At 71.1% G+C, this 113,197-nt stretch carries 111 protein-coding genes, 1 tRNA gene and 1 riboswitch (2 of these 113 cut by a window edge); of the genes, 56 read left to right on the top strand and 56 right to left on the bottom strand.

Features of this window, described 5'->3' with window-relative positions; genetic code table 11:
• Positions 1–972, bottom strand: the 5' portion of a protein-coding gene (gene ispD / locus J2X60_RS04965) for a 2-C-methyl-D-erythritol 4-phosphate cytidylyltransferase (RefSeq protein ID WP_309886664.1). It extends 204 nt beyond the left edge of the window; only the first 972 of its 1,176 coding nucleotides appear in the window; it begins with the start codon at positions 970–972; the stop codon falls past the left edge of the window.
• Positions 973–1,021: 49 nt separating this feature from the next.
• On the bottom strand, positions 1,022–1,504 hold the full coding sequence (locus J2X60_RS04960) for a CarD family transcriptional regulator (protein ID WP_017888066.1): 483 nt from the start codon (positions 1,502–1,504) through the stop codon (positions 1,022–1,024).
• 158 nt (positions 1,505–1,662) lie between these two features.
• On the opposite strand from J2X60_RS04960, the gene J2X60_RS04955 reads away from it, so the two are divergent.
• Positions 1,663–2,268: a hypothetical protein gene (locus tag J2X60_RS04955; protein ID WP_071295879.1), complete on the top strand. Its 606-nt coding sequence runs from the start codon at positions 1,663–1,665 to the stop codon at positions 2,266–2,268.
• Positions 2,269–2,472: 204 nt separating this feature from the next.
• Here J2X60_RS04955 and J2X60_RS04950 read toward each other — a convergent pair whose 3' ends face one another.
• Complete coding sequence (locus tag J2X60_RS04950) at positions 2,473–3,153, bottom strand: response regulator transcription factor (protein WP_022906624.1); 681 nt, start codon at positions 3,151–3,153, stop codon at positions 2,473–2,475.
• Positions 3,150–4,316: a cell wall metabolism sensor histidine kinase WalK gene (locus J2X60_RS04945; protein ID WP_229085273.1), complete on the bottom strand. Its 1,167-nt coding sequence runs from the start codon at positions 4,314–4,316 to the stop codon at positions 3,150–3,152. Before J2X60_RS04945 ends, J2X60_RS04950 begins: the two co-directional genes overlap by 4 nt.
• 146 nt (positions 4,317–4,462) lie before the next feature.
• Between J2X60_RS04945 and phoU the strand changes: the two genes are divergently transcribed.
• Together phoU and J2X60_RS04935 are read left to right on the top strand one after the other, a co-directional pair.
• Positions 4,463–5,134 carry a phosphate signaling complex protein PhoU gene (gene phoU / locus J2X60_RS04940; RefSeq protein WP_309777147.1) on the top strand — a complete coding sequence of 224 codons (672 nt, stop codon included), beginning with the start codon at positions 4,463–4,465 and terminating at the stop codon, positions 5,132–5,134.
• 95 nt (positions 5,135–5,229) lie between these two features.
• On the top strand, positions 5,230–5,778 hold the full coding sequence (locus J2X60_RS04935; RefSeq protein WP_309886663.1) for an AAA family ATPase: 549 nt from the start codon (positions 5,230–5,232) through the stop codon (positions 5,776–5,778).
• Positions 5,779–5,840: 62 nt separating this feature from the next.
• Here the strand turns inward: J2X60_RS04935 and J2X60_RS04930 are convergent, their stop codons facing one another.
• Entirely contained in the window at positions 5,841–6,587 is a 747-nt protein-coding gene (locus tag J2X60_RS04930; protein WP_070417798.1) for a phosphoglyceromutase, read from the bottom strand.
• A 56-nt stretch (positions 6,588–6,643) separates the two neighbouring features.
• Here J2X60_RS04930 and J2X60_RS04925 point away from each other — a divergent pair, with 56 nt between their 5' ends.
• The gene (locus tag J2X60_RS04925; RefSeq protein ID WP_309886662.1) at positions 6,644–7,417 is read left to right on the top strand and encodes a class I SAM-dependent methyltransferase; all 774 of its coding nucleotides are present in this window, start codon (positions 6,644–6,646) and stop codon (positions 7,415–7,417) included.
• 120 nt (positions 7,418–7,537) lie between these two features.
• Here J2X60_RS04925 and J2X60_RS04920 read toward each other — a convergent pair whose 3' ends face one another.
• The 3 genes from J2X60_RS04920 to J2X60_RS04910 form a co-directional block, all read right to left on the bottom strand.
• The gene (locus J2X60_RS04920; RefSeq protein WP_309886661.1) at positions 7,538–8,623 is read right to left on the bottom strand and encodes a folate-binding protein; all 1,086 of its coding nucleotides are present in this window, start codon (positions 8,621–8,623) and stop codon (positions 7,538–7,540) included.
• Entirely contained in the window at positions 8,623–9,225 is a 603-nt protein-coding gene (locus J2X60_RS04915; protein ID WP_071295875.1) for an FABP family protein, read from the bottom strand. The genes J2X60_RS04920 and J2X60_RS04915 overlap by 1 nt, the downstream gene beginning before the upstream one ends.
• Before the next feature lie 163 nt (positions 9,226–9,388).
• A complete protein-coding gene (locus J2X60_RS04910) occupies positions 9,389–9,670 on the bottom strand; it encodes a hypothetical protein (RefSeq protein ID WP_083403399.1) in 282 nt (93 codons plus the stop codon).
• Between the two features lie 127 nt (positions 9,671–9,797).
• Here J2X60_RS04910 and J2X60_RS04905 point away from each other — a divergent pair, with 127 nt between their 5' ends.
• From J2X60_RS04905 to pstB, 8 genes are all read left to right on the top strand, one after another.
• Positions 9,798–10,481: a winged helix-turn-helix domain-containing protein gene (locus J2X60_RS04905; RefSeq protein ID WP_022906634.1), complete on the top strand. Its 684-nt coding sequence runs from the start codon at positions 9,798–9,800 to the stop codon at positions 10,479–10,481.
• Positions 10,481–11,299 carry a mycothiol synthase gene (mshD, locus tag J2X60_RS04900; RefSeq protein ID WP_309886660.1) on the top strand — a complete coding sequence of 273 codons (819 nt, stop codon included), beginning with the start codon at positions 10,481–10,483 and terminating at the stop codon, positions 11,297–11,299. The genes J2X60_RS04905 and mshD overlap by 1 nt, the downstream gene beginning before the upstream one ends.
• Positions 11,300–11,389: 90 nt before the next feature.
• Positions 11,390–13,555: an RNA degradosome polyphosphate kinase gene (locus J2X60_RS04895; protein ID WP_070417793.1), complete on the top strand. Its 2,166-nt coding sequence runs from the start codon at positions 11,390–11,392 to the stop codon at positions 13,553–13,555.
• Complete coding sequence (locus J2X60_RS04890) at positions 13,552–14,499, top strand: NUDIX hydrolase (RefSeq protein ID WP_229085269.1); 948 nt, start codon at positions 13,552–13,554, stop codon at positions 14,497–14,499. The genes J2X60_RS04895 and J2X60_RS04890 overlap by 4 nt, the downstream gene beginning before the upstream one ends.
• Positions 14,500–14,766: 267 nt before the next feature.
• Complete coding sequence (locus J2X60_RS04885) at positions 14,767–15,876, top strand: phosphate ABC transporter substrate-binding protein PstS (RefSeq protein WP_070417791.1); 1,110 nt, start codon at positions 14,767–14,769, stop codon at positions 15,874–15,876.
• A 145-nt stretch (positions 15,877–16,021) separates the two neighbouring features.
• Positions 16,022–16,969 (top strand): phosphate ABC transporter permease subunit PstC, encoded by a 948-nt coding sequence (pstC, locus tag J2X60_RS04880; RefSeq protein ID WP_070417790.1) that lies wholly within the window; start codon positions 16,022–16,024, stop codon positions 16,967–16,969.
• 13 nt (positions 16,970–16,982) lie between these two features.
• On the top strand, positions 16,983–18,068 hold the full coding sequence (gene pstA / locus J2X60_RS04875; RefSeq protein ID WP_070417789.1) for a phosphate ABC transporter permease PstA: 1,086 nt from the start codon (positions 16,983–16,985) through the stop codon (positions 18,066–18,068).
• Between the two features lie 31 nt (positions 18,069–18,099).
• On the top strand, positions 18,100–18,879 hold the full coding sequence (pstB, locus tag J2X60_RS04870; protein WP_070417788.1) for a phosphate ABC transporter ATP-binding protein PstB: 780 nt from the start codon (positions 18,100–18,102) through the stop codon (positions 18,877–18,879).
• 280 nt (positions 18,880–19,159) lie between these two features.
• Here the strand turns inward: pstB and J2X60_RS04865 are convergent, their stop codons facing one another.
• From J2X60_RS04865 to J2X60_RS04855, 3 genes are all read right to left on the bottom strand, one after another.
• Complete coding sequence (locus J2X60_RS04865) at positions 19,160–20,041, bottom strand: anti-sigma factor (RefSeq protein ID WP_309886659.1); 882 nt, start codon at positions 20,039–20,041, stop codon at positions 19,160–19,162.
• Complete coding sequence (sigK, locus tag J2X60_RS04860) at positions 20,038–20,637, bottom strand: ECF RNA polymerase sigma factor SigK (protein ID WP_309777158.1); 600 nt, start codon at positions 20,635–20,637, stop codon at positions 20,038–20,040. Before sigK ends, J2X60_RS04865 begins: the two co-directional genes overlap by 4 nt.
• Positions 20,638–21,254: 617 nt before the next feature.
• On the bottom strand, positions 21,255–21,884 hold the full coding sequence (locus J2X60_RS04855; RefSeq protein ID WP_070417785.1) for a DNA-directed RNA polymerase subunit beta: 630 nt from the start codon (positions 21,882–21,884) through the stop codon (positions 21,255–21,257).
• Between the two features lie 125 nt (positions 21,885–22,009).
• Here J2X60_RS04855 and J2X60_RS04850 point away from each other — a divergent pair, with 125 nt between their 5' ends.
• Together J2X60_RS04850 and J2X60_RS04845 are read left to right on the top strand one after the other, a co-directional pair.
• Entirely contained in the window at positions 22,010–22,171 is a 162-nt protein-coding gene (locus J2X60_RS04850) for a hypothetical protein (RefSeq protein WP_175473634.1), read from the top strand.
• A gap of 52 nt (positions 22,172–22,223) precedes the next feature.
• Positions 22,224–22,296, top strand: a tRNA-Lys gene (locus J2X60_RS04845).
• Positions 22,297–22,689: 393 nt separating this feature from the next.
• On the opposite strand, the gene J2X60_RS04840 is transcribed toward J2X60_RS04845, so the two are convergent.
• Positions 22,690–23,412: a DUF2510 domain-containing protein gene (locus tag J2X60_RS04840; RefSeq protein WP_309886658.1), complete on the bottom strand. Its 723-nt coding sequence runs from the start codon at positions 23,410–23,412 to the stop codon at positions 22,690–22,692.
• A gap of 292 nt (positions 23,413–23,704) precedes the next feature.
• Between J2X60_RS04840 and J2X60_RS04835 the strand changes: the two genes are divergently transcribed.
• Complete coding sequence (locus tag J2X60_RS04835; RefSeq protein WP_309886657.1) at positions 23,705–24,409, top strand: hypothetical protein; 705 nt, start codon at positions 23,705–23,707, stop codon at positions 24,407–24,409.
• A gap of 359 nt (positions 24,410–24,768) precedes the next feature.
• Here J2X60_RS04835 and J2X60_RS04830 read toward each other — a convergent pair whose 3' ends face one another.
• The 3 genes from J2X60_RS04830 to J2X60_RS04820 form a co-directional block, all read right to left on the bottom strand.
• On the bottom strand, positions 24,769–25,116 hold the full coding sequence (locus tag J2X60_RS04830; RefSeq protein WP_309886656.1) for a hypothetical protein: 348 nt from the start codon (positions 25,114–25,116) through the stop codon (positions 24,769–24,771).
• 40 nt (positions 25,117–25,156) lie between these two features.
• On the bottom strand, positions 25,157–25,573 hold the full coding sequence (locus J2X60_RS04825) for a hypothetical protein (RefSeq protein ID WP_309886655.1): 417 nt from the start codon (positions 25,571–25,573) through the stop codon (positions 25,157–25,159).
• A gap of 330 nt (positions 25,574–25,903) precedes the next feature.
• The gene (locus tag J2X60_RS04820) at positions 25,904–26,287 is read right to left on the bottom strand and encodes a hypothetical protein (RefSeq protein WP_309886654.1); all 384 of its coding nucleotides are present in this window, start codon (positions 26,285–26,287) and stop codon (positions 25,904–25,906) included.
• A 201-nt stretch (positions 26,288–26,488) separates the two neighbouring features.
• Here J2X60_RS04820 and J2X60_RS04815 point away from each other — a divergent pair, with 201 nt between their 5' ends.
• Positions 26,489–26,698: a hypothetical protein gene (locus J2X60_RS04815; RefSeq protein ID WP_309886653.1), complete on the top strand. Its 210-nt coding sequence runs from the start codon at positions 26,489–26,491 to the stop codon at positions 26,696–26,698.
• A 254-nt stretch (positions 26,699–26,952) separates the two neighbouring features.
• Here J2X60_RS04815 and J2X60_RS04810 read toward each other — a convergent pair whose 3' ends face one another.
• From J2X60_RS04810 to J2X60_RS04800, 3 genes are all read right to left on the bottom strand, one after another.
• Positions 26,953–27,222, bottom strand: coding sequence for a hypothetical protein (locus J2X60_RS04810; protein ID WP_309886652.1), 270 nt, complete (start codon positions 27,220–27,222; stop codon positions 26,953–26,955).
• A 357-nt stretch (positions 27,223–27,579) separates the two neighbouring features.
• Positions 27,580–27,819 (bottom strand): hypothetical protein, encoded by a 240-nt coding sequence (locus J2X60_RS04805; protein ID WP_309886651.1) that lies wholly within the window; start codon positions 27,817–27,819, stop codon positions 27,580–27,582.
• A 38-nt stretch (positions 27,820–27,857) separates the two neighbouring features.
• Positions 27,858–28,037: a hypothetical protein gene (locus J2X60_RS04800; protein ID WP_309886650.1), complete on the bottom strand. Its 180-nt coding sequence runs from the start codon at positions 28,035–28,037 to the stop codon at positions 27,858–27,860.
• 29 nt (positions 28,038–28,066) lie between these two features.
• Between J2X60_RS04800 and J2X60_RS04795 the strand changes: the two genes are divergently transcribed.
• The 4 genes from J2X60_RS04795 to J2X60_RS04780 all read left to right on the top strand — a co-directional run bounded on the left by J2X60_RS04795 (position 28,067) and on the right by J2X60_RS04780 (position 31,521).
• Positions 28,067–28,432 (top strand): hypothetical protein, encoded by a 366-nt coding sequence (locus J2X60_RS04795; protein WP_309886649.1) that lies wholly within the window; start codon positions 28,067–28,069, stop codon positions 28,430–28,432.
• 626 nt (positions 28,433–29,058) lie between these two features.
• Complete coding sequence (locus J2X60_RS04790) at positions 29,059–30,162, top strand: acyltransferase (protein WP_070417784.1); 1,104 nt, start codon at positions 29,059–29,061, stop codon at positions 30,160–30,162.
• A gap of 63 nt (positions 30,163–30,225) precedes the next feature.
• A complete protein-coding gene (locus J2X60_RS04785) occupies positions 30,226–31,035 on the top strand; it encodes an SGNH/GDSL hydrolase family protein (RefSeq protein WP_309886648.1) in 810 nt (269 codons plus the stop codon).
• 165 nt (positions 31,036–31,200) lie between these two features.
• On the top strand, positions 31,201–31,521 hold the full coding sequence (locus J2X60_RS04780; RefSeq protein WP_070417782.1) for a hypothetical protein: 321 nt from the start codon (positions 31,201–31,203) through the stop codon (positions 31,519–31,521).
• A gap of 240 nt (positions 31,522–31,761) precedes the next feature.
• On the opposite strand, the gene J2X60_RS04775 is transcribed toward J2X60_RS04780, so the two are convergent.
• Both J2X60_RS04775 and J2X60_RS04770 read right to left on the bottom strand, forming a co-directional pair.
• Positions 31,762–32,694 carry an aldose 1-epimerase family protein gene (locus J2X60_RS04775; protein WP_309886647.1) on the bottom strand — a complete coding sequence of 311 codons (933 nt, stop codon included), beginning with the start codon at positions 32,692–32,694 and terminating at the stop codon, positions 31,762–31,764.
• The gene (locus J2X60_RS04770; protein WP_309886646.1) at positions 32,691–33,614 is read right to left on the bottom strand and encodes a DeoR/GlpR family DNA-binding transcription regulator; all 924 of its coding nucleotides are present in this window, start codon (positions 33,612–33,614) and stop codon (positions 32,691–32,693) included. Before J2X60_RS04770 ends, J2X60_RS04775 begins: the two co-directional genes overlap by 4 nt.
• A gap of 64 nt (positions 33,615–33,678) precedes the next feature.
• On the opposite strand from J2X60_RS04770, the gene galT reads away from it, so the two are divergent.
• Together galT and galK are read left to right on the top strand one after the other, a co-directional pair.
• Positions 33,679–34,788 carry a galactose-1-phosphate uridylyltransferase gene (gene galT / locus J2X60_RS04765; protein WP_309886645.1) on the top strand — a complete coding sequence of 370 codons (1,110 nt, stop codon included), beginning with the start codon at positions 33,679–33,681 and terminating at the stop codon, positions 34,786–34,788.
• The gene (gene galK, locus J2X60_RS04760) at positions 34,785–35,921 is read left to right on the top strand and encodes a galactokinase (protein ID WP_309886644.1); all 1,137 of its coding nucleotides are present in this window, start codon (positions 34,785–34,787) and stop codon (positions 35,919–35,921) included. The genes galT and galK overlap by 4 nt, the downstream gene beginning before the upstream one ends.
• Before the next feature lie 134 nt (positions 35,922–36,055).
• Here galK and J2X60_RS04755 read toward each other — a convergent pair whose 3' ends face one another.
• The 4 genes from J2X60_RS04755 to glyA all read right to left on the bottom strand — a co-directional run bounded on the left by J2X60_RS04755 (position 36,056) and on the right by glyA (position 39,358).
• Complete coding sequence (locus J2X60_RS04755; RefSeq protein WP_309886643.1) at positions 36,056–36,448, bottom strand: hypothetical protein; 393 nt, start codon at positions 36,446–36,448, stop codon at positions 36,056–36,058.
• Between the two features lie 29 nt (positions 36,449–36,477).
• Positions 36,478–36,930, bottom strand: coding sequence for a hypothetical protein (locus tag J2X60_RS04750; protein ID WP_309777171.1), 453 nt, complete (start codon positions 36,928–36,930; stop codon positions 36,478–36,480).
• Between the two features lie 206 nt (positions 36,931–37,136).
• Positions 37,137–38,048 (bottom strand): tetrahydrofolate dehydrogenase/cyclohydrolase catalytic domain-containing protein, encoded by a 912-nt coding sequence (locus J2X60_RS04745; protein WP_309886716.1) that lies wholly within the window; start codon positions 38,046–38,048, stop codon positions 37,137–37,139.
• A 26-nt stretch (positions 38,049–38,074) separates the two neighbouring features.
• Positions 38,075–39,358 carry a serine hydroxymethyltransferase gene (gene glyA / locus J2X60_RS04740; RefSeq protein ID WP_302847420.1) on the bottom strand — a complete coding sequence of 428 codons (1,284 nt, stop codon included), beginning with the start codon at positions 39,356–39,358 and terminating at the stop codon, positions 38,075–38,077.
• A gap of 59 nt (positions 39,359–39,417) precedes the next feature.
• A riboswitch (ZMP/ZTP riboswitch) is annotated at positions 39,418–39,503 on the bottom strand.
• A 37-nt stretch (positions 39,504–39,540) separates the two neighbouring features.
• Between glyA and clpS the strand changes: the two genes are divergently transcribed.
• The 8 genes from clpS to nagA all read left to right on the top strand — a co-directional run bounded on the left by clpS (position 39,541) and on the right by nagA (position 45,990).
• On the top strand, positions 39,541–39,840 hold the full coding sequence (gene clpS, locus J2X60_RS04735; RefSeq protein ID WP_083403394.1) for an ATP-dependent Clp protease adapter ClpS: 300 nt from the start codon (positions 39,541–39,543) through the stop codon (positions 39,838–39,840).
• The gene (locus tag J2X60_RS04730) at positions 39,837–40,313 is read left to right on the top strand and encodes a DUF2017 family protein (RefSeq protein ID WP_309777172.1); all 477 of its coding nucleotides are present in this window, start codon (positions 39,837–39,839) and stop codon (positions 40,311–40,313) included. Before clpS ends, J2X60_RS04730 begins: the two co-directional genes overlap by 4 nt.
• Entirely contained in the window at positions 40,310–41,251 is a 942-nt protein-coding gene (locus J2X60_RS04725) for a GNAT family N-acetyltransferase (protein ID WP_309886642.1), read from the top strand. The genes J2X60_RS04730 and J2X60_RS04725 overlap by 4 nt, the downstream gene beginning before the upstream one ends.
• Before the next feature lie 51 nt (positions 41,252–41,302).
• Positions 41,303–41,734: a MarR family winged helix-turn-helix transcriptional regulator gene (locus J2X60_RS04720; RefSeq protein ID WP_071295859.1), complete on the top strand. Its 432-nt coding sequence runs from the start codon at positions 41,303–41,305 to the stop codon at positions 41,732–41,734.
• A gap of 164 nt (positions 41,735–41,898) precedes the next feature.
• Positions 41,899–43,233, top strand: coding sequence for an MFS transporter (locus J2X60_RS04715; RefSeq protein WP_309886641.1), 1,335 nt, complete (start codon positions 41,899–41,901; stop codon positions 43,231–43,233).
• Positions 43,234–43,515: 282 nt separating this feature from the next.
• Complete coding sequence (purU, locus tag J2X60_RS04710) at positions 43,516–44,394, top strand: formyltetrahydrofolate deformylase (RefSeq protein ID WP_071302110.1); 879 nt, start codon at positions 43,516–43,518, stop codon at positions 44,392–44,394.
• A 7-nt stretch (positions 44,395–44,401) separates the two neighbouring features.
• Positions 44,402–44,800, top strand: a complete 399-nt coding sequence (locus J2X60_RS04705; RefSeq protein ID WP_309886640.1) for a YrdB family protein — start codon at positions 44,402–44,404, stop codon at positions 44,798–44,800.
• 59 nt (positions 44,801–44,859) lie between these two features.
• Positions 44,860–45,990 (top strand): N-acetylglucosamine-6-phosphate deacetylase, encoded by a 1,131-nt coding sequence (gene nagA / locus J2X60_RS04700; RefSeq protein ID WP_396127777.1) that lies wholly within the window; start codon positions 44,860–44,862, stop codon positions 45,988–45,990.
• A 13-nt stretch (positions 45,991–46,003) separates the two neighbouring features.
• Here nagA and J2X60_RS04695 read toward each other — a convergent pair whose 3' ends face one another.
• Positions 46,004–48,460: a GH92 family glycosyl hydrolase gene (locus J2X60_RS04695; protein ID WP_309886638.1), complete on the bottom strand. Its 2,457-nt coding sequence runs from the start codon at positions 48,458–48,460 to the stop codon at positions 46,004–46,006.
• Between the two features lie 109 nt (positions 48,461–48,569).
• On the opposite strand from J2X60_RS04695, the gene J2X60_RS04690 reads away from it, so the two are divergent.
• Together J2X60_RS04690 and J2X60_RS04685 are read left to right on the top strand one after the other, a co-directional pair.
• On the top strand, positions 48,570–49,235 hold the full coding sequence (locus tag J2X60_RS04690; RefSeq protein WP_309886637.1) for a hypothetical protein: 666 nt from the start codon (positions 48,570–48,572) through the stop codon (positions 49,233–49,235).
• A gap of 36 nt (positions 49,236–49,271) precedes the next feature.
• Positions 49,272–50,459: an aminotransferase class I/II-fold pyridoxal phosphate-dependent enzyme gene (locus J2X60_RS04685; RefSeq protein WP_309886636.1), complete on the top strand. Its 1,188-nt coding sequence runs from the start codon at positions 49,272–49,274 to the stop codon at positions 50,457–50,459.
• A gap of 9 nt (positions 50,460–50,468) precedes the next feature.
• Here the strand turns inward: J2X60_RS04685 and nagB are convergent, their stop codons facing one another.
• Positions 50,469–51,254, bottom strand: coding sequence for a glucosamine-6-phosphate deaminase (nagB, locus tag J2X60_RS04680; protein WP_071302113.1), 786 nt, complete (start codon positions 51,252–51,254; stop codon positions 50,469–50,471).
• Between the two features lie 61 nt (positions 51,255–51,315).
• Here nagB and J2X60_RS04675 point away from each other — a divergent pair, with 61 nt between their 5' ends.
• Entirely contained in the window at positions 51,316–51,795 is a 480-nt protein-coding gene (locus J2X60_RS04675) for an NUDIX domain-containing protein (RefSeq protein WP_309886635.1), read from the top strand.
• A 66-nt stretch (positions 51,796–51,861) separates the two neighbouring features.
• On the opposite strand, the gene J2X60_RS04670 is transcribed toward J2X60_RS04675, so the two are convergent.
• The 4 genes from J2X60_RS04670 to J2X60_RS04655 are packed head-to-tail and all read right to left on the bottom strand — an operon-like array spanning position 51,862 to position 55,959.
• Positions 51,862–52,932, bottom strand: coding sequence for an ABC transporter ATP-binding protein (locus tag J2X60_RS04670; protein WP_309777186.1), 1,071 nt, complete (start codon positions 52,930–52,932; stop codon positions 51,862–51,864).
• Positions 52,929–53,828, bottom strand: a complete 900-nt coding sequence (locus tag J2X60_RS04665; RefSeq protein WP_309777188.1) for an ABC transporter permease subunit — start codon at positions 53,826–53,828, stop codon at positions 52,929–52,931. The genes J2X60_RS04670 and J2X60_RS04665 overlap by 4 nt, the downstream gene beginning before the upstream one ends.
• Positions 53,825–54,811, bottom strand: a complete 987-nt coding sequence (locus J2X60_RS04660; RefSeq protein WP_309886634.1) for an ABC transporter permease subunit — start codon at positions 54,809–54,811, stop codon at positions 53,825–53,827. Before J2X60_RS04660 ends, J2X60_RS04665 begins: the two co-directional genes overlap by 4 nt.
• Positions 54,812–54,816: 5 nt before the next feature.
• Positions 54,817–55,959 (bottom strand): ABC transporter substrate-binding protein, encoded by a 1,143-nt coding sequence (locus J2X60_RS04655; protein ID WP_070417766.1) that lies wholly within the window; start codon positions 55,957–55,959, stop codon positions 54,817–54,819.
• Positions 55,960–56,178: 219 nt separating this feature from the next.
• On the opposite strand from J2X60_RS04655, the gene J2X60_RS04650 reads away from it, so the two are divergent.
• A complete protein-coding gene (locus tag J2X60_RS04650; protein ID WP_309886633.1) occupies positions 56,179–56,616 on the top strand; it encodes a YdeI/OmpD-associated family protein in 438 nt (145 codons plus the stop codon).
• An 85-nt stretch (positions 56,617–56,701) separates the two neighbouring features.
• Here J2X60_RS04650 and J2X60_RS04645 read toward each other — a convergent pair whose 3' ends face one another.
• From J2X60_RS04645 to J2X60_RS04595, 11 genes are all read right to left on the bottom strand, one after another.
• Entirely contained in the window at positions 56,702–57,565 is an 864-nt protein-coding gene (locus tag J2X60_RS04645; protein WP_309777196.1) for an NAD(P)H-hydrate dehydratase, read from the bottom strand.
• Positions 57,555–58,295, bottom strand: a complete 741-nt coding sequence (locus J2X60_RS04640; protein WP_309886632.1) for a histidine phosphatase family protein — start codon at positions 58,293–58,295, stop codon at positions 57,555–57,557. The genes J2X60_RS04645 and J2X60_RS04640 overlap by 11 nt, the downstream gene beginning before the upstream one ends.
• A gap of 33 nt (positions 58,296–58,328) precedes the next feature.
• Complete coding sequence (locus tag J2X60_RS04635) at positions 58,329–58,478, bottom strand: hypothetical protein (protein ID WP_309886631.1); 150 nt, start codon at positions 58,476–58,478, stop codon at positions 58,329–58,331.
• 330 nt (positions 58,479–58,808) lie between these two features.
• Positions 58,809–61,922, bottom strand: coding sequence for a glycoside hydrolase family 38 C-terminal domain-containing protein (locus tag J2X60_RS04630; RefSeq protein WP_309886630.1), 3,114 nt, complete (start codon positions 61,920–61,922; stop codon positions 58,809–58,811).
• A 31-nt stretch (positions 61,923–61,953) separates the two neighbouring features.
• Entirely contained in the window at positions 61,954–62,784 is an 831-nt protein-coding gene (locus tag J2X60_RS04625) for a carbohydrate ABC transporter permease (protein ID WP_309886715.1), read from the bottom strand.
• Between the two features lie 68 nt (positions 62,785–62,852).
• Positions 62,853–63,803, bottom strand: coding sequence for a carbohydrate ABC transporter permease (locus tag J2X60_RS04620; protein ID WP_396127713.1), 951 nt, complete (start codon positions 63,801–63,803; stop codon positions 62,853–62,855).
• 110 nt (positions 63,804–63,913) lie between these two features.
• Positions 63,914–65,272 carry an extracellular solute-binding protein gene (locus tag J2X60_RS04615; protein WP_309777201.1) on the bottom strand — a complete coding sequence of 453 codons (1,359 nt, stop codon included), beginning with the start codon at positions 65,270–65,272 and terminating at the stop codon, positions 63,914–63,916.
• A 121-nt stretch (positions 65,273–65,393) separates the two neighbouring features.
• Positions 65,394–66,236, bottom strand: coding sequence for a PhzF family phenazine biosynthesis protein (locus tag J2X60_RS04610; RefSeq protein ID WP_309886629.1), 843 nt, complete (start codon positions 66,234–66,236; stop codon positions 65,394–65,396).
• Positions 66,237–66,394: 158 nt separating this feature from the next.
• Positions 66,395–68,797 (bottom strand): lamin tail domain-containing protein, encoded by a 2,403-nt coding sequence (locus J2X60_RS04605; protein WP_309886628.1) that lies wholly within the window; start codon positions 68,795–68,797, stop codon positions 66,395–66,397.
• Between the two features lie 190 nt (positions 68,798–68,987).
• Positions 68,988–70,232 (bottom strand): ROK family protein, encoded by a 1,245-nt coding sequence (locus J2X60_RS04600; RefSeq protein ID WP_309777205.1) that lies wholly within the window; start codon positions 70,230–70,232, stop codon positions 68,988–68,990.
• Positions 70,233–70,252: 20 nt separating this feature from the next.
• Positions 70,253–72,292, bottom strand: coding sequence for an acyltransferase family protein (locus J2X60_RS04595; RefSeq protein ID WP_309886627.1), 2,040 nt, complete (start codon positions 72,290–72,292; stop codon positions 70,253–70,255).
• Between the two features lie 76 nt (positions 72,293–72,368).
• Between J2X60_RS04595 and J2X60_RS04590 the strand changes: the two genes are divergently transcribed.
• The gene (locus tag J2X60_RS04590; RefSeq protein WP_229085242.1) at positions 72,369–72,827 is read left to right on the top strand and encodes a GNAT family N-acetyltransferase; all 459 of its coding nucleotides are present in this window, start codon (positions 72,369–72,371) and stop codon (positions 72,825–72,827) included.
• Positions 72,824–73,159 carry an MGMT family protein gene (locus J2X60_RS04585; protein ID WP_309886626.1) on the top strand — a complete coding sequence of 112 codons (336 nt, stop codon included), beginning with the start codon at positions 72,824–72,826 and terminating at the stop codon, positions 73,157–73,159. Before J2X60_RS04590 ends, J2X60_RS04585 begins: the two co-directional genes overlap by 4 nt.
• Before the next feature lie 9 nt (positions 73,160–73,168).
• On the opposite strand, the gene J2X60_RS04580 is transcribed toward J2X60_RS04585, so the two are convergent.
• From J2X60_RS04580 to J2X60_RS04550, 7 genes are all read right to left on the bottom strand, one after another.
• Complete coding sequence (locus tag J2X60_RS04580) at positions 73,169–73,594, bottom strand: DUF805 domain-containing protein (RefSeq protein WP_309886625.1); 426 nt, start codon at positions 73,592–73,594, stop codon at positions 73,169–73,171.
• Positions 73,595–73,714: 120 nt separating this feature from the next.
• Complete coding sequence (locus tag J2X60_RS04575) at positions 73,715–75,523, bottom strand: ABC transporter ATP-binding protein (RefSeq protein ID WP_071294800.1); 1,809 nt, start codon at positions 75,521–75,523, stop codon at positions 73,715–73,717.
• Positions 75,524–75,633: 110 nt separating this feature from the next.
• The gene (locus J2X60_RS04570) at positions 75,634–77,457 is read right to left on the bottom strand and encodes an ABC transporter ATP-binding protein (protein ID WP_070417754.1); all 1,824 of its coding nucleotides are present in this window, start codon (positions 77,455–77,457) and stop codon (positions 75,634–75,636) included.
• Between the two features lie 394 nt (positions 77,458–77,851).
• On the bottom strand, positions 77,852–78,058 hold the full coding sequence (locus tag J2X60_RS04565) for a hypothetical protein (protein ID WP_309886624.1): 207 nt from the start codon (positions 78,056–78,058) through the stop codon (positions 77,852–77,854).
• 142 nt (positions 78,059–78,200) lie between these two features.
• Positions 78,201–79,835 carry a bifunctional phosphoribosylaminoimidazolecarboxamide formyltransferase/IMP cyclohydrolase gene (purH, locus tag J2X60_RS04560; protein WP_309777214.1) on the bottom strand — a complete coding sequence of 545 codons (1,635 nt, stop codon included), beginning with the start codon at positions 79,833–79,835 and terminating at the stop codon, positions 78,201–78,203.
• On the bottom strand, positions 79,832–80,425 hold the full coding sequence (gene purN, locus J2X60_RS04555; protein WP_070417751.1) for a phosphoribosylglycinamide formyltransferase: 594 nt from the start codon (positions 80,423–80,425) through the stop codon (positions 79,832–79,834). Before purN ends, purH begins: the two co-directional genes overlap by 4 nt.
• Positions 80,426–80,448: 23 nt before the next feature.
• The gene (locus tag J2X60_RS04550; RefSeq protein WP_309886623.1) at positions 80,449–82,662 is read right to left on the bottom strand and encodes a DUF6350 family protein; all 2,214 of its coding nucleotides are present in this window, start codon (positions 82,660–82,662) and stop codon (positions 80,449–80,451) included.
• A 204-nt stretch (positions 82,663–82,866) separates the two neighbouring features.
• Here J2X60_RS04550 and J2X60_RS04545 point away from each other — a divergent pair, with 204 nt between their 5' ends.
• Positions 82,867–83,655 carry a hypothetical protein gene (locus J2X60_RS04545; RefSeq protein WP_309777218.1) on the top strand — a complete coding sequence of 263 codons (789 nt, stop codon included), beginning with the start codon at positions 82,867–82,869 and terminating at the stop codon, positions 83,653–83,655.
• A gap of 78 nt (positions 83,656–83,733) precedes the next feature.
• Here the strand turns inward: J2X60_RS04545 and sucD are convergent, their stop codons facing one another.
• Both sucD and sucC read right to left on the bottom strand, forming a co-directional pair.
• On the bottom strand, positions 83,734–84,621 hold the full coding sequence (sucD, locus tag J2X60_RS04540; protein ID WP_309886622.1) for a succinate--CoA ligase subunit alpha: 888 nt from the start codon (positions 84,619–84,621) through the stop codon (positions 83,734–83,736).
• Positions 84,622–84,632: 11 nt separating this feature from the next.
• On the bottom strand, positions 84,633–85,802 hold the full coding sequence (gene sucC, locus J2X60_RS04535; protein WP_309886621.1) for an ADP-forming succinate--CoA ligase subunit beta: 1,170 nt from the start codon (positions 85,800–85,802) through the stop codon (positions 84,633–84,635).
• Positions 85,803–86,054: 252 nt separating this feature from the next.
• On the opposite strand from sucC, the gene J2X60_RS04530 reads away from it, so the two are divergent.
• From J2X60_RS04530 to J2X60_RS04515, 4 genes are all read left to right on the top strand, one after another.
• Complete coding sequence (locus J2X60_RS04530) at positions 86,055–87,686, top strand: RecQ family ATP-dependent DNA helicase (protein WP_309886620.1); 1,632 nt, start codon at positions 86,055–86,057, stop codon at positions 87,684–87,686.
• Between the two features lie 199 nt (positions 87,687–87,885).
• A complete protein-coding gene (locus J2X60_RS04525) occupies positions 87,886–88,176 on the top strand; it encodes a hypothetical protein (RefSeq protein WP_309886619.1) in 291 nt (96 codons plus the stop codon).
• Positions 88,177–88,216: 40 nt separating this feature from the next.
• The gene (locus J2X60_RS04520; protein ID WP_229085236.1) at positions 88,217–88,624 is read left to right on the top strand and encodes a hypothetical protein; all 408 of its coding nucleotides are present in this window, start codon (positions 88,217–88,219) and stop codon (positions 88,622–88,624) included.
• Positions 88,625–88,680: 56 nt separating this feature from the next.
• On the top strand, positions 88,681–89,472 hold the full coding sequence (locus J2X60_RS04515) for an oxygenase MpaB family protein (protein ID WP_309886618.1): 792 nt from the start codon (positions 88,681–88,683) through the stop codon (positions 89,470–89,472).
• On the opposite strand, the gene J2X60_RS04510 is transcribed toward J2X60_RS04515, so the two are convergent.
• Positions 89,445–89,954, bottom strand: a complete 510-nt coding sequence (locus J2X60_RS04510) for an FHA domain-containing protein (RefSeq protein ID WP_309886617.1) — start codon at positions 89,952–89,954, stop codon at positions 89,445–89,447. The genes J2X60_RS04515 and J2X60_RS04510 overlap by 28 nt on opposite strands.
• A 118-nt stretch (positions 89,955–90,072) precedes the next feature.
• Between J2X60_RS04510 and J2X60_RS04505 the strand changes: the two genes are divergently transcribed.
• The 10 genes from J2X60_RS04505 to J2X60_RS04460 all read left to right on the top strand — a co-directional run bounded on the left by J2X60_RS04505 (position 90,073) and on the right by J2X60_RS04460 (position 96,788).
• Complete coding sequence (locus J2X60_RS04505; protein WP_070417742.1) at positions 90,073–90,366, top strand: WXG100 family type VII secretion target; 294 nt, start codon at positions 90,073–90,075, stop codon at positions 90,364–90,366.
• Positions 90,367–90,472: 106 nt separating this feature from the next.
• Entirely contained in the window at positions 90,473–90,766 is a 294-nt protein-coding gene (locus J2X60_RS04500) for a hypothetical protein (protein WP_070417741.1), read from the top strand.
• Positions 90,766–92,052, top strand: a complete 1,287-nt coding sequence (locus tag J2X60_RS04495; protein ID WP_309886616.1) for a WXG100 family type VII secretion target — start codon at positions 90,766–90,768, stop codon at positions 92,050–92,052. The genes J2X60_RS04500 and J2X60_RS04495 overlap by 1 nt, the downstream gene beginning before the upstream one ends.
• Before the next feature lie 68 nt (positions 92,053–92,120).
• Positions 92,121–92,699, top strand: a complete 579-nt coding sequence (locus J2X60_RS04490) for a hypothetical protein (protein WP_156794828.1) — start codon at positions 92,121–92,123, stop codon at positions 92,697–92,699.
• On the top strand, positions 92,696–93,169 hold the full coding sequence (locus J2X60_RS04485; RefSeq protein WP_070417738.1) for a hypothetical protein: 474 nt from the start codon (positions 92,696–92,698) through the stop codon (positions 93,167–93,169). The genes J2X60_RS04490 and J2X60_RS04485 overlap by 4 nt, the downstream gene beginning before the upstream one ends.
• Positions 93,162–94,634: a hypothetical protein gene (locus J2X60_RS04480; RefSeq protein ID WP_309886615.1), complete on the top strand. Its 1,473-nt coding sequence runs from the start codon at positions 93,162–93,164 to the stop codon at positions 94,632–94,634. The genes J2X60_RS04485 and J2X60_RS04480 overlap by 8 nt, the downstream gene beginning before the upstream one ends.
• Positions 94,631–95,197, top strand: coding sequence for a hypothetical protein (locus J2X60_RS04475; RefSeq protein WP_070417736.1), 567 nt, complete (start codon positions 94,631–94,633; stop codon positions 95,195–95,197). Before J2X60_RS04480 ends, J2X60_RS04475 begins: the two co-directional genes overlap by 4 nt.
• A gap of 94 nt (positions 95,198–95,291) precedes the next feature.
• Positions 95,292–95,867, top strand: a complete 576-nt coding sequence (locus J2X60_RS04470; protein WP_309886614.1) for a hypothetical protein — start codon at positions 95,292–95,294, stop codon at positions 95,865–95,867.
• Positions 95,858–96,508: a hypothetical protein gene (locus J2X60_RS04465; RefSeq protein ID WP_309886613.1), complete on the top strand. Its 651-nt coding sequence runs from the start codon at positions 95,858–95,860 to the stop codon at positions 96,506–96,508. Before J2X60_RS04470 ends, J2X60_RS04465 begins: the two co-directional genes overlap by 10 nt.
• A 34-nt stretch (positions 96,509–96,542) precedes the next feature.
• Complete coding sequence (locus J2X60_RS04460; RefSeq protein ID WP_309886612.1) at positions 96,543–96,788, top strand: hypothetical protein; 246 nt, start codon at positions 96,543–96,545, stop codon at positions 96,786–96,788.
• Positions 96,789–96,830: 42 nt separating this feature from the next.
• Here the strand turns inward: J2X60_RS04460 and J2X60_RS04455 are convergent, their stop codons facing one another.
• Positions 96,831–97,454 carry a hypothetical protein gene (locus tag J2X60_RS04455; protein WP_309886611.1) on the bottom strand — a complete coding sequence of 208 codons (624 nt, stop codon included), beginning with the start codon at positions 97,452–97,454 and terminating at the stop codon, positions 96,831–96,833.
• Between the two features lie 235 nt (positions 97,455–97,689).
• On the opposite strand from J2X60_RS04455, the gene J2X60_RS04450 reads away from it, so the two are divergent.
• Genes J2X60_RS04450 through J2X60_RS04430 form a run of 5 tightly spaced genes read left to right on the top strand, consistent with a single transcriptional unit; the run spans position 97,690 to position 105,885 of the window.
• Positions 97,690–102,060, top strand: a complete 4,371-nt coding sequence (locus tag J2X60_RS04450) for an FtsK/SpoIIIE domain-containing protein (RefSeq protein ID WP_309886610.1) — start codon at positions 97,690–97,692, stop codon at positions 102,058–102,060.
• A 50-nt stretch (positions 102,061–102,110) separates the two neighbouring features.
• Positions 102,111–102,941 carry a phosphoribosyltransferase family protein gene (locus tag J2X60_RS04445; RefSeq protein ID WP_309886609.1) on the top strand — a complete coding sequence of 277 codons (831 nt, stop codon included), beginning with the start codon at positions 102,111–102,113 and terminating at the stop codon, positions 102,939–102,941.
• Positions 102,938–104,530 carry a nicotinate phosphoribosyltransferase gene (locus J2X60_RS04440; RefSeq protein ID WP_309886608.1) on the top strand — a complete coding sequence of 531 codons (1,593 nt, stop codon included), beginning with the start codon at positions 102,938–102,940 and terminating at the stop codon, positions 104,528–104,530. The genes J2X60_RS04445 and J2X60_RS04440 overlap by 4 nt, the downstream gene beginning before the upstream one ends.
• Entirely contained in the window at positions 104,527–105,228 is a 702-nt protein-coding gene (locus J2X60_RS04435; protein WP_309886607.1) for an NUDIX domain-containing protein, read from the top strand. The genes J2X60_RS04440 and J2X60_RS04435 overlap by 4 nt, the downstream gene beginning before the upstream one ends.
• A gap of 18 nt (positions 105,229–105,246) precedes the next feature.
• Positions 105,247–105,885, top strand: coding sequence for a pyridoxal 5'-phosphate synthase (locus J2X60_RS04430; RefSeq protein ID WP_309886606.1), 639 nt, complete (start codon positions 105,247–105,249; stop codon positions 105,883–105,885).
• A gap of 158 nt (positions 105,886–106,043) precedes the next feature.
• On the opposite strand, the gene J2X60_RS04425 is transcribed toward J2X60_RS04430, so the two are convergent.
• From J2X60_RS04425 to J2X60_RS04410, 4 genes are all read right to left on the bottom strand, one after another.
• Positions 106,044–108,401, bottom strand: a complete 2,358-nt coding sequence (locus J2X60_RS04425) for a GNAT family N-acetyltransferase (protein WP_309886605.1) — start codon at positions 108,399–108,401, stop codon at positions 106,044–106,046.
• Positions 108,398–109,816 carry a SidA/IucD/PvdA family monooxygenase gene (locus tag J2X60_RS04420; protein WP_309886604.1) on the bottom strand — a complete coding sequence of 473 codons (1,419 nt, stop codon included), beginning with the start codon at positions 109,814–109,816 and terminating at the stop codon, positions 108,398–108,400. Before J2X60_RS04420 ends, J2X60_RS04425 begins: the two co-directional genes overlap by 4 nt.
• On the bottom strand, positions 109,813–111,273 hold the full coding sequence (locus J2X60_RS04415; RefSeq protein ID WP_309886603.1) for a pyridoxal-dependent decarboxylase: 1,461 nt from the start codon (positions 111,271–111,273) through the stop codon (positions 109,813–109,815). Before J2X60_RS04415 ends, J2X60_RS04420 begins: the two co-directional genes overlap by 4 nt.
• 94 nt (positions 111,274–111,367) lie before the next feature.
• Positions 111,368–113,197: the 3' portion of a UvrD-helicase domain-containing protein gene (locus J2X60_RS04410; RefSeq protein ID WP_309886602.1), read on the bottom strand. It continues 636 nt past the right edge of the window; only the last 1,830 of its 2,466 coding nucleotides appear in the window; its start codon lies beyond the right edge, outside the window; the stop codon is at positions 111,368–111,370.

Below are 113,197 nucleotides of genomic sequence, written 5' to 3'. Positions count from 1 at the left end.
GGCGGCGGCCAGCATCGCGACCGCACCCCGGACGAAGACGTCACCCGCCGCCCCGGCGTATGCGGGGTCCGACGTGCCGAACGTCCCGCCGATGTCGCCGAGCCCGCCCGCCGAGAGCAGGGCGTCGCAGACCGCGTGCGCGACCGCGTCGCCGTCGCTGTGGCCGGAGAGCCCAGCTTCACCGGGGAAGTCGAGCAGCCCGACCCGGCACGGGGAGGCCGCGTCGAACGCGTGCACGTCCACCCCGAGGCCGACCCGGGTGTCCACGGCGGTGGCGGCGCGCGCACGCACGATCGACTCGGCACGACCGAGGTCCCACGGGGTGGTGATCTTGAAGGCGTCGGCGTCGCCGGGGACGAACCGCACGGTACCGCCCGCCGCCTGGAACACCCCGGCGTCGTCGGTCTCGGCCTGCTGCGACACGGCGTACGCCTGCCGGAGCGCGGCGAGCGGGAAGCCCTGCGGCGTCTGCACCCCGACGAGTGCCGCGCGGTCGACGGTCTCGACGACGGCGTCCCCGTCGACGCGCTTGATCGTGTCCGTGACGGGCAGTGCGGGGACGAACCCGGCACCCGCCCCGTCGTGCAGCGAACCGGCGACGGCGTCGAACACCCGCTCGAACTGGGCTGGTGGCGTCAGACAGCGCGCCGCGTCGTGCACCAGCACCGCGGTGACGGAGTCCGGCAGCACGGCCAGGCCGGCCTCGACCGAGGCATGGCGATCCGCGCCTCCGGGGACGACGGCCGTGTACGCGACCGCAGCCCCGGCGACGGACGCGACCACCTGTCGGCAGTCGTCGAGGAGCGCCGCCGGCGCGACCACCACGACGAGCGTCGGCGACGGCAGGGCGAACAGCGGCTCGAGCGCCCGCGCGAGCATCAGCGTGCCGGCAACGGGGACGAACGCCTTGGCCGTCCCGATGCCGAGCCGCGTGCCGGAACCGGCCGCAACGACGACGACCGCCCTGTCCACCCCGTGGGGGAACAGAACGGTCGAGGACGTGTTCAGTGGTTCGGTGCGCTCAGGAGGCGAGGACCTCGTCGAGGACGGTCGATGCCTTGTCCTCGTCGGTCTTCTCGGCCAGCGCCAGCTCGGAGATCAGGATCTGCCGCGCCTTGGCGAGCATCCGCTTCTCCCCCGCGGACAGGCCGCGGTCCTGGTCGCGGCGCCAGAGGTCGCGGACGACCTCGGACACCTTGATGACGTCACCGGAAGCGAGCTTCTCGAGGTTCGCCTTGTAGCGACGCGACCAGTTCGTGGGCTCTTCGGTGAAGGGGGCACGCAGGACCTCGAACACCTTGTCGAGGCCTTCCTTGCCGATCACGTCACGGACTCCGACCAGGTCGACGTTGTCCGCCGGGACCTCGATCGTGAGGTCACCCTGGGTGACCCGCAGCTTCAGGTAGACCTTTTCCTCACCCTTGATGACGCGCGTCTTGACTTCAGAGATGGTTGCCGCCCCGTGATGGGGGTAGACGACGGTCTCGCCGACCTCGAATTGCATGTATCAGGCTCCGTTCCGAGACACCCAGTTTACCACAAGCGTTGTTCGGGTAAGGGGCGCCTAACAACTGGCACCCCCGCTGATCGGTAGGATGGTGCCGGACCGTCCGGTCCACAATCGTGATCTTCCGGAGGAATCTCTTGCGAGCTCGGGTACTCGTGTCCGTCGCCGTTGCGGCAACCATCGCGCTCGGCGCCACCGGCTGCGAGTTCATGTCGCCCGCACAGACGACGGAGATCAAGCAGATCACCGACGGCGTGAACGTGTCGACCGGCAAGGTGGACATCCGCAACGCGCTCCTCATCGCGGACGACGCCGACGGCGCCCGGTTCGTGGGCACGATCGTGAACAACGCCGAGCGGGACGACATCACCCTCTCGATCGAGGTCGGCGGGGACACCCAGACCGTCACGGTCCCGGCGAACACGCACATCGACCTCGGCGGGGCCGCGGAGCCCTCCGAGCAGGCCACCGCCTCGACGGAAGAGGGCGACGGCACCACGCAGGGCACGGCCGCCGGCGACTCGCGCGAGGTCGTCTTCGACGACGCCGACACCAAGCCCGGCTCGCTGGTCAAGGTCTACTTCTCGTACTCGGGCGCCGAGGGCGTCTCGGCGAGCGTCCCGGTGCTGACCAGCCAGCAGGAGGAGTACGCGACGCTCGCGCCGACCTCCTCGCCGGAGCCCACCAGCGAGATCACCCTCCCGGTCGAGACGCCCGCGGCCACGCCGACGGACGACGCGACGCAGGACGCCGGCAACTAGCAGCAGACGCACGCACAGGAGGCGCGGGGGGGGGGGGCCCCCCCCCCCCCCCCCCCCCCCCGGGGCGGGCCCCCCCCCCCCCCCCCCCCCCCCCCCCCCCGCGCGGCCCTCCCCGGGCCCCCCCCCCCCCCCCCCCCCCGGGGGGGGGGGGGGCGGCCCCCCCCCCCCCCCCCCCGCGCCTCCTGTGCGTCAGCCGACCTCGCGTCAGCCCTCGATGCGGTAGCCGAGCCCGCGGACGGTCACCAGGATCTCCGGCGCGCTCGGCACGCGCTCGATCTTCGAGCGGATGCGCTTGATGTGCACGTCCAGGGTCTTCGTGTCGCCGAAGTAGTCGGAGCCCCACACCCGGTCGATGAGCTGCCCCCGGGTGAGCACGCGCCCGGCGTTGCGGAGCAGCAGCTCGAGGAGCTCGAACTCCTTGAGCGGCATCGGCGTCTCCGAGCCGTCCACCGCCACGGTGTGCCGCTCGACGTCCATCCGGATGCCACCGACCTGCAGGATCCCGCTGTCCGCGGGGTCGTCCTCGGTCCGGCGACGCAGGACCGCACGGATGCGGGCGAGGAGCTCGCGGGTCGAGTACGGCTTCGTCACGTAGTCGTCCGCGCCGAGCTCCAGCCCGACGACGATGTCCACCTCGGAGTCCTTCGCGGTGAGCATGATGATCGGGATGTTCGAGCGGGTCCGGATCTGTCGGCAGACCTCGGTGCCGGAGAGTCCCGGCAGCATCAGGTCGAGCAGCACCAGGTCGGGGTTCTCCGCGTCGAACTTCGACAGCGCGGTCACGCCGTCCGCAGCGACGGAGGTGTCGTACCCCTCGCGCTGCAGCAGGAACTCCAGGGGCTCGCTCAGGGCCGGCTCGTCGTCGACGATGAGGATCTTGGTCACGATGGCTGCTCTTCCAGTTGCTCTTCGAGTGCTGTGGTCAGTTCCGGGTCCGCCTCGGGCAGGCGGATGGTGAAGGTCGAGCCCTTGCCGGGCTGCGACCAGACGCGCACGTCCCCGCCGTGGTTGCCGACGACGTGCTTCACGATGGCGAGGCCGAGGCCCGTGCCGCCCGTGGCACGGGACCGGGCGGGGTCGACGCGGTAGAACCGCTCGAACACCCGGTCGAGGTCGGCCTCGGGGATGCCGACGCCCTGGTCGGTCACCGCGATCTCGACGAAGCCCTTCGCAGACCGGACGCCCACGCCGACGCGGGTGTGGTCCGGGGAGTACTTCACCGCGTTGGCGATGAGGTTCGACACCGCGATCTGCAGCAGGGCGGGGTCGCCCATCACCCGCAGCTTCGACTTCTTCGCCCGCACGAGTTCGATGTCCCGGGCGCGGGCGACGATCTCGTTCGCGTCGACGGCGGCCTGCACGATGCGGTCGATCGACGTCTCCTCGCTGTTCTCCAGCGTGTCGACGGACTGCAGCCGCGAGAGTTCGATGATGTCCTTCGTCAGGGCGGCCAGCCGCTCCGACTCGGTGACGAGCTGCGCGGCGAACTTCCGCACGTGCTGGGGTTCGTCCGCGGCGGCGACGAGGGTCTCGGAGAGCAGGCCGATCGCGCCGATCGGGGTCTTGAGCTCGTGCGAGATGTTCGCGACGAAGTCCCGCCGGACCTCGTCGATGCGCCGGGTCTCGGTCAGGTCGTCGGCCGTGACGAGCACGTACCGGTTGCCGAGCTGCGCGGCGCGGAAGCTCAGGTAGCCGATCTGGTCGCTGCCCCGACCACGGGGCAGCTCGAGGTCCTCGGCGCCCATCTCCCCGCTCTTGCGCACGCGGTCGACGAGGTCGACGAGCTCGCGGTGCACGAGCTTCCGCCGCACCACCAGCCCGACCGTCAGTGCCTGCGGCGAGGCAGCGACGACCGTGTTCGAGGGGTCGACCACCACGGCCGGGTTGTGCATCGTGGCGATGACCGCGGCGACGCCGTCGGGCAGGGTGCGTTCCGCCACGTCGGCAGCACGAGCCGTGCGCTCGGCGGTGATGATCAGCACCACGACGCCTGCTCCGAACACCCCGCCGAGGAGCATCGACAGTGGCACGAGCCACGCGTTGTCCATGCCGTCAGTGTAGGGATGGTCATGCGGGGTTCCGGTACCGTTCACCGTCTGCGGAAGGCCGGATCGCGAAGCGTTCAACCGCACGTCACCGTTCGTTCACCTGACGTGACGACACTCGACCGGTACGCAGAGAGAGGTACTCCCCCATGCGCGAAGTCTTCCAGCAGGAACTCCAGGACGTCCAGGAGCGACTGACCGAGATCGCCGGGCTCGTCGAGTCCGCCATCACCCGAGCCACGCAGTCGTTCAGCGAGTCCGACGTGTCCCTCGCCGAGGAGGTGATCGCCGACGACGCCAAGATCGACGAGGCGGCGAACAGCCTCGACGAGATCGCGATCGACATCCTCGCGCGTCAGGCCCCGGTCGCCCGCGACCTCCGCGTCGTGGTCACGGCCCTGCGCGTCAGCTCGTCGCTCGAGCGCATGGGCGACATGGCCGAGCACATCGCCCAGCTCACCCGGCAGCGCTTCCCCGAGAAGGTCGTGCCGAAGGGCCTCCGCGGCACCTTCAAGAAGATGGGCCAGCTCGACGTCGCGATGGCGCAGAAGCTCACGCGACTGCTCGCCACCGAGGACATCGCCCTCGCCGGGGAGATCCGCGACGAGGACGACGCCATCGACGAGCTGCACGCGAGCGTGTTCGACTTCGTGCTCGGCGAGACCTGGAAGGGTGCGCCGATCGACACGGTCGACGCGACCCTGGCATCGCGGTACCACGAGCGCTTCGCGGACCACGCGGTCTCGATCGCCAAGAAGGTCGAGTACCTGGCGACGGGTGACTGGGCCGGCGCGTCCTCGGTGACGGTGTCGCCCGCCTGACCCGACGCTGCGGTGTCACCGAGCCGGACGGACCACACGGTCCGCCCGGCTCGCTGCGTTCCGCTCGGCTCGCTGGGGTCTGACAGGATCGAGGCATGGCCCAGGTCGCGATCATCGTCAACGGCATGCCCGGTTCCGGCAAGAGCACCATCGGTGCCGCCCTCGCCGAGGTGCTCGGCTGCCCGTTCCTGTCGAAGGACCGGATCAAGGAGCCCCTCGCCGACCTCGTCGGCCCGATGATCGCGTCGCGTCCGCTCGGCGCCATCGCGATGGAGACGATGTGGTCGATGGCGCAGGCCGTCGAGAACGGGGTCGTCCTCGACGCCGTCTGGCTGCCGTCGCGGGACCGCGGACTCCTGGAGGCGCGGCTCGCCTCCGCCGGGTCGCCGCGCGCTGTCGAGGTGTGGTGCGACACGGACCGGGCCACCGCCGAGGAGCGGCTGCGCGACCGGTACGACCCGGGCACCGTGCCGGTGCGCCACGAGGTGCACGGGGACCTGGCCGACGTGCTCGCGTTCTGGGACGAGCACGGCGACGCCGCCCAGCCGGTCGGCCTGCCGGGCGTCCCGGTGGTCCGCGTCGACACGACGAAGCCGTACGACGTCGGCGCCCTGGTGCAGGAGATCGCCTCCCACTTCGTGTGAACGCGCGGAACGCCCCGCCCGGTCAGGCCGGGCGGGGCGTTCGTGTGTGCAGCGCTGCGCTGCTACTTCTTGGCGCCCTGGGCGGCCACGGCGGCGGCTCCGGCAGCGGCGGCCTCGGGGTCGAGGTAGTACGCCGGCTTCGTCGGACGGAAGTCGTCGTCGAGCTCGTACACCAGCGGGATGCCGGTCGGGATGTTCAGGCCGGCGATGTCCTCGTCGGAGATGCCGTCGAGGTGCTTCACGAGCGCCCGGAGCGAGTTGCCGTGCGCCGTGACGAGGACGGTCTTGCCCGCGCCGAGGTCCTTCGTGATGTCCGACTCCCAGTAGGGCAGCAGGCGGTCGATCACGAGCTTGAGCGACTCGGTGCGGGGCAGCTGGTCGCCGAGGTCGGCGTAGCGGCGGTCCCCGAACTGCGACCACTCGGCGTCGTCGGCGATGGGGGGCGGCGGCACGTCGAACGACCGGCGCCACTCCATGAACTGCTGCTCGCCGTACTGCTCGAGCGTCTGGGCCTTGTCCTTGCCCTGCAGGTCGCCGTAGTGGCGCTCGTTGAGGCGCCAGTCGCGCTTCACCGGCAGCCACGCCAGGTCGGCCTGGAGCAGCGCGATGTCGGCCGTCTGGATCGCGCGGGTGAGGAGCGAGGTGTAGAGGACGTCGGGGACGATGCCGGACTCGGCGATGAGGTCGCCGGCGCGCTTCGCCTCCTTCTCGCCCAGCTCGCTGAGCCGGACGTCGACCCAACCGGTGAACAGGTTCTTCTGGTTCCAGTCACTGTTGCCGTGACGGAGCAGGACGAGCGTGGAGGTCATGCCCCGAGTCTACCGAGCGCCGTGCAGCCGGTCCCCGGACCCGTACCCTGGTCGGCATGCCCATCGGGAACGTGACGCGCGGGACGACCGGGTACAACCGGCTCCGCCGCGTCGACCGGTGGATCGCCACGCTGCCGGTCCTCCGCCGGAGCGCCGACCCGCTCGTCGCCGACGTCGGGTACGGGGCCTCGCCGACGACGACGCTCGAGCTCCGTGACCGCCTGGCCGCCGTCCGCCCCGACGTCGAGGTCACCGGCATCGAGATCGAGCCGGCCCGGGTGGCCCTCGCGAACGCCGGCACGCGGGACGGGGTGACGTTCCGGCTCGGCGGGTTCGAGACACCGACACCGGGGAACCGCCGGCCCGCCGTGATCCGCGCCTTCAACGTGCTGCGGCAGTACGACGAGTCCGCGGTGGTGGAGTCCTGGCGGATCATGCAGGACCGCCTGCAGCCGGGCGGCGCGCTCGTCGAGGGGACGTGCAACGAGGTCGGGCGGGTGGCCTCGTGGGTGACGCTCGACGACGTCGCACCACGCACCTTCACGGTGTCGCTCCGGCTGGCGGGGCTCGACGTCCCCTCGGTCGTGGCCGAACGGCTGCCGAAGGCCCTCATCCACCGGAACGTTCCCGGCGAGCGGGTGCACGCGTTCCTCGGCGACCTCGACCTGGCGTGGGCGGTCGCGGCGCCGCTCGGTACGTACGGCCCCCGGCAGCGGTGGATCGCGACGGTCCGGGGCATGCGGGACCGGGGATGGACGGTGCTGCACGGGGTGACGCGGTGGCGGCTCGGCGAGCTCAGCGTCCCGTGGGCCGCGGTGGCCCCGGCCTGACCAGCCGGCGCGCGCCGCGGGACCCCGAGACTCGGCCGGGCGGACAGTTTCGTGGCCCTGATGGCGCGAACGTGTCCGCGGAGCCGAGACTCGGGGCCGGGGGCCGGCGAACCGCGCGGGCTAGGAGCGGCGGACGGCGCCGAGGCGGGGCAGGCGCGGGACGTCGGCAGTGGCGCCGGCCCCCGGCGGCACGATGACCTCTTGCGTGGCGGACACGACCACGTCGTCGGCGCTGAGCGTCAGCGTGGCGGCGGGGTCGAGGGAACGCTTCACGACCGCGAGCCCGATCGGCCCGAGCTCGTGGTGGATGCCCGACGCCGTCAGACGCCCGACCTCCTTCTCGCCGGCGACGACCGGCGTCCCCGGGGCCGGTAGCACGCCGTCCGATCCGTCGAGGTGCAGCATGACGACCCGGCGCGGCGGGTGTCCGAGGTTGTGGACCTTCGCCACGGTCTCCTGCCCCCGGTAGCAGCCCTTCGACAGGTGCACGGCGGACCGGAGCCAGTCGAGCTCGTGCGGGATCGTGCGCTCGTCGACGTCGGACAGCGAGGGTCGCCAGGCGGCGATGCGCAGGGCCTCGTACGCCAGCAGTCCCGCGACGGGTTCGTCCGACGCGGCGATCGCGCCCGCGGTGCCGGGGGTGACCACGGCGATGCGGAGGGTCCAGTCGGAGGCGGGGTGCGCCTCCTGGTCGGCGTAGCCCCACCCGCCGGGCGTGACGGACGCCCACGGGTCGACCCACTCGGCGACCGGGGTCTCGGGCAGGTCGGTCGACACGAACGGCGCGGACTCGCCGAACCAGCCGATCGTGGCGAAGTCCGCCGAACGGTCGGCGACCTCGACGCGCAGCATGAACCGCATCGAGTCGAGCCAGGCAGCGAGCGGTGCCGCGTCGGCGGGCTCGGTCAGCAGCCACGCCACCGACCCGTCGTCGACGACGCGCGCCGCGTGCTCGACCCGACCGGACTGGTCGAGCACGAGCGTCTCGGTGCTCACGCCGGCGGCGAGGCCGGTGAGCAGCTGCGAGGTGATCGAGTTGAGCCACGACAGACGGTCCGGGCCGGTGACGGTGACGACACCGAGGCCGAGTTCGACGACGGCGCGACCGCGAGCGAGCAGGCGCTGCTCGCCGAGCGGGTTGCCGAAGTGCGCGGCGGGGCCGGAGTCCGTCGCCACGAAGCCGGCGCGGCCGGCGAACGCGGACATCAGTCGACCTTCGCGAGCTGCCCCGAGGCGTGCGAGGTCAGCTCCTTGCCGAGTGCGGCGATGTCCCACGCCCAGAAGAGCTTGCCCTCGACCAGGCCGTAGAGCCGGGTGGCCGCGGAGTAGTCCTTGGCGTTCGGCGAGCGCATCACGGCGTCGGTCGCGAGGTCGATGCGGCCCTTGCGGACCCGCCCGACGTAGAGCTCGTTGACGCCGGTGGGGTGGATGATCGCCGCTTCGACGTCGAAGCCGTCCGTGGTGTTCCGCAGCGCCTCGACGCTCTCGACGGTGCCGAACGGCGTCGGCCCCTCGCCGAGGAGCATCGCCGGGCCGCGGTCACCGGGCTCGGACGGACGGTCGATCCGCCAGTAGCCCATCTCGGCCGCGAGCGGGGTGTGCTCGTCGTCGAGCAGCCACGTCGTGGAGGAGTAGTTGAGGTAGGGCAGACCGTCGTGGCTGAAGCTCACGCGCTGGCCGAACTCGTACTTCCGGGGTTCGTCCTCGTCACCGACGGGGTACTCGACCACGCCGGTGCCCTCCCAGACGCCGACGAGCCACGACAGCGGGACGAGTTCCGGCGCGAGGCCCTCCGGCAGTTCGATCAACGCTGACCCTTGAACAGCTTCACGACGACGGTCACCGAGACGAACGCGATCGCGAGCGACGCGAGGCCGAGCAGGCCCACGTAGAAGAGCTCGAGCGCAAGCAGCGAATCCATGGCTGGAGTCTACGCGTCACGCCTGACGGCGCCAGGCGGACGGCGGCGCGTCAGCGCACCAGCAGGACCACCGCGGTGACGAGCACGACGACGAACGCCCCGGACGACGCGATGCTGATCCGCTCGACCAGCCCGTCCTTCGTCGCGGTGATGAGCTGCAGCACGAAGCTGACCAGCACGCAGAGCACGAACACGAGCAGCAGCCACGCGAACGAGTCCTTGTCGGTGAGGGTGAGGACGAGCACGGCGCCGACGACCGCGAGCAGCCAGACCGGCAGCACGGACGTCAGCCGGAGGCGGCGCTGGTCGGTGGGCTGAACGGGCTCGGTCACGCGCCCCATCATGACAGGGCCGCGTGCCGAAGGTGCCCGGAACGCGTCCCCGACCGTCCGGCCGGGAGGGACGCTTCCCGAGCATCACTAGGATGTGTGCACGACTCCCCCACGCCCTGGAGGTCCTGTGGCCCAGCTCCTGGTACTCACCTCAGCCGCGCCCGGCGACGTCCTGCCGAGCCTCGGACTGCTGAGCCACCGGATCCGCCACGTCCCCGCCGAGGCCGCACAGCTGGTCAACGCCCCGCAGAGCGACCTCATGTTCGTGGACGCCCGGACGGACCTCGCGAGCGCCAAGGCCCTGTGCAAGATCCTCGCGACGAGCGGCTCGACGACGCCGATCATCCTGGTCGTCACCGAGGGTGGTCTGACCGCGGTCAACAGCGAGTGGAACGTCGACGACGTCGTGCTCGAGACCGCCGGCCCGGCCGAGGTCGACGCCCGCATCCGACTCACGGCCGGTCGCGCGTCGAAGAACCAGACCGGGTCGAAGATCCAGGCCTCCGGTGTCGTCATCGACGAGGCCAGCTACTCGGCGAAGGTCCGCGGTCGGCCGCTCGACCTCACCTTCAAGGAGTTCGAGCTCCTCCGCTTCTTCGCCACGCACCCGTCGCGGGTCTTCACCCGCGAGCAGCTCCTCAGCGAGGTGTGGGGCTACGACTACTTCGGCGGCACCCGCACGGTCGACGTGCACGTGCGTCGCCTCCGCGCGAAGCTCGGCGACCTCGAGTCCCTCATCGGCACGGTCCGCAACGTCGGGTACCGCTTCAACGTCTACGACGACGAGGCCGACCGGCTCGCGGGCCAGTAGTGGTCGACCTGTCGCGCTTCGTCGTCCCGGGCGAAGCACCGCCGTTCTCCGACCAGACCCTGGTCGACGTGCGCGCCGGCCGCGCGACCGTGCTCGGCGACGAGCGCGGGGTCGCCGTGGTCCGTGACGGCGAGCTGGAACTCGTGGTCGCCCAGGAGGCGCGGGGCCGAGGTCTCGGCACCACCCTGGCCCGGCAGGCGCTCACCCCGGGCGGCGGGGCCGCTCCCGTGGACGGGCCGGCCCCTCGGCTCGCGTGGGCGCACGGGGACCACCCCGCTGCCCGAGCACTCGCGGCCCGCTTCGGCTGGACGGCGGTCCGCACGCTCCTGCAGCTCCGCGCCCCGATCGCGCCCATCGCCCCCGACCCCGCGGTGCCGGCCGGCTGGTCCCTGTCGTCGTTCCGGACGGGCGACCCCGCCGACGAGGCCGACTGGCTGGCTCTCAACGCCGCCGCGTTCGCGCACCACCCGGAACAGGGCCGGATGACGCTCGACGACCTGCGCGCCCGCGAGGCCGACGACTGGTTCTCCGGCGACGACCTGCTCCTGCTCCGCGACGACTCCGGGCAGCTCGCCGGGTCGTGCTGGCTCAAGGTCGAGGGCGACACCGGCGAGTTCTACGCCGTGGCCGTCCGACCCGACCTGCAGGGCCGGGGACTCGGCGGCGTCCTGATGCGCGCGGGGACGGCACGCCTGACCGGCCGGGGCCTCTCCGCCGCGGCGCTCTACGTCGAGGGCGACAACGCCCCGGCGCTGGCCCTCTACCGCCGATCCGGGTTCGAGCAGTACTCGATCGACGTCCAGTACGCGGCCGGCTGACGCTCCTCCACACGGCGTCGTTCACCGCCCGTTTCCACAGCGTCCACGTGCGGCCCTCCTGGCGCAGGGGGCGGGTGGCAGGATGTGGGCATGGACACCGAACCGCAGCTCGACGGCGACTCCGTCGCACCGGACCTCGACGACTTCGACGAGGTCGTCGAGATCGAGCACGAGTCGCTGCCCACCGACCGCTACTTCGACCGTGAACTCAGCTGGCTCCGGTTCAACCAGCGCGTGCTCGAACTCGGCGAGGACCGCACGCAGCCGCTCCTCGAACGGGCGAACTTCCTGGCGATCTTCGCGTCCAACCTCGACGAGTTCTTCATGGTCCGGGTCGCCGGCCTGAAGCGCCGCATCGACACCGGCATCGCCGTGCCGACCAACGTCGGTCGCGCACCGAGCGACGTGCTGCGCGACATCGCGACGAAGGCGCACGAGCTGCAGGACCGCCACGCGCAGGCGTTCATCGGGTCGCTCAAGCCGGACCTCGACGCGGCTGGCATCCACATCGAGCACTGGTCCGACCTCGACGAGGCCGACCGGCTCCGGATGCGCGAGTACTTCAACGAGCAGATCTTCCCGGTGCTCATGCCGCTCGCGGTCGACCCGGCGCACCCCTTCCCGTACATCTCCGGGTTGTCGCTCAACCTCGCGGTGCGCGTGCGCAACCCGAAGTCGCAGCGGCAGGAGTTCGCGCGCCTCAAGGTGCCGCAGAACTTCTCGCGGTTCATCAAGCTGCCGGACGACGACTCCGGGCTGCTCCGCTTCATCCCCCTCGAAGACCTCATCGCGAACCACCTCGACGACCTCTTCCCGGGGATGGAGGTCCTCGAGCACCACGTGTTCCGGGTCACCCGCAACGAGGACGTCGAGATCGAGGAGGACGAGGCCGAGAACCTCATCCAGGCACTCGAGCGCGAGCTGCTCCGTCGTCGGTTCGGGCCGCCCATCCGTCTCGAGATCACCGAGGACATGGACCCGGTGACGCTCGACCTGCTCGTGCGCGAACTCGACATCACCGAGCAGGAGGTGTTCCGCCTGCCGTCGCCGCTCGACCTCGGCGGCCTGTTCGAGATCGCCAAGATCGCCCGCCCGGACCTGCACTACCCGAAGCACGTGCCGACGACCCCGGTGCAGTTCCAGCCGGGCGAACCGAACACGAAGCCGGACCTCTTCCGCGCGATCGCGGCGAAGGACGTCCTCGTGCACCACCCGTACGAGTCCTTCGCGACCAGTGTGCAGGCGTTCCTCGAGCAGGCCGCGGCCGACCCGAACGTGCTCGCGATCAAGCAGACGCTCTACCGCACCTCGGGCGACAGCCCCATCGTCGAGGCGCTCATCGACGCCGCGGCCGCGGGCAAGCAGGTGCTCGCACTCGTCGAGATCAAGGCGCGCTTCGACGAGCAGAACAACATCACGTGGGCCCGCAAGCTCGAGAAGGCCGGCGTGCACGTGGTCTACGGCCTGGTCGGGCTGAAGACGCACTCGAAGCTCGTGCTCGTCATCCGGCAGGAGGGCGGCACGCTCAAGCACTACAGCCACATCGGGACGGGCAACTACAACCCGAAGACCTCGCGCATCTACGAGGACATGGGGCTCTTCACGTCGGACGACACCGTGGGCAAGGACCTCACGCGCCTGTTCAACGAGCTGTCGGGCTACGCGATCGAGAAGAAGTTCAAGCGCCTGCTCGTCGCGCCGCTGCACCTGCGGAAGGGCCTGCTCAAGCGCATCACGACCGAGGCGGACAACGCCCGCGCCGGCAAGCCCTCGGGGATCCGCATCAAGGTCAACTCGATGGTGGACGAGCAGATCATCGACGCGCTGTACCTGGCGAGCCAGGCCGGTGTGCCGATCGATGTGTGGGTCCGCGGCATCTGCTCGCTCAAGCCCGGCATGGAAGGCGTCAGCGACACCATCCGGGTGCGCAGCGTCGTCGGCCGGTACCTCGAGCACTCGCGGGCGTTCGCGTTCCACAACGACGGCGACCCGGCCGTGTTCATCGGCTCGGCGGACATGATGCACCGCAACCTCGACCGCCGCGTCGAGGCGCTCGTGCGCCTGTCCGACCCCGGCCACGTGAACGAGGTCCACGAGATGTTCGACCTCGCCATGGCGGACACGACGAGCTCGTGGCACCTCGAGTCGGACGGCGAGTGGACGCGCCACTCGACGGACGAGGACGGCCGACCGCTCGATGACGTGCAGAATGTCCTCATGCGGAAGATCTCGGCGCGGAAGCGCTCCACTCGGTGAGCGGCGGCTCCTCAGGGCCGGTCGTCGCTGCGGGTGCCGTCGTCTGGCGTGAACAGGACGGCGTCCCGCTCGTGCTGCTCATCCACCGCGACCACCACAAGGACGTCTCGTTCCCGAAGGGCAAGGTCGACCCGGGCGAGAGCGTCCCGACGACCGCCGTGCGCGAGATCGACGAGGAGACCGGCTACCGCGTGCACCTCGGCGCTCCGCTGGGCACGGCCGAGTACGTCCTGCCGAGCGGCCGCGACAAGGTGGTGCACTACTGGTCCGCCCGCGTCCCCGCGAAGGAGTACGAGCGCGCCGGCAAGTTCCGCCCGAACGACGAGGTCGCCTCGGTCGAGTGGGTCACGCTCGACGACGCCCGGCACCGACTGACGTACGAGCGCGACGTCGCGATCCTCGACCGGTTCGCCGACCGCGTCGCCGCCGGGGAACACCGCACCTTCGCCCTCATCGCCCTCCGGCACGCCAAGACCGTCCCCGGCTCGGAGTGGAACGGACCGGACGCCACCCGTCCGCTCCTGCCGGTCGGCCGGTCGCAGGCGAAGTCGGTCGCGTCGCCCGTGGCCGCCTTCGGTCCGAAGAAGATCGTCAGCAGCACCGCGGCCCGCTGCCTCGCGACGGTCGAACCGCTCTCCGACCGGACGCACCTCGGGGTGTCGAGCACGCCGGACATCAGCCAGGACGCCCACGACCGGGGTGCCGCCGACGTCAAGGGCGTCGTGCAGAAGCGCCTCGACAAGGCGAAGACGACGGTCCTGTGCTCGCACGGGCCCGTGCTGCCGGACATCATCGCCCGCATCGCGACCGCGACGGCCGACGAGTCCGGCCGGTTCGACCTCCGCCGTGCCGCGATGCTCTCGGTCGGCGACTTCTCGGTGCTGCACATCGCCGACGGCAGGCTCGTGGCCGTCGAGACGCACCGCAACCCCGTCTCGGCGTAGGCCGAGCGTCCGGGCCGAGCCGCGCCTCCAGGCCCCTGCGGTGTGCATGCGCACGCATGCGTCCGCGCACGGCGCGGCGTTCCCGATCCTGCACCCGCGCGCGCTCCGACGCACGGCGCCCCGTCCAGGACAACCGCTCGTTCACCTCCCGTTCACCAGGGCGGGTGATCCCCGTCACCTCGCGTCCCTACAGTCGCTCCCGGGTCAGCACCGGCCCACGGGACCAGCAGCGGTCCCACCTGCACTGACATTCCCGAAGGGACCCCTGTGAACATCAAGCGAATCGGTACGGTCGCGGCAATCGCGATCGCCGGCGCGGTCGTGCTCTCCTCGTGCGCGGCGAACGAGGACGCGGGCAACACGCCCTCGTCCAGCTCGAGCTCCGGCACCGACTACTCGAAGCTCTCGGGCACGCTGACCGGCTCGGGTTCGTCCGCCCAGCAGACGGCCGAGGCCACCTGGGCCGCTGGTTTCCAGAACGTCGCCTCCGGCGTGACGGTCAACTACTCGCCCGACGGTTCGGGCGCCGGCCGCAAGAACTTCATCTCGGGTGCCGCCGACTTCGCCGGCTCCGACGCCGCGCTGAAGGACGAGGAGCTCGCGGGCTCGTTCGCCCTGTGCGCCGCGGACTCGAAGGCCATCGACATCCCGGTCTACATCTCCCCGATCGCCATCGCCTACAAGGTCGACGGCGTCAAGGACCTCACGCTCGACGCGAAGACCATCGCGGGCATCTTCTCGGGCAAGATCACGAAGTGGAACGACTCGCAGATCGCCGACCTGAACAAGGACGCCACCCTGCCGGACGCGAACATCACGGTCGTGCACCGCTCCGACGACTCGGGCACCACGCAGAACTTCTCCGAGTACGTCGCGGCGAACGCCAAGGACGTCTGGACCGAGGCCCCCAGCCAGACCTTCCCGTACCAGGTCGGCGACAGCGCGAAGGGCACCTCGGGTGTGGCCTCGGCCATGGCCAGCGCCTCGAACGCCATCACCTACATCGACGACTCCGGCGCCGGTGACCTCGACAAGGCGAAGCTCATGGTCGGCGACAAGGCCACCGAGATCTCCGCCGAGGGCGCTGCCAAGGTCGTCGCGGACTCCGAGACGGTCTCCGGCCGCGCGGACAACGACCTCGCGATCGACATCAACCGCACCGACACGGCCGAGAACGCCTGGCCGCTGGTGCTCGTCTCCTACGCGATCGCCTGCCAGGAGTACAAGGACGCCGACAAGGGCAAGCTCGTGAAGGGCTACCTCGACTACGTCGTCTCGAAGGACGCGCAGGACGCCGCCGCGAAGGAGGCCAAGTCGGCCGCCCTCTCGACCGACCTCGCCGAGAAGGCCGCGAAGGCCGTCGCCTCCATCAAGTAAGACACCCTGAGCGCCCGGACGCCGGTCCCACCCACCTGGCCGGCGTCCGGGCCCTCGCCGGTCCGCTCCACGCTCCGAGCGGACCGCGCACCACCGGACACCCCCGACCCGTCGCCTCCCCCGGCGTTCCTCCGACAGGAGTCCCATGACGACCGCACCGGCCCAGCCAGTGGCCCCCGTCACCCCCAAGCCGAAGCCCGTCGTCCGCATCGGCGACCGCGTCTTCTCCGCCGCGTCGGTCATCGCCGGCGGGCTCATCCTCTTCGTGCTGGTGCTCGTCGCCGCCTTCCTGGTCTGGCAGAGCATCCCGGCGTTCTCCGCGAAGGTCGGCGAGCTGCCGAACAGCGCCACGAACTTCTGGGACTACGTCGGCCCCCTCGTCTTCGGCACCGTCTGGTCCGCGCTCATCGCGCTCGTGATCGCCGTGCCGCTCTCGCTCGGGATCGCGCTCTTCATCTCGCACTACGCCCCGCGCCGGATCTCGCCGGTGCTCGGCTACGTGATCGACCTGCTGGCCGCGGTGCCGTCGGTCGTCTACGGCCTCTGGGGCATCGTGGTGCTGGCACAGTTCGTGAAGCCGTTCTACGTCTTCCTGAACACCTACTTCGGCTGGATCCCGCTGTTCTCCGGGCAGGTGTCCGGCACGGGTCGCACGATCCTCACCGCGTCGATCGTCCTCGCCGTCATGGCCATCCCGATCATGACCGCGGTCATGCGCGAGATCTTCCTGCAGGCACCGCGCCTCAACGAGGAGGCGGCCCTGGCCCTCGGCGCGACCCGGTGGGAGATGATCCGCCTGTCGGTCCTGCCGTTCGCCAAGTCCGGCATCGTGTCCGCGATCATGCTCGGCCTCGGTCGTGCGCTCGGCGAGACGATGGCGATCGCGCTGGTGCTGTCGGTGTCGACGAACGTCACCTTCCAGATGCTCACGTCGCTGAACCCCTCGACGATCGCGGCGAACATCGCCCTGCAGTTCGCCGAGGCGTCCGGCACGGCCCTGAACGCGCTCATCGCGTCGGGTCTGATCCTCTTCGTCATCACCCTGGTCATCAACATGCTCGCGCGGTACATCGTCCGCAAGCGAGTGAGCTGAGAGGTACGACCCGATGTCCCTCGCCATCCGTCAGTCCGGCGTCGCCGGCAACGTCTACGCCAACGGCAAGCTGCACAAGTCCGTGCCGTGGCTGCTCCTCGTCGGCTCCTGGGTCGCGCTGATCCTCGTCTTCGCCCTGCTCAACGCCGGCGGCGCGGTCAAGGACTTCAACGTCGTCGCGGCGCTCTTCCTCGGCACGGTCCTGTTCGACGTCCTCATCGTCGTCGTCTCGCGGATCGTCGAGGGTGGTCGCAAGGCCGTCGACCGGCTCATCACCTCGCTCGTCATCACGGCGTTCGTGATCGCGGTCCTGCCGCTCGTCTCCCTGCTCTACACTGTGCTCGCGGACGGCCTCGCCCGCTTCGACGTCGAGTTCTTCTCGTACTCGATGCGCGGCGTCATCTCCGAGGGCGGCGGCGCGCTGCACGCCCTGATCGGCACGCTCGAGATCACGCTGTTCGCGGCCCTGATCTCGGTGCCGATCGGGCTGCTCACGTCGATCTACCTCGTCGAGTACGGCACGGGCGCCCTCGCCAAGGGCATCACGTTCTTCGTCGACGTCATGACGGGCATCCCCTCCATCGTCGCCGGCCTCTTCGCGTACTCGCTCTTCGCGCTGTTCCTCGGCCCGGGCGCCCGCTTCGGCCTGGTCGGCTCGGTGGCGCTGTCGGTGCTGATGATCCCGATCGTCGTGCGCTCCACCGAAGAGGTCCTGAAGATCGTGCCGATGGAGCTCCGCGAGGCCTCGTACGCCCTCGGCGTCCCGAAGTACCTCACGATCCTCAAGGTCGTGCTCCCCACGTCGCTCGCCGGCATCACCACCGGCGTCATGCTCTCGATCGCCCGTGTCATCGGCGAGACCGCCCCGCTGCTGGTCACCGCCGGGTTCACGGCGAGCATGAACTACGACCTGTTCAAGAACCCGATGATGACCCTGCCGGTGTTCGCGTACACGCAGTACTCGCAGCAGGGCGCCAACCCGGTACCGTTCGTCGACCGGGCCTGGACCGCAGCGCTCCTGCTCATCCTCATCGTGATGCTGCTGAACCTCCTCGCCCGCTTCATCACCCGCCTCTTCGCCCCCAAGCTCTCGCGCTGACGCGCGGATCCACCCACCCCGAAGGAACACAGTGTCCAAGCGCATCGAGGTCGACGGCCTCAACGTCTACTACTCGAAGTTCAAGGCGGTCGAGGGCGTCGACATGACGATCGAGCCCCGCACCGTGACCGCGTTCATCGGTCCGTCCGGCTGCGGCAAGTCCACCTTCCTCCGCACCCTGAACCGCATGCACGAGGTCATCCCGGGCGCCTACGTCGAGGGCTCGGTCAAGATCGACGGCGACGACCTGTACGGCGCGGGCGTCGACCCGGTGCTCGTCCGTCGCCAGGTCGGCATGGTGTTCCAGCGTCCGAACCCGTTCCCGACGATGTCCATCAAGGACAACGTGCTCGCGGGCGTGAAGCTCAACAACAAGCGCCTCTCCCGCTCCGAGTCGGACGACGTCGTCGAGCGGTCCCTGCAGGGCGCGAACCTCTGGAACGAGGTCAAGGACCGCCTCGACAAGCCCGGCATGGGGCTGTCCGGCGGCCAGCAGCAGCGCCTCTGCATCGCCCGTGCGATCGCGGTGCAGCCGGACGTGCTCCTCATGGACGAGCCGTGCTCGGCGCTCGACCCGATCTCGACCCTCGCGATCGAGGACCTCATCGAGGAGCTGAAGAAGGAGTACACGATCGTCATCGTGACCCACAACATGCAGCAGGCCTCGCGCGTCAGCGACAAGACGGCGTTCTTCAACATCGCCGGCACCGGTGCCCCCGGCAAGCTCATCGAGTTCGACGACACCGCGACGATGTTCTCGAACCCGTCCGTGCAGGCCACCGAGGACTACGTCTCCGGCCGCTTCGGATGATCGTCGTCCGCCCGTGCGGACCCTGAACGACAAGACCGACGTCGTACGACGTCGGTCTTGTCGTTCGTTGTGCGCGGGCTGTTGCGGGCGCAGGATTGCGACAACGCGCTCGTCGTACGACAGCGGCGATGTCGTTCCGGGTCCGCACGCCGCGGCAGCCAGGAGGCGCGTCCCACCGCCCACAGGCAGCTCACCAATCACCACACCCGCCGGGCACGACGAACTCCCCGCCCGCGGACCGTGCCACGCGAGCGGGGAGACGTGCGAACCAGTGCCCGGGTCAGGCCGAGGTGGTCGGGACCGCCATGATCGGCGTCGTCGTCGGCTGGTCCGAGCCACCGGCGGGCTCCACCGTCATGCCGATCGTCGCACCGTGCGACAGCGACCCCTTGAGGACTGCCGAGTGCACCCCGGAGGACACCCCGTCCATCAGGCCGGCAGCGTTGATCTTGCCGCCGGTACCCTCGGAGCCGATGTACCAGAGTTCGTAGGTCTTGCCCTCCGGAGCAGCAGGGACCCCGTCGAGGATGACCGCGGACTTGCCGACCTCGTTCGACCAGACGACCGTGGCCGTCCCGCCGCCCGCGACCTTGGCGGTGCTGCGCTGGAAGTCCGACGCGGCGTAGATCCGGTCGAGTCCGCCGGACGCCTGGGTCGTACCAGGGCCGGGCTCGTTCGAGGGCGTGAAGGACGTGCCGACGCCGAGTCCGACGCCGAGGAAGACCACGGCGACGGCGGCCGCGGCGGAGAGTGCCGCTGCCGGACGCTGGAACCAGCGACGGCGAGCCTTCTCCGAAGCGGCACCACCGGCGGACGTGAGGTCCGTGGCGGGGGCGAACCGCGCCTCCTGGCCGGCATCGCCTACGGGCGCGTCAGCGACCGGATCGGTCGTGGCAGCCGGCTCGGACCGCGAGGCCACCGGAGCAGCCTGCGGGGTCGATGCGATCTGGGCCATCAGCGACGCCTTGAGCGACGAGGGCGGCTCGATCGGGGTGACGGCGTAGGCGAGCTGCAGCGCGGTCTCGCGCAGCGAGTCGGTCTCGGCCTGCAGCTCCGGAGAGGTGGCGAGCGCCGAGTCGAGCAGTGCCCGCTCGTCCTCCGACAGCGCGTCGAGGGCGTGTGAACCCGTCAGCAGAGCCGGGTCGTCGTGTCGTTCGGTCATGATGTCACCCCCATCTCGTCGCGGAGTCTGATCATCCCGTCACGGAGACGGGTCTTGACGGTGCCGATCGGGACACCGAGGTGGTCGGCCATCTCGCTGTGCGAGTAGCCGCCGTAGTACGCGAGTTGGACTGCCTGGCGCTGGAACTCGGTGAGCTTCGCGAGCGCCCGGCTGACGCGTTCGTGTTCGATCCGGATCTCGACCGACTCGGAGACCTGGTCGAAGCCGGCCTCGAAGTCGCGGATGCCGATCTTCGTGTCACGGTCGTGCGAGGACTGCGATGCCCGCACCCGGTCGACCGCTCGGCGGTGGGCCATGGTGAGGATCCAGCTCGCTGCGGTGCCGCGCTTGCGGTCGTAGCGGGTGGCTTGCTGCCAGACCTCGAGGAAGACCTCTTGCGTGACCTCTTCCGACTGCGCGCGGTCCCGGAGGAGCCTGGTCACGAGGCCGAGCACGCGGCCCGAGAGCACGTCGTACAGCTCGGAGAAGGCTGCCTGGTCGCCGGTCGCCACGCGGGTGAGGAGGTCGTCTGGGGACGCCTGAGCCGGCTCGGTCGAGCTCCAGCTCTCGGTGTCACTGTCCACGATGGCAAGCATTGCAGGTTTCCCTCCTCTCGGTTGCGATCTGGCTGTGAGTCCTGTCCGACCACGCGTTCGGGTCTCGTGGTCGGGACAGTGGTGCAGGACAGCACGAGGGCCCGCGTGACCCGCAGGGAATTGACCGCCAGGGAGCGGACCGGGTCTCGCGGGACCCTCGCTGTCGTGACCGGCTCATCGCCTGTCACGGTGATGATTCGGCACCCTCGCCCAACCGGATTGGAGCGGTTCTCACGGCTTGTCGCTGGGGCGCGCTCGGGGCACGCCCGGCGTCGGTTCTGTCCACCGAGAGTGAACAGGGTCGTGTGCACGGCCGCGGTCTCGTAGAATCGATGTCGCCGGGCCGCAGCAAGCCCCGGGCTCCAAAATTCGCCGCTTCGAGCGGCCTCGCGCCGAGAGGCGCTTCTGCGGCCCGGTTCTTCTCTGCCCGCTTCGTGCGTGCGCGTTCCGTGCCCGCTTCTCGGGTGCGCGTTCCGTGCCCGCTTCTCGGGTGGGCGTTCCGTGCCCGCTTCTCGGGTGCGCGTTCCGTACCCGCTTCTTGCGTGCGTGTCGCGTGCCCGGTGGGCGTCGTCGCGGTCGGGCCTGGAGGCGCGGTTCGGGTCCGCCCCGCGGCCCGCTCAGTCCAGGCTGTCGCGGCGCCAGAGCGACGCCGCCTCGGTGAGGTCGGCCGCCAGTTCCGACAGGCGCAGCGCGCGCGTCGTGAGCTCGGACGCCCGGTCCCCCGCCGTGAGGTCCGCGTCGTCGGCAACCGCGGTCGCTCCCGCTGCCGTGAGCCGGCAGAACGCGGCACCGCGGTCGAGCGCCACCGCGAGGTCACCCGTGTAGAGGCCGTGCAGGATCCGGTCGGCCAGCGTCAGGATCTCCGCCGGTCCGGTCGGCTGCTCCGCGCCCGCGACGGCCTGGTCGATCGTGCCGATCCGCTCCGTGCCGCGCGCGAAGAGGTACGCGATCTCCTCCGGGTTCTGCCGGATGACGGTGCGGACGAGGTAGATCCGCCACAGTGCGCCCGGGAGCGTGTGCGCCCCCACCCGCGCCCACAGCTCGGCGATGGCGTCGATGCCGTGCACGTCCGTGTAGGTCACCAGGCGCTCGACGACCGCCGGGTCCGGGTCCTGCCGCACGCGGTGGAGCAGGGCGTTCGCGGTCTCGTGCGCGACGCGGTTCACCACGGCCGGGTCCTCGCCGCCCTGGATCGCGGCGAACTCCTGGTCGGTGAAGTGGACGGGACGGTGGTGATCGCGAGGCACCGCGTCAGTGTAGGCACGGCCGGTGACGCGCCCGCCCTCCGTTCGCCCAGAACGCAACCGCTCCGTCGCGCGTACGGTGTCTGATCGGGAGGCGCTCCTCCCGCACGCGAAGGAAGAGGACTCCCATGAACCCCCTGCTCATCATCCTGGCCGTGATCGCGGTCATCCTGCTGTTCGTCGGTGGCTTCACCGCGAGCCTGAAGTTCCTGCTCTGGGTCGGCCTCGTGCTGCTCATCGTCGCGGTCGTGCTGTGGCTCGTCCGCACGCTCACCGGGCGTCGCAGCTGACCCGTCCCCTCGGTTCTTCCCGGAGGCCCTCACCCGCTAGCCTTGCGGGTGAGGGCCTCTAGCTCAGTTGGTAGAGCACCGGACTTTTAATCCGAGGGTCGTGGGTTCGAGCCCCACGGGGCCCACATCGAAAACCCCCGGTCGAAGCCGCAATGGCCTCGCCGGGGGTTCCGTGTACAGCCAGGCGCGTGGGGTAACCCGTCACGCAACGAACGCCCGCGACGCCCGGGCAAGCACGCTAGCGCCCGTCGTCCGGATCAGCCGGTGCGCAACGACGGGGAACTCCTCGAGCACGTCGAGGCGCTGCACGGGCTGCAGCAGGCGCTGCCGGTAGCGCACCCACGAGATCCCGAGGATCTCACACCGCGGCCCCCTTCGCCCGGACGTTCCGCGGGTGCCGCGCCTCGAACAGCAGGATGGCGCGCGCCGTCGTTCATCGCCTCGATCGTCTGACGGGCCACCGACAACGAGAACGCCCGCCAGGCGGTCACCTGGCGGGCGTTCGGCCGTAGTGAAGGTCAGAGGCCGAGGAGCTTCCGCTTCGCCGCCGTGAACTCCTCGTCGGACAGGATCCCTGACTGGTGAAACCCAGCCAAGCGCTCGAGCTCGGCGTTCAGATCCGACGCCGCCGAAGCCGGGGCCGCTGGCGAAGTCGGCGCCGCAGGTGCGCTCGGCACGGCCTGCGGGAACGGCGTGCCCTGGTAGCTCACGTGCGACGTCTGCTCGCGCACGCGCAGGCCCTCCCGAGCTTTGAACGCCGCATCGTTGATCGCATTCACGCCCTCGCGGAAATTCGGGATGTCCTCAAGCTTCACCTCCTCGCGGCCGCCAGAGCGATCCGCCCACAGAGTGATCGTGCCCAGGCCGCGCGCCTTCTGCGCCATCGACTGCTTCGCGTCGACATCGTGGATCTCGTGCGTGCGGATCTGCTGCGCGTTCGTGCGGAGGGTGCCGGACTCGAAGTGGAGGTACTCGGGCGTCAGCGTGTAGCGGCCGCCTCCGATCTGCGTGATCGGCTTCCCGACCGCGGACCAGAGCACGTCCGCTCGGACCGAAGGGTCGGTGCGGGTGACGAGGTTCCGACCTGCGTCGGCTAGCTTCGCGCCGAGACCAGAACGCTGCGGCGCCGGCGTGGCTGCCTGAGCGGCCTGCGTCTGCTCCGTCCACTGCGCTCCGTCCCACCAGCGGGTCGTGCCCTGGCCGTCGGGGTACCAGCCAGCAGGCGGCGGTGTGTTCGTCATCGGTCGTTCCTCTCGATCCGAGCGAATCGTAGCCGCCTGAGCGGTCCTGCAGACAGACCCACGTGTACGAGGCAGCCGAGTCCCCCGTTGAGCGAAGCGCTGCTGTCGGCGACAGCGCTCATGATTATGCTCATGGCCGAGCACAAGTGAGCGCCGTCCGAGCACCAAAACGTCCCGATCTATGCGGCCGACTTGCTCCGCGTCGACGCGATCGGAAGAGGGCAGCGTTCCGGGCTCAGGTCCCCCTACCCGGGGGACGCGCCGTCGTCGGCTCTTCTTTAGGCTGAGCACCGTGACTTCAAGGAACCCGGCGACGCTGCTTCTCGAGATATTTGAGCAGTGGGACAGCGACATTCAGTCGGTGATGGGGATGTCCCAAGCCCGAGGCTGGAACGATGAGCCGCAACGCGCGACTGCCGTCCACGCCCGAGCGTGGACCTGTCTCGGGGAGGTCTCTCGCACCATCACTGGCCTGCAGGGTCTTGGGCTTGATGTCAGCGCTTCGCTCGCTTACCTGCCGCGGTGGGGAGCGATGGCGGCAGGTGTTGGCGTGGGCTGGGGCAACGTCAATGGCCGCGACATCGCGTTCCCACCGGACGCAATGGCGCAGCTCCGGATGCTTGCGACCCTGATCGAGGTGGCAGGCGGTCAGGCAGCTCCTGCGAATAGGGACCTACTCGGAGAAGTCGTGGAGGAAGCTATGCGTCTCCTGCAGGAGGACGAGACGATCACGGGCGAGCTTCGGGCGTACCTCGTGAAGCTCGTCCGCGAGATCCGGACCGCACTGGAGGACGATCGTATCGGCACCGCGTTCGACTTCGCCGACGCATCCGAGCGCCTGTGGGTTGCGATGCATGCGGCCTCTGCCCAATCGGCGAAGGAGCCCTCAGCGTGGAAGGCCGGTGCAGCGAAGCTCCTGCCGCCCGCCATCTCGGGAGTGCTCGTACATATGGGCACCGTGGGCTTCGACAACGTGATGAAGGCGCTCAGTAGCTAGGATGCGGCCCAGATCTCGACGTCCGCGTGGTCGTCCTTCAGCGCGTTGCAGCGGCAGTGCATTGGGCTGAAGGCCAAGCGGGTTCCTCGTGCTCGCGCCGCGTGCAGGTGAGTCGCTGCGCGGCCGGTCCCAGAGCGGGGCGCGGGTTCCGGCCGCGGTCTGGATGCGTGTCGGCGGGCACGAGGAAGTCTGTGGGCCGGGGTCACTCCCTAGGGCGCCGGCCTGGGATCCGTTCGCCTCCGACAGCCGGGCAGATCACTCATTCACCCGAGCAACGACGCCTCTCCGGTGTCGGTACGACGAACGCCCCCAGCCACAGGGGCTGAGGGCGTTCGGTTCGACGTGTTGGGCGTCGAGAGTTACGCGTACTGCATCTTCGTCTCGATCTGCGGCAGTGCCACGGCCGACTCCCGCACGCTGATGCGGATCGTCTTCCCGGGGTTCTTCGACATCTTGATCAGGAGCATGCCCATGCTCAGGTCATGGTTGACCTCGAGCTCACCGTGCGACACCGCACGGTCGCTCAGCGTCATGACTTGAAAGTCCTTCGCGAAGGCTATGGCGATGTTCGCGTTGCCTCCGAGCTCACGCACGCGATCGAAGACCTCGCTGACGTACTCGTTCGGAAGAGCAACGACGAGCGGGGACGAACCATCGTCCAACTTCATGAGGTCGACCGGGTTCGCCCTGGTGCCAATCGTTTTCATGACTCGCTTCGTTAGTTCGATGCGTCGCGACGCCATCACGTCACCTTTCCTGCTCGTTGACGAAATCATATGCTTCGTCCACCGCTCCGACCAGACCAATCTGAATGTCTCTCGTAGAGTAGATGTCGCGGATGTGCTCCGGCTCGGAGTCGTGATCGCCGTTCCAGTGACGATGCACAGTCGCGCGATGCCTCGTGTCGATGCAGAGCATCTCCCGCCAGCTGCCGCCCTCGCGCCTAGTCACCGTCACAGCGAACTCCACTACTTCGTTGGTTGACTCGTAGCGCACGGTTCGCTGGTAGATGCGCACGTCGCCAATCTCTACGAACGGCTCTTGTTCCCAAACCGGCTCCGTCGGGTCGCGCGTCCAGCGCTCGGACTGATCGTGAGCATCAAGCAACGCCGCCTCATCGCGACGCTGCTGAGCGCGCTTCTGGCGCCCGTACTTGTTACCCACGAGCCGACAGCCTAGCCGGATGCGAGAGCGTCTCACGACAGAGGCCCCTGACGCGAGTATCCCGATCCGCGGTGCAGGCGGACGGGTTCGCTGGCGCAAGCAGCGCTTTCACGCGAAACGCCTGCACTGACGCCGATCAGCGTGTCGTTAGAGTCGTCTTCTGGGCAAGCTTCCCCCTCCGGCACTCCGCCAGCACGACGTAACGTTTCACGTAGACGCGGCGGTTCAGTCGGAGGAATGGCATCCTGTCGGCGACGTGGAGCTCGAAGGTGCGGGCGGTCATCTTCAGGTGCCGGCACGCTCGCGCCTTGGTCCGCCACTCTTCGTCGGTCAGACTGCCCTCCCGTTCTGGTCGTCCGCGAGTACCGGCTCGTGCGGCACCCGGTTCTCGTCGTCGTGCACGTGCCGCGCCTTGCCCCGCTCCGGATGCTTCACCAGGTCGCCGCAGACGACGCACCGCTGCACCTCCTGCGTCGGCCAGCACCCGTGCGCGTCGTAGAACGCCAGCATCCCGGGACGATCCCAGGACTGCCGCTCGTCGCGGAGCCCCACGACGACCTGGCGGGCACTCCGCGACGTCAGCAGCGCCGTGTGGCCCTCGTGTCCGCAAAGGCCGCAGCGGAGGACGACATCCTCGGTGCGGCCACCCTCCGGCCGCTCTGCGGCGTACGCGTAGTGGTCGCGCACGGGGGCGGGTGGGGGCGGGAGTTGCACGCCCGCACGTGAACAGGCCCCTGTCGAATCGCGGCCGCACCGTACTGCCGCCCATCCCGACCGCCTGTCGGTGCTGGAAGGCCAGGTCGAACCGGCCGCACGAGACGCAGCGGTGCTGGTCGCTCATACACACACCTCCGGACGTCCGGCGTCGGATCCGCACCCCTACCCATGTGAGCAGTCCTCCGCTACGGTCAGACCATGCCCGACACGCACTGGCGACTGACGCACGGCAACCAGACCTGGGAGCTGAATTTCGTCCACGGGGAGTACCTGCGGAAAATCCTCGACGACGAGACTGAGCAGCCCGCGGTCTTCAAGTTCCCGCCGCGCGATGACGCCCCGGTGAGCGAGGTCCGTATCGTGCTGCCGACCACCGCAGGCCTCGTGCTCGAGCGCCTCGAGTACTGAGTTCACGAGATCACTCCCGCTACTTCACGCTCGATGTCGGAGAGCTCGTAGCCCCAAGACGCCAGCAGCTCGAGGTACGGCTTCACCCCCCCTGGCCGGCTGCCAGCCCTTCCGGTCGAAGTCCCTAGCGCCTTCGATCGACCCGAGGGCCAGTACGAGCGCAACCTGCGGAGCCCGAGTCGGGTGCTCGTCGAGGTATATCTCGACATCGTGCTTCCCGAGGCCACTGTCGGACTTCGCGGCCTACAGGAGCGTCAGCAGCACGGCCATGGGTAGTTCCCGTACGACTCTTCGAGCGACTGCCGAGCAGACAGCAGCTCCCGGCCGGGCGCTAGCTTGCCCCGCTTCTGCCGCAGCTCCTGGAGCCTTGCCACACGCACGCCGGTTGCGACGTCCCAAGCCTTCGTCCGCTCGCGGTCCTGGCGCCGCTGCTCCGTCTTCGCGGCCTGCTCCTCAGGCGTGAGATCCGCCGGGGCTGCCTGCTTCTCGCGCCGAGCGTCCACGAAGAGACCTCGCTCCGCCACCAAGCGATTGTGTAGCGAACCTCGGGCACCCGCTCGCCATCGCTGTAGACGAAGACGATGTAGGCCCGGAGGCCGTCGCCGGCACGCTTCACGAGTTCGTCGTGAGGCAGCGATGCGACCGTCGTCGAGAGCTTCGGGCCGTGTGAAGGTCCAAGCCCGAACGACGTCGACTGCGTCGTGCGCCGTCGGCTCGACGACCGTCATGCCTTGCGCCTCGAGTTCAGCGGTCAGCTTCGCCCGCGCACTGCGCTCCTGCTACACGGCGTACGACGAACCGTTCGCCAGCAGGACCCGAGCCTGCGCTTCGGGATCATCGTCGAACTCCGCCACCGCGATCGCCACGCTGAACGACAGCTGCTAATCGCGGATCGTCGAGGTCGCGGCAGTCGAGCGGCCAACCGCGAGGGCTCCATCGACGACCTTCTTCGTGGTGCCGGTCCGCTTCGCGATCGACGGCGCGCTCACGCCGAGCTGCTCGAGTCCCTTCATCGCCAGCACCTGCTCGACCTCGTCCAGCTCCGCGCGGTGCTCGTTAACCACGACCCGGTCGACGATGCGCGCAGCGTCCTCGAGCGGCGCCACCAGGAAGACCGACACCTCGGCGAGACCCGAGGCGGGACCTTCACGAGCTCCGTCTACGCTTCCAGGGTCGAAGCGTCGTTCGCGAAGCGCAGTGTCTTGTTCCGCTTCCCGCGGTCCAGGATGTGCTGCACCGCGTCGACGATCGCCTCGTCGCACATCGTCCGGATCTTGATCGTCTTGCCGAGCACGTCTCCCCCAAGGTCGCCAGCGTACGTCTCACGCTTGTCGGCCACGGTGACCACCAACCGCTACGGTGTCGACCATGATCAGCGTGCAGGGCATCGAGCTCATCGCGACCGTGATACCCGTCGGACTGCTCGTCCTCACGATCGAGTTCCGACGCACAATCCTGACCCTCGTTGCGGACCTGAAATACCTCTGGGCACGAATTGCTGCCTGCCTACTTCTCGTCGTCGCAAGCGTCGGCTCTGTGCTCGCAGAGGTGCTCTGTATCTCCAGCGTCGGCAGCAACGTGCCGCTGGGCGGGTTCGACGCGGTCTTCGTGACCGTGCCTCTCGTCACGCTGGGCTTCGTGGTGATGGGTGCCATCAGCACGACCATCGGCCGGATGATCGCGGCCATCCTGTTCAGAGCCACTGACGACGAGATCCGCAAGCTCGACCTCTGACGCGTCATCGTCGGATTTCTCTCCCGGAGCCCGCAGCTCCGTACATCTGGTTGACGCTCTTCGTGATCGTTTGGAAGGCCGAGAACTTCCCCTCGAGCGCCGCACCTGACGCAGCGCGAGCTGGTACGCGACCTCCGCGACGTCACGATCGATCCGTTCCTTCTGCGTCGCCTTCTTCGCGCGTACTTCTTCTCCGTCTGCGGGCCCTAGTGGGCAATGTCGGCGACGGGACGGCGTCCCGCTCGAAGAAGTCGGCCGGCGCTTCGGCCACGTGTCACCGCAGACGACGCGCTGGACGCCCACCTCGCCGAGACGGCATCCGGCGCGGTCCTCTGCGCGCTCAGCTGACCAGAGCCACGTGGGGCAGACGCGGGGCAGGACACCGCTCCGGGAGACTCTAACGTGCTCCAGTTCCGACCGTGCCGAAGCGGCTAACGCGCGCGCCAGCGCAGAGACGTGCGGGCATCGACTCCAGTCGGTGACGAAATGCCCTGATCAGCCGCGACGCTCTTCTGATCCGAGGGTCGTGGGTTCGAGCCCCACGGGGCCCACATCGCGTCCCGATGTCGCGCCAACCGAACGTGACCGTTCCTTGGCTTGGCCGGGCTTCCCGTAGGATCGTCGGCATGCGCGATCGCCCAACCGGCAGGATCGGCTCACTGGACGGACTCCGCGGCGTCGCTGCCGCCGTCGTCGTCGTCCACCACGCCTTCCTCTCGATCCCGACCCTCTCGGACGGCAACTACCGCCGTGACGTCCCCGACTGGGCGAGCTGGATGGTGTACTCCCCCGCCCACCTCGTGTGGGCCGGCAGCGAGGCCGTCTTCGTCTTCTTCGTGCTGAGCGGCTTCGTCCTGACCCTCCCGGCCCTCCGCCGGTCGCAGGACTGGATCGCCTACTACCCGAGCCGGCTCGTCCGCCTCTACCTGCCGGTGGTGGCGTCGATCGCGCTCGCGCTCGTGTTCTTCTTCCTCGTTCCCCGGCAGGACCAGCCGCACCAGTCGTTCTGGATCAACCGGCACGCCGAGCCGTTCACCCTGCACGGACTCGTGAACGACCTCACGCTCCTCGCTCCGACGCTCGTGAACAGCCCGCTCTGGTCGCTCACGTGGGAGGTCCTCTTCTCCCTGCTGCTGCCGCTCTTCGTCTCGATCGCCGCGGTGACCCGACGCTGGTGGTGGGTGACCGCCATCGTCGCCGTCTTCCTGTCGGCCCTCGGCGAGTACGAGCACTCGAAGTGGCTGATGTACCTGCCGATGTTCCTGCTCGGCTCCGCGCTCGCGGCCGGCTGGGAGCGCCTGCCGGACGTCCCGACGCTGCTCGGCTGGGTCCTGCTCGTGGTGAGCCTCCTCGGCATCACCGTGAAGTGGTGGCTGCCGACGACGGCGTGGTGGTCGCCCGTGCTGCCCGCGATCATCCTCGCTTCGGCCGGCACGATCGTCGTGCTCGCCGGCAGGTGGTTGCCCGCCGAGCGCTTCCTGCTCGGTGCGATCCCCCGCGAGCTCGGACGGCTCTCGTTCAGCCTCTACCTCGTGCACGAACCCATCACGGTGTCCGTCGCGAACCTCCTCCCGCGTGCCCTGCCGTCCTGGCTGGTCCTCGTCGCGATCCCGATCGGCATCGGCGTCGCGTACGTGTTCTCGCGACTCGTCGAACTGCCGGCGCACCGCTTGGCGAAACACATCGCGAAGTCGCTCTCGAGCCGTCCACCCGTCCCGCAGGCTGTCTGACGGTTCAGCACCTCGCCGGGCGGGTGTCCGGGGGCACGGATGCTGAGCACCTACAATCCCGGTGTGGCTCGACGAACCGACGGCGGTGTGCCCGGCGGCTCCCGTCGGTCCACCGCGCAGACCAGGCGCCGACGAGCGGTCCCCGCGATCGCCCTCGGCGCCATGTGCCTCGGCATCGCCGGGCTGCTCGTCATGCTGCCCGCCGTGTCCGACGCCTGCCAGCCGGTGCCCGCGACGTCCGACTTCTCGGCTGAGCAGGTCGCGGACGCGATCGCCCCGGGCTCCGACGTCCTCATCGTCGGCGACTCGTACACGACGGGTCGCGGTTCCTACGACGACGTGCACGGGTGGGCGCAGGACCTCGTGTCCGAGCGGCAGTGGGACGCGACCATCAACGGCTACCCGGGCACCGGCTACGTGAACCCCGGCCGCGGTCGCTCCTCGCGCGCCGTCTACCTGTCCCGGATCGAGCAGCGGGCAGCGCTCACGCCGGACCTCGTCCTCGTCCAGGGCAGCCAGAACGACTGGCTCACCGACTCCACCACCCTCGAGAAGACCGTCGAGCGGACGCTCCGGCAGGCCGAGGTGCAGTGGCCGGACGCGGTCGTGGTGGCGATCGGCCCGTCGGCACCCCAGCCGCGCGCCGAGGCCACGACGGGCATCAACGACGCGGTGGCCGCGGGTGCCAACGCCGTGGGCGTCCCGTACATCGACGCGATCGACGGGCAGTGGTTCACCGCGATGAACAGCGGCAGCTACGCCGCGACCGACCAGCAGCACCTCAACGACGCCGGGTACCTGTACCTCGCGGGCAAGATCGACGCCGAGCTCGAGCAGCTCGCGACGCAGCCCGACGGCGAGCAGTGCCTCTGAGCACTCGACCGGGGTACAAGTCGTCCTCAGGAGCCTCAGGGTGGTTCCACTGCACAGTTCAGTCCGCGTTCAGCCGACTGTTGGGCTGCCGCCGATAGTGTCGTTCCCGGATCCGATCGACGGATCCTGCAGCACCGCACCATCGCAGAACGAACGGGGTACACCGTGATCGAGCCCATCGAAGCCACGCAGACCAGCACCACCGGTGACGCGCGCCGCATCGTCGAGCTCGCAGCAGCGACCAACACGACGATGAGCAACGAGCTCCTGCTCGACACGCTCCGCCGGAACGCCCAGGTCACGACCCGCCACATCCGCAAGGACTTCGTCGAGGTCGCGACCGGCACCGCGGTGCTCGGCTACGTCTGCCGGCAGCGCAAGGACTTCATCGCCCTCCGCGGCGACGATCCGGCGTGGGCGCACGAGGTGGGCCGCTACGCGAGCGAGTCCCTCGCGGTCGAGGCGCTGCGCATGCGTCGCGCCTGACCCTCCCGCACGAACGACGAAGGCCGCCCCACCTCGGGGCGGCCTTCGTCGTGTCCGGCGCGGACCAGCCGCGGGTGCCTCGCGCCCTGCCGAGTCTCGCCCTCGCGGACACCCTCGCGCCGCACGAGGCGCGAACGTGTACGCAGGGCCGAGTCTCGGCTCTGCGGACACCGTCGCGGCGCGGGACACGCGAAACCGTCCGCCGGGCCGAGTCTCGGGCGCGGACCAGCCGCGCCCGGGTCAGGACCAGACGCGGCGGATGCCCCAGCTGCCGGTCCAGGCCTCGTCGGGCTCGAGCCAGCGCAGCCCCTCCCCGGAGTTGAGCGCGTCGGCCGGCGCCGTCATCGGCTCCACCGCCACGGCCAGCCCGGTGCCGTCGCCACGGGGGAACTCGCGGGAGGTGAACACCTGCACGTACGGGAACGACCCGTCCTGCCAGAGTTCGACGCCGTCACCCTCCGGCCCGTGCATCGTCGTGCGCCGGATCCCCTCGGCGTCGGGCGTGACGTCCGTGTAGGCGGTGTCGAGGTCGGCGTCACCGGCGCGGACGCCGGAGCGCAGGTCGAACGAGGTGCCGTCGACGGCCACGGTGCCGTTCGGGATCTTCCGCTCGTCCACGGTGAACGCCGTCGCCGCGTCGAGCCGGACGACGAGGTCCTCGGCGGGGGTGTCCCCGGCACGGAGGTACGGGTGCGCGCCGATCGCGAACGGCGCACGCACGCCGGAGCGGTTCACGACCTCGTGCGTCACCCGGATGCCGTCGTCGACGAGCTCGTGGTGCACGCGGGTCTCGAGCGTGAAGGGCCAGCCGTGCTGCGGGTGGATCGTGGCTTCCTGCACGATGCCGGACTCGGTCTGGGACACGACGCGGTACGGCGCGAACCGGAGCAGCCCGTGCGAGGCGTTGCCGTACTTCGGCTCGGAGACGTCGAGCTGCTGCTGCTTGCCGTCGAGTTCCCACACGCCGCCGGCGACGCGGTTCGGCCACGGCGCGAGCACGATCCCGTTCGCCCCGGGCGGCTGCGACGTGACGGGGAACGGCTCGGTGAGGTCGAACCCCGCGACGCGGAGTTCCCGGATGCCGGCCGCCACCTCGGTGACGATCGCCTCGACGACCCCGTCGGGTCCGGCGTGGCGGAGGTGGTACTGCCCTCCGGTGGGAGCTGCGGTCATGAGGTACGGGTCCTTCCCGGTGCGGATGGTGCTGATCGCGCGGATGGTGCTGATCGTGCGGATGGTGCTGATCGTGCGGATGGTGCAGATGGTGCTGGTACTGCCGGCTCGTCCGCCACGACCACCTCGACGCCGGCCGCCCGGATCGGGGCGACCTGCTCCGCCGTGGTCTCGGCGGTGACGACGACGTCGATGTCCTCGAGCGCGCGGACGACCCCGATGTGGGCCCGGCCGAACTTCGACCCGTCCGCGACCACGACCGTACGCCGAGCCGCGGCCGCGAGCATCCGCTTCGCCTCGGTCTCGGGCAGGTTCACGTTGGTGAGGCCGTGCGCGACGTCGACCCCGGTGCCACCGAGGAACACGAGGTCCGCGGCGATCATCGGCAGCAGCGTGCCGTTGAACGGCGCCACGAGGGAGTGCTGCAGCGGGCGGAGCGTCCCCCCGGTGACGATGACGGTGAAGCGCGGGACGGCGGCCTCGAGCACGAGCGCGGTCGTCAGCGAGTTCGTGACCACCGTGACGTCGACGAGGTCCTCGCGGGCGACCAGTGCCGTCGCCACGGCGGCGGGCGTGGTGCCGACGTCGAGCACGACGCACTGCCCGGAGCGCACGAGCGCCGCCGCGGCGCGGCCGATGGCGGCCTTGGCCACCTGGTGCTCGACGGCGGTCTCCTCGAAGGGGCGCTCGGTGGAACCGGCCCCGAGGCGGACGGCACCGCCGCGGACCCGCCGGATCCGCGCCTCCTGGTCGAGCAGGGAGAGGTCCTGCCGGACGGTCACCTCGCTGGTGCCGAGGGCCGCTGCCAGGGCGGCCGTGCGGACGAGTCCGGGCGCGCCCTCGACGATCGAGACGATGCGGTCCTGCCGCAGCGGCGCGGGGAGCGCGCCGGCCAGGAAGGAGAGGTCGTCGTCCGTCATGCCACCAGTTTCGCGTGCTTACGAACACTTTCGCAATGCTTCGTGAAGCCGCTAGGGTTGTGCGGTGATCACCAAGCGCGTGACGAAGCTCGCGGACGGACGCGACCTCTTCTACTTCGACGACGCCGACTCGACGCTGCCCGCAGAACGCAGCATCGACCAGCGTGTCCTCGACCCGCGGCCGGAGACTGCGCGCATGCGGCAGGACGTCCTCACGGGCGAGTGGGTGTCCATCGCGGCGAGCCGGCAGAACCGCGTGTTCCTGCCGCCGGCCGACCAGGACCCGCTCGCGCCGCAGTCGGCGGAGAACCCCTCCGAGATCCCGAGCCGGTACGACGTCGCGGTGTTCGAGAACCGCTCCCCGTCCTTCGGCCCGATGCTCGCCGGACCCGACGGGGCGGACGACGCCCCGCCGTCGCTCGACTCCCTGACCGAGGTCGGGCTGAACCGGCAGTTCCGGAGCGTCGGGCGGTGCGAGGTCGTCTGCTTCTCGCCCGCGACCGAGGGCTCCTTCGCGTCGATCTCCGAGTCACGCGCCCGCACCGTGGTCGAGGCGTGGGCGGACCGCACGGCGGCGCTGTCCCGGATGCCCGGCATCCAGCAGGTCTTCCCGTTCGAGAACCGGGGCGAGGCCATCGGCGTCACGCTCCACCACCCGCACGGGCAGATCTACGCCTACCCCTACGTCACCCCGCGCACCCAGCGCCTGCTCGAGAGCATCGAGCGGTTCGGGCCGGACCTGTTCGAGCAGCACCTCGCGAACGAGCGCGCCTCCGACCGGGTCGTCCTCGCCGGTGAGCACTTCACCGCCTTCGTGCCCTTCGCCGCACGCTGGCCCATCGAGATCCACATGCTCCCGCACCGGCACGTTCCCGACTTCGCCGGGCTCACCGACGCCGAGAAGGACGAGCTGGCGCACATGCACCTGCGGCTCACCCGCGGGATCGACAAGCTCTACGGCGACCCGACGCCGTACATCGCCGCGTGGCACCAGGCGCCGGTGCACACCGGGCGCGACACCGTGCGGCTCATGCTCCAGATCACGTCCCCGCGACGCGCGGCGGACAAGCTCAAGTTCCTGGCCGGCAGCGAAGCCGCCATGGGCGCCTGGATCGGGGACCTCGTCCCCGAGAAGGCGGCCGAGTTCATCCGAGGAGGGATCGAACGCGCATGACGTTCCAGCAGGTCTACGGGTACGAGCCCGCGGTGCGGTACTCCGCGCCCGGCCGGGTCAACCTCATCGGCGAGCACACCGACTACAACGACGGGTACGTGCTGCCCTTCGCCATCGACCGTCGCACGACCGCGTCGATCGCGCCCCGGGACGACCGGCAGCTGCGCGTCGCGTCGGCGTTCGACGCGGGCACCGTCGTCGAGCTCTCCCTCGACGAGCTGGCGCCCGAGCGCATGGACGGCTGGTCGGCGTACGTCCTCGGCATCGCGTGGGCGCTCCGCGAGCAGGCGGGCGCGGACCTCACCGGCAAGTCCGGCTTCGACGTCTTCATTGAGTCGGACGTCCCGGTCGGTGCCGGGCTCTCGTCGAGCGCGGCGATCGAGTGCGGCGTCGCACTCGCCTTCAACGACCTGTGGGAGCTCGGGCTCGACCGGAAGACCCTGGCCCGGGTCGGCCAGTACTCCGAGAACCACGCCGTCGGCGCACCCACCGGGATCATGGACCAGTCCGCGTCGCTGCTCGGCGAGCAGGACGCGGTCGTCTTCCTCGACTGCCGCACGCTCGACACCGCCGTGGTCGACCTGGCGCTCGAGGCGAACGGGCTCGAGGTCCTCGTCGTCGACACGCGCGTCGAGCACGCGCACGCCACCGGCGGCTACAAGGCCCGTCGCGAGTCGTGCGAGCACGGTGCGGCCGTGATGGGCGTCGAGGCGCTCCGCGACCTGTCGGTCGACGACCTGCCCCGCGCGCAGGAACTCCTCGACGATGAGACCTTCCGCCGTGTCCGGCACGTCGTGAGCGAGGACCAGCGCGTCCTCGACACCGTCCGCACGCTGCGCGAGCACGGGCCGCGAGCGATCGGGTCCCTGCTGGTCGCGTCGCACGAGTCGATGCGGGACGACTTCGAGATCTCGGTGCCGGAGCTCGACCTCGCGGTCGCGACCGCGATGGAGCACGGTGCGGTGGGCGCGCGGATGACCGGTGGCGGCTTCGGTGGTGCGGCGATCGCGTTGGTCGACCAGGAGGCGCGGCAGACGATCGCAGACGCGGTCACCGCCGCCTTCGCCGCGGCCGGGTACCGCGAGCCGACGGTGTTCACGGTGCACGCCGCGCAGGGCGCCCGGCGCGACTGACGCGCCGGGTCCCGCGGGCCGACCGGGGCCGCGGGTCAGCGGGTCGCGTGCCCCGTGGTGACGGTCACGCCGCCCCACGGGAAGCCGTGCGGGTGCAAGACCTCGTGGTCGATCTGGTCCATCACGACGTGCCCCTAGATCAGCACGCCGACCACGACCACCACCGGGACGGCCAGGTACGCCGCGAACCGGACGACGTCGCCGAGCGACCGCTTGCCGAACCGCGCGAGCATCGGCGGCAGGAACACCCCGACGACGACCACGAGGAGCAGGACGGCGATCGCGGCGGGCGCTGTGTGTCCCTCGGCCTGCACGGTCGGCGGCGCGCTCGACAGCGGGTTGCCCGCGTTGTCGATCCAGTGACCGTCGCCGTCCGTCCCGCCGTACTCCGACGAGACGGACCGCATCGTGAGCGTCGGGTACGACAGGAGCGCGACGGCCCCGATCAGCACGAGGCCCCGCGCTCGCGGTCGCAGCTTCCGTCCGGCGTGCGCCATCACGGGCGCGGTCTGCACGTTCTCCCCCATGTGCGAGACCGTAGCACCGCGGTCGACGCTCACGGCGCGCCCTCGAGTCGCTGGATCGACCACGAGACGTCGCCGATCGTGAACGGGTGCAGGTCGCCGTGCGCGACGGCCCAGTACACCCACTGCCACTGCACGATGAACAGCACCCACACCAGCACGGTCGCCCCGACCACCCCAGCCAGACCGAGCGCGAGCACGCGGTCCTGGTCCCACCGCGCGGCACCGCGCCGAGCGACCCCGACGACGAAGCCGGCCACCGCGAAGCCGACCGTGAGGAGCACCCACCCGATCCACGGCCGGGCCTCGAACTGCACGAAGCCGAGTTCGTGCACGTCCGTGCTGCCGGGCAGCCGCGGCTGAGCGGACCAGTTCTGTCCGAGGACCTGCAGGAACAGGCACAGCAGCGTGATCCAGACGAGCTTGCGGGCGTCCTTCGTGAAGAGCGACTCGCGTGCCCGGGGCTCCGCGGCGGAGGTGGTCATGCCCGAACGGTAGCGCGGTGCCGGCCGCGGCAGAAGCGCCCGTCCGGGGCACGCCCCGGACCCGGCCACCTCGGGCCCGCGCGGACGTGGCGGCGCCGACCCGCGCCTCCCGACCGTGCTCCGTGAGCAGAAATGGTCGGGTTCCACGACGGGACCCGACCATTTCTGCTCACGAAGCGCACGCGCGGCGCGGCGCGCGCAGCGCGCTAGTGCAAGTGGCGCTCGGCGGCCTCGACCACGTTCTTCATCAGCATCGCGCGGGTCATCGGGCCGACACCGCCGGGCGTCGGCGACAGGAAGCCCGCCACCGAGGCGACCGCGGGGTCGACGTCGCCCCGGAGGCGAGCCTTGCCCGTCTCCGGGGAGACCACGCGACTGATGCCGACGTCGATGACCGCCGCACCGGGCTTCACCCAGTCCGGCTGCACGAGCCCCGCGACACCGGCCGCGGCGACGATGATGTCCGCCCGCCGGCACTCGGCGGCGACGTCCTCGGTGAGGGAGTGGGTGAGGGTCGCGGTGGCCTCGAGCCGGGTGAGGAGCAGCCCGAGCGGACGACCGACCGTGAGCCCCTGCCCGATGATCGTGACGTGCTGCCCCCGGATCGGGACGTCGTACGCCTCGAGCATCGCGACGATGCCGCGCGGGGTGCACGGCAGGGGCGCGTCGATCGTGCCGGCACCGCCCGGGACGGCGAGCACGAGCTCACCGAGGTTGGTCGGGTGCAGGCCGTCAGCGTCCTTCGCCGGGTTCATCAGCTCGAGCATCGGGATCGGGTCGATCCCCTGCGGCAGCGGGAGCTGCACGATGAACGCGGTGACCCGGGGGTCGTCGTTCATCTGCAGGATCGCTGCCCGGATGTCGGCGGCCGACGCGGTCTCGGGCAGGTCGATGCGGACCGAGTCGAGCCCGATCTGCGCCGAGTCGCGGTGCTTGCCCGCGACGTAGGACACCGAGCCCGCGTTCTGGCCGACCATGATCGTGCCGAGCCCGGGGCGGAACCCGTGGTCGTGCAGCCGGTCGATGCGGACCTTCAGGTCGTCGAGCGTGCGGGCGGCGAGGGCGGTGCCGTCGATGCGGATGGCACTGCCCTCACCCCCCCAGCGCTCGCGCGGCAGCGGCGCGGGCGACGGGGCGGCGCCGCTCACGCGTAGAGCGGGAACGCGTCGGTCAGGGCCTTCACCCGGGCCGAGAGCGCGTCGATGTCGGGGTTCGGCATGAGGGTCAGCGCGATGATGTCCGCGACCTCGGTGAACTCCGCGTCGCCGAAGCCACGCGTGGCCAGCGCCGAGGTGCCGATGCGGACACCCGAGGTGACCATCGGCGGGCGCGGGTCGAACGGCACGGAGTTGCGGTTCACGGTGATGCCGACCTCGTGCAGGAGGTCCTCGGCCTGCTTGCCGTCGACCTCGGACGTGCGGAGGTCCACGAGCACGAGGTGCACGTCGGTGCCACCGGTGAGGACGTCGATGCCCGCAGCCTTCGCGTCGTCGGCCGTCAGCCGTGCGGCGAGCGCCTGTGCACCGCGGATCGTGCGCTCCTGGCGCTCCTTGAACTCCGGGGTGGCGGCGAGCAGGAACGCGGTGGCCTTGGCGGCGATCACGTGCATGAGCGGACCGCCCTGCTGGCCCGGGAACACGGCCGAGTTGAGCTTCTTGAAGAGCGACTCGTCGTTCGACAGGATGATGCCGGAGCGGGGGCCGCCGAGGGTCTTGTGCACCGTCGAGGACACCACGTGGGCGTGCGGCACCGGGGACGGGTGCAGGCCGGCGGCGACGAGACCGGCGAAGTGCGCCATGTCCACCCAGAGCTTCGCGCCGACCTCGTCCGCGATCTCGCGGAACTTCGCGAAGTCGAGCTGGCGCGGGTAGGCCGACCAACCGGCGATGAGGACCTTCGGCTGGTGCTCGATGGCCTTCGCGCGGATGTCGTCGTAGTCGACCTCGAACGTCTCGGGGTCGACGCCGTACGCGACGGCGTTGTAGATGCGGCCGGAGAAGTTGAGCTTCATGCCGTGGGTCAGGTGGCCGCCGTGCGCGAGCTCGAGGCCGAGGATGGTGTCGCCGGCCGAGGCGATGGCGTGCAGGACGGCCGCGTTGGCCGTGGCGCCGGAGTGCGGCTGGACGTTGGCGTACTCGGCGCCGAAGAGGGCCTTCGCGCGGTCGATGGCGAGCTGCTCGGCGACGTCGACGTACTCGCAGCCGCCGTAGTAGCGCTTGCCCGGGTAGCCCTCGGCGTACTTGTTCGTGAGCACGGAGCCCTGCGACTCGAGGACGGCGCGCGGCACGAAGTTCTCCGACGCGATCATCTCGAGGGTGTCGCGCTGGCGGCCGAGCTCCTGCTCGAGGACGCGGGCGATCTCGGGGTCGACCTCGTTCAGCGGGGCGTTGAAGGCGGTGTTGGTGGCTGCGGGGGGCAGATCGGTGATGGACACGGGACTCCTCGTTGTCTGTTCCGTCGCGCACGCGCACGACGAGGTGGACGGGTGGGCGCGGCCCAGGCGTACGGCCGCGCACCGTGTCAGGTGTCGCTCCCCGATGGTGACCCATCCAACGCCAGTCGCGACCCCCCGATCGTACCGAGCGAGCAGGTTCGTGTCACCCTGGGTGCATGACCCTGTTGACGCCCGACGTGGACGAGCGCACCGACGCCCGCACGAGCGTGCGACCGGACACGCCGTGGGTCGCGGTCGTGTGGGACGACCCGGTGAACCTCATGTCCTACGTGACCTACGTCTTCCAGCAGTACTTCGGCTTCCCGCGCGCGAAGGCGGAGCGACTCATGCGCCAGGTGAACGACGAGGGACGCGCGATCGTGGCGACCGGCCCCCGCGAAGCGATGGAGGCCCACGTCGAGGCCATGCACGGGTACGGGCTGCAGGCCTCGGTGGACAGGGCGCCCGCTCCGTGATCCCGTTCGTCCGCCGTGCCGACGGCGTGCACCTCGCCATGTCCTCCGGCGAGCGCGGCGTGCTCACGTCGCTGACCGAGCAGCTGCAGCAGGTGCTCGACGGGGACCTCGCATCGGACCCGGTCGCGGCGCGGATGTTCCCGGACGCCTACCGCGACGACGCCGAGGCGAGCGCGGAGTTCCGGCGGTGGACCGAGTCGGACCTGGTGGCGAGGAAGACCGAGAACGCCCGGGCCGTGCACGCGTGGCTCACCGGGGCGCGGGACGGCGCCTTCGAGACCTCGGACGAGCAGGCCTGGCTGCGCTGCCTGACGGACCTGCGGCTGACGATCGCGGACCGGCTGGGGATCGTGGACTCCGCCACGGAGGAGCAGTCGTCCACCGCCGACGCGGGCGTCGGCCTCCGGGACGTCTACGACTGGCTCGGGTACGTGCAGGAGCACCTGGTCGAGACCCTGACCGGTCCGCGGTGAGCGTCGCCTTCCGCCCCGTCGACGGTGACGACCTGGAGGCGCTGCTCGCCTTCTCGACGGACGAACCGGTCGCGTGGATCGGTGCGGACCGGTACCGGGCCGAGTCCGCCACGGGCAACTACCGCCCGGAGTGGTCGTGGCTGGCCCTGCGGGACGGTCGCCCGGTCGGCCGTGCGCTCTGGTGGGGCGGCGCGGACGCCACGGCACCGTCGACACTCGACGACCTGCTCATCGCACCGGGGTCGTCCGACCCCGACGAGCGCCGGGAGATCGCCGCCGGACTCATCGCCGCCGGGGCCGCCGCGTTCGGTTCGCTGCCGGAGTGGATCGTCGACGTCGCGGTGGACTGGCACACGGACGACGACGCCGTCGCGGCCGTGCGGTGGCGGACGGAAGCGGCCCGTGCCGCCGGACTCGGACGGATGACCGAGCGGGTCAGCGTCGCGCTCGAACAGCCGGGCGCTCCCGCGACGGGGTCGGGGTCGACGCCGGCCCTGCGGTTCCGCGGCGGCGACGACGCCGAGTTCGTGGACCTCTTCGCGCGCGTCGCAGTCGGGAGCCTCGACGCACACACGCTGGCCGCCGTCGCCGAGCTGGGCTCGCGGGGCGCGGCCGCCGACGACCTCGCGTTCTACCGGTCGCTGCCCGGATCGCGGGACGGGTGGCGGATCGCCCTCGACGCGGAGGGGCTCGTCGTCGGCTTCGTCATCGCGACCCGGACGGCGTACGACGCGGCCGTCAGCTCCATCGGCGTCCTGCCGCAGCACAGGGGTCGCGGCGTCGTCGACGGACTGCTGGCCGAGGCGGTCCGGGTGCATGCCGCTGCCGGTGCACCGCGGGTGGTCGGGACGACGGACGCGACGAACACCCCGATGCGTCGGGCGTTCGAGCGTGCGGGGTTCGTGGTGACGAAGCGGCGGATCGTCTTCGAGCCGTGATTTCAGAAGGCAGCCTTGCAAGTTCACCTGTCGAAGTAGTACCGTGACGGTATGGAATCTGACGGCGACGGCTCGGACGTGCTCGCCGGGGCGCTGCTGACGCTGTACGGCAAGATCCGCCGCACGACCCTCGTCGGCAAGGTCGACGACGTCACGGCCTCGCAGTCCGCCGCACTCGGTCGACTCGTCCGCGACGGCGCGACCACGACGGCCGAACTCGCCCGCGCCGAGGGCGTCCGGCCGCAGTCGATGGGGGCGACCGTCCAGGCGCTCGAGGACCTCGGCCTCGTCACCCGCACGCAGGACCCGACCGACGGGCGCCGGACCATCGTCGCCGCGACGGACGCCGGCCGCACTGCCCGCGACGAGTCCCACCGCGCCCGGACCCGCCTGCTCGCCGAGCGCCTCGCGACGCTCGACCCCGACGACCGTGCCACGGTCGCCCGCTCCCTCCGCATCCTCGAACCCCTCGTCGAACCGTGACCACCCGGAGGGGCGACCCGCGTCGACCGACGAGAGCCGCGCCTCCTGGCCGTCACGATGCGACCCCCTCGCAAAGGCAGCCGAACACGTCCACCGCAACCGCCTCCACACCCGTCTCCCCGTCGACCGATCCCGGCGGCAGCGGCTTCGGCCCGAAGCTCCTCGTGCCGGTCCTGGTCGGACCGCTGCTCAACCCGATCAACACGACGATGGTGTCGGTCGCCCTCGCGCCGATCTCCCGCGACCTCGGGATCGGTGCCGCGCAGGCGATCTGGCTCGTCGCGGCGCTGTACCTCGCGAGCGCCATCGCGCAGCCGACGATGGGCAAGCTCGCCGATCGGTTCGGTCCGAAGAAGGTGTTCCTGACCGGACTCGTCATCGTCGGGGTCGCCGGGATCGTGCCCGAGTTCCTGACCGGCTTCGGCGGCGCGGTGTTCGCGCGCGTGCTGATCGGCATCGGGACCTCGTCGGCGTACCCGGCCGCGCTGACGACCCTGCGCCAGCACTCCGCCCGCATCGGGAAGCCCACCCCGCCGCTCGTGCTCGGCGCGCTGTCGATCACGTCGCTCGTGTCCGCCGCCGCCGGGCCGCCCCTCGGTGGAGCGCTCATCGCCGCGTTCGGGTGGCACGCGATCTTCCTCGTCAACGTCCCGCTCGCCGCCTTCGGGATCGTCGTCTCCGCGCTGTGGCTGCCGTCGGACAGGCTCCGGCCGCGGACCGACGAGGAGCTGCCCGTCCTCACCGCGCTCGACCCGTTCGGGATGCTGCTCATGACCGGTTTCGTGTCGGCGCTGCTCGTGTTCCTGCTCGACCTGTCCGCCGGACTCTGGTGGCTGCTCGGCACGGCGGTCGTGCTGCTCGTCGCGCTCGTGCTCTGGGAGCTCCGCGCCGTGCGGCCGTTCGTCGACGTGCGCATGCTCGCCCGCAACGGGGCCCTCTCCCGCACGTACATGCGGCTGTTCCTCGTGTACATGCTCGCCTACACGATGACCTACGGCTTCTCGCAGTGGGTGCAGGACGTCGCGGGCTACTCGAGCGACGTCGCCGGGTACATCCAGCTGCCCGCGGCAGTCGTCGCCGGGGTCGCGTCGTTCCTCATCGCCCGGAAGACCGCCGTGCGGGGGCCGCTCATCGTCGCGGCCGTGGTGCCGATCGTCGGCGGGCTGCTCCTCCTGCTGCTCCACACCGGGTCGCCGGTGTTCCTGCTCGTCCTCGCGCCGGCGCTGTTCGGCGTGCCGCAGGCCCTGGCGTCCGTGTCGAACCAGGCGGCGCTCTACCGGGTGGTGCCCGCGGAGTACATCGGGACCGCGGCGGGGCTGTCCCGGACGAGCGTGTACATCGGAGCGATCGGGGCGTCCTCGCTGATCGGCGGGGTGTTCGGCCAGGCCCCGACGACGCCGGACCTGCACGTGCTGGCGTGGGTGATCGTGGGGGTCGCGGTGCTGTTGAGCGTCCTGACGATCGCCGACCGGGCGCTGTCGCGGCCGCTCCCCCGCTGACGCCGCGGGGCGGCGCGCGCCGCGGCGGGCGGCGGGCGCAGCCCGCCCGCCCGCCCGGCCGGCCGCTGGCCAGACGCGCGCACAACCAAAGTCACGTCGAACCGCGCGATCGTCCAGTTCGACGTGACTTTGGTTGTGCGCCGCCCGCTGGCGCCGCCGCCCGGCGGCGCCGGAGCCGCCGCGCCCGCGCGCGCCGCGCCCGCGCGACCGCCGGCGGGCCGCAGCCCGACCGGCGGGGCCGCGCCGCGCCTCCCGACAGCCCGATCCCGGTACCCTGATCCGGTGACCGACCCGACCGCCCCGAGCGAGCAGACCCCCACGCACTGGACCCTCACGCTGGTCTGCGACGACCAGCCCGGGATCGTGCACGCCGTCTCCGGAGCCGTCGTCGCCGCGAGCGGGAACATCACCGAGTCGCAGCAGTTCTCGAGCGTCGACACGAACACGTTCTTCATGCGCCTCCAGGTCATGGCCCCCGTCGACCGCACCACGTTCGAGGCCGCGCTCGCCCCCGTCGCCGAGCGCTACGACGCCCGCGTCCAGCTCGACGTCGTCGGCCGGCCGCTGCGCACCCTCGTCCTCGTGTCGAAGGCCGGACACTGCCTGAACGACCTGCTGTACCGGCAGCGCGGCGGACAGCTCCCGATCGAGGTGCCGCTCGTGCTCTCGAACCACGCGGACCTCTCCGAGCTCGCGTCGTTCTACTCCGTGCCGTTCGAGCACCGGCCGGTGACGGACGCCGCGAGCAAGCAGGAGATGGAGCGCCGGGTGCTGCAGGCGGTCGAGGAGCACGACATCGAGCTCGTCGTCCTCGCCCGGTACATGCAGATCCTCTCGCCGGAGCTGTGCGCCGCCCTCGAGGGTCGCGCGGTGAACATCCACCACTCGTTCCTGCCGGGCTTCAAGGGCGCCAACCCCTACCGACAGGCGCACGCCCGCGGGGTCAAGCTCATCGGTGCGACGGCGCACTTCGTGACGAGCGACCTCGACGAGGGCCCGATCATCGAGCAGAACGTCGTCCGCGTGGACCACACGAAGGACCCCGCCGAGCTGGTCTCGATCGGCCAGGACGAGGAGTCCCGCACGCTCACCCAGGCGGTGCGCTGGATCGCCGAGGACCGTGTCCTCCTCGACGGCGCCCGCACCATCATCTTCAAGTAGGCACCGCATGTCAGCACCGCAGTCCCCCGTCGATTGGGGCGACACCCCGGACCCGCACGCCATCCGCCCCCGGAGGCTCGACGGCTGGACGGTGCTCCGCATCCTGGTGTGCGCCTTCGGCCTGGTCTCGCTGGCGTACTGGGGCTACATCGCGTGGCCGTTCCCGATGCCCGGCATCCTGTTCATGATCGGCGCGCCGGTGTTCGCCGCGGTGGTCTGGTACCTGTTCCGGTCGCAGGCGTCGCCGATCGAGACGGACATCGTCGGCAAGACCATCGTCGAGGTCGCCCTCGTGATCGCGGCCGGCGGGTGCTGGATCTCGATCGGGCATCCGGTGGTGGGGCTGATCTTCATCCTCGTGGCGGCCCTGTTGGGCGTGGTGCAGTTCCGCAAGGAGACCCGGTGAACGGCGGCGCGTCCGTCGCTTCCGTCGGCGGCTCCGTCGGACGGGAGGCGCGGCGCACGCTGATCCGGTCGACCCACGTGGTCGACGCGGCCGGCTCCACGGCGGACGGCTGGGTCCTCGTCGTCGGTGACACGATCCACGCGGTCGGCTCCGGCCCCGAGGCACCGGCGGCGACCTCGGTGCACGAGGTCGTGGACCTCGGCGACGCCGTCCTGACGCCCGGCTTCATCGACCTGCACGGCCACGGCGGCGGCGGCACCGCGTACGAGGACGACTCGATCGCGGCCGCCCTCGAGGTCCACCGGTCGCACGGCACGACCCGCTCGGTCCTGTCCCTCGTCGCGAACCCGGTGCCCGCGCTGACCGCCTCGCTCGACCGCATCCGCACGGTGATGGCCGACGACCCGCTCGTGCTCGGCGTCCACCTCGAGGGGCCGTTCCTCTCCCCGCACAACAAGGGCGCCCACAACGAGTCGTTCCTGATCGACCCGGCGCCCGGTCCGGTCGCGGAACTGCTCGAGGCCGGCGAGGGCGTCGTCCGCCAGGTCACCATCGCGCCGGAGCTCGCCGGCGCCCTCGACGCGACCGAACGGTTCGTCGCCGCGGGCGTCACCGTCGCCGTGGGCCACACCGTCGGCACGTACGACCAGGCCCGGGCAGCGTTCGACGCCGGCGCGACCATGCTCACGCACGCGTTCAACGCCATGCCGGGCATCCACCACCGGGCTCCCGGGCCGATCGCGGCCGCCGTGGCCGACGACCGCGTGACGCTCGAGCTCATCCTCGACGGCGTGCACGTGCACCCGTCCGTGGCGTCGATGCTGCTGCGGGCGGCGCCGGGTCGGGTCGCCCTCATCACCGACGCCATGGGCGCTGCCGGTGCGGCCGACGGCTCCTACACGCTCGGGTCGCTTGCCGTGACCGTCACCGACGGGATCGCGCACGTGGCGGGGACGGACACCATCGCGGGGTCGACGCTGACGCAGGACGTGGCGCTGCGGAACGCCGTGACCCTCGCGGGACAGACGCTGCCGGACGCCGTGGCGGCGCTGACCAGCGTGCCGGCGGCGGCGCTGGGGCTCGGCGACCGGCTGGGTCGGCTCGCGCCGGGGTACGCCGCCGACCTCGTGGCGTTGTCGCCGTCGTTCGAGGTCCAGCGGGTGTGGGGCGCGGGGCGCGAGCTGCGCTGACGCGCCGCGGCGCCTACCGGTCGACCGGCCGCCCCCGCGCCCCGCTCGCCCACGACGTGTCCGCCGTGTCCCCGACCCGCAGCGACAGCGTCCCACCGCGGGTCACGAACGACGCCGGCACCCACGACTTCTCGAGCGTCCGGCCGTCCAGACGTGCACCGTGGACGTACGGCTCCGTGCCGGAGGACCGGACGACGATCCGCTCCCCGCTCGACCGCCGGATGTCGACCGTGCTGAACGTCGGGCTCCCGATGAGCATCTCCGCCCGCCCCGGCGTCTGCGGGAACAACCCGATCGACGCGAAGACGTACCAGGCGCTCATCGTGCCGAGGTCGTCGTTGCCCGGCAAGCCGCTCGGCCCGGTCGTGTAGGCGTCGTCGACGACCCGACGCACGGTCTCCTGCGTCTTCCACGGCTTGCCGAGCGCGTTGTACATCCACGGCGTGTGGATGTCGGGCTCGTTGGTCGGGTCGAACTTGGTGGGATCACCACCGGTCACCGCGAACGCGCCGGAGCTGTCGTGGAAGAAGGTGTCCAAGCGAGCGGCAGCGGCAACGTCACCGCCCAGCGCGGTCGACAGCCCGTGCACGTCCTGCGGCACGAGCCACGTGTACTGCGCACTCGTCCCCTGCGCGAACCCGGTGCCGGTCGAGGGCGACCAGTCCGGTGTCCACGATCCGTCGGCCTGGCGAGCGGCCTGGTAGCCGACGGCCGGGTTGAACGTGTTCTTCCAGTAGGTCCCGCGCTCCGCGAACATCCGGGCGTCCGAGCGCAGCCCCAGCGACGAGGCCCAGTACCCGAGCGCACTGTCGGAGATCGAGTCCTCGAGGGTCTCCGCAGCGCCACCCCAGCACGAGCAGTCGTCGTTCGCCGCGTAGTGCCGCTGCAGGTACTCGTCGAGGGCCGGCCGCTGCGCCAGGCACTGACCCGGGCAGCCGACGTCGCTCTCGGCGTCGGCGTTCTCGACCGTCGCCTGCTGCTTCAGCGAGGCGTAGGCGGCGCGCACGTCGAAGTTCCGCACACCCATGGCGTACCAGGTGGCGAGGGTCGCGGCCGAGGGGTCGCCCGTCATCACGTGGGTCGGGGCACCGAGGTGGAGCCACCGGTCCCACACCCCGCCGTTCTGCTCGGCGAACCGCAGCATCGACTGCGCCATGTCCCCGGCGACGTCCGGTCGCAGCAGGGCGAGCAGCTGGATCTGCGCCCGGTACTGGTCCCACCCGGAGTACGTGCCGTAGACGGCCCGGTGTCCCCGGTCCATCCGGTGCACCCGCTGGTCCGGCCCGAGGTAGCGGCCGTCGCGGTCGTTCAGCGTGTTCGGCTGCATGAGCGCGTGGTACACGGACGTGTAGAGCTGGGTGGTCCGGTCCGCCGTGCCGCCACCGACGCGCAGGCGCGACAGTTCGCGGTTCCAGGAGGCGCGGGTGCCGGCCGCCACGCTGGCGACGGTCGAGCGCGGGGTCACCTCGCCGTCGCGGTTCGCGACGGCTCCTGCCGCGCTCACGTACGAGATGCCGATCTTCGCGTGCACCGTCGCACCGCGACGCGCTTCGAAGCCGACCCACGCGCCGGAGCCGCGTCCGGCACGGTCGGCGCCGGTGAGGTAGCCCTCCCCGCCGGAGGAGGACGTGCCTCCTGGCCGGACCGTGCCGTCCTGCCAGGTGCCGGTGCTCGTGAACGCCCGGTCGAAGGTCGCCGTGAAGAACAGGCGGTAGTAGCTGCGGCGGTCGGGGTTGGTGGCCCCGCCCCCGTTCGCACGGCGGCTGCAGAAGCCGCCGGTCAGGACGCTGCCGCTGACCGTGCGAGTCCGTGCGTCGACGCGGGTGGTCGCCGCCTCGCTGCCGTTGATCGAGTTCGACGTACGGAAGAGCAGGTTCGCGTCCTTGCCTGCCGGGAACGCGAACTCGCCGACGCCGGCTCGGGTGGTGACGGCGAGGTCGGTTCGGACGCCGTTGTCGAGGCGGACCGTGTAACGGCCGGGGCTCGCGGACTCGTCGTCGTGCGAGTACCCGGCGGCGTAGACCGCGTCGGTGGAGTCCGCCGACGGCGAGGTCGTGACCGGTGTGGTGACGGGCATGATCGGCACGTCACCGGCGGCCCCCGGCGCGCAGCCGGCACCGTTCAGGTGCGTCAGACTGAACCCCCGCAGTCGGTCGACGTCGTACGAGTAGCCGTTCGCGACCGGGGTCGAGGTCTGGTCGCCCGCGGTGCCGGTGGGGCTCCACTGGAGCATGCCGAACGGGGCGGTCGCGCCGGGCCAGGTGTTGCCGTCGCCGCTCGTGCCGATGAACGGGTCGACGTACCGGGCGGGGTCGGAGACGGTCCGGGCCGCCTGCCCTGCCTGCCCGGACGGCGAGGCGACCGCCGGTGCGGCGACCATCCCCGTCCCGAGCAGCGCGGTGATCGTGGCCACCGCGGCGAGCGGCAGCGGGCGGAGGAGCGGGCGACGGTGCACGCGGGAACGGTTCACGCCCGCGACGCTAGACCCCTCGGACGGGGGACGCGCGATCGGTCACCGAGCGCTCCCCTGCTGTTCACGTCGAGCGGTCGTCCCGCCCGCGCCTGCTTGGATGGACGCCATGCAGCACGGGGACGAGCACACGCCGGGCGGTCGACGTCGCCCACCGCGGGCGATCGTCCTCGTGATGGCCGAGTACGGCGTCGGGGACTCGCCGCTCTGGTACCGCGGATCCTCCGAGGACGTCGGTCTCGTGGACGCGGGCGCGGACGGCCTCGGCCTCAGCGCTGCCCTGCGGCACGACCTCGAGGCGTGGAACGACGTGTTCGACGCGCTGAGCGGGACGTCGTTCGAGTGGCCCTCGGCCGCCGTCCGTGACGCCCACCGGGTCGACGCGTTCACGCTCGCGAGCAGGGTGCAGCTCGAAGTCGGTGACGACGTCCACGTCTGGTGCGGTGCCGGCGGCGGGATCGACACCTTCCCGGTCGCGCACCCCGTCGTGGTGGCGCCCGCCGACCGCGTCGGCACCGAGGTCGAGTCCTGGAACGGCCGCCGCCGCGCCGAGATCATGTCCGCGCGCGCCGCCGGGCTCCGCGAGGGCACCGAACGCGCGATCGTCGGGTGGCGCGCGCTGACCGAGCGGGCCGGGGGTCCGTTCGGTGACGCGGGGACCCGAGCACTGGGACTCCGCACAGCAGCACGCATGCAGGCCGATGTCGGCGTCCGGGCGCAGGTGGTGTCCTTCGCGGGCGCGAGCGGACCGTACACCCTCGCCGACGTCGACTGAGGTCCAGATCACACCCTCCGCTGCGAGGATGGGCCCATGAGCGTCATGGTCTCCCTCTTCGATGCGCACCGCACCCGCACCAGCGAGAAGTACACGGCCTACCCGCCGGACGTGCTGCCGATGTTCGTCGCCGAGATGGACAGCATGCTCGCCGAACCCGTGCGGGACGCCCTCGTGGCCGCGGTCACGAACGGCGACACCGGGTACGTCGGGCACGGCCGGGCGCTCCCCGAGGCGTTCGCCGACTTCGCCGAGGCCCGCTGGTCGTGGCGCCTCGACCCGGACCTCGTGCGGACCACCACGGACGTCTCGGTGGCTGCGGTGGAGACGCTCCGCCGGGTCATCGAGCCCGGGGACCAGGTCGTCATCATGCCGCCCGTGTACCCGCCGTTCTGGGAGTACGTCGCCGAGGCCGGCGGCTCCGTGACCGAGGTCCCGCTGCTCGCACCCGAGGGCACCGCGGACCCGTTCGACACCACGGCCGGGTGGCGGATGGACCTCGACGGGATCGGCCGGGCGTTCGCGGACGGAGCCCGGACGGTGCTGCTCTGCAACCCGCACAACCCCCTCGGACTCGTCCACACCCGGGAGGACCTCGCCGCCCTCGCCCGACTCGCCGCCGAGTGGGACGCCGTGGTCGTCTCGGACGAGATCCACGCGCCGCTCGTGCACGCGGACGCGACGTTCACGCCCTTCCTCGACTCGTGCCCCGAGGCAGCGGAGCTCGGGGTCACCCTGACGAGCGCGAGCAAGGCGTGGAACCTCGCGGGGACGAAGTGCGCCCTGATGGTCGGCGCCTCCGACCGCGCCCGCGCCCGGTTCGACGGCATGCCCGGCGAGGTCGTGGAGCGCACCGGGATCCTCGGGTACACCGCGAGCGTGGCGGCGTTCAGCGAGGGCGGACCCTGGCTCGCGTCGCTGCTGACCGAGCTCGCCGCGAACCGCCGCACCCTGGCCGAGCGACTCGGTGACGTGCTGCCCGGCACCGGGTACCGGCAGCCGCAGGCGTCCTACCTGGCGTGGCTCGACCTGCGGGCGCTCCCGTGGGGTGACGACCCCGCAGCCCTGCTCGTCGACGAGGCGAAGGTCGCGCTCGGCAGCGGACCGGACTTCGGGCGCCAGGGGGTCGGGTTCGCGCGACTCAACTTCGGGTGCTCGGCGGAGACGCTCGACGACGGGCTCAGCCGCCTGCACACCGCGTTCGAACGACGTGCGGGCGGCTGATCCGCGGCCCTACTCGAACAGCTGCCAGGCCGGCTTGTTCGCGTACGTGTACGTGTAGTAGTCGGCGAGCTTGAGGCCCGCCGCGGCTTCCTCGTCGACGACGACGGTGGCGTGCTCGTGCAGCTGCAGCGCGGACCCGGGGACGAACGACGACAGCGGCCCCTCGACAGCGGCGGCCACGGCGTCGGCCTTCGACGAGCCCTGGGCGACGAGGACGAGCTCACGGGCCTCGAGGATGGTGCCGAGCCCCTGCGTCATGCAGTGCGTCGGGACCTGGTCGAGGCTGTCGAAGAAGCGGGCGTTGGCCTCGCGCGTGGACGGGGCGAGGGTCTTGATGCGCGTGCGGGACGCGAACGACGACGTCGGCTCGTTGAACCCGATGTGCCCGTTCGCGCCGATCCCGAGGATCTGCACGTCGACCCCGCCGGCGGCACGGATCGCGGCGTCGTATTCCTTCGCCGCGAACTCGAGGTCGGACGCGCGGCCGTCCGGGACCCGCACGCGGGAGGGCTCGAACCCGAGCGGCTCGATGACGTCGCGCTGGATCACCGAGGCGTACGACTCGGGGTGCTCGAGCGGGATGCCGACGTACTCGTCGAGGGCGAACGCGCGGGCCTCGGCGAACGAGATCTCCCCCGCGTCGACACGACGCTGCAGGTCGGCGTAGATGCCCTGCGGGCTGGACCCGGTGGCGACACCGATGACGGCGGACGGCTTCTTCGCGACGACGGAGGCGATCTTGGCCGCGGCGACGCGACCGACCTCAGCCGGCGTGGGCAGGATGATGATCTCCACGGGGACAGCCTACTGGTCATGACCAGTCTGCGACAGGGTCCCGTGTCGGTAGCGTGGCGGCATGCCCACGCCTGACTTCGTCCTGTCCCTCCGCTCGAAGATCGGGAACGAGCCGCTCTGGCTCACCGGGGTCACCGCCGTCGTGACGCGCGGCGAGGGTCAGGACCGTGAGCTCCTCGTCGTCCGCCGGGCCGACAACCACGCGTTCACGCCGGTCACCGGCATCGTCGACCCCGGCGAGGAACCCGCGGTCGCCGCCGAACGCGAGGTCCTCGAGGAAGCCGACGTCGTCGCCGTCGCCGAGCGCCTCGCGTGGGTGCAGGTGCTGCCGGAGATGACGTACCCGAACGGTGACCGGGCGCAGTACCTCGACCTGGTGTTCGCCTGCCGGTACGTCTCCGGGGAGCCCTTCCCCGCCGACGGTGAGAACACCGAGGCCTTCTGGGCGCGGCTCGACGCGCTGCCGGAGATGCCCGCGACCATGCGGGCGCGGATCGAGGCGGCCCTGTCCGACGACCCGGCCACGCGCTTCCAGCGCTGACCCGACGGGACAGGACGGGAGGCGCGGTGCGGGCCCGCACCGCGCCTCCCGTCCGGCAGTTCGCGGCTACGCGAGCGGGGCGACCGCCACGGGCGCTCCGAGCAGGCGCACGGCGACGGACTCGCCGGCCGCACGACGGTCGCCGACCTCGTGCTGCACCGTCACCACGGTGTCGTCGTCGAGCCGGACCGTGGTGCGCCGGATCGACCCGAGGAAGCTCGAGGCCACGACCGTGCCGGTGACGCCCTCCGAGGCGAAGGCGACGTCCTCCGGGCGGACGTAGGCGAGCACCGGGCCGTCCGGCACCGAGGCGTCGAGCGCCGGGACGCTGAACCCGTAGACGAACACGTCACCCCCGCGCAGGTCCCCGCGGAGCCGGTTCGACTGCCCGACGAAGTCCGCCGTGAACGCCGAGGACGGGGACCGGTAGAGCTCCTCGGGCGTGCCGATCTGCTCGATGTCGCCGGCGTTCATCACCGCGATGCGGTCCGAGACGGCGAGTGCCTCCTCCTGGTCGTGGGTGACGAACACGGTCGTGATGCCGAGGTCGCTCTGGATGCGGCGGATCTCGTCGCGGAGGGACACGCGCACCTTGGCGTCGAGCGCGGACAGCGGCTCGTCGAGCAGGAGCACACGGGGCCGGGTGACCAGGGCCCGGGCGAGGGCGACGCGCTGCTGCTGGCCGCCGGAGAGCTGGTGCGGGTAGCGGTCGGCGAACTCGGCGAGGTGCACCATGTCGAGCGCGTCGATGACCTGCTCGCGGCGCGCGGCGGCGGGGACCCGGCGCATCTCCAGGCCGAACGCGACGTTCTGCCGCACGGTCATGTGCGGGAACAGCGAGTACTGCTGGAACACCATGCCGATGTCCCGCTTGTCCACCGGGGTGCCCGCGACGTCGACGCCGTCGATGCGGATGGAGCCGGCGTCGATGGCCTCGAGGCCGGCGAGCGCCCGGAGCGCGGTCGTCTTGCCGCAGCCCGAGGGCCCGAGCAGCGACACGAACTCCCCGGGTTCGATGCGGAGCGACAGGCCGGCGAGGGCACGGTGCGCGCCGTAGTGCTTCTCGACGCCGTGCAGCTCGACGGTCGCGCCGTCGGTGGCGAGCGATGCCGGGGCGGCGGGGGCGGTGACGGTCATGCGGACTCCTTCGGGGCACGGCGACGGCGGGAGCCGACCCGGCCGATGACGACGAGCAGCACGAATCCGAAGACGAGTGCGCCCAGCGAGAAGATCGCGGCGACGTAGGGGTCGGTCGACTGCACGAGCAGGAGCGCCGTCTGGAACGTCGTGCGGGAGAGGAACGAGGCGAGGGTGTACTCGCCGAGGACGACCGTGATGGTCAGGAAGCAGGCGGCGGTGATGCCGCGGCGGAGGTTCGGCAGGAGCACCCGCCACGTGACGGTCCACCACGACGCGCCGAGCGACCGGGCGGCCTCGGAGAGCACGGCCATGTCCATCGCGGTGATGGCCGCGGCGATCGGTCGGAACGCGAAGGGCAGCGAGACGATGCCGATCGCGAACGACAGGGTCCACGCGCCCGAGCCGAAGACCTGGGCGACGACCTGGTACACGGGGATGAACCCGACGACGAGGACGACCACGGGGACGGTGATCGGCACGATGCACACGAACTCGAGGACCCGACGGAGCCGCGGGTACCGCAGGGCCGTGATGATCTGGGCCGGCAGCAGGACGAGCAGCACGATCCCCACGGTGATGAGCGCGATGAGCAGGGATGCCCCGAGGCCGTCGAACACCGGCTGGTAGGTCGCGGCGTTCACCGGGTCGACGAGTGCGCCGTAGTGCGCGAGCGTCAGGCTGCCGTCCGTCCCCTGGCGGAAGGTGAACTGCGCGAGGGCGACGAGCGGGACGGCGAACACGAGGCCGACCACGACGAGCACGATCGCGGCGGTGACCCGTGACGGGGCCGCGCCGAAGCGGCCGGGGCGAGCCGCGCCTCCTGGCCGACGACGAGACGACGAGCGCGACGGGCGCGACCCACGCGACGGACGCACTGGGGCAGCCGCGCTCATCGCTGCCACCTCGACGCCCGGCGCTGCAGCAGCGAGTACGCGCCCATCACGACCGCCATCACGACGACCATGCCGAAGGCGAGCACACCGGCGACGTTCTGCAGTCCGATGATCGTCTCGCTCGTGAGCTGCGTGCGGATGGTGAGCGGCACGATCCCGCCCTGGGAGATCAGGGCCGCCGCGGTGGCGAACGACGAGAACCCGTTCGCGAAGAGGAGCAGCAGCGATCCCCAGAACGCCGGCGCGAGCACGGGCAGGCCGATGCGGCGCCAGTACGTCGCGCGGGAGGCGCCGAGGGTGGCGGCGGCTTCGCCCCACTGGGTCTTGACGCCTTCGAGGGCGGGCATGAACGTGAGGACCATCAGCGGCACCTGGAAGTAGACGTAGGGGATGACGAGCCCGGGGACCGTGTAGAGGAAGGTGCCCTCGGCGTTGAGGTCGATGTGGAAGACGGACACCAACCACGTCGTGACGAGGCCCTGCGCGCCGATCGTGGCGATGAACGCGAACGCGAGCATGACGCCGCCGAACTGGGCGAGGACGCTCGCGGCGGAGTCGATCACGGACCGGACGAGCCCGTCGGGACGGAGCGCGGCGAGCGCCCAGCACACGATCGCCCCGACGACGGCACCGATCACGGCGGACACGGCCGACAGGGCGAACGAGCCGCCGAAGGCACGGATGACCGACGGGTCGGCGAACGCGGCGAGGTTGGCGAACGTGAACGCGCCGTCGCTCGTGAAGAAGCCGCTGCCGATCGCGACCACCGCGGGGACGGCCAGGAACAGCAGGACGTAGGCGGCGAACGGGGTGAGGCCGAGCCACGCGATGCCGCCGCGGCGCCGGACACGGGGTCCGGCGACGCGGCGGGCGGTGGCATCGGCCGGCTGCTCGCTCGTGACGAGCGTCGCCCCGGCGACCGGTGCCGATGCGGTGGTGCCCGCCGCTGAGGCGGGCACCCCCGGTGCCGATGCGGTGGTCATGCTGCTCAGGAGCCCATCGTCGAGGCCCACTTCGCCGACAGCACCTTCGCCGCGGCGGTGACCTGCTCGTCGGTCAGCTCGACGTAGTCCTTCGGCGCGCCACCGGCGGCGTCGAGGGCGTCCTGGTCGACCTTGCCCGACTTCTCGAGCGCGGCGAGGGTGGACGGGAAGGCGCCGGCCTGGAGGTACAGGTTCTGCACGTCCGGGCTGGCGATGTACTCCTGCCAGAGACGCGCGGCCGCGGGGTGCGGGGCGTCCTTGTTGATCGCCTGCGAGTAGTACGAGCCGAGGGCCTGGCCCTCGGGGACGACGGTCTTCCAGTTCTTGTTCCCGCTCGCGCCGGCCGCCGGACCCCACGCGAGGTTGTTGTAGGACCACTGGATCACGACGGGCGTCTCGCCCGAGGCGACGGTCGCCTGCGACGGCAGCACGTTCTGGAAGTTGCCCGCCTGCTTCAGCTTGCCGAAGTAGTCGACGCCCTTCGTGATGTCGTCGGCCGAGCCGCCGTTCTCGAGCGCCGCGAGGTACACGGCCGACGCGGCCTGGTTCGCCTGCGTCGGGTCGCCTGCGATCGAGACCTTGCCCTTGTACTCGGAGCCGAGCAGGTCGTCCAGGTCCTTCGGGGCGTCCGTGATCTTCGACGAGTCGTAGCCGATCGACATCAGGCCCGTGTAGTCGCGGGTCCAGGCGCCGTCCTCGTCCTTGAGGTCCGAGGGGATGTCGCTCCAGTTCGCGACCTTGTAGTCGGTCAGCAGGTCGAGGTTCTGCTGCAGCACGGCGTTGCCGAGGTCGAGCACGTCCGGTGCCGTCGACTGGCCCTTCTGCGACTTCACTGCGGCGACCTCGTCGGCGCTCGAGCCGTTCGGGTTCGCGGAGGTGATCTTGATGCCGTACTTCTTGGTGAAGCCGTCGATGATCTTGCCGTAGTTGGCCCACGACGGCGGCAGCGCGATGACGTTGAGCTGCCCCTCCGCCTTGGCGGCCTTCACGAGGGCGTCCATGCCACCGGCGGACTCGGCGCTCGTGGCGGTCTTCCAGTCGGTGTCGTCCTTGGTCGTGCTGGCGGAGCTCGTGGCCGAGCAGCCGGCGAGGGTGACGATGGCGGCGGCGGCCAGGGCGATGCCGGCGAGGGTGCGCTTGTGCTGCACGGGGTGTGCCTTTCGGGTGCTGTGGTGCGTCGGGGTGGACCGGGGTCCGGGTCCTGGACGATCGTGGACGCGTCCGGTTTCCGGCCAGTGCTGCGGCGGTGAACGGCTGCGGAACAGCGGGTTCGCCTGTACGGTTTCGCTTGTCGGCACAGGCGCCGGCACCGGCGTCGGCCCGCATCGGGCCGGCCGGGTCAGCCCGGTTCAGTCCAGGAGGCACGGATGCAGTTCACGACGACCGTCCTGCAGGCGCGGAAGACGGCGACCGGTCTGCCGGTCCCGTCCGACGTCGTCGACGCGCTGGGCGCGGGGCGCCGCCCACCCGTCGTGGTCACCCTGAACGGCGCCTACACGTACCGGTCGTCGATCGGCGTGATGGACGAGCAGTCCCTCGTCCCGCTGTCGGCGGAGCACCGTGCCGCCTCCGGGGTCGCGGCCGGCGACACCGTCGAGGTCACGATCGAGGTCGACACGCTGCCCCGCGTCGTCGACCTGCCGGAGGACCTCGCGTCGGCACTGCAGGACGCCGGGGTCCGAGCGGCCTTCGACACGCTGTCGAACTCGCGGCAGCGGGCCCTCGCCGACCCGGTCGTGCAGGCGAAGGCGCCGGAGACCCGCGCGCGTCGGATCGCGAAGGCCGTCGAGTCCCTGCGCGGGTAGGCGCCGGGGCGTACCTGACCGTTTCGGGCGTACCTGGTCGGAAGTTTCGGGCAGGTACGCCCGAAAGCACCATGTACCGCGTTCGTTACGCGCCGAGCTCCACCAGCACGCGCGGGATCTCCGTCACGAGCTCGCTCGCCAGGTAGCCGAGCGGCCCGACCTGCACGGCGAGGCGGTCGCCAGCCGCCGCGTGCACGTACGACGCCCACGCCACTGCCTGCGCCGGATCGGCACCGCGAGCGAGCAGACCGGTGACCGCCCCCGACAGGACGTCCCCGCTCCCGCTCGTCCCGAGCCCGCCGGAACCGGTGCCCTTCAGCCAGCTGCGCCCGTTCGGTGTCGCGATGGCGTCGCCGAGGGCCACGACCGCACCGAACCGCTGGGCGATGACCATCGCATCGGCCACGTCGTCTCCGCTGCCGTCGCGCCCGAGCAACCGCTCGGCCTCGCCGGAGTTGGGCGTCATCACCAGGCGGCCGCGCAGGGGCGCCAGTCGGTCCCGGACATCGACGGCCACGCCGAGAGCGAAGGCGTCGAGCACCACCGTCGTCCGGGCTCCGACCGCGTCCGCGAGCCCGGCGACGAGGTCACGGGTCCCGTCCGGCGCATCGAGCCCCGGGCCGATCAAGACAGCGTCGGCGCTCGCAGCGGGCTCCTCGATCCCCTCGATCGCGCCGACGGCGATGTGTCCGTCCGGGTCCTCGTCGAGGGGTTCGACACCGGACTCGGGGACCGCGACGGCGACTTCGTTCGCGATGCTCCTGCCGACCGCCAGCGTGAGCCGACCTGCACCGACCCGCAGTGCGGCGAGCGCCGAGAGCATCGCCGCGCCCGGTGTACGGGCGGCGCCGCCGATGACGAGCACCTGCCCGCGGCCGTACTTGCCGGCGCCTGCGTCGGGGAGCGGCCAATCCCGCAGGAAGTTCGGAGTGACGGGTTCAACGGACATCTTCGTCGTCCTTCCTGCCGGTGTGTGCGGTGACCTCGTCGTCATCGAGGTGTTCGACCGACGAGAACTCCTCGAGCATCCACGGCGCCCCGGCGTGCTCGCGCCGGACTCGTGTGAGCGAGGCGTTCGCGAGCGCGTGGGTCCGCGCGAAGTCCATCAGGGCTGGTTCGTCGAGGTCGAGGCACACCGCGACGACCATCATGACCACGGCGTCGTGCGCAGCGATGACGAGGCGTTCGGTGCCCTCGAGGCGCTCGACGTCGGCGAGGGCGGAGCGGAGCCGGAGCATCACGTCTGCCCAGGACTCACCGCCCGCCGGACGGTGGTAGAACTTGCCGAGCCACTGTCGACGGCGTTCCTCGTCCGGGTGACGGTTCCGGACGCCCTGCAGGGTGTGCAGGTCGAGGACCCCGAGCTCGCGGTCGCGGAGGCGCTCGTCCACGCGCTTCGGAGGCTCGGTCTGTCCGGCGGCGGCCAGCGCGATCTCGATCGTCTGCTGTGCGCGCAGGTACGGCGACACCCACAGCGCCACGGGGACGTCGTCGATGACCCGATCGACGAGTTCCTGTCCGAGGGACCGGGACTGGTCCTCGCCGAGGGGGCTCAGCGGGACGTCGGCGTCACGGTAGGGCACGTCGATCAGGTCCTCGCCCGCTGCCTCGGCGCGCGCCGCGGCGACGTTGGCGACCGATTCACCGTGACGGACGAGCCAGATCTCCTGCACTGCCATGCGGCCACGCTAACCAGGCCGCACTGAGCCGACTCACCGCATCGGCGTCGTCGCGGGGTGTCGAGCGCTCCGCACCGGTCGGACCGCACACGGGAGGCCGGCGGCACGGAACCGGAGTGCCAGCGCGTCGAGGTCGAACAGCTCGCGCCACTCGACGCGGAGCACCGTGCGGACGCCCGGCACCGTGAGCTTCGCGCGTGGCGGAGGCCCGCAGGATGGGCAGCGGTTCGTTCATGGACGAGACGATGCCCGCCAGCCACGCGCAAAGCGGTCCGATCTCGTCAACTGTTGACGCGCCTCCAGGCCCACGCTGTTGTGGAGGACCAACGTTCTTTCCCAGGACGGACGCGATCCCTGACGGAATCGGGCGTACCTGGTCAGATCTTTCGACCAGGTACGCCCGATTCGACCACCTACGCCCGGAACGACCAGGCCAACCCGCAGCACGGCGCCGGACGGAACGCACCCGTGTCCCGTCCGGCGCCGCGGTCCTTCGCGCGCGAGCCCGCTGCCTCAGGCCCGACGCACCCGGAGGGTCACGATCTCGAAGGGCCGGAGCGTGAGCACGACCGGCTCCCCCGACTCCCACGAGTCCCCCAGCGGGCGTTCCAGCAGGTCCACCGCCGCCACCCCGGCGACGTCGAACCCGAAGTCGACGCCGACGTCGGCCGCGCGACCGCCCGACGCCTCGTAGAGCCGCACGACGACGTCGCCGGAGCGGTCCTCGGCGAGCTTCACCGCCTCGACGAACACCTGCGGCGACGACACCGTCACGAGCGGGTCGACCGTGGTCGTCCCCTCCACCGTGCGCACCGGCAGGTTGAGCCGGTACCCGGCATCGGCGGCGTCGAGCACCGAGGCACCCACCCGCAGCACCGTCCGGAACACGTGGTGCCCCTGGTCGGCGTGCGGGTCCGGGAACGTCGGGGCCCGCAGCAGCGACTCCCGGACGAGCGTCGTGGTGCCGCCGTCGGCCCGGGTGCTCCGGGTGATGTCGTGTCCGTAGGTGGAGTCGTTCGCGACGGCGACGCCGAACCCCGGCTCGGCGACGTGCACCCAGCGGTGGGCGCTCGTCTCGAAGCGGGCCATGTCCCACGAGGTGTTCTGGTGGGTCGGTCGGTCGATGTGGCCGAACTGGATCTCGCTCGAGGCCGAGGCCGCACGGACGTCGAGCGGGAACGCGAGCTTGAGGAGCTTCTGGCGCTCGTGCCAGTCGACCTCGGTCACGATCGTCAGCTCGGACTGGCCGGCGACGGCGGAGTACCGGGTGGTGATCGACGACGACCCGAAGGACCGCTGGACGACGAGGTCGTCGCCGGACACCTCGACCGAGGACGCCTCCAGCACCGTGCCGCTGCGCTGGTAGGCGCGGTCGATGTCCCACGCCTCCCACTGGTTCGGGGTGTCACGGAACACGGTGTACTCCGCGGCGGCCGCACCCGGGGCGACGGCGTCGCGTCCGGACGCGTGGTCGACGAGGGACACGACGTGACCGGCCGCGTCGATGGTCGCCGTGACGACGCCGGTGTCGATCACGAAGCGGTCGCCGTTCCGGACGGGAGGCACGGCTCGCGGTTCGTCGCCCAGCGAACCACCCAGGGCGGTTGCGCCTCCAGCCGCGACCGGCGAGGCGTTGAAGCGCACGACGTTCCCGGTCGAGCCGCTGCCGCCGACGGCGTCCGCCCCCGACGGTGCGTCCAGCAGGGCGCTCCCACCGCCGGCCCGGGCGGTGGACGACGCACCGACCCCGGCGAGCGCCGCGGCACCGCCGTTCGCGAGCGCCGACGTGGCGTTGCCGATCAGGCCCTCGAGCACACGGGCGACCTCGGCGTAGTTCGCCTCGGCGTTCTCGTAGACCCAGGCGATCGAGGAGCCGGGCAGGATGTCGTGGAACTGCTGCAGGAGCACGGTGTGCCACGCCTGCTCGAGCTCCTCGTACGGGTAGTCGAGCCCGAGTCGGACGGCAGCGGTGGACGCCCAGAGCTCGGCCTCGCGGAGCAGGTGCTCGGAGCGCCGGTTGCCCTGCTTCGTGCGGATCTGGGACGTGTAGGTGCCGCGGTGGAACTCGAGGTACATCTCGCCCGACCACACCGCCGGCGTCGGCAGTGCGGCCTCGATCGCCTCGAAGACCTGCGCCGGAGTGCCGAGGTCGACCCGCGGGGAACCGTCGAGGTCGTGCTGGCGTCGGGCAGCGGCGACCATCTCGCGGGTGGGACCGCCACCGCCGTCGCCGAAGCCGTAGAGCAGCATCGAGGTGTTCGCGACGCCGCGCTCCTTGTTCTGCCGTTCGCCGCGGTGCAGGTCGGCGGGCGAGACGTCCGAGTTGTAGGTGTCGGCCGGGGGCAGGTGCGTGAGGACCCGGGAGCCGTCGATGCCCTCCCAGTGGAACGAGGTGTGCGGGATGACGTTCGTCTCGTTCCACGAGGGCTTCTGCGTGACGAACCACTTCGAGCCGGCGGCGCGGACGATCTGCGGCAGGGCTCCGGAGTACCCGAACGAGTCCGGGAGCCACGCCTCGGGGGTGTCGATGCCGAACTCCTCGAGGAAGAACCGCTTGCCGGCGACGAACTGCCGCGCGAGGGCCTCGCCGCCGGGCAGGTTCGTGTCCGACTCGACCCACATGCCGCCGACCGGGATCCACCGGCCCTCGGCGACCCGTTGCTTGATGCGGGCCCAGATCGACGGGTAGCCGTCCCGGATCCAGGCGTACTGCTGCGCCGAGGAGCAGGCGAACGTGAAGTCGGGGTCGCGGTCCATCAGGTCGAGCACGTTCGAGAAGGTGCGGGCGCACTTCCGGATGGTCTCGCGCACCGGCCAGAGCCACGCCGAGTCGATGTGCGCGTGGCCGACGGCGATCGCCCGGTGCGCGGCAGCGCTGGCCGGCACGGCGAGGACGGGCGCGAGGACCGCTCGTGCGTCGGCGGCCGTCCCGGCGACGTCGTCCGGGTCGAGGGCGTCGGCGGCGCGCTCGAGCACGCGCAGGACGTCCGCGCCGCGGGTGCCGTCGGTGGGCAGCTCGGCCATCAGGCCGCGGAGGACCCAGAAGTCCTGCTGGAGCTCCCACACGGTGTCGTCCCGCTCGACGATCTCGAGCGCCTTCACCTTGTAGATCGGCTTCGTCCCGGCCGTGGAGCGCGACCCGAGCGGGGTCGCCCCCTGGAACGAGTCGCCGCCGATGTCCGGGTTCGCCGCGGCCTCGACGTAGAGCTCGAAGGACTCACCGGGACCGACCTCGAGCGGGACGGTGTCGTTCTTCGGCTCGATGCCCTTGACGGTCGTACCGTCCGGCCGCCACGCGAGCCCCTCGGCCTGGAACCCGGGGTGGCGCTTCGTGAAGCCGAGGTCGACCCGGAGCTCCGCCGTGGTGCCCGGCGCCGTCCCGAAGTCCTCCGGCACGGTGCCGCGGATCCGGAACCAGGTGGTCCCCCACGGTCGGCCGCCCCAGGAGCCGCCCACCGTGAACGGCTCGTAGTCGGCAGCCACCGCGACGTCGAACGGGACCGGTTCGTCCGGCACGGTCCAGGCGGCGATCTCCACCGGTGCGGACCGGCGCAGGACGGCGGGGTCGATGCGGTCCCGGACGAGCCGGGCGATGCGGGCTTCGACGAGGGGTTCGTCGTGGTGCATGGAGGTGGTTCCTTTCCAGCAGGGACGGGTGTCAGCCCTTGATGCCGCCGGCGAGGGCGTTGCCGCCGCCGAGGCCTCGGGACACGACCACGTAGAGGGCGATGACGGGCACGGAGTAGATGATCGAGAAGGCCGCGAGCTGCCCGTACGCCACCGCCCCGTACTGCCCGAAGAAGTTGAAGATGCTCACCGCGGCGGGCACCTTGTCGGGCGAGAGCAGCAGGACGAAGGGGACGAAGAAGTTCCCCCAGGCCTGGATGAACACGAAGATGAACACCACGGCGATGCCCGGGCGCATGAGCGGGATCACGATGCGCGTCAGGGTCGTCATCATCGAGGCGCCGTCGGTCCACGCCGCTTCCTCGAGGGAGATCGGCACCGAGTCCATGAAGTTCTTCGCCATCCAGATCGCCATCGGCAGCGAGGTGGCGGCGAGGAAGAAGATGCAGCCCCACACGTTGTCGATGAGGTTGAGCGACACGAACAGCGCGTAGACCGGCACCATCATGGCGGTGATCGGCAGGCCGGTGCCGAACAGGATCCCGTACAGGAACGGCTTGTTGACGCGCAGCTTGTAGCGGGACAGCGGGTAGGCGGCGAGCAGCGCGAACACCACGGTGACGAGCGCCGTGCCGCCGGAGATGAGCAGGCTGTTCGCGAGCGGGATGAACGACAGCTCCGGGGTGAGGACCTTCGTGAAGTTGTCGAGCGTGAACTGCGACGGCACCTTCACCGACAGGGACGCGTCGGGGTCGACCGAGGCGAGCACGAGCCAGAGCAGCGGCACCGCGAAGCACACCGCGATGACGAGCAGCACGATGTTCGACACCCAGCGCATGGTCCGACCCCGCGGGGAGGTCATGTGCAGCGAGCCCGGGGCGGTCACCGAACGGGTGGTGGTCTGGTCGAGGGACGGGGCTGTGATGGCCATCAGTCCACCTCCGGCTTCAGTGCCTTGATGTAGATGATCGAGAACACCGCGCCGACCACGAGCAGGATCGTCGCGATCGCCGTCCCGAAGCCGAGCTGCGAGAACTTGAACGCCTCTTGGTAGGCGAGGATCGGCAGCGTGGACGAGTCCGTCCCGGGGCCGCCGGCGGTCATCACGTAGATGAGGGTGAACACCGACAGGGTCTGCAGCGTCGTCAGCATGAGGTTCGTCGAGATCGACCGACGGATGACCGGCAGCGTGATGTAGACGAGGCGCTGCCACCCGGTGGCGCCGTCGACCTCGGCGGACTCGGTGATCTCCTCGGGGACCTCCTGCACGGCGGCGGAGTACACGAGCATCGAGAACGCGGTGCCGCGCCAGATGTTCGCGAGGATGACGGCGAGCATCGGGTACGTGTAGAGCCAGTTCGGCCCGTTGATGCCGATCGACGCGAGGAACTCGTTCAGCGTCCCCTTGTCGTTGAAGAACGCGTAGGCCGCGAACGACGCCACGATCTCGGGCAGCACCCACGCGGCGACGACGAACGTGCCGACGACGGCGCGGACGACCTTGTGGGCACTGCGCATGAGGAGCGCCAGCGCGAGGCCGAGCACGTTCTGCCCGACCACGGCGGAGGCGAGCAGGAAGACGATGGTGAGGATGACGGACTTCGGGAAGTCCGGGTCCTGGAACAGCTCGACGTAGTTCTTCAGGCCGACGAACTGCTGGTCGGCGGCGCCGACCCCGGTCAGCGCCGAGTTGGTGAACGACCCGTAGAACGAGGAGATGACCGGGCCGAGCAGGAAGATGACGAGCAGGACGACGGCGGGGAGGAGCGGGACCGCTCGTCCCACGTTCCGCAGCGGCTTCCGCTTGCGCGGGACCGGCGGATCGGTGCGCTTCGGCGCACCGGGCGCCGACAACGTCGGCGCGAGGGGGGTGCTGGACACAGTGGTTGCCTTCCGGGTGCGGAGGGGGTTCCGAAGGTGGGTGGGGTCGGACTGGAGGCGCGGCGCACGACGCGAGCCGCGCCTCCAGTCCGTCAGGTGGTGCCGTCCCGTCAGCCGGAGACGGTGTTGTCCTTGCCGACCACCTGTTCGACGGACTTGTCGTACGCGGCGGCCGCCTGCTTCGGTGTCTGCTGCCCGGTCATGACCGACTCCATCGCCACCTGGATGGCGTTGGACACCTGGGAGTACTCACTCGTCGCCGGGCGGAAGTTCGTGTGCTCCACGAGCCCGGAGAAGAACTTGAACGTCGGGTTGGACGCGTCGTACGTCGGGTCCTCGGCGACGTCCTTGCGGACGGCGATCTGGCTGTTCTCGATGTCGTACTTCAGCGAGCCCTTCTGGTTGAGGAAGGTCGAGATGAAGTCGAACGCGGCCTGCGGGTTCTTCGAGTTCTTGCCGACCGCGAGGGTCCAGCCACCGGACATCGAGTTGTAGCCCGGCTCCTGGCCGTTCTGCGTCGGCATCGGTGCCTGGCCCATCACGTCCGACCACTCGGGCCACGGCGCGGTGCCGGACTTCAGCCACGTCCCCGACTGCCACGACCCGTCGAGGTCGATCGCGAGCTGGCCCTTGGGGAGCCACGTCTGCGCGATCGTGGTGCCGACCTGGCTGTCGAGTGCCTGCTGCGGTGTCGGGCCGAGGCCGCCCTGGTAGACGTCCTTGATGAACTGCAGCGAGTCCTCGAACTGCTTCGAGCCGGTGACCCACTTCTTGTCCTTGTAGAGCGTGTTGCCGGAGCCGTCCGCGCCGTACAGGAGCATCTCGAAGCCCTGCATCGTCGACGCCTCGCCCTGGGGCTTGCCGGAGTAGACGTTGAACGGGATGACGCCCGGGTCCTTCTCCTTGATGGTCTTCGCGGCCGCGAGGACGTCGTCCCAGGTCTTCGGCTGCCACGGGACGGGCAGGCCGACCTTCTTGAAGATGTCCTTGTTGTACCAGAGGGCCCGGGTGTCGGTGCCCATCGGGATGCCGTAGGTCTTGCCGTCGACGCCTTCACCGGCCTGCTTGGCGTTGTCGTAGAACTGGCTCCAGTCCTTCCACTTCGCCGTGTACTTGTCGAGCGGCAGGAGGTAGCCGGCCTGTGCGTCGGCCTTGATGAGGAAGGTGTCCTCGTACATGACGTCCGGTGCGGTCGCCGGCGCCTTGTTCATGAGCGCGAGCTTCGTGTAGTAGTCGTTCTCCTGCGCCTGGATCGGCACGAGTTCGACCTTCTTGCCCGGGTTCTCCTTCTCGTACTCCTTCTTGACGACCTTCATCTGGGCGTCGAGCTGCTGGAAGGCACCGAACTTCTGGTACGCGATCTTGATGGTGTCGCTCGAGGCAGAGCCTGAGCTGGAACAACCAGCCAGACCGACCGCGGCGACTGCCACGGCTGCGAGTCCGGCGATGATTCGGGTGCGGCGTTTCATCGGTGCTCCTTTGCACGGGATGTTCGCGGGCTCCGTCACCCGCGCGCAGGATTACTCCACCGTATTTACTTATCCGTGTCAAGAGTCGGTTCGTGTCGATTCGGTCACGCTCCCGGACCGCTCAGACCGGAGTGGCACCGCCCGTCACCGTGATGCCGCCGGTCGCCGGGACGTCGACGAGCAGCACGCTCGGCCGTCCGACGTGCCGGCCCTGCCGGATCACCACGCGGTCACCGGGCTGCACGACCCCGATCTCGCGCAGGTAGGCGCCGGTCGACGCCGCCGCCGAACCGGTCGCCGGGTCCTCGGTGATCCGGCCGGCCGGGAAGAGGTTGCGCGCCTCGTACTCCAGCGCGCCGGTGCGGTGCAGGACCGTGACCGTCCCCGCCCAGCCGGCCTCGCGCTTGAGAGCCGCGAGGGGCTCCGGGGCGAAGCGGAACTGGTGGAACAGCTCGACGTCGGCGAGCACGATCACCGGGTGCCAGTTGCCGGCGAAGGACTCGAGCACCGGGAAACCCGCCGCGACGTCGTCGACCGTCAGGCCGAGCAGGGCGAACAGGCGGTCGCGGAGGTCGGGGTCGAGCGGCCGGGACGCCGGCTGGACGCTCGTCATCGCGACCTGCACGCTGCCGTCCGGAGCGGTCGTGGCGTCGAGGGCGATCTCCCCCGCGGCGGTCGTGAAGACCCGGCGCCCGAGGCCCTCGCGCTCGGCGAGCACCACCGCCGTGGCGATCGTGGCGTGGCCGCAGAACGGGACCTCGGCCGCCGGCGAGAAGTACCGCAGGCGCGGGCCCGTGGGGGTCTGCCCGGTGACGAAGGCGGTCTCGGGGTACCCGACCTCCTGCGCGATCGCGAGCATCTCGTCGTCGGAGAGGTCGGCCGCGTCGAGCACGATGCCGGCGGGGTTGCCGCCACCCGGCTCGGCGGCGAAGGCGGTGTACCGGAGGATCTCGTTGTGCACCATGCGACCGTACCGCCGCGGGCGCGTGGGCCTCGCGGGCCGATCGCGGGCGCGTGGCTCGCGGGCGTCGGGGCTCGCGGGCGTCGGGGCTCGCGGGCGCGCGTTCGTGAGCAGGAACGGTCGGGTCCGCATCACGAACCCGACCATTCCTGCTCACCGGGTCACTCCGAGGCGGGGGTCCCCCGGCGCCGACGGAGCACGAGCACGCCCGCACCGGCGGCCAGGAGCAGGAACGCCGCCACGGCGCCGACCCCGAGCCCCCCGGCGCCCGTGAACGCCAGCGCGCCGGTCACGGGGTCGATCGTGATCGTGGTCCAGCCCAGCACCGTGCCGTCCTCGGCGGTCACCACGATGCGGTGTTCGCCCGCGGGGGCGTCGGCCGGGATGGTCGCCGTGACCGTTCCGTCCGCCGCGACCGTGGCGGTCCCGAGCAGCGTCGGCGTGGAGAACATCCAGACGTGCACCTGCTGCCCGGCGTACCGGGTACCGACGTCGATCGTGATGGTCTCGCCGGCGCGTGCCGTGGCCGGGGCGGTGAGCGTGCCGCGGTTCGCCTCGGTCAGGGACGACTCGGACGGTGCAACGGGCGCACCCGAGGGCGAGGCGCCCGCTGCGGGGGTGGAGCCACCCGGCGCGGTGTCGCCCGGGGCGGGCGTCGACCCGCCACCCGGCGTCGGGGTCGGGACCGGGGTCGGCGTCGTGCCACCGTCGCCAGGCATCCCACCGTCGCCCGGCGTCGACGAGTCGCACGGGTAGGTGCCCGTCCGGAGCGAGAACCCGTCCGTGTCGTTGTCGTCGGCGTAGAAGGTCGCCCGCGAGCCACCACTGCAGACACCCGAGATAGCGAAGCCCTCGTTCGCCAGCGTCCGGTCGGCGTTCGACGGCGCCTCGTACACGGTCGTCGCCGCGAAGGCCCCGTCGGCCACCTCGTACAGCGCCGTCCGGCCGGAGCACGCGTCGTCGCAGACCACCCAGAGTGCGTCGAGCGTCGGGTCGAACTGGACGTCCGCGACGACGGAGAACGGCGTCGCGATCGTGGCCACCCGCTGGAAGGCGCCGTCGGACATCAGGGCGTACGCGTACACGCTGGCCGTGCCCTCGACACCGACGAAGAACAGCCCGTCGCCGTGTCCGGTGTAGGTCGCCGGCGTGTACGCGGCGCCGGTGTGCTCGTCCGCGAAGCCGTGCGCGGTGAGCCAGGAGTCCGGGATCCAGGTGACGCCCTCGAGGCCCGCGTTCGCGCCGAGCCCGGGGAAGTCCGCCGCGAGGTTCCACTCGTCGGTGGCGTCCAGCGTCGACTGGGAGCCGTCGGTGGTGGCGAAGCGCAGGACGGCCGGGCGGCTCGTGGACGACACGTCGTTGTTCCGCTCGGTCGAGACGTAGACCGCGCCGGGGTCGTCGGACGTGACGGTGACGCCCTCGGCATCCGGGGTGCCGGAGCCGTCGGCGTGGTGCAGTTCCGTGCCGTCCGCGTTCGAGGGCGCCCATCCGCCCTCACCGTCGGACACGAGGTGGTAGAGCAGCCCGTCTCCGTTCTGCACGGCCCAGAGCTGCCCGGCGGCCGAACCCGAGGTCGTCCAGTCGATGCCGCTCAGGTCATCGGTGAAGGTGTCCTCGTCGTCGAGCACCCGCTCGTCCGGACCACCGGGCCACGCCTCGGCGGTGACCACCCCGGCGAACCGGTTCGCGGCGCCCTTGGTCGGCGCCGAGGTCTCCGCGAACGCGCCGGTGCCGTCGGGGTTCCGGCCGTACGTCGTCGCGGCGTGCGCGCTCCACGTGTACGAGTCGACGACGTCGCCACGAGGATCGAAGACCCGCGCCGAGTCCGCCTTGCCCAGCCCGAACCCGAAGTCCTGCTCGTCGAGGACGGTGAAGCCGCCCGGTGCGACGGTCGTCCCGGTCGGGATCGTGTACGCGTGCGTGTCGTCGCTGTCCCGGAACACGTACCCACCGAGGTCGACCGTGGTCGTCCCGACGTTCGTCAGCTCGACCCAGTCGCCCGGGGTCCCACCGTCGGACTCCACCTCGTTGATGCGCACCGGCGAGGAGCAGTCGTTCGCCGCACCCTTCGTCGACGCCGTGGTGTCCACGAGCGCGCCGGTCCCGTCCGGGCAGCGCCCGTACGTCACCGCGGCGTGCGCCGTCCACGAGTACCGCAGCACGAGGTCGCCCGCCGGGTCGTAGAGCCTGGCGGTGTCGGCGCCGCCGAGCCCGAAGTCGAAGCCGGGAGCGGTCGCCGACACCTGGTCGATGACGAAGTACCCGCCGGCGCCGATGGTCGAACCGGCGGGCAGGACGTACGCCTCGTGCGAGCTGTCGTCGTCGAGGAACGCGTACCCGGACAGGTCGATCGCCGCCGACGAGGTGTTCCGGAGCTCGACCCAGTCGGTGTCGTCACCGTTCGACTCGACCTCGTTCACGACGAGTCCGTTCGGGCTCGCGGCGCCCACGGACGGGTCGTCGTCACCGACGGCAGCGGAGGCGGGCGACGTCGTCAGCACGCCGGCGGCGACGACGAGGGCGGCGGCGACGGACGCGCCGAGGCGCAGAGCACGGGGATGCATGCAGAGTCCTTCTCGGGAGTTCGGGGGGGGACCTGCACGACTGTTCAGCATCCGGGCATCCGGCCGGTGGCGGCGAGGTGAACGACGGGTGTCGCGCGCGACGCGGGGAACGGCACCGTGTGCCGGACGGGAGGCGCGGGTCGGGACCGCACCGCGCCTCCCGTCACGGGCTGGTCGCGACCGACCTCCGTCAGCGACGGATGAGGAGGGTGCTCGCCCGCGGCGACAGCGCCGCGTCGAGGACGAGGCAGGCCGCGCCGACCGCGGCCACGTCCGCTCCGCGACCGCTCTCGGTCACGACGACGGGGTGCTTCGGCACGAGCAGCGGCGAACCGACGATCGCCTCGCGCGCAGCGGGGAGGGCCGCGCTCGCGATCCGCGACCAGAACGGGCCGCCGAACACGACGCGGTCGATGTCGAGCAGGTTGACGATGAGGACGACCGCGTTGCCCATCACCGTCCCCGCCTCGGCCGCGAGTCCGACGGCGACCGGGTCCCCGGCGTCGATCGCCGCGCCGAGCGCGTCCCAGGCACGGTCGACCGCGGCGACGTCCGCGGGTGCGCCGCCGAGCGCGAGCCCCCGGGCCTGCGCGATGTGCACCAGGCGATCCGGTGCCACCGCCGCGCCGACCTCCCCCCGCGTGCCCTCGCCGTCCGGCGTCCCGGCGAGCGAGCCCTGGTCGACCATGATGTGCCCGGCGTCGCCGGCGTTCGACCCGACCCCGCGGACGGGCTCGTGGTCGACGGCGAGGCCCACGCCGAAGCCGGTGCCGAAGTACACGAAGGCGAAGTTCCGCGCGGAGGACTCCCCGGCGAGGAACATCTCCCCCACCACGGCCGCCGTCACGTCCTTCTCGAGGAGGACGGGGTACCCGGTCGCCTCGGCGAGCGCATCGCGCAGGGGGACGTCGCGCCACCGCGGCAGGAAGGGCGGGTCGAGCACCACGCCGGCGTCGACGTCGATGGGTCCGGGGCTGGCGATGCCGACCCCGAGCACGGCCTCGACGTCGACGCGCGCGCCCGAGACGAGCTCGTCGATCGCGGTCGCGATGGTCCGGACGACCTCGGACGGGTCGTCCGCGGTCGGGGTCGACGTGGTGCTCGACGCGACAACGGTGCCCGCGAGGTCGAGCAGCACGTACGTCACGACGGCCGGGTCCACGTGCACCCCGACGGCGTAGCGGCTGCCGGCCTCGAGCCGCAGGATCGTGCGGGGCTTGCCGCGACCGGACACGACCGTGCCCGACTCGGCGATCATCCCCGCCTCGATGAGGAACCGCGTGACGTTCGACACGGTCTGCGCGCTGAGGCCCGTGCGGGACGCGAGCTCGACGCGGCTCAGCCCGTCCGGCGAACGGCGCACGGCGTCGAGCACCACCGTCCGGTTGAACCCGCCGATCGACGGGAGGTTCGCCCCGCGCCGATGCTCTGCCATGCCGCGACCATACCGCGCTGTCACCGCTCGGCGAGCACCGCTTCGCGGAGGACCACGGCGAGACGCTCGGAGAACTCGAGCGTGATGTGTTGGCCGTCCTTCCGGATCAGGACGTCGTCCGCGAGGACCGGGCAGCGGCCGTCGACGCAGTACCAGCCGCTCGAATCGACGAAGTCCACGCCCGGCCGGGACTCGGCGACTCGACGCTCGGCAGCGGCTCCGAGCTGGTACGCGTCCGACAGCTCCGAGGTGCACGCGTCCGGCCCGTTCAGACGCAACGCCGCACACTGCGACGGGTCCCCACCCTGCGGCACCGCGGCGACGAAGACGACCCGGGCGCCCGATCCGGCGACGGCGTCGACGAACCGACCGGCGGCGGCTTCCCACTCGCGCGCAGCCTCGGGCAGACTCGGGCGCCCGACGAGCTGCGCGACCCCGTCGTACCCGTGGGTGACGACCACGATGTCCGGCGTCGTCTCGTTGATCTCGTCGATGGCAGCGGCCCGTTGCTCATTGCACCGCCTGCGATCGTCGTCCGACTTCCCGCGCACGGCGATGTCGAGCATCGGACAGCCGCTGGCGGTCAACCCGCGCACGATCGAGTCATGTCCGAAGGCCCCGACAGCCGCGGGCATCAGGGCGACCCCCACGGAGCTCCCCACGACCGTGACCTGTCGGACGGGATCATCCGCCGCGAAGCGACACGGCCCGGGATCGCCGATGACAGTCCGGTCGCACGCCTCGTACCCTTGCGGCGGCCCCGGCACCAGTTCGTCCAGCGCCGGGGTGAGTCCGACCGGCCACTGCTCCGACCGGAGACCACTCCCGAGCGCGGCACCGAGGGACCGCGGGGTCCAGGGTTCGGCGACCGCGCTGTCCACCCCGTCGCCGACCCGCTCGGTCTGCGGGGTCGGGGCTGCCGTGAACGTACCCGTCCCGAACGCCACCACCGCGAACGCCGCGACCGAGGCGACGACGCGGACGGTCGCACCGGCTCGGAGTCCGACCCGCATCGCCGGGAGTTCCACCCAGCGGCGTGACAGTCCGCCGAGGACGAGCCCGACGAGGACGGCCGCGCTCCCGGCGATCACCCGCTGCTCGGGGAAGACGTACGTCGCTGCGACGATCGCCGGGAAGTGCCAGAGGTAGATCGAGTACGACGCTTCACCGACCCACTGCACCGGGCGCCACCGGAGGACAGGGAGCGGAGGGAGCCCCTGCCCGGAGACGAGCACCACGATCGTTCCCACGACCGCCAGGACCGCGTCGGGGACCGGGACGGCATCCGCACCAGGGGCGGTGAGGGCGGCGACCCCGATGATCCCGAGCCCGGACAGGACGCCGCCGACGCGGATGCGGGCCGGCACGCGCTGCGTCCGCGCACCGACTGGGACCGAGAGTGCTCCGAGGGCGGCTCCGGCGGCCAGTTCCCAGAGACGCGATCCCGTGTCGAAGTACGAGGCTGCTGGCGCGGTCGTCCCCGCCGACGCGGCCCAGGCCACGGACGCGACGAGCACGAGCACCGAGGCCGCGACGGCGATGCGTCGGACCGAGACGGCGTCGGGTCGACGGAGCGATCGCCAGAGGACCGCCACGAGCAGCGGGAACACGACGTAGAACTGGAGCTCGACACTGAGCGACCAGAAGTGCTGGAGGGGGGACGTCGAGGACGCCGACGCCCAGTAGTCGGCGTCACGGCCGAGGAACACCCAGTTCACGATGCCGAGCGCGGCCGCTCCCGAATCGCGCAGGACGGACGCGGCGAGCGGCTGGCGGAGCGCGGCCACAGCGCCGATCGCCACGACGGCGAGGGTCAGCACCGCTGCCGGGAACAGCCGCCAGAAACGCCGGCGGAGGAAGCCGCCGAGTGCGAAGCGTCCGGTTCGCACCCGTTCGGACACCATCGATCGCGCGAGCAGGTACCCGGAGAGCGCGAAGAACACGTCGACGCCGACCCACCCACCGATCGGGACGCCGAACGCGTGGACGCCGACGACGAGCAGGACGGCGACTGTCCGCAACGCGGTGAGGTCGTGGCGGATCCGTCGATCGAAGGTCATGATGTTGACATATTACATGTCATGCGTTGGGATCGGTAGTGGCCCCCGCACGGGTCGCACGGCTACCCTGAGCGGCATGACGGACCTCCGCCTCGAAGAACTCTCCGCGTCGACCGCTGCGGCGGCGAACTCCCTGACGCTCAAGCCCGGGCAGGAGCAGTTCGTGCAGCCGACGACCTACGGCGTCGCGGAGTCGGACGTGAAGCCGAGCTCGGCGTGGACGCGCGTGGTCCTCGACGGCGACGAGGTCGTCGGCATGATCATCGGCACCTTCGACGAGGACAACGCCGAGGAAGAACTGCGCAGCGCGATCTGGCGCGTCAACGTGTCCGCGACGGCCCAGGGTCGGGGCGTCGGTCGCTTCGCGGTGCACGGCCTCGCCGACGAGGCCCGCAACCGTGGGCTCGAGCGCCTCACGGTCGTGTACGAACCCGGTGGCGACGACAGCCCCGAGGCGTTCTTCCGCGCCGTCGGGTTCGAGGTCGTGCGCGAGACCCAGTACGGCGACCACTTCGCGGTCCTGCCGCTGGTGTGACCGAGGCTCCCCCCGACGACTTCGGCGCAGCCGTCGCCGAGGTCGTCCGGCTCATCCCGGCAGGTCACGTGATGACCTACGGCGACGTGGCCGCGGTGCTCGGCTCCCGGGCGTCGCGTGCCGTCGGCAAGGTCATGGCGCACGAGGGCTCCGACCTGCCGTGGTGGCGCGTGGTGCGGTCCGGCGGCCTGCCCCCGGTGCACCACGAGGCCCGGGCGCACGAGCACTACCGCGCCGAGGGCACCCCGCTCGTGCAGGGGACGACGACCTGGAGGATCGACATGCGTCGGGCGCGCTGGTCACCCGCCACGGACGCGGACGACCCGTTCTGAGCGGTGCCCTCACGCGTCGAAGCGTGCGCCCTTCGGGTTCGACGGCAGCAGGCACACGACGAAGAGCACGAGCGAGCCGATGCCGACCACCACGTGCAGGAACTGCCAGAAGCCGGAGAGGTTCGCGTCGTGCAGCCGTCGGGCGCCGAGGGCGAGGGACCCGATCAACGTCGCGAGCCCCCAGAGCACGAACAGGTAGGAGCCGACCGGGTTCTCGAGCACGGGGGTGTCCGGCGTGAAGACCTGCGGCACGAGCTGCAGTACGAGGCCGATCGCGAGCGACGTGATCCACCACCACCAGAACTCGGAACGGGAGGCCCGCCCGGTGAACACGGTGTACTTCCGCCAGAACCGCCGGACGGCCTCGGTGAAGGGTGCCCCGTAGAAGGGGTCGCGCAGGGCCACGCCGCCGGGCTGCACGCTGTCGTCGCTCATGGGTCAACCCAACCACGTGGAACCACGAATCCGACGTTGAACCAGCGCGAGTGCGTGGTTCCACGTCGGATCCGTGGTTCGTCCGACAGCGCCGATCGACAGTGCCGATCGACGGTGCCGCTACACGAGCGAGTCCCGCCAGGCCGCGTGCAGCTGCGCGAACCGTCCGGTCCCGGCGATGAGGTCGTCCGGCGTGCCGTCCTCGACGATCCGGCCGTACTCCATCACGAGCACCCGGTGCGCGATCGCCACGGTCGACAGCCGGTGCGCGATGATCACCGCGGTCCGGTCGGCGAGCAGCGTCTCGAGCCCCTCCTGCACGAGCCGCTCCGACGGGATGTCGAGCGACGCCGTGGCCTCGTCGAGGATGAGCACCTTCGGGTCCGCGATGAACGCCCGGGCGAACGACAGGAGCTGCCGCTGCCCGGCCGACACCCGGCCACCGCGCTTGTTCACGTCGGTGTCGTACCCGTCGGGCAGCGCCATGATGAACTCGTGCGCGCCGACCGCCTTCGCCGCCGACTCGATCTCGGACCGTGACGCCCCCGGCTTGCCGAGCGCGATGTTGTCCGCGACGGTGCCGGAGAACAGGTACGCCTCCTGCGTGACCATGACGATCGCGCGGCGCATGTCCTTCGTGTCGAGGTCCCGCAGGTCCACGCCGTCGAGCTTCACCGAGCCCTGCGACGGGTCGTAGAAGCGCGCCATGAGCTTGGCGAGCGTCGACTTGCCGGCACCGGTCGACCCGACGAGCGCGATCGTCTGCCCCGCCGGGATGTGCAGGTCGAACTCGGGCAGGACGACCTTGCCCTTGTTGTACGCGAACACGACGTCGTCGAAGTCCATCCGCCCGGTGGCGTCCGGCAGCTTCACCGGCTTCGCGGGGTCCGGCACGCTCGGCCGCTCCTCGAGCACGCCCGAGATCTTCTCCATCGCGGCCGAGGCCGACTGGTACCCGTTGTAGAACATCGCGAGTTCCTGGGCCGGGTCGAAGAAGCGCTTGGCGTACAGCGCGACCGCGAGCAGCGCGCCGACCTCGAGCGTCCCGCCGACGATCCGGAAGCCACCGACGACGACGACCGCGGCCAGTGTGACGTTGCCGATGAGCACGAGCACCGGGTCGAAGGTCCCGAACAGGTTGAACACCTTCGTGTTCGCCTGCCGGTAGTCCTCGACGTAGCCGCCGTACTCGTCGCGGTTGCGGGACTCCTTGCGGAACGCCTGCACCGCCCGGATGCCCGTCATCGTCTCGACGAAGTGCACGATCACGCGCGCCGAGGTGACACGGGTGGCGCGGAACAGCGTCTGCGAGTTGGACTGGAACCAGCGGATCAGGAACCACAGCGGCACGAGCGACACCGCGAGCACGAGCCCGGACGTCGGGTCGAGCGCCACGAGCGCGATGGCGGTGAACACCATGTACAGCACGCCCTGGATGAGCTGGTTCAGCCCGGAGTCGAGCAGCTCGCGGATCGAGTCGAGGTCGCTCGTCTGGCGGGAGATGATCCGACCGGACGTGTAGGTCTCGTGGAACTCGAGCGAGAGCCGCTGCGTGTGCAGGAACACCCGCTTGCGCAGGTCGAACAGGATCGCCTGGCTGATCCGCGCCGCCAGCACCGTGTACCAGGCCGTGAGCACGGCACCGAGCACCGCCACGACGATGTACGTCGCGACGACGCCGAACGCCGGCACCCAGTCGTTCTGCTCCATCACCGCCGGCAGCGCGTTGTCGATGCCCCAGGCGATGAGCGCCGGGCCCGCGACCGTGCCCGCGGTCGAGACCACGACCACGACGGCGAGGACGACGAGCCGGGCCTTGAGCGGCGCGGCGAGCGACCCGAGCAGGGCGAGGGAGCGGCGCCGCAGGCGCTTGCTCTCCGCCTTGGTGAAGTCCTCGCGCTCCTCGCCGCGCACGCCGAGCGTGGTGATCGACGCGGTGACGGGCGCGGCAGCCTGCGTGTCGGCGATGTCGTCGACGACAGGATCCGCGCCTCCTGGACCGGCCGACGTGTCGACCGGGAGGTTCTTCTCCTGCTGGCTCATGCCATCGCCTCCTCTCGTGCGGTGGCATCGTCGTCGTCGAGCGACGAGATGACGTAGCGGTAGTGGTCGTTGTTCGCCATCAGCTCCGAGTGGGTGCCGACGGCCGTGACGACGCCGTTCTCCATGAGCGCCACCCGGTCGGCGAGCGTCACGGTCGACGGGCGGTGCGCCACGATGAGCGACGTGGTCTCGGCGAGGACGCGGCGGAGACCGGCCTCGACCCGCGCCTCGGTGTCGACGTCGAGCGCGGACAGCGGGTCGTCGAGGACGAGCACCGACGGCCGCGCCGCGATCGCACGGGCGAGCGCCAGGCGCTGCCGCTGCCCGCCGGAGAGGGACAGGCCCTCTTCGCCGACACGGGTGTCGACCCCGTCGGGCAGGTCGTCCACGAAGGACGCCTGGGCGATGTCGAGGGCCTCGCGCATGAGGGCCTCGGCCTCGTCGCCGGACAGGTCCGGGCGACCGAGCAGCACGTTCTCGCGCACGGTCGTCGAGAACAGCGTGGCGTCCTCGAACGCGACACCGACGTGGCGCCGCAGTTCCGCACGGGTCAGCGAGCGGATGTCGACGCCGTCGATCGTCACGGAGCCGCCCGTGACGTCGTACAGCCGGGGCACGAGCGACAGCAGCGTGGTCTTGCCGCAGCCGGTCAGCCCGACGAGCGCCATGGTCTCACCGGGTCGGAGCTGCAGGTCGACCCCGTTGATGAGGTCCGGGAACTGCGGCGGGGAGTCCTGGTACCGGAAGTGCACGCCGTTGAACGACAGCGCACCGTGCGGCTCCGCGATCGTCTCCGGGTGCTCGGGGTCCGTGATCGTGTTCTCCGAGTCCATGACCTCGAAGAAGCGGTCGACCGCGGTGCGCGTGTCGAACGTCATCGAGAGCAGGAAGCCGATCGACTCGATCGGGAACCGGAGCACCGTCGCCGTCGCGAAGAACGCGAACAGCTGCCCGACGGACAGCTCCCCCTGGCTCGCGAGCCAGATGCCGGCGAGCAGGCAGAGCGCGAACGCGACGTCGGGCACGAGCAGCAGCCACAGCCAGATGCCCGCGATCGCCTTCGCCTTCTCGATCTCGGTGCCGCGCAGCGCCTCGGCCTGTTCGCTGAACTCGTCGAGCTTGTAGCGACCGCGGCCGAACGCCTTGAGCACGCGGATGCCGTGCACCGACTGCTCGACGCTCGTGGCGAGGTCGCCGACCTGGTCCTGGCTGCGGCGCGCGACGACGGAGTACCGACGTTCGAACAGCAGGCCGTTGATCCACAGCGGGATCGACGCGACGAGGAACACCAGGCCGAGCAGCCACCCGAAGGTGAACAGCACGACGAAGCCGACGACGATCGTCACGATGTTGACCACCAGCAGCACCACGCCGAAGGCCAGCCACCGGCGGATCAGCGACAGGTCGGACACGGAGCGGGACAGCAGCTGCCCGGACTCCCACCGGTCGTGGAACGCCACCGGCAGGTCCTGCAGCTTCGCGTAGAGCGCGTTCCGCATGCTCGTCTCGATGCGCGTCGACGGCCGCATGACCATCCGGCGCCGGGACGCGATGAAGAACGCCTCGAGCACGCCGAGCGCGAGCACACCGAGGCCCGCGGGCCAGATCTGTGCGGAGTCCTTCGAGGACAGCGGGCCGTCGACGAGCCACTGCAGGACGTAGGGGATCGCGAGCGCGACCAGGGAGGCGCCCATGGCGGCGAACATGCCGCCGATGAGCCGGCCCTGGTAGGGCTTCACGTAGGGGTAGATCCGCGCGATCGCGCGGAAGGTCGAGGGGCGGTCGGTGGACGGGCGCGCCTGGTCTGGCGTCTTGGACATGGATTGCGTCCTCGTGCGTCGTGCCGAGATCCTCTGGACCGGCCGCTGCTGTCGCAGCCGTCGGTCTGGAGGCTCGGTGTCCGTTGCGTGGTGGTCGTCGGCCGAGCGGGTCGGTCGCGTCCCGGGCCGTGCCCACCCCGGTGGGGCGTGCTCGGTCCTCGTCGCGGTCGCCCGCCGCCGCGTCGCGCGCGGCGTCGGTTCGGTCGGAGTGCACCGGGAGACAGTCGTCCCCCGGGTTCAGGCGTGGGCTCGCGCTGGCCCGTGCTCGTCGTCGTCGCTGGTGTCGCGGCGGCTCGTCGCGTGCTCGTCGTCGTCGGGCGGTGCCGACGGCTCGTCGCGTGCTCGTCGTCGTCGGGCGGTGCCGACGGCTCGTCGCTGGCTGTGGGAGGCAGCCCTACGCGGACAGCGGTGCCGTGACGGCGGGCGCACCCCGGTGGGGGTACGGCGCGACGGCCGCGTGTGCGGGACGCGGGCGGATGCCACGTGCCCCACCGAACGGTCGTGCGTCGGGAGCGGTCCCCACGAAGAGCACGAGACCCGCACGGGCAGCCGTCGCCACGGGTTCGGTCGTCGTGTTCATCGTCACTCCAGTCGTCGTCATCGTCACCGTTGTGTCCGCGGTGCCGCCGGCCGGTGTCTGTCGTGGACACTGAGGCCGTCGGCGTGCCTGTCGCGGAGCCTTACAGACTATTCACAGTCGAACGTGGCGCGCAAGCGTTTCCCGGAGTTGCCGGTTGTTCGACTCAGTGGAAGAAGTGTCGCTCGCCCGTGAAGTACATCGTCACGCCGGCAGCCTTCGCCGCGGCGATGACCTCGTCGTCGCGGACGCTCCCACCGGGCTGGGCGACCGCACGGACGCCCGCGTCGAGGAGCACCTGCAGCCCGTCCGCGAAGGGGAAGAAGGCATCGGAGGCCGCGACGCTGCCCGTGGCGCGCTCACCCGCACGGTTCACCGCGAGGTGGCACGAGTCGACCCGGTTCACCTGGCCCATGCCGACGCCGACGCTCGCGCCCTGGTTCGCCAGGAGGATCGCGTTCGACTTCACCGCACGGCTCGCCTTCCACGCGAAGGCGAGGTCGGCCAGGGTCTGCTCGTCGGCCGGTTCGCCCGCGACGAGGGTCCACGTGGACTGGTCGAACGCGGTGAAGCGGTCGGCGTCCTGCACGAGGAACCCGCCGGAGATCTGCTTGACCTCGCGCGGGGCGAGGGCGAAGTCGGTCGGCAGCGTGAGCAGGCGGATGTTCTTCTTCCGCGAGAGGATCTCGATCGCCTCGGGGTCGAAGGCCGGCGCGACGACGACCTCGGTGAAGATGTCGGCGACCGTCTCGGCCATCTGCTTCGTGACGGGTCGGTTGGCGGCGATGACCCCGCCGAACGCCGAGAGCGGGTCGCACGCGTGCGCAGCGGCGTGCGCGGCGGCGATCGGGTCGGCCGCGTCCGCCGGGGCGATCGCGATCCCGCACGGGTTGGCGTGCTTGATGATCGCGACGGCGGGCTCGGCGAAGTCGTAGGCCGCGCGGACGGCGGCATCGGCGTCGACGTAGTTGTTGTACGACATCTCCTTGCCGTGCAGCTGCGCAGCCTGGGCGATCCCGGTGCCACCGGCGCTCGTGTACAGCGCCGCGGCCTGGTGGGCGTTCTCGCCGTACCGGAGCGTCGCCGCGAGGTCGGCGTCCACCGTCAGGTGCTCGTCGAACGACCCCGGCGTCTCGATGTCCCCTCGCGTGGTCGGTGCCGCGGCGTCCGCCACGACGTCGCTCGCGAAGTAGCCGGCGACCGCGGTGTCGTACGCGGCGGTGTGCGCGAAGGCCTGGGCGGCGAGGCGCTTCCGCAGCTCGAGCGTGGTGCCGCCGGCGCGGACGGCCTCGACCACCTCGGCGTAGGACGACGGCGACACGACGATCGCGACGTTCGGGTGGTTCTTCGCCGAGGCGCGGACCATGGCGGGGCCGCCGATGTCGACGTTCTCGACCACGGTCGCGGTGTCGGCACCCGAGGCCACCGTCTCGACGAACGGGTACAGGTTGACCACCACGAGCTCGAACGGCTCGATGCCGAGGTCGGCGAGCTGCTGCTCGTGCGACTCGAGTCGGAGATCGGCGAGGAGCCCCGCGTGCACGGACGGGTGCAGCGTCTTCACCCGGCCGTCGAGCGACTCCGGGAAGCCCGTGACGCTCGACACGTCCGTGACGGCGTACCCGGCGTCGCGGATGGTCTGCGCCGTGGAACCGGTCGACACGATCTCGACACCGGCGTCGGCGAGGGCCCCGGCGAGCTCGAGCAGGCCGGACTTGTCGCTCACCGAGATGAGCGCCCGCCGCACGGGGACGAGGTCCCGGTCGCGGTACAGGCTGGGGTCGGCTGCGTGCACGCTCATGCGCTCGGGGTGCCCTTCAGGTCGGTGGTGCCGTTGGCGATGTCGAGGATGGTCTGGATGAGCAGGCGTCGCTCGACCGGCTTGATCCGGTCGTGCAGCGTCGACTCGGAGTCGCCGGGGAGCACGGGGACGCGCTCCTGGGCGAGGATCGGACCGCTGTCGACGCCGTCGTCGACCTGGATCACGCTCGCACCGGTCTGCTCCACGCCGGCGGCCAGGGCGTCCCGCACGCCGTGGGCGCCCGGGAACTCGGGCAGGTACGCGGGGTGCGTGTTGATCACCGCGGGGCCGAACTCGGAGACGACCGCCGGCGGCAGCAGCCGCATGAGGCCCGACAGCACGAGCAGGTCCGGCGACCACGGCCGGATCTGGGCGGCGAGCTCGCGGCCCCACTCCTCGCGCGAGTCGAACCGCGAGAACGGCACCGTGAACGTCGGGATGGAGAACTCCTCGCCCAGACCGAGCCCCTCGGCGTCGCGGTCGGCACCGATGGCGACGACCCGAGCGGGGTACTCCGCGTCGAGGGTCGCCTCGAGCAGGGCCCGGAGGTTCGAGCCGGCACCGGAGATCAGGACGACCAGTTCGAGCACGGGACAACCCTACCGGGCTGCGGTCACCGGTCGTCCTTCGGGCGGCGCCACCACGGCAGCTCGTCCTCGGGGATCTGGTCCGTGGCGTCCCACCGCTGCTGCTGCACGGTCGGCGCGGACGGCACCGAGCCGCCCTCGGCAGTGGCCCGGTCGTCGTGCCGGTCACCGCGACGGTCGTCGACGTCCTCGACGTCGTCTCGACCCGCGACGAACTCCTCGGTGCTCCACGGGAACGCGGGCTGCGGCTCCGTCCCCGGCGCACGCGGCACGGCGGTGGCGGCCTCGTCCGGCTCGCGGTCGACGTCGGCTCCGGTGACCCGGTCGCGCAGGTCGCCGGCGCGCTCGCGGACGCCGTCGGCGGCTCCGCGCAGGCGGTCGCGGATCGCGCCGACTCCCCCGCGGCCGGTGGCACGCGGGGGATCGATGACGCGGTCGGCGGGCACGCGGTCGGCGGCGACGGCGTCGGTGCGGGCCCAGTCCGGCAGTGCCACGTCGGCGTCCGGGTCGCGGTCCGGTGCGGGGTCGGGTGCGGTTCGGGAGGCGCGGCTCGACTCCGCCGGGCCGCCCGCCTCGGTCTCGGTGCCGGTCGGCTCGGTCCGCGCGCTGCGGTCGGCCCCGGTCCCCGGCCCGTTCCCGCCCTCGGTGCCGTTCCCCGACCCCTGCGAGCCACTGCCCGGGACGCGGCCCACGGTCGCATCGTCGCGGTCGTACCGCGTGGCGGCGACGCGTGCCCGATCGCCCTGCTCGGGTCCGCCGCGCCCCGGCAGACCCCTGGCGTCGCCGCCGTGGGCACCGTCGGCATGGCCGCCGTCGGCATGGGCGTCGTCGGCGCGTGCGGCGTCGGCCGTGGTGCCGCCGTGCGTCTCCTCGACCACGAAGCGGTGCACGTCGGTGGTCCGACCGGCACCGGCGCGGTCGAGTGCGGCGAGCAGCGAGCCGTCGGCAGCGATCTCGGCGTCCGTGTCCGCAGGGCCGTCGTCCGTCTCGTGCCACTGTTCCCGGGCCCACCCGCGCTCGGGCATCCGGACGAGGTCGCTGCCGGCCGCGAGCGCCACCACGGCGGGCACACCGACCTCGAGGGCCGCGAACGCCCCGACGACCAGCGCGTGCGGACCGACGTCGGCCAGGCGCCCCGGGCCGAACGACCCCGCCGAGAGCCACGCCACGAGTCCGGTCAGCACACCGGCGACGATCCCCGCTGCGACGCCGCCGAGCGCCCGGTGCAGGGCGGAGTTCGCACTGCCGAGGGCCTGCACGAGCCGCGGACGCAGGAGGCCGCCGGCCGCGAACCCGGCCACGACCGGCACGAGGACCCAGACCAGGCCGAACGCGTGCCCGGACGCCGGCAGCGCGCCGAACACCGGCAGGCCGGGGATCGGCCCGAGCGTCGTGCCGATCGGCGACACGCTGGACCCGGTCCCGATCGCGAAGCCGGGCCCGACGAGCCACGACGTCGCCCAGCCGACGAAGTCCGGCAGGAACGCGAGCTGGCCGACCGTCAGGGCGATCCCCCCGACCACGCCGGCGTGCGACCGCTCGTACAGGGAGATGACCTCGGCGAAGGAGGCGAAGAGCAGGAAGGCGACGACGACCCCGGCGACGGCGACGACCGCAGCCGTCGCGGCGGTGCCGGCACGGAGGCCGAACGCCGCGATCGCACGCCAGGCGGTCGGGACACGGTCGAGCTGGTCGAGCACGCGCCCGGTGACCGGGTCGGCAGGGAGCCCCCGTCGCCGTCGGCACACCTCGCTCGTGACGAGTGCGGGGATCCCGAACCAGAGCGCCGGGAGGACGATCGCCTGCCAGAGCGTCGTCACGGTCGCCGCGGACCGGGAGGACAGTGCGACGAGGAGCCCGAGGACGGCGACGACACCGGTACCGACGAGGAGCCCCGTCGTGCGGTGCTCGGTCTCGGCGAACCGGCGCCCGGCACGTCCGGCGAGCCAGGCGGTCACGAGGGCGAACCCGAGCGCCGCGAGCGTCACGTGGATCGGGTCGGTGGCGCCGCTCACGCCGGACGACCTCGCGAGCGCCGAGCCGAGCACGAACGACACGTCGACCCCGTGCCCGACGAGCCACACGCTCCCCGTGGCCTTCCAGAACACGTCCCAGTCGACCTGGAGTCCGTACTCGAAGCCCCACAGGAGGGTCAGCGGCACGAGGGCGATCCCGATGCCGACGCCGACCGTCACGACCGCCTCGATCGCGGCGAGCACTGCGGTTCCCAGGCGGTTCATCGCAGCGAGGATACGTGCCGTCGCCGCGATCCCGTGTCAGCCGCGCGGCGGCTCGGCGCAAGCCAACGCTCATGCGCGAGGCGTGGCTCGTGACAGCGTCGACTCATAGCTATTTAACATTTTGTATTTCATACTGGATGTATGCGCAATCCAGCACTCGTTGCCCGCACCCGACAGCGCCTCCTCACCCTGCAAGCACGAAACATGACCTCCGCGGAACAGGTGACGCGTCCCGGTGGCCCCGTGGTGAGCATGACGAGCTTCGGAGAGCGCATAGCCACCGCGCACCTCGCGCTCGAGAGCATCGCCCGAGGGACCGCCCGCCCGAGCCGGCTGATCCTGTGGCTCGACGACGCCTCGACGGTGGCGAACCCGACGCCGGGCCTGCAACGGCTCATCGCACGCGGAGCGGAAGTCCTCCACACCGAGGATGACGGCCCGCACAAGAAGTACTACCCCTACGTGCAGTCGATCCCGGTCCACCGCGTGCCGCTGGTGACCGCAGACGACGACTGGCTCTTCCCGCGACGGTGGCTGGAGACGCTGATGTCCGTGCACCGAACCGATCAGTCGACGAACACGACGCACCGCGCGCGGCGTATCGAGATGCACGGCGGCATCGTCGCCCCGTACATCGACTGGAAGCGGATCGCCGCCGGACCACCATCAGCACGACACCTGGCAACCGGAGGCTGGGGACACGTCATGGTGCCGAAGATGCTCGAGGCGCTGCGCGACCGTCGCTCTGAGTTCCGCAAGAGCGCGCCGAGGGCCGACGACATCTGGCTGCACCGCGTGGCCGTCGAGACCGGGACGAGTCCGAAGTCAGTGGGCATCTACGACCATCGACAGATCCTGCACATGCCGATCGGGAACGGGCCGACGTTGGCCTCGACCAACGTCGACGAGGCCGGCAACGACCATCAGGTCCGTTCGGCGTGGACTTCGGATGTCCTGCGAGCGATGACAACCGAACCGGCGGTGAGCCGCTGAACGTGCCCGCCTGACGGACGGGAGGCGCGGTGCCAGCCGGCACCGCGCCTCCCGTCCGACCATCCGGACCCGCGAGCGCTACTTGCTCGCGACCACCTCACGCAGCAGCGCCGCCGTCTCCGACGGCGTCTTACCGACCTTGACGCCAGCGGCCTCGAGCGCCTGCTTCTTCGCCTCGGCCGTCCCGGCGGAGCCGGACACGATCGCGCCGGCGTGACCCATCGTCTTGCCCTCCGGCGCGGTGAAGCCCGCGACGTAGCCGACGACCGGCTTGGTGACGTGCGCCTTGATGTAGTCGGCCGCACGCTCCTCGGCGTCGCCGCCGATCTCGCCGATCATGACGATCGCCTCGGTCTCGGGGTCGGCCTCGAACGCCGCGAGCGCGTCGATGTGCGTGGTGCAGATGACCGGGTCGCCGCCGATGCCGATGGCGGTCGAGAAGCCCAGGTCACGCAGTTCGTACATCATCTGGTAGGTCAGCGTGCCCGACTTCGAGACGAGACCGATCGGGCCCTTGCCGGTGATCGTCGCGGGGGTGATGCCGACGAGCGACTCCCCGGGGGTGATGATGCCGGGGCAGTTCGGGCCGATGATGCGGGTCTTGCCGCCGAGGGCCTTGGCGTGTGCCCAGAACTCCGCGGAGTCCTGCACGGGGATGCCCTCGGTGATGACGACGACGAGCGGGATCTCGGCGTCGATGGCCTCCATCACGGCGTCCTTCGCGAACGCCGGCGGCACGAAGACGATGGAGACGTCGGCACCGGTGGTGTCGATGGCCTCGCGCACCGAGCCGAACACCGGCAGCTCGACGTCGCCGTGGGTCACGGTGGTGCCGGCCTTGCGGGCGTTGACGCCGCCGACGACGTTCGTGCCGGCCTTGAGCATGAGCGCGGTGTGCTTGGTGCCCTCGCCGCCGGTGATGCCCTGGACGATGACCTTGGAGTCCTTGTTGAGGAAGATCGACATGGTCAGTCCCTTCAGGCCGCTGCGGCGGCGAGTTCGGCGGCCTGCTCGGCCGCGTCGTCCATGGTCGCGGCGACGGTGACGAGCGGGTGCGCTGCCTCCGCCAGGATCCGGCGACCCTCTTCCACGTTGTTGCCGTCGAGGCGCACGACGAGCGGTTTGGTGGCCGCGTCGCCGAGGATGCCGAGGGCGGCGACGATGCCGTTCGCGACGGCGTCGCAGGCGGTGATGCCACCGAAGACGTTCACGAAGACGCTCTTCACCTGGGGGTCGCCGAGGATGACGTCGAGGCCGTTGGCCATGACCTCGGCCGAGGCGCCGCCGCCGATGTCGAGGAAGTTGGCGGGCTTCACGCCGCCGTGGCGGTCACCGGCGTAGGCGACGACGTCGAGCGTCGACATGACGAGCCCCGCACCGTTGCCGATCACGCCGACCTGGCCGTCGAGCTTGACGTAGTTGAGACCGTGGGCCTTCGCCTTGGCCTCGAGCGGGTCCTCGCTCGCGGTGTCCTCGAGGTCCTTGTGGCCCTCGTGCCGGAAGTCGGCGTTCTCGTCGAGCGAGACCTTGCCGTCGAGCGCGAGGATCTGGCCGTCGCCCGTGCGGACGAGCGGGTTGACCTCGACGAGGGTGGCGTCCTCGCCGGCGAACACGTCGTAGAGCTTCACGAACACCGCGGCGACCTGGTCCACCAACTCGTCGGGGAACCCGGCCTGGCGTGCGATGTCCTTCGCCGCCGAGTCGTTGATCCCGGTGAGCGGGTTGACCTCGACGCGGGCGAGGGCCTCGGGCTTCTCGACGGCGAGCTGCTCGATCTCCATGCCGCCCTCGACGCTCGTGAGCGAGAGGTACGAGCGGTTCGCCCGGTCGAGCAGCACGGAGAAGTAGAACTCCTCGGCGATGTCCGCGCCCTGGGCGATCATGACCCGCTTGACCGTGTGGCCCTTGATGTCGAGGCCGAGGATCGCCTGGGCGTGCTCGTAGGCCTCGTCCGGGGTCTTGGCGACCTTGACGCCGCCGGCCTTGCCGCGACCGCCGACCTTCACCTGCGCCTTGACGACGACGACTCCGCCGATCTTCTCGGCCGCCGCCCTCGCCTCGTCCGGGGTGTCGGCGATGATCCCCTGCAACACGGGGACGCCGTAGGACTCGAAGAGGTCCCTGGCCTGGTACTCGAAAAGATCCACGCTGTTCTTCTTCCCGCACGTTCCGTGCGATCGGCATCGGTTACCCGGTCGCCACACTCACCATCGAGGGTCGCTCGATGTCGAGACAACGGCCGGGAGCCAGCCTAGCGCCGGCAGGTGGACGCGCGGTGCGCGCCCGTCACGTCGTGCGCGCACCCGTCGGTCGGGAGGCGCGGATCACCTCCGCTCCGTCCGATCCGCTGGGCGCATCCGTCGAAGGATCCCCCAGCGTCCGCCCGGCAGTGTGGAACGGTGAACGACGCGCTCCGTACCCGCGCCGCCGACGTGTTCGGCTGGCACCTCCGACCCGACCAGGAATCCGTCATCGACGCCGTGCTCGACGGACGCGACGCACTCGCCGTGATGCCGACCGGATCGGGGAAGTCCGCGATCTACCAGGTCGCCGGCATCGAGCTGGACGGCGTCGTCGTCGTGGTCTCACCCCTCGTCGCGCTGCAGGAGGACCAGGTCGTCGGACTCGAGCACCACGAGGGCGCTCCCCGCGCCGTCGCGATGAACGCCACACGGAAGGCCCGCGACGTCGCTGAAGCCTGGGACGCCGTCGCCGCCGGTGCGGTCGGCTACGTGTTCCTGGCGCCCGAACAGCTCGCGAAGGACGACGTGCTCGAGCGACTCCGCGACGCCGGCGTCGTGCTGCTCGCCGTCGACGAGGCTCACTGCATCTCGTCCTGGGGCCACGACTTCCGCCCGGACTACCTGGCGCTCGGCGAGGTCGCGGAGCGTCTCGGCCGTCCGCCCGTGCTCGCGCTGACCGCGACCGGCTCCGCTCCGGTGCGGGACGACATCGTCGAACGGCTCGGCATGCGCGACCCGTTCGTGCTCGCGTCGGGATTCGACCGGCCCGGCATCCGGCTCGAGGTCGTCCGGCATGCCGAGGACGCCGAGAAGCGCGCGGCCGTGGTCGAGCAGGTGGCCGAGCTCGACGGCGCCACCGTGGTCTACGTCGCCACCCGTGCGGCGACCACGGAGTACGCGGACTCGCTCGCCGCCCGGGGTCGTCGGGCCCAGCCGTACCACGCCGGCATGCCGATCCGCGAGCGGGAGGCCGTGCACACCGGGTTCCTGGACGGCGACGTCGACGTCGTGGTGGCGACCAGCGCGTTCGGCATGGGCATCGACAAGCCGGATGTCCGGTACGTCGTGCACGCCGACGTGCCCGAGTCGATCGACGCCTACTACCAGGAGATCGGGCGTGCAGGACGGGACGCCGAACCCGCTGGCGCCACCCTGCACTACCGCGCCGAGGACTTCGGCCTGCGCACGTTCTTCGCGTCCGGGTCGCCGCGACCCGCCTCGGTCCGCGCCGTGTTCGACGCCGTCCCGGCCACCGGCTCGTCGCTCCGTTCCGCGGTCGTGGAGGCCTCGGGCCTCTCCGCCCGGACCGCGGGTCGCGCGCTCAACGCCCTGCTCGACGCCCGGGCCCTGCGCGAGGACGTGGACGGGATCGCCCGGGTGCCGGACGGTCCGCGGGACGCCGGCCGTGCGGCCCGTGCCGCCGCGGACCGCGCCGCCGAGCGGGAGCGGGTCGAGGAGTCCCGGATCGCGATGATGCGCCAGCTCGCCGAGACGACCGGGTGCCGGCGGCAGTTCCTGCTCGGCTACTTCGGCGACGAGCTCCCGGAACCGTGCGGGAACTGCGACACCTGTTCGTCGGGGACTGCCTACGACGCCGCCGCGCACGTCGCCGACGGCGCCAACGACACGGCCTGGCCGCCGGACGCCCGGGTCGAGCACGCCGAGTGGGGCACGGGGGTCGTGATGAGCACGGAGGAGGACCGCATCACCGTGTTCTTCGAGTCCGCCGGCTACCGCACGCTCGCGCTGGCCGACATCGAGCGGCACGACCTGCTCGAACGGGTCTGACCCACCGGGACCACGCCCGGGCGGGGAAGGCGCGGTCGCTCGACCACCCGTCGGCGACCGCGCTCCACTCCCCCGAGCACCCGCGATGCTGCCCTGGCGGCGTGACCGGCAGGTGTCCCCCGGGTGAACACGACACGAAACCGGACGCCCGTCGAGGCCTGACGGGTAGGCAGGAAGCCCGCAACGGAAAGGAACCACCATGAGCGATCCCGGCATCAGCCCCGTCGACGACTTCGAGGCCCAGCAGCGTCGCGACGACGACGTCGACCGCGAGCACGTCGGCCCGTACGAGGTGGACGAGTCCGAGGAGTCCCTCGAGACCGTCACGAACGATGCCGTCGCCGGCGAGACCGTCGAGCCGCAGCCCGGTGACGGTACCGACGACGGGCCGACCGGTGGCTCGCCGCGCGAGGGTTCCCCCGACCTGTGGGAGCACGACGACGAGGACCGCCCCGACCTCGGGAACGACCTCGGCACGAAGCCCCTCTGACCGACGGCCCCCACGGAGCACGGCCCAGTACGATCGGGCCGTGCTCCGTCGCGTCCAGGACAGTGTCCGCAGCATGCCCGCCGTGGCTCGGCTGCTGGCCCTCGCATCGCTCCTGCTCGTCGCGGCCGCGGCGCACACGGGTGTCCGGTCCGGTGTGACCGACTGCGGTCCGGGTACGTACGGACCACCGTGCGGCACGAACGTGCTCTGGGTGCCGCTGGTCGTCGCCGGGGTGCTGCTCGCGGTGGTCGCCGGATCGCCGAGCCACCTCTGGCCGCTCCCGGCGATCTGGCTGGTCGCCGTCCTGGTCGCCGCCGCGACGGGGCAGGTCGGGAGCGCGGCGTTCCTCGTCGCCGCCCTGGTGGGCGGGACGCTCGCCCTCGCCGCCGCCATCGTGATCGACGTGCTCCCCCGCCTCCGCGCCGGACGGCGCGGGCCACGACCGTGAGCGGTCGCCGGACGGGAGGAACGGTGCCGGGCCCGCGCCGTCCCTCCAGTCCGTCCTTGGGCGGGGTCCCGGAACGCGACCTGCGTCGGTTCCTCGCCGACAGCACGCCCGTGGCCGCCGGAGGCCGCGCCATCCTGCTCCAGATCGCCGACCCCGTGGTCGCAGCGGGGGTCCGGCGGCACTCGGACTTCGCTCGACGGCCGCAGCAACGGCTCGCCCACACCCTCACGTTCGTGTACGCGGCGGTGGTCGGCACCGACGCCGACGCTGCCGTCGCGGCCGGTTTCGTGGACCGCGCCCACCGGCCGGTCGCCGGAGCCGACGACGTGGACCGGCAGCTCTGGGTGGCCGCGACCCTGTACGACTCCGCGATGCGCGCCCACGAGCTGTTCGGTACGCCCGCGGGACCCGCGCTCGCCGAACGCGTGCTCGACGCCTACGCCCCGATCGGCACCGCGCTGCGCGTGCCCGCGGACCGTTGGCCGACGACCGTCGCCGACTTCGACCGCTACTGGACCCGCACACTCGCCGGGCTCCGCGTCACCGAGGACGCCCGCGGCGTCGTGCGCGACCTGCTGCACCCCCGGTTCGCGCCGCTGTGGGTGCGGGCCGCGATGCCGCTCGTGCAGATCGTCACCGTCGGGATGCTCCCGGACGCCCTCCGGTCGCAGTACGGCTTCGCGTGGGGGCCGCGCGAACAGCGGCGTTTCCGGCGGACCGTGCGCCGGGTACGGGTCGCACGGGCGATCCTGCCCGGGTGGCTGCTGCGGCTGCCGGGGCCGCTGCTCCTGCGGGCGATGCGGCGGCACGCGGCCGGTGGTCAGCCGGCGAGGACCCGGACCGCGTAGTCGCCGACCATCACCACGTCACCGGGCCGGGCCACGACCTGCGCGCCACCCACGCTCGGCTCCTGCGCCCCGGACGCCCGGACCACGACCGTGCCGTTCGCGGAGCCGAGGTCCTCGACCACGAGTCCACCGTCGCCCGTCGGCCGGATAGCCGCGTGCTCGCGCGACACCGAACGACCCGGGTCGTCGAGCAGCACCGCACGCCGTCCGGGCGCCGTGTGGACCTTGCGCCCCAGGACCACCGGCTGGTCGAGCGGCACCACGTTGCCCGGTGCGACCTCGAGCACGAGCCGCGGCACCACGCCGATCGTGGGCAGCGGCTGGTCGGTGTGCACCACGGCGTCCGGCTCGCGGTCGGACACCGGTGCGCTCGGCAGCACCCACGCGCGCGACAGGTGACCGGCCTGTCGATCGCGCTCGAGCTCGGCGTGGGTGACGACCGGACGTTCCGGTGCCCCCTCGTCCTTGCGACGTCGTGCCACGGTGTACCCCTCGTTCTGGTTCTTGTCCCCACCTGGTGCGAGATGCAACGGAATCAAGTATCGTCGAACCGCCGGGGGGCTCCCGGTACATCAAATACCGCATCGGGAGGGTATGCACATGGCAAACGTCAACGTCACCTACGACGATCTCCGCAACCAGGCTTCGCAGCTGCGCAACGGCCAGAAGTCCATCGAGGACCAGCTGAGCCAGCTCAAGAGCCAGATCGACAACCTCGTGTCGTCGGGCTACGTCACCGACAAGTCGTCCAAGGCGTTCGACGCGACGTACTCGGAGTTCAACTCCGGCGCGACGCAGACGATCCAGGCGATCGACGGCATGGCCGGGTTCCTCGAGAGCGCGGCCAACACGCTCGAGTCGACGGACGAGCAGCTCGCTTCGAGCATCGGCTAGTCAGGACCAGCACGACGGTGGCCGGCGCCTGGGGGTGCCGGCCACCGCTCTCGCCGCAGGGGCGGCGTCGAACGACCAGCAGCAGTAGGAATCCACCGGGGGAACCGTGGCCGGCACCATCAAGCTCGATCTCGACCTGATCGGGAATCTCGCATCCGACCTCTCGAGGCTGCACGGCGACTTCCAACACGTCGCCTCTGCCGCATCCGACTACAAGACCGGCATCGGCTCGATGACGGTCGGCAGTGCGATCGACGACTTCGCCGGCAACTGGGACATCCGGCGCGGGCGCCTCCAGGAGTCGATCAAGGCCGTGGCCGAGATGGCCGAGAGCGCGCACGACGGCTTCACCCAGACCGAGGTCGAGCTCGCGAACAAGATCCTCGGGAAGGACAGCTGATGGCACGGCCCAGCGACTGGAGCGCCGTCGACATGCAGCTCGACCCGGTGCCCGGCGACCCGGCCGAGATCCGGCAGTCCGCCTCCGGTGCCCGTTCGATCGAGCAGGCCATCACCGAGCAGGTCAACCGCCTCAACAGCCTGAAGGACGGCGAGGGCTGGGAGAGCGAGTCGGGGACGAAGTTCCGCGACTCCGCCGGTGACCTCGCCGGCGCCATCGAGAAGGCCAAGGGCCGCTACACCGAGCTCGCCGCCGCGCTCGACCAGTGGGCGGACGGGCTCGAGGGGCTCCAGCGCGAGGCCGACGCAGCCCTGCTGCAGGCGCAGGACGCGCGGGACGCACACCGCGCTGCCGCGAACCAGACCATCACGGCCGAGGCCGACAGTCCGGAACACCAGGACCAGGTCGACGCGCAGGACCGGGCGCTGAGTGCGGCGCAGGGCGACATCGACGCGGCGAAGGCGATCATCCACCGGCTCGCCGGGCCCTTCGGCGAAGAGGGCGAGTACGGGGAGCTGGCCGGTCGGGTCGCCGATCGCATCCGACAGGGCGCGGACGACGGGCTGAAGGACGGCTGGTTCGACCACGTGAAGCAGGCGATCCACGGGGCGCGGGGCGTCATCAACGTGATCAAGGACGCCCTGGACGCCCTCGGCCCGGTACTGCTGCTCGCGACCGTCCTCGCCGCCCTGTTCATCCCCGGTGCACTCTTCGCCATCGCGGTGATCGGGCTCGTGGCAGCGGGTACCAAGCTCCTGCTGACCTCAGCGCAGGCGGTGGCCGGTGATGCCACGGCTGGCGACGTCACCAACGACGCAGTGATGTTCGCACTCTCCGCCGTCGGGCTGAAAGCGGCCTCGGCAGCCAAGCCAGCAATGCAGATGCTCCGGGCGACCGTGGGTACCAAGACGGCTTCAGAAGCCGCCGCTGGCGTTGTGGCAAGGGGCGGGTCCGTCGCCGAGGAGACGAACGCGTTCCTCCGAGGGGCGACTCGAGGAGTCGACGCTGCGAAGGCAGTCGGAAACGGCCGCTCTGTCCGGCTCGCGGACAACCTGATCTCAGGCGGACTCGCCGAGGCCGTGATGGTCCGGAAGCTCGCGTGGAATGCACCGCTCATGCGTGAGGCTTACATCAGGGCAGTCAAGCCGTCCCTCGTGACGATCGAGACGCAGGCGCTCGGCAACATGTCGACGATCCAGACCCTGGGCGACGTGAAGACCGACCTTCAATCCGGTTGGAACAGCTACTGGCACTCGAAGACAGAGATCCACGTCGGGTCACTGTGACAACGGCCTACCGCTTCCTGACGCCTGACGGGTGGTACCGCTACCGGACCGCAGATGCTGGACCCTCGATGGCTCAACGGTTCGTCGAGCGGCACATCCCCATGCTCGCGAAGCGCTCGGACCTGCCTGAACGAGATCGGGTTGTCGCTCGCCAGAGAGCAGAACGCGACATCGAACGCGCCCTCTCCGGTCTGCGTGACATCGGTACGGCTGACGTCTTCTTCTTCGATGGGCAGTTCGGCGGCTACCGGGCGAACATGATGATCACCGTCACGGCCGCGTACCTCGGGCCGAAGGTTGCTGAGCTGCGTTCCGACGACCTCGCCGCGGGCCTGGGCGGCGATCTGATCGAGCTGCCAGCGGGTCCGGCGGTCCGTACGCGAGACAGCATCTCTTCGACGCTCGCGGGCGCTTCGGGCGACACGACGACGCCGGACGGACTCCTTGCCTACACGAGCGCACTGCGAGGCGATGAGGACGCAGCAGGAACGCTCGACCAGACTCGCGTCGAGTACCTCATCAGAGTGCCGGATGAGTCAGGGACATTCGTCGTCGTCTCGTTCCGAGGAGTCGGCACCGACTTCGTTGATCAGCGGGTGGCACATTTCGACATCCTGATGAGCGGATTCGCCTGGACGACCGCATGATCTCGATTCGCTGGCCAGACACGCCCGCCCTGGTGCCACTTCCACTCGTCCGCGACGGTGAACATGACTTGGATCCGCTCGCCGAACTGCTTCTGAGCGGCGCAGCGAACGCCGCATGGCTCGTCGTGGACGAACGCCGTGGTCCGATCGGATGGCTGGTGGGCCGGGTCGTTCCGCTCGACGGACGTAGCCCGGGTGAGGTGCGTCGGGGGCTCCGCGCTTCAGATGTGCTCGAAGATCCCGACGAACGCATCATCCAGACTCACGCCGGCCCCGCTCTCCGGCTCGTCCAACGGTTCCCCCAGCCCTTCCCCGAGCGTGGGATGGTCGTCGCAACGCATGCTTCCTGGTCGTGGCACGTCGCGGACTCGATCGCGGTCCTCTCGACCGAGTCGATGGAAGCAGTCAATGTGGAGGCCGTGATCGCCATCGTCGATCAACTGGCTGCGATAATCAGGTTCGATGACTGAGCCGCTCGCCCGAGCCGCGTTGACCAGCGATCGATGGGCTGCGCGTTTCGACACACGCCAACTGTGGCTGGTCGACGACGCCTTGGTCGCGGAGTCGGACCGGGGCCGCCGGAACGTCACCTCGACGCTCCGCAACGCGACGTTCATCGATTGGACCGAACTCCCCCCGACAGTGTCCTTGACAGCTGGCAACGGAGGCATCCTGCTCAGTGGTGACAACGGATCATGGCTGATTGCTGTCGACGACTGGTGGATGGAACCGGTCACGGTGACGTCCAGGGAGCTTGCCTTGCGATCAAGTGGGCTGAACGTGCTCCTCGAACGTTTCCCGCGTCATGACGAAAGCAGTGTCGGAGCTCTGGCACGAGAGGCGAATCTGGTTCGGCCCGCGGGTCACCGCGCAGCCCGCTCGACAGCCTTGATGACGGCCATCGTGATCGGCGGTGGTCTCGCGTTCCTCGCCGTCGTCTACGGACCCTTGGTCACCACGCTGATGAACGGGCCCGATTCCGACGCTGTCTGGGTCGCGATCAAGACCATCGTCCTCCTGGGGCTCGCGACGGCAGTGTTCGTCGCGTTGTCTGGACGTGTCCGGCGCAAGCGCGTCGAAGACCACGGCATCGCACCGGCGGACGGTCCTTCGTGGTTCCGGAGGACAGCTTGCATCGGTCTCCGTGACGAGCTCGTCGTGCTCCGCGACGGTCAAGGTGCCGAGCAGTTGCTGTCGGTCGACCAGGCCGGTTCAGGCGACGCGGCTCTCCGCCGCGCAGAGTTCGTTCAAGGTGAATACGGCGCTGCCGCCGTGCTCCGCGACGGTACGGGGACCATCCGCGCGCAACTTCCGGCGTGGGCGTGGTTCCCGGACGAGGTTCGGCGGTCGGAGCTGTGGGAGTGGCTCACGGGTCGCGGAATCCTGACCTCCTCGACTTCGACCACGGAATGGGCTGCGAGCAGGAGCCTCGATCCGCAACGGAGCAGGACGATCTCGGTCGAGTCACTCGCCAACGGTCGGCTCGGGGTCCAGCCGATACCCCTGGTCGCTGCGGCAGCGTTCTTCTGCGGAATGGTTGCGTCTGTGCCGATGACTGAGGAGGCGCTGCCCCTGCGCATCATCGGATGGGTGCTCGCGATAGCGGTGGTCGTCGCCGTGTTCGCGACCATCATCATCGAGTCTGCAACCCGGCTCCCCGTCGCCCGACACGTCCAAGACCCGGCACCGACTCCAGGGCGGTTCCCGACTCGGGGCCAGCGGAACATTGCGATCGCCGTCCTTGCTGGCGGAGCCCTCTTCGGGTGGTTTCTCCACAGAGACAATTGGTTGGGCGCCATCGACGCGGCGCTCTTCGCCGGTGCCTTCGTCATCGGCAGTTGGCTCATGAGCCGAAGGCGGCTGGCCGAACGCGGCCACCGGCCGCTCGGATTCGTCCGGTGGCTTCGTACCGGGGCGCAGAGAGGTGACGAATGACCGAGGTCCTGTACTCATACAGTCGGGCTTGGACGCTGCTGGAACACGGCGATCCTGAGATGGTCGCAGATCTGGCCACGAGCGAAGCCGTGGCGCAGGCTCAGCAGAAGGTGACGCGACGAGAGCGGTCATCGGTTCGCTCGCGGATGGAAGACTTGGCGCGGCTGCAGGACGAGGTCCGGGCCGAGTCCTGCTTCGCGCTCTGCAGCACCACGCCGAGAGTGCAGGTGATCGCCTACACGCTCGTGCACTCGTCGCCGGGAGCGCACCTCGTGGACGAGTTCGTCGAGAGCGCTCTCGCCTCGAGGCCCTCCGGCCTCGGTGACGCGGACGTGAGTCGTCACCAACTCGCGGTCGGGGAAGCAACCCGCATACTGACGCGTGAGCGGATCGGTGAAGGTCGCAAGTCCAGTCTGCAGACGATCGTGCGGTGGATCATCCGGATCGACAGCCACGGCCACGACCTGGCTGTCGCGCAGTCGTCCTTCATCCCCGACGAGCTCTACCTGCCTGTCGCGCTGCCGATGATCGATCGGCTCGTACAGGATGTCTCGGCGCGATGAGTCCGGTTGCTGAGCACGGCGGCGTCCGGGTCACAGACCGAACACCGACCGCGATGCCTCGAGCGGTCGCGTGCGGTGCAACGAGGGGACTTGATTGATTCGCTTGCTGTGGAACTACAACCGCGCCTGGACGCTGCTCGACGACGAGGGTGCGATCGACGAGGTCACCGACGCCACGGTGGAGCACGCTCTCGCGCAGGCGAAGCAGCGGCCGAAGCGTCGAGAACGCACGGTGCTCCGAACGGTCGTGCGCGACATCGCCGCGTTCCAGACAGCGGCGAAGGCAGAGACCTGCTTCGTGCTCTCGACCACCGCGCCGACGGTCCGAGCGATCGCGTACGCGGTCGTTCACACCGTCGCCGGTGTCGACCGCGCGGACACCTTCATCGACGACGCTCGTGCACCGCGGGCGTCCGGCATCGGCGACGCCAGTGTCGGGACACTCGACCTGCCCGTCGGACGTGCAACGCTCGTGGAGATGCGGGAACGCAGCACCGGCGGCCGGGGGCGGCCGGTGATGCAGGTCGTTCGTGCGATCATCCCCATCGTCGACGGCCTGAACGAGCTCACGGTGGTCGTGTCGTTCTTCGTCCCCGACGAGAACGACAGCGCCCTCGCTCGGCCCATGCTCGACGAGCTTCTGCGCGACGTGCGTGTCGATTGGGCGTGAGCGTCGTCGCTGACGACTGCCGAAGTGACCGGGCAACCGAGAACGGAGCACAGCTGATGGGGCTCGAATTCGACTACGTCAACGCCTGGACGAAGTTCATCCGGGGCGACCCGACCACCACCGGGCGCGCCGCGACAGCGAACGTGATCAGTCACCTCCAGTGGCCGGTCCCGAAGCGCCTGGAATCGTCGCTCGAATCGACCATGACCAAACTGGCGCAATTGCGGAACGAGGTCGATGCCCACGACTTCTTCGTCCTGACGACGGACGCTCCGACGGTCGAGGTACTCGCGTACACGGTCATCCAGTACTTCCCTGGGTTGGATCCTGCTGCCCAGGCGGTCGACGACGCATTGCTCCCGCTCGCCGGACGAACCGGCGATCCCGATGTGTCGACCTGCATGACGGCGCTCGGCCCGGCCACGCGCATCCTCGACCGGGCGAAGACACCAGGACGCTCACTCCTGCGCCGTCCGGTCCCGGCCACGACGATCCGCTGGGTGCAGCCGATCGCGCAGCTGCCCGATCCGCTGACCGCGGTGTTGACCACATTCATCCCGAAACGTGCCGACGAGTCGTTCGCTGCGCCACTGGTCGATCAGTTCGCGCTCGGGTTGGTGCTCAACCCGGACTCCCAGTGACGTCAATGACGACAACCGCACCACCAAGGAAGCCATGACACGACGACGCCCCCTCACGCCCGGACGCCGCTGGGCCGCATTCGCCCGTGACACGGTGATCGTGCTCGCGATCGGTGTCGGCGTCTCACTCCTCCCAGGAGGCAAGTACGACACGGGCCCCTGGGACGGACCGACCGCGTGGCTCATCCGGTACATCGTGTGGGCGTTCGCGCTGGTCGTCGGCGTCAGCATCGGGAGCCGCCACCTGCGGTCATCCCGTCGAGCGCGTGGCGGACGATGACGACCCGTCGGGACAGATGTCCAGACGCTGCGCGGTGCGGTGTCACCCCATCGGGAAGATGAACCCGAACACGATGACGACCGCGATGATCGCCAACAAACACCCCGCGAAGATGAGCGCGAAGAGCTTCACGATCGACCGCTCCCAGTAGCGGGTGGCGCCCGGTACCAGCTGCTCGATCTTCTTCCCCTTGCTCGGCAACCGCGTCCGGGCACGCAGCACCCCGCTGATCTCGCGGATCCTCGGGGTGGTCCAGTTCCAGGAGTCGATCCTGATCCGACGCCTCCTACGGCCGCCGTGGACGATGAAGAGGATCTCGTTGGCGGGCCAGTTGTCGAACGCCGAGCGAAGGCAGCGAAGGTCCGCGTCCCGCGGGAGGAGTCGGCGCCGGACGATCCCTCGGAACTCGACCGCATCGTCGGTGATCCGGATCGTCGCGACCCTGCGGTGCCACACGGCGAGGCCGATCGCCGGCCACACCATGACCGCGTAGAGCGCACCGTAGAACGCCAGGCCGATCGCGGCGCTCCTGCCAGCAGGGAAGAGCACGACGATGCCGCCGATCAGTGCACAGAGCGCTGTCGGCCCCAGACCGCCGAAGATGATCCGCCACTTGGAGAGCTGCACCGGACTGAACTCCAGGATCTCCGGTGGGGCGTCGTGCACAGCACGAAGGATAGCGACCCGCCGCGCTGAGCCCGCAACCGCACGCATGGGTGAGCAGAGCCCGTTCCCCCACACCGCGCCTCCAGTGCGACCGCTCATCCACAAGCCGGACGCAACCCGGCCTGCGCGGCGCGGGAACCTGCGAGAATCGACCCATGAGCGGCAGCACGACGCTGCGGGGGGCCTCGACGGGGTGCTCCGCGACGACCAGGACCCACGACGTGGCAGGTGCCGCGTGCGCCTGACGTTCACCGCGACCCACCTGCCGACCGACGCCACCGCGGACTTCGTGGTCGAGTGCGACGAGGACACCGTCCTCGGCGAGGTCGTCGAGATCGTCGCCCGTCGCTTCGGCCTGAGCGCCGAGTCCATCGTCGAGGTCGCGGTCGACGCCGTCCCCACGACCCCGCACGCCCGGCTCGGTGACGGCGTCCTGCTCGAGGGGTCCCGCCTGACCTTCGGCGCCCCCGCGCCGGTCCTCCCGCTGCCGGCCGACCTGCCGAGCGTCCGCATCGTGGGCGGGCCCGGAGCCGGCACGGTCGTGGTGCTCGATGCGGGCATCGCACACGTCGGCTCCGCTCCGGACGCCACGGTGCACCTGCCGGACCGCACCGCCCCGGAGTACGCGGCGATCCTGCGCCTCGACCTCAACCGGCGGTTCTCGATCATCCCGACGCGCGGCTCGCGCGTCCTCCTCGACGGAACGGAGCTCGACGAGGAGACGTCCGTCGAGCCCGGCAGCGTCGTCACGATCGGCGACACGCTGCTGTCGGTCGCGGTCCCGGACGCCGACCGGGCGGCGATCACGCTGACACCAGGTGGCGGGACGCTCGACTACACCCGGCCGCCGCGCCTGCTGCCGGAGGAGACCCCGACGGTCTTCAAGCTGCCGGCGGCGCCGGGGCAGCAGTCGCGCCGCTCCATCCCGATCATCGCGGCGCTGGCGCCGCTCGGCATGGCGGCCGTGATGATCTCGATCTTCCACAACGTCGCGTACCTGGCCTTCGGCCTCATGTCGCCGATCATCATGTTCGGCAACGCCTGGTGGGACCGCCGCAACGGCAAGAAGACGCACCGGCAGCGGGTGGCCGAGTACGAGGAGACGAAGAAGGCGGTCGAGGCGGACGCCCTGGAGGCAGTGGTCCGGTACCAGCGCGAGTCGCGCACCAGCGCGCCCGATCCGGCGACGGTGCTCGACATCGCCCTGCGCCGTCGCGCCCGGCTGTGGGAGCGTCGGCGGACCGACCCCGACTACCTGACGCTGCGCGTCGGCACGGCGGACGTGCCGTCGGGCGTCGTGCTCGAGGATCCGGCAGCGCTGGAGCACCGGCGGGCGGTCGACAAGCTGGCCGAGGACGTGCCGGTCGTGGTCGACCTCGGCGAGCACGGCGTGGTCGGTGTCGCCGGGCGCGACGAGCACACCAGGCACCTCACGTCGTGGCTCGTGGCGCAGCTCGCGGTGCTGCAGAGCCCGCGGGACACCCAGTTCGTGGTGCTCACCGACGCGCAGTCCGCCGACGACTGGGCGTGGCTGCGATGGGTGCCGCAGGCGCGACCGGGCTTCGGGCAGGACGCCGTCATCGCGATCGGCAACGACGCCGAGACGCTGGGCGCGCGGGTCGCCGAGATCGGGCAGCTCATCGACGCACGGCAGCGGGCGATGCGCGAGTCGAACGTGCGGGGGATCCCCGGTCCCGACGTGGTCGTGGTGCTCGACGGCGCTCGACGGCTGCGCGCACTGCCGGGCCTGATCCGCATCCTCAAGGAAGGGCCTGCGGTCGGTGTCCGGGCGATCTGCATCGAGGAAGAGGCACGCCTGCTGCCCGAGGAGTGCTCGGTCGTCGTCACGGTGGGTCCGGAGCGCATCCGTGTCGCCGCCCAGCGTCAGGCGACGGTCACCGACGTCCGACCGGACCGCATCCCGGACGGCTGGTTCGAGACCGTCGCCCGGGCGGTGGCGCCGATGGTCGACGCCGACGACGAGAGCGATGCCGGTGGGCTGCCGTCGTCGTCGCGACTGCTCGACGTGATGCTGCTGGAACCGCCGACGGCGCGGGCGATCACGGGCAAGTGGAACGTGCGTGCGCGCACCACCGAGGTGGTCGTGGGCGAGAGCCTCGACGGCCCGTTCGCGTTCGACCTCCGCAGGGACGGCCCGCACGGCCTGGTCGCCGGCACGACCGGGTCGGGCAAATCCGAGCTCCTGCAGACGATCGTCGCGTCCCTGGCGGCGACGAACACCCCGGAGGGCATGAACTTCGTCCTCATCGACTACAAGGGCGGTGCCGCGTTCCGCGACTTCGCGCCGCTGCCGCACACGGTCGGCATGGTGACGGACCTCGACACGCACCTGGTGGAACGCGCCCTCGAGTCGCTCGGCGCCGAGCTCCGTCGCCGCGAGCACCTGCTGGCCGACGCCGCCGCGAAGGACATCGAGGACTACGTCGACCGCCTCGTCCGCGGTGAGCCGCTGCCGCCGATGCCGCGCCTGCTCATCGTGATCGACGAGTTCGCCAGTCTCGTGCGCGAGCTCCCGGACTTCGTCACGGGCCTGGTCAACATCGCACAGCGGGGACGGTCGCTCGGCATCCACCTGATCCTCGCCACGCAGCGTCCGACGGGTGTCGTGTCGAACGACATCCGCGCCAACACGAACCTCCGGATCGCGCTCCGGGTCACGGACTCGAGCGAGAGCACCGACGTCATCGACGCCGGTGACGCGGCGCAGATCCAGAAGAGCACGCCCGGCCGCGGGTACATCCGGCTCGGGGCCGGCGCGCTGCTGCCGTTCCAGGCCGGTCGGGTTGGCGGCCGGCGTCCGGGGCTGTCGACCGGACGCAAGCAGGTCTGGGCCGGAGCCGTCTCGTGGTCGTCGCTCGGCACCACCCCGCCGGCTCCGCCGAAGTCGAAGGAGCTGCAGGCAGAGGAACGCACCGACCTGCAGGAGCTGGTCGGTGCGGTGGCCGAGGCGGCGACCGAGCTCGGTGGACCGGCTCCCTACCGTCCGTGGCTCGACGCCCTGCCGGAGACGCTGCTCTTCACCGACCTGAACGACCGGGCGTGGGAGCTCGACGACAGCAGTACGACCGATGCCCGGGTCGGTCCGCTGCCCTTCGCGCTGCAGGACTTCCCGGCCGAGCAGGCGCAGCGGGTCCGGAGCCTCGACCTCGACTCGGACGGACACCTCTACGTGGTCGGTGCTCCGCGGAGCGGTCGGTCGCAGGTGCTCCGCACGATCGCCGCCGCGGTCGCCCGGAACACCTCGGCAGCCGACGTACACGTGTACGCGCTCGACTGCGGCAACGGAGCGCTGCTGCCGATCCAGGCCCTCCCGCACGCCGGCGCCGTCGTGCAGCGCGTGCAGACCGAACGCGCGCAGCGTCTCCTCACGAAGCTCACCCAGGAGCTCGCCCGCCGGCAGCAGGTCCTCGCCGACGGCGGGTTCGCGAGCATCGTCGAGCAGCGCGCGGCGGCGGTCGTACCCGCCGACCGGCTCCCCCACATCGTGTTCATGCTCGACCGATGGGAAGGGTTCGTCGGCTCGCTCGGCGAACTCGACCACGGTGCACCGACCGACCAGGTGATGACCCTCCTGCGCGAAGGGGCGAGCGTCGGCATCCACCTGGTCGTCACCGGGGACCGTCAGCTCCTGTCGAGCCGGATGGCGACCCTGGTCGAGGACAAGCTCGTCCTCCGGCTCTCCGACCGCGGTGACTACGGCCTCGCGTCGCTCAACCCCCGCAAGCTGCCCGAGCAGGTCCCGGACGGACGGGCGTTCGCGTCGGAGTCCGCCACCGAGACGCAGATCGCCCTGCTCGCCGCCGCCGGCACCGGTCAGTCGCAGGCCGCGGCGATCACCGCCCTCGCGACCTTCGCGACCGAGCGCGACCGCGCGGTCGAGCGTGCGCGTCGGCCGTTCCGCGTCGACCAGCTGTCCGGGCCGGTTCCGTTCGACCGGGCGTGGGAGATGCGCGACGACGACGCCGCCCTGTTCGGCCTCGTCGGCATCGGCGGGGACGACCTCACCGCCATCGGGCCGGACCTCGCGGCCGCGGGCTCGTTCGTCGTGGGCGGTCCCGCCAAGTCCGGTCGGAGCTCCGTCCTGCTGTCGATCGCACGGTCGGTGCTGCGCGAGGGGGGCGAGATCGTGCTCGTCACCCCGCGGCAGTCGCCCCTGCGCGCCCTCGCGTCCGAACCCGGCGTCCTCGGCGCGCACGAGGGCGTCGACGTCACCGAGGCCGACCTCGCACCGCTGTTCGACGGGCAACCCGGCCGCCGGGTCCTCGTCATCGACGATGCCGAGCTCGTCAAGGACGCACCCGCGAAGAGCTGGCTGCAGGGCTTCGTGAAGAGCGCGGCGGACAACGGCCAGGCGATCGTCGCGGCGGGGTTGACGGCCGAGTTCGGCGTCGGGTTCACGGGCTGGCAGGTGGACATGAAGCGACGTCGCTCGGGCGCGCTCCTCAGCCCGCAGGCGATCACCGAGGGCGACCTGCTCGGCATGCGCCTGCCGCGCAGCAGCATCGTCGAACGGGTGCAGGTCGGCTCCGCGCTGGTGCACCTCGGTGACGGTGAACTGGTGTCGGTGCAGGTGCCGGTCCCGTGATCGCACCACAGTTCTTGTCACTCTGACAAATACCGTGGTACGGTCAGGTCATGGCAGTCGAACTCAGCACCCGGACCACCCGGGGCACCCAGGCGACACCGACGTTCTCCACCATGCGGTTCCCCGCCGGTGAAGCACACGTCAAGGTCGCACACGACGCCGACGCGGGGGACCTCAGCGAGATCGCGACCCTGCGCGGCACGAACGGCGACGACCTCCTCATGCTCGGCATGTGGGCGGACGCCGTCCGGCAGCGCGGATCCCGGTCCGTCGCCCTCGTCCCGTACCTGCCCGGCGCCCGGCAGGACCGCGGCCTCCCCTTCGGCGCGAAGGTCTACGCGGACGTCGTCAACGGCTTCGGGATCGACCAGGTGATCGCGTTCGACCCGCACTCGCCGGTGATCGTCGACCTGGTGGAGCGCCTGACCGTGGTCACCAGCGAGACCGTCGTACGCGACCAGGTCGTCGCCGGCTCGGACTACAGCGGGATCATCGCCCCCGACAAGGGCGCGGTCGCGCGGGCCTCCGCCGTCGCCGACGCCTGCGGGTTGCCGGTGTTCCGCGCCGAGAAGCACCGCAACCCGGACACCGGCAAGCTCGACGGCTTCACGTGCGAGCCGCTGCCGGACACCGGTCGCCTGCTCGTCGTCGACGACATCTGCGACGGGGGCGGCACGTTCATGGGCCTCGCGACCGCGACGGGGCTGACGAAGGACCGCCTCGGCCTCTGGGTCTCGCACGGCGTCTTCTCCGGCCGGGCCCCGCAGCTCGCCGAGCACTTCGGGGAGATCGTCACGACGGACTCCTACCCCGCGCAGAACGCCATCGAGGGCCTGCGCACGATCGAACTCACCCCTTACCTGACGGAGCAGATCCGATGACGCAGACCGACACCACCACGACCGGCACCGAAGGCACCACCGGCATCGCGCCCCGCCTCACCGGCCCGAGCCCGATCGCCCCGCTCCTCGCGGTCGACGGCTACAAGCACTCGCACCGGCAGGTCTACCCGGCCGGCACCACCCGGATCCTCATCAACTGGACGAACCGTTCGAACGCGCACATGCCCGAGTCGACGCACGCCGTCGTGTTCGGCCTGCAGGCGTTCATCCAGCGCTCGCTCGTCGAGGCGTGGGCGCCGTTCTTCGCCGCGGACGAGGACGAGGTCGCCGACCTGTTCGAGCAGGCACTGCAGGGGTACTTCGGCCCGAACCACATCGGCACCGACCACGTCCGGGCACTCCACCGCCTCGGGTACCTCCCGCTCGAGATCCGCGCGCTCCCCGAGGGCACCCTCGCCCCGATCGGTGTCGCGACCCTCACCGTCGAGAACACCGTCGACGAGTTCTTCTGGCTGCCGAACTACATCGAGACGGCCCTGTCGGCGTCGATCTGGCACCCGTCGACCGTCGCCACGAAGGCGCTCGAGTACCGCGACCTCATGGAGGACTGGGCCGCCCGCACCGGCGCCGACCCGGCCAGCATCGACTTCGCCGCGCACGACTTCTCCTTCCGGGGGCAGTCGAGCATCGAGTCGGCCGCGGCCGGTGGCGCCGGGCACCTCCTCTCGTTCCTCGGCACCGACTCGATGCCGTCGCTCGACTTCATCGACCGCTACTACCCGGGTGACAACGGCTGGGTGGCCGCGAGCGTCCCGGCCACCGAGCACAGCGTGATGTGCGTGCGCGGCGCCGAGGGCGAGCTCGCGACCTTCGAGCAGATCCTCGACGTGTACCCGACGGGCATCGTGTCGGCCGTGAGCGACGGGTTCGACCTCTTCAAGGTGATCACCGAGACGCTCCCGCAGCTCAAGGACCGCATCACGGGTCGCGACGGCAAGCTCGTCATCCGCCCGGACTCGGGCGACCCGGTGGACATCGTCACCGGCACCGTGCACGGGGTCGACACCGCGGCGCTGACCGATCCGGCCCGCAGCCACGAGGAGAAGGGCGTCGTCGAACTCCTCGACGAGATCTTCGGGCACACCGTGAACGACCAGGGCTTCAAGGTCCTCGACCAGCACATCGGCGTGATCTACGGCGACAGCATCACCCTCGACCGTGCCCGCCGCATCTACGAGCGGCTCGCCGCCAAGGGCTACGCGAGCGACAACATCGTGCTCGGCATCGGCTCGTACACGTACCAGTACATGACCCGCGACAACCTCGGCAGCGCGGTCAAGGCCACCTGGGCGCTGGTGGACGGCGAGCCCGTCGACATCCAGAAGGACCCGAAGACGGGCAGCGGCAAGAAGAGCGCGAAGGGCCGGATCGCCCTGCACCGCGACGCGACCGGCGAGATCCGGCAGACCGACCAGGCCACCGCCGAGGACGAGGCGACGAGCCTGCTCCAGCCCGTGTGGGTCGACGGCCGGTTCCGGGTCCTGCAGTCGTTCGCGGACGTGCGGGAGACCCTCCGCCGCGAACGCACCGAGCGCGCCGACCGCGCGGCCCGTCGGGCGACGGCGTGACCGACGCCACCTCGGCGGCCCGCGACCAGCCGCTCATCGCGATCGACGTCGTCCCGATGTCGTTCACGACGAGCGACGGGTTGCGGGTCGCCACCGCGCGTCGGCAGTACGCGCCGTACGCGGGCCAGGAGGCGCTCCCCGGCGTGCTCCTGGAGGGTGCGGAACTCCTCGCCGACGGTGCACGACGCGCACTGCGGACCAAGACCGGGATCGACGCGGCGACGGTCCGGCACCTCGCGCAGGTCGGCGCGTTCGACGGACCCGACCGCGACCCGCGGAGCGCCGCGATCAGCGTCGCCTTCCTGGCCGTCGTGGCACCGGCAGTGACGACCCCGACGCCGGCCGCGGCGGCCGCTGTGGTGGCCCCGCCCTCGGCCGCCGGACCCGCGGTCTGGCGCGTGCCCGGGGGAGACGACCCGCGCCTCCCGTTCGACCACGACGCGATCATCCGAGCCGCCCTCGACCACGTCCGCACCCGGATCTGGCGCGACCTGCCGCTCACGCGCGCGTTGCTCGGCGAGGTGTTCACCACCTCAGACGCCTCCGTGCTGCAGACCGCGCTGACGGGCGTGCAGCCGGATCCCGGCAACACGAACCGGGCGCTGCGGACCAACCCGGCGCTCGTCCGGGCCGACGCGTCGGCCACGGCCGCGGGCCGCGGCGGCCGTCCCCCGGCAACCTGGACGTGGGCGGGCTGATCGCGGTTGGGTGGGGGCATGCCCTCCGCTCCGCTGTCCGGTGACACCTCGTTCGCGTTCCCGGAGTACACCGACCCGCCAGCATCACCGTTCGACGTCGCCCGCACCTGGATCGACGAGGCACGGGACGGCGACGTGTCCGAACCGATGTCGATGACGCTCGCCACCGCGGGGTCCGACGGCCGGGTCTCGGCGCGGACCGTGGACGTGAAGCGGCTCGACGACCGGGGGCTCGTGTTCGGGACCTCGACACTCAGCCCGACGGGCCGGCAGCTCGACGACAACCCGTTCGCCGCGCTCCAGGTGTACTGGCGGGAGACCATGCAGCAGCTGCGGTTCGAGGGCCGGGCCGTGCAGCTCGCCGACGCCGAGTCCGACGCGCTGTTCGCCGACCGGTCGCCGAAGTCCCGCGCCGCCACCGCGATCGCCGACCAGTCCTCGGTGCTCGAGCCCCGGACGCTGCAGGACCTCATCGACGACGCGAACGCGCTGCTCGACGAGTCCGAGGATGACGTGCCCCGCCCGGAGGGCTGGGCGGCGTGGCGACTCGAGCCGGACCGCGTCGAGTTCTGGCACGGCAGCCGCGACCGGATGCACCGGCGGTTGCAGTACGTGCTCGCCGACGGTGCCTGGTCGGCGGCGCGGCTGCAGCCGTAGCGCGGCGCGGGCGGCGGGCGGCCGCCTGGCCTGCCGCACAACCAAAGCGCGCTCGAACCACGCAATCCCGTGGCTCGAGCGAACTTTGGTTGTGCGAACGCGAACCGACCCAGCCGCCGCGCGCGGGGCGGGGCGCGCCGCGCCGCGCCGCGCCCGCGCTACCGCGCGATCGGGTTCGGCATCGCCCCCGCCCGGATGAGCGACGACGACTGGTCCGCGAGGTCCACCATCGACAGCGTGTTCCGCAGCTGCAGCCGGTTGAGGCACGAGTGCTCGAACGCCGGCACCCGCAGGTCCAGCGGCCGCCGGCGCTCCGGGTGGGACGCGGCGTGCGCGTCGACGCACTCCCCCACCACCTGCCAGAACCGCGACTCCGGCAGGACCCCGTCGTCGTCGAGGATCGCCGCGACGAAGCGCAGCACCCCGTCGAACACGTCGGTGAACACGGCGAGCGCCGCTTCGTCGTCGTCCACCGGGTGCACGATGCGCTCGATGTCGGCGGGCACCGGGCGGTCGGCGTGCCGCCCGAGCACCGCGACCTCTTCTCCGATGTCCTTCATCACCGCGCGCACCACGACCCCGTCACGGACGACGAGCACGAGGTTCTCGCCGTGCGGCATGAACACGAGGTCGTGCACGGTCAGGCAGTGCACCACGGGCAGCAGGTACGCGTCGAGCCAGCGCCGCACCCACTCGTCGGCCGGCAGCCCCGATGCCTCGATCAGCGCCGACACGACGGCGTCACCCGAGGCGTCCCGGTGCAGCAAGGCGGCCATCGTCAGCAGTCGCTCGCCGTCCGTCACCCGCGGCAGCGGGCTCTCCCGCCACAGCGCCGCGAGCATCTTCCGCTGCGGTGAGGACACGTCGACCCGGTGGTAGGCGTCCCCGGTGTACCCGATCGCCGCGTGCTCCCGGAGCACCGAGAACCCGGCGCCGGCCAGCGTCTCGTCCGCGGACACGAGCGCCGCGACCCAGTCGTTCACCGCCGGGGTGTTCCGCATGTACGCGGGCGACATCCCCCGCAGGAACCCCATGTTCTGCACGGCGAGCGCCGTCTTGACGTACGAGCGCTCCGGGTGGGAGCGGTCGAACGCCGTCCGGATCGACTGCTGCGGCTGGTACTCGTCCGGCCCCTCGCCGAGGTCGACCAGGTCCTGCCGCCCGAGGTCCGGCGCGAACGTCACGGCGATCCGGTGCTGCCACTGCCACGGGTGCACGGGGATCCAGACGTAGTCGTCGGGGTCGAGTCCCCGGGACACGAGCACGGCCCGGAACCCGGCGGTGGTCTCCGGGTCGAGCTCGGCCGCCCAGTGGTCGCGCTCGGTGCGGTCCGCGGCGAGCGCGAGGTGCGTGCAGGCCCGGCGTGCGGCGAGCCAGCGGTAGCGGAACCGACCGCCGGCCTCGGGAGCGTAGGCGCGGTACTCGTCCAGCCCGAACCCGATCCGCCCGTTCGCCGCCACGAACGCCGGGTGCCCCTCGGTCATCGCCGACTCGACGTCCTGGAACGACGCGACGACGCGGTCGGTCCCCTCCGTGCGCCCCCGTGCGAGCTGCGCGGCGGACGGCCCACCGCGACGGTGCTTCGCGGCGGCGCTGGCGAGGGTGGAGGCGATCTCCTCGAGGTACGTGCCGAGCAGCGCGTCGGGGATCCCGAGCACGTCGCGCAGCTCGAGGACGAGGTCCTGCGCGCTGAGCGGGGCCGCCACACCGGCGCGGGTGCGGGTCAGCGACGCCTCGTCGATCGACCAGTGCTCGAGCACGTGCCGGCGGGCGCGGAACCGGTAGGTCGACTCCCCCGCGTCGAGCCGCCAGCCGTCGCCGTCCGACTGCGGTTCCACGAGGCGCTCGTGCGTGAACTCGGCGATCGCCTTCGCCACGAGGTGCCGCTGGGCCGGTTCGAGGTGCTCCGGCCGGAGGTGCGCCGCGGGCCCGTCGCCCTCGGGCAGCCCGATCCGGTCGGTGTCGAGCACGGACAACAGGGCGCGCTTGCCGTCGACGTCGACCTCGCGCAGCACGCGGAACCCGACCTCGGCGTTCTTCGCGTGCACGGCGGTGTTCCGGACGTCGGGCTCGACGACGACGCGGCGTGCTCCGAGGACGTCGCGGCAGTGCTCGACGACGGTGCGCATGACGGCGCTCGTCAGTCCGTGCACCCGTCCGTCGGCGGGCGGCGGCGCGACGAGCAGGTGCATGCCGACGTCGCCGGGTTCGGCGGCGAACACGTCGGTGAGCAGGACCCGGGCCGGGTCGTACGTCTCCGCGAGGAACACCGGGACGCCGTCACGACGGCCGAGCCACGCGGCCTGCGCGGGATCCGCCTGCACGTCCGCGAGGTACGTCCGCACCGCGTCGACGTCGAGGTGCCCCATGCCCCACCACGACGACGCGGGGTGCGCGAGCCACGACTGCACGAGGGCGGCGTCACGATCCGGGTCCACGGGTTCGACGGCCAGGAGGCGCGGCTCGGCCCCGCCGACCTGGGTCACGTCCGGCAGCGTGGTCGCGTCGACGGTCATGCGGAGACCTCTGCGCGCTCGCTCGCGTGCCGGGGCGGCGCGCCGTCCGCGGTGCTGCCACGTGCCTTGGAGCGGGCCGAGGCGGGCAGGCCGAACTCCTGGAAGGCGATCCGTGCCTCCAGGCCGTACACGGGCCGACCCGTGACGGACCGGATGATCGACGCGTTCCGCCACGCCCCCATGCCGAGGTCGGGTGCCGTGAGGCCGTGCGTGTGCTCCTCGGCGTTCTGCACCCAGATGCGGCCGCCGAGTCGGTCGACGTGGTGGTCGCGTGCGACCGCCAGGCGCCCCCGGGAGTCGCGGGCGACGAGGTGCTCGACCGGTGCGAGGAACGCCGCGGACCGGGGTCGGTACCCGGTCGCCAGGACCAGCCGCTCGACCTCGTGCTCGTAGGTCTCGCCGAGCTGCTCGTGCCGGAGGGTCAGCCGGTACGTCCCCCGGTCCGCCAGCCACACGGCGTCGACCACGCTCGTCTCGGTGCGGAGCGTCGTCGGGACCGGCCCCGGCGCGCTGAGCCGGTACAGCTGGTCGTAGAGCGCGTCGACGAGGTCCGCACTGATGCCCTTGTACAGCCCGCGCTGCTCGCGGCCGAGGTGGTCGCGGACGTCCTCGGGCAGGGCGTGGAAGTGGTCCGTGTACTCCGGGCTCGTCATCTCGAGCGTGAGCTTGGTGTCCTCCATCGGGAAGAACCGCGGCGAGCGGGTGATCCAGTCGAGGCGGTAGCCGTCCCGCCGGACGTCCTCGAGCATCTCGCGGTAGACCTCGGCGGCGGACTGCCCGCTGCCGATCACCGCGATCGACCCGGCACGGCGCAGGGCGTCGCGGTTCGGCAGGAACTCGGCGGAGTGGATCGCCGGCCCGTCGATGCCCCGCAGGGGTGCAGGGACGGACGGCTCCGTGCCGATGCCGACGACGACGTGGCGTGCGCGGTACGTCTCGGGACCCTGATCGGTCTCGGCGTGCACCGTGAACACGTCGGTCGTGACGTCGTGCTCGACGGCCGTGACCCGGCGACCCCAGCGGAGGGTGTCGAGCCGGTCGGCGGCCCACCGGCAGTACGCGTCGTACTCGCTGCGGAGGGGGTGGAAGTCCTCGCGGATGTAGAACGGGTAGAGCCGACCGGTCTCCTTGAGCCACGCCAGGAACGAGAACGGCGAGGTCGGGTCGGCCATCGTCACGAGGTCCGCCATGAACGGCACCTGGATCGTGGCGCCGTCGAGCATCATGCCGTGGTGCCAGGCGAAGCCGTCGGCGGCGTCCAGGAACACCACGTCGAGGTCGTCGAGCGGGTCGGTGAGGCAGGCGAGGCCGAGGTTGAACGGCCCGATGCCGATGCCGATCAGGTCGTGGACGGGGCGGTCTGCGGTCTCGTCGGAGGCCTGGCCGGCGGTCCGGAGGTCGTCGGCGGTGGTCATCGCGTCGCTCCTTCCGGGGCGGTGGTGGCCGCGCGGACGCGCGCTGCCGTCGCGGCGACGTGCTCGAGCGAGGCGCGCATCTGCGCCGGGGTCGTCTCCGGGTTGAGCAGCGTCAGCTTGTTGCAGGGGCGCCCGTCGATCACGGTCTTCGCGATGAGCACCCGCCCCTCGGCGAGGAGGGCCGCACGGATCGGGGCCACCAACGCGTCGGCGTCCGCGTCGGTCACGCCGGTCGGCTGCCACCGGAACAGCACGGTGCTGAGCTGCGTCGGCGCGACGAGCACGAGGTCCGGGTGCTCGTCGACGATCGCGTGCGTCGCCGCCGCGAGGTCGATCACCGCGTCGAACGCCCGCCCGACGGCCTCGGCGCCGGACGCTCGGAGGGTCGCCCAGAGCTTCAACGCGTCGAACCGCCTGGTGGTCTGCAGGGACTTGTCGACCTGGTTCGGCTCGGCGGCGTCCTCGGGGTTGAGGTAGTCCGCGTACCAGGCCGTGCGGCGGAGGTCGGCGGGGTCGCGGACGACCAGCGCGCTCGACGACACCGGCTGGAAGAACGACTTGTGCAGGTCGGCGGTCACGCTCCGCGCGCGCTCGATCCCGTCGAGCAGGTGCCGACGGGTCGGGGACACGAGCAGGCCGCAGCCGTACGCGGCGTCGACGTGGAGCCAGACGTCCTCGAGGTCGCACACGTCGGCGATCGGCTCGAGCGGGTCGATCACGCCGCGGTCGGTGGTGCCCGCCGTGGCGACGACGGCCATCGGGGTGCCGCCGGCCGTGCGGGCGGCGGCGATCGCCTCGGCGAGGGCCGCGGGACGCATCCGGCCGGCCTGGTCGGTGGGGACGTCGACGACGGCGTCGTCGGGGAGGCCGAGGAGCCGGGCGGACTTGCGGACGCTGAAGTGGGACTCGGCGGTGGCGAAGACGGTGAGCATCGGGGCAGCCGAAGCCGTCGCTGCTGCCGCTGCTGTCGCTGCCTCTCGCGCCAGCAGCAGCGCCTGCAGGTTCGACTGGGACCCGCCCGAGGTGAACACCCCGTCACCGCTCGCGAACCCGATGCGCCCGGCGAGCCACGCCACCACGTGCCGCTCGATGTCGGTCCCGATCCGCGACTGGTCCCAGGTGTCCACCGAGGTGTTCACGGCGGCGAGCACCGACTCCGCCGCGACCGCGGGCAGCGCGACCGGGCAGTTGAGGTGGGCGAGGTACGCCGGGTCGTGGAACCAGACGGCCTCGCGGACGAACAGGTCGTCGAGCTCGGCGAGCGCCCGGTCCGTCCCGAGGGGTTCAGCGTCGAGGTCGACGGCGGCGACGCGGGCCCGGAGTTCGTCCGCGGCGGTGTCGGTCGTCGGTCGGTCGACGTCGGAGATGCGGTCCGCGAGCCGGTCGACCGTCGTGGCGACGGTGGTCCGGTAGCGCTCGGCGTTGGCAGAGGTCAACAATTCGATGAGGGCTGTCACGTTAGGTAAGGCTAACCTCACCTCAGCGCGATTGTCACGCGCGGCAGCACGCCCCCGACATGGCCGGGCGCGTCGGCGTCAGGGACTCAGCGCCTCAGAGCTTCTCGATCGGCGCGATCTTGATGAGGAGCTTCTTGCGGCCCGCGGAGTCGAACGCGATCTCGGCGATGCGCTTGGCGCCGATGCCGGTCACGGCCGAGACCGTCCCTTCGCCGAAGTCGACGTGCTTGATGCGGTCGCCGGCCACGAGCTCCATGTCGCCGTTGTCGCGGACCTGTCCGGACACGCGGTTCGCCCACTCGGTCTTCGGACGGGTCTTCTGCGCTGCGGCCGCCCGGTCGTACGAGCCACCGCCCCAGCCGCCACCGCCGCGGTACCCGCCGCCAGCGCCGCCGCCCGAGCCACCGATCCCGCCGCCCCGTCGGGCGTTGAGGGCCCGGGGTTCCGTCCCGCCGCGGCTGTTCGCCATGCCGGGAGACTGCTTCCACTCGATGAGCCCCTCGGGGATCTCCTGCAGGAAGCGGGACGGCATCGCCACGTTGACGTCACCGAACTGCGCGCGGGTCATCGCGAGCGACAGGAAGAGGGACTTCTTGGCGCGGGTGATCCCCACGTAGAAGAGCCGGCGTTCCTCGGACGGGCCACCCGGCTCGTTCGCCGACATCCGGTGTGGCAGCAGGTCTTCCTCGACGCCGGTGAGGAACACCGCGTCGTACTCGAGCCCCTTCGCCGTGTGCAGGGTCATGAGCGACACCGTTCCCGACGAGTCGTCGAGCTCGTCCGCCGCGGCGACGAGGGAGACCTCGGTCAGGAAGTCGGACAGCGTGCCCTCGGGGTTGTTCTTCTGGAACTCCCGCGTCACCGCGACGAGCTCGTCGATGTTGTCCGCACGGGCGGCGTCCTGCGCGTCGGGCGACTTCCGGAGGTTCTCGAGCAGCCCCGAGCCGTCGAGCAGCTGCGTGAGGGTGTCCACGACCGGCTGGGTACCGGCGCGGGACGAGACGTCGTCGAGCAGGGCGGCGAACGCCGTGATCGCGTTGCGCACCTTCGGCCCGAACCCGAGTTCGTCGGCGTGCCGGAGGGCGTCCCGCATCGTCGTCTCGTGCTCGTCGGCGTAGCGCTGCAGGGTGGTCTCGGTGACCGCGCCGATGCCGCGCTTCGGGACGTTCAGGACCCGGCGGAGCGCCATCGGGTCGGCCGGGTTGGCGACGGTGATCAGGTACGCCATGGCGTCCTTGATCTCGGCGCGCTCGTAGAACTTCGTGCCGCCGAGGACCCGGTACGGGATCGCCGCCCGGATGAAGATCTCCTCGAGCGCACGGGTCTGCGAGTTCGTCCGGTAGAAGACGGCCATGTCGCGGTAGGACATGCCGTCCTCGTGCAGGCGCTGGATCTCGTCGGCGACGAACTGGGCCTCGTCGTGCCCGGTGTAGCCCGTGAACCCGACGATCTTGTCGCCGGCGCCGACGTCCGTGAACAGGTTCTTCGCCTGCCGGTCGAAGTTGTTCGCGATGACGGCGTTCGCGGCGTCGAGGATGTTCTGCGTCGACCGGTAGTTCTGCTCGAGCAGGACGACCTTCGACTTCGGGAAGTCCCGCTCGAACTCGACGATGTTGCGGATGTCCGCCCCGCGGAAGGCGTAGATGGACTGGTCGGAGTCGCCGACGACGGTCAGCGACGCCGGGGCGATCGACCCGTCGGCCTCGCGCATGCGGGCCACGTGCTGCCCGGCGTCCTCGAGTTTGTCCACCTGCTCGACCGGCACCGGCCGCGTGAGCTCGCGGATGAGGGCGTACTGCGCGTGGTTGGTGTCCTGGTACTCGTCGACGAGGATGAACCGGAACCGGCGCTGGTAGAGCGCGGCGACCTCGGGGAAGGCGCGGAAGAGGAACACCGTCTGGCCGATGAGGTCGTCGAAGTCGAA

It is taken from the genome of Curtobacterium sp. 320 (assembly GCF_031455235.1).
Lineage (GTDB): Bacteria > Actinomycetota > Actinomycetes > Actinomycetales > Microbacteriaceae > Curtobacterium.
This window is presented reverse-complemented; position numbering and strand designations above follow the sequence as displayed.

Coding starts and splice junctions, on each gene's coding strand:
- J2X60_RS04960 (WP_017888066.1), bottom strand. CDS start 1,504: ATGCAATTCGAGGTCGGCGAGACCGTCGTCTACCCCCATCACGGGGCG.
- J2X60_RS04945 (WP_229085273.1), bottom strand. CDS start 4,316: ATGGACAACGCGTGGCTCGTGCCACTGTCGATGCTCCTCGGCGGGGTG.
- phoU (WP_309777147.1), top strand. CDS start 4,463: ATGCGCGAAGTCTTCCAGCAGGAACTCCAGGACGTCCAGGAGCGACTG.
- J2X60_RS04935 (WP_309886663.1), top strand. CDS start 5,230: ATGGCCCAGGTCGCGATCATCGTCAACGGCATGCCCGGTTCCGGCAAG.
- J2X60_RS04930 (WP_070417798.1), bottom strand. CDS start 6,587: ATGACCTCCACGCTCGTCCTGCTCCGTCACGGCAACAGTGACTGGAAC.
- J2X60_RS04925 (WP_309886662.1), top strand. CDS start 6,644: ATGCCCATCGGGAACGTGACGCGCGGGACGACCGGGTACAACCGGCTC.
- J2X60_RS04920 (WP_309886661.1), bottom strand. CDS start 8,623: ATGTCCGCGTTCGCCGGCCGCGCCGGCTTCGTGGCGACGGACTCCGGC.
- J2X60_RS04895 (WP_070417793.1), top strand. CDS start 11,390: ATGGACACCGAACCGCAGCTCGACGGCGACTCCGTCGCACCGGACCTC.
- pstC (WP_070417790.1), top strand. CDS start 16,022: ATGACGACCGCACCGGCCCAGCCAGTGGCCCCCGTCACCCCCAAGCCG.
- pstA (WP_070417789.1), top strand. CDS start 16,983: ATGTCCCTCGCCATCCGTCAGTCCGGCGTCGCCGGCAACGTCTACGCC.
- J2X60_RS04865 (WP_309886659.1), bottom strand. CDS start 20,041: ATGACCGAACGACACGACGACCCGGCTCTGCTGACGGGTTCACACGCC.
- sigK (WP_309777158.1), bottom strand. CDS start 20,637: ATGCTTGCCATCGTGGACAGTGACACCGAGAGCTGGAGCTCGACCGAG.
- J2X60_RS04850 (WP_175473634.1), top strand. CDS start 22,010: ATGAACCCCCTGCTCATCATCCTGGCCGTGATCGCGGTCATCCTGCTG.
- J2X60_RS04840 (WP_309886658.1), bottom strand. CDS start 23,412: ATGACGAACACACCGCCGCCTGCTGGCTGGTACCCCGACGGCCAGGGC.
- J2X60_RS04830 (WP_309886656.1), bottom strand. CDS start 25,116: ATGAAAACGATTGGCACCAGGGCGAACCCGGTCGACCTCATGAAGTTG.
- J2X60_RS04815 (WP_309886653.1), top strand. CDS start 26,489: ATGCCCGACACGCACTGGCGACTGACGCACGGCAACCAGACCTGGGAG.
- J2X60_RS04795 (WP_309886649.1), top strand. CDS start 28,067: ATGATCAGCGTGCAGGGCATCGAGCTCATCGCGACCGTGATACCCGTC.
- J2X60_RS04790 (WP_070417784.1), top strand. CDS start 29,059: ATGCGCGATCGCCCAACCGGCAGGATCGGCTCACTGGACGGACTCCGC.
- J2X60_RS04775 (WP_309886647.1), bottom strand. CDS start 32,694: ATGACCGCAGCTCCCACCGGAGGGCAGTACCACCTCCGCCACGCCGGA.
- J2X60_RS04770 (WP_309886646.1), bottom strand. CDS start 33,614: ATGACGGACGACGACCTCTCCTTCCTGGCCGGCGCGCTCCCCGCGCCG.
- galK (WP_309886644.1), top strand. CDS start 34,785: ATGACGTTCCAGCAGGTCTACGGGTACGAGCCCGCGGTGCGGTACTCC.
- J2X60_RS04755 (WP_309886643.1), bottom strand. CDS start 36,448: ATGGGGGAGAACGTGCAGACCGCGCCCGTGATGGCGCACGCCGGACGG.
- J2X60_RS04750 (WP_309777171.1), bottom strand. CDS start 36,930: ATGACCACCTCCGCCGCGGAGCCCCGGGCACGCGAGTCGCTCTTCACG.
- clpS (WP_083403394.1), top strand. CDS start 39,541: ATGACCCTGTTGACGCCCGACGTGGACGAGCGCACCGACGCCCGCACG.
- J2X60_RS04720 (WP_071295859.1), top strand. CDS start 41,303: ATGGAATCTGACGGCGACGGCTCGGACGTGCTCGCCGGGGCGCTGCTG.
- J2X60_RS04705 (WP_309886640.1), top strand. CDS start 44,402: ATGTCAGCACCGCAGTCCCCCGTCGATTGGGGCGACACCCCGGACCCG.
- J2X60_RS04690 (WP_309886637.1), top strand. CDS start 48,570: ATGCAGCACGGGGACGAGCACACGCCGGGCGGTCGACGTCGCCCACCG.
- J2X60_RS04685 (WP_309886636.1), top strand. CDS start 49,272: ATGAGCGTCATGGTCTCCCTCTTCGATGCGCACCGCACCCGCACCAGC.
- J2X60_RS04675 (WP_309886635.1), top strand. CDS start 51,316: ATGCCCACGCCTGACTTCGTCCTGTCCCTCCGCTCGAAGATCGGGAAC.
- J2X60_RS04670 (WP_309777186.1), bottom strand. CDS start 52,932: ATGACCGTCACCGCCCCCGCCGCCCCGGCATCGCTCGCCACCGACGGC.
- J2X60_RS04665 (WP_309777188.1), bottom strand. CDS start 53,828: ATGAGCGCGGCTGCCCCAGTGCGTCCGTCGCGTGGGTCGCGCCCGTCG.
- J2X60_RS04660 (WP_309886634.1), bottom strand. CDS start 54,811: ATGACCACCGCATCGGCACCGGGGGTGCCCGCCTCAGCGGCGGGCACC.
- J2X60_RS04650 (WP_309886633.1), top strand. CDS start 56,179: ATGCAGTTCACGACGACCGTCCTGCAGGCGCGGAAGACGGCGACCGGT.
- J2X60_RS04645 (WP_309777196.1), bottom strand. CDS start 57,565: ATGTCCGTTGAACCCGTCACTCCGAACTTCCTGCGGGATTGGCCGCTC.
- J2X60_RS04640 (WP_309886632.1), bottom strand. CDS start 58,295: ATGGCAGTGCAGGAGATCTGGCTCGTCCGTCACGGTGAATCGGTCGCC.
- J2X60_RS04630 (WP_309886630.1), bottom strand. CDS start 61,922: ATGCACCACGACGAACCCCTCGTCGAAGCCCGCATCGCCCGGCTCGTC.
- J2X60_RS04625 (WP_309886715.1), bottom strand. CDS start 62,784: ATGACCTCCCCGCGGGGTCGGACCATGCGCTGGGTGTCGAACATCGTG.
- J2X60_RS04615 (WP_309777201.1), bottom strand. CDS start 65,272: ATGAAACGCCGCACCCGAATCATCGCCGGACTCGCAGCCGTGGCAGTC.
- J2X60_RS04610 (WP_309886629.1), bottom strand. CDS start 66,236: ATGGTGCACAACGAGATCCTCCGGTACACCGCCTTCGCCGCCGAGCCG.
- J2X60_RS04605 (WP_309886628.1), bottom strand. CDS start 68,797: ATGCATCCCCGTGCTCTGCGCCTCGGCGCGTCCGTCGCCGCCGCCCTC.
- J2X60_RS04600 (WP_309777205.1), bottom strand. CDS start 70,232: ATGGCAGAGCATCGGCGCGGGGCGAACCTCCCGTCGATCGGCGGGTTC.
- J2X60_RS04595 (WP_309886627.1), bottom strand. CDS start 72,292: ATGACCTTCGATCGACGGATCCGCCACGACCTCACCGCGTTGCGGACA.
- J2X60_RS04590 (WP_229085242.1), top strand. CDS start 72,369: ATGACGGACCTCCGCCTCGAAGAACTCTCCGCGTCGACCGCTGCGGCG.
- J2X60_RS04580 (WP_309886625.1), bottom strand. CDS start 73,594: ATGAGCGACGACAGCGTGCAGCCCGGCGGCGTGGCCCTGCGCGACCCC.
- J2X60_RS04570 (WP_070417754.1), bottom strand. CDS start 77,457: ATGTCCAAGACGCCAGACCAGGCGCGCCCGTCCACCGACCGCCCCTCG.
- J2X60_RS04565 (WP_309886624.1), bottom strand. CDS start 78,058: ATGACGACGACTGGAGTGACGATGAACACGACGACCGAACCCGTGGCG.
- purH (WP_309777214.1), bottom strand. CDS start 79,835: ATGAGCGTGCACGCAGCCGACCCCAGCCTGTACCGCGACCGGGACCTC.
- J2X60_RS04550 (WP_309886623.1), bottom strand. CDS start 82,662: ATGAACCGCCTGGGAACCGCAGTGCTCGCCGCGATCGAGGCGGTCGTG.
- J2X60_RS04545 (WP_309777218.1), top strand. CDS start 82,867: ATGACCTCCGCGGAACAGGTGACGCGTCCCGGTGGCCCCGTGGTGAGC.
- sucD (WP_309886622.1), bottom strand. CDS start 84,621: ATGTCGATCTTCCTCAACAAGGACTCCAAGGTCATCGTCCAGGGCATC.
- J2X60_RS04525 (WP_309886619.1), top strand. CDS start 87,886: ATGAGCGATCCCGGCATCAGCCCCGTCGACGACTTCGAGGCCCAGCAG.
- J2X60_RS04505 (WP_070417742.1), top strand. CDS start 90,073: ATGGCAAACGTCAACGTCACCTACGACGATCTCCGCAACCAGGCTTCG.
- J2X60_RS04495 (WP_309886616.1), top strand. CDS start 90,766: ATGGCACGGCCCAGCGACTGGAGCGCCGTCGACATGCAGCTCGACCCG.
- J2X60_RS04490 (WP_156794828.1), top strand. CDS start 92,121: ATGGCTCAACGGTTCGTCGAGCGGCACATCCCCATGCTCGCGAAGCGC.
- J2X60_RS04485 (WP_070417738.1), top strand. CDS start 92,696: ATGATCTCGATTCGCTGGCCAGACACGCCCGCCCTGGTGCCACTTCCA.
- J2X60_RS04480 (WP_309886615.1), top strand. CDS start 93,162: ATGACTGAGCCGCTCGCCCGAGCCGCGTTGACCAGCGATCGATGGGCT.
- J2X60_RS04475 (WP_070417736.1), top strand. CDS start 94,631: ATGACCGAGGTCCTGTACTCATACAGTCGGGCTTGGACGCTGCTGGAA.
- J2X60_RS04460 (WP_309886612.1), top strand. CDS start 96,543: ATGACACGACGACGCCCCCTCACGCCCGGACGCCGCTGGGCCGCATTC.
- J2X60_RS04445 (WP_309886609.1), top strand. CDS start 102,111: ATGGCAGTCGAACTCAGCACCCGGACCACCCGGGGCACCCAGGCGACA.
- J2X60_RS04440 (WP_309886608.1), top strand. CDS start 102,938: ATGACGCAGACCGACACCACCACGACCGGCACCGAAGGCACCACCGGC.
- J2X60_RS04430 (WP_309886606.1), top strand. CDS start 105,247: ATGCCCTCCGCTCCGCTGTCCGGTGACACCTCGTTCGCGTTCCCGGAG.
- J2X60_RS04425 (WP_309886605.1), bottom strand. CDS start 108,401: ATGACCGTCGACGCGACCACGCTGCCGGACGTGACCCAGGTCGGCGGG.
- J2X60_RS04420 (WP_309886604.1), bottom strand. CDS start 109,816: ATGACCACCGCCGACGACCTCCGGACCGCCGGCCAGGCCTCCGACGAG.